At 70.3% G+C, this 110,917-nt stretch carries 110 protein-coding genes and 2 pseudogenes (1 of these 112 only partly in view); 46 read left to right on the top strand and 66 right to left on the bottom strand.

Annotated elements, in window-relative coordinates; translation table 11 throughout:
* From ACH4RC_RS11760 to ACH4RC_RS11745, 4 genes are all read right to left on the bottom strand, one after another.
* Positions 1-373 carry the 5' portion of a (deoxy)nucleoside triphosphate pyrophosphohydrolase gene (locus ACH4RC_RS11760; RefSeq protein ID WP_398198521.1) on the bottom strand. 38 nt of this gene lie to the left of the window's left edge, so the window shows 373 of its 411 coding nt (coding positions 1-373); its start codon is at positions 371-373; its stop codon lies off the left edge, out of view.
* Positions 374-394: 21 nt separating this feature from the next.
* Positions 395-598: an SPOR domain-containing protein gene (locus tag ACH4RC_RS11755; protein WP_398198519.1), complete on the bottom strand. Its 204-nt coding sequence runs from the start codon at positions 596-598 to the stop codon at positions 395-397.
* Positions 599-996: 398 nt separating this feature from the next.
* Complete coding sequence (locus ACH4RC_RS11750) at positions 997-1,749, bottom strand: GntR family transcriptional regulator (protein ID WP_398198517.1); 753 nt, start codon at positions 1,747-1,749, stop codon at positions 997-999.
* Between the two features lie 193 nt (positions 1,750-1,942).
* Positions 1,943-3,079 carry a pyridoxal-phosphate dependent enzyme gene (locus ACH4RC_RS11745; RefSeq protein WP_398198514.1) on the bottom strand — a complete coding sequence of 379 codons (1,137 nt, stop codon included), beginning with the start codon at positions 3,077-3,079 and terminating at the stop codon, positions 1,943-1,945.
* A gap of 562 nt (positions 3,080-3,641) precedes the next feature.
* Between ACH4RC_RS11745 and ACH4RC_RS11740 the strand changes: the two genes are divergently transcribed.
* The 3 genes from ACH4RC_RS11740 (at position 3,642) to ACH4RC_RS11730 (ending at position 7,980) form a co-directional block, all read left to right on the top strand.
* Entirely contained in the window at positions 3,642-3,770 is a 129-nt protein-coding gene (locus ACH4RC_RS11740) for a DUF6408 family protein (RefSeq protein ID WP_398198511.1), read from the top strand.
* A 161-nt stretch (positions 3,771-3,931) separates the two neighbouring features.
* A complete protein-coding gene (locus tag ACH4RC_RS11735; protein WP_398198508.1) occupies positions 3,932-5,989 on the top strand; it encodes a DUF2075 domain-containing protein in 2,058 nt (685 codons plus the stop codon).
* A gap of 110 nt (positions 5,990-6,099) precedes the next feature.
* Positions 6,100-7,980 (top strand): DNA/RNA helicase domain-containing protein, encoded by a 1,881-nt coding sequence (locus tag ACH4RC_RS11730; protein ID WP_398198506.1) that lies wholly within the window; start codon positions 6,100-6,102, stop codon positions 7,978-7,980.
* Between the two features lie 117 nt (positions 7,981-8,097).
* Here the strand turns inward: ACH4RC_RS11730 and ACH4RC_RS11725 are convergent, their stop codons facing one another.
* From ACH4RC_RS11725 to ychF, 3 genes are all read right to left on the bottom strand, one after another.
* A complete protein-coding gene (locus tag ACH4RC_RS11725) occupies positions 8,098-8,352 on the bottom strand; it encodes a Txe/YoeB family addiction module toxin (protein ID WP_398198503.1) in 255 nt (84 codons plus the stop codon).
* Complete coding sequence (locus ACH4RC_RS11720; protein WP_398198500.1) at positions 8,349-8,579, bottom strand: type II toxin-antitoxin system Phd/YefM family antitoxin; 231 nt, start codon at positions 8,577-8,579, stop codon at positions 8,349-8,351. Before ACH4RC_RS11720 ends, ACH4RC_RS11725 begins: the two co-directional genes overlap by 4 nt.
* A gap of 79 nt (positions 8,580-8,658) precedes the next feature.
* Complete coding sequence (gene ychF / locus ACH4RC_RS11715) at positions 8,659-9,747, bottom strand: redox-regulated ATPase YchF (protein WP_398198498.1); 1,089 nt, start codon at positions 9,745-9,747, stop codon at positions 8,659-8,661.
* Between the two features lie 374 nt (positions 9,748-10,121).
* Between ychF and ACH4RC_RS11710 the strand changes: the two genes are divergently transcribed.
* Positions 10,122-10,595 carry a DUF6542 domain-containing protein gene (locus tag ACH4RC_RS11710; protein ID WP_398198496.1) on the top strand — a complete coding sequence of 158 codons (474 nt, stop codon included), beginning with the start codon at positions 10,122-10,124 and terminating at the stop codon, positions 10,593-10,595.
* Positions 10,596-10,624: 29 nt separating this feature from the next.
* On the opposite strand, the gene ppgK is transcribed toward ACH4RC_RS11710, so the two are convergent.
* Positions 10,625-11,371: a polyphosphate--glucose phosphotransferase gene (ppgK, locus tag ACH4RC_RS11705; protein ID WP_398198494.1), complete on the bottom strand. Its 747-nt coding sequence runs from the start codon at positions 11,369-11,371 to the stop codon at positions 10,625-10,627.
* A 30-nt stretch (positions 11,372-11,401) separates the two neighbouring features.
* Positions 11,402-12,400 (bottom strand): 4-hydroxy-3-methylbut-2-enyl diphosphate reductase, encoded by a 999-nt coding sequence (locus tag ACH4RC_RS11700; RefSeq protein ID WP_398198491.1) that lies wholly within the window; start codon positions 12,398-12,400, stop codon positions 11,402-11,404.
* An 81-nt stretch (positions 12,401-12,481) separates the two neighbouring features.
* Between ACH4RC_RS11700 and ACH4RC_RS11695 the strand changes: the two genes are divergently transcribed.
* The 4 genes from ACH4RC_RS11695 (at position 12,482) to ACH4RC_RS11680 (ending at position 16,408) form a co-directional block, all read left to right on the top strand.
* On the top strand, positions 12,482-13,891 hold the full coding sequence (locus ACH4RC_RS11695; RefSeq protein ID WP_398198488.1) for an APC family permease: 1,410 nt from the start codon (positions 12,482-12,484) through the stop codon (positions 13,889-13,891).
* A 284-nt stretch (positions 13,892-14,175) separates the two neighbouring features.
* Positions 14,176-15,402 carry an exodeoxyribonuclease VII large subunit gene (gene xseA / locus ACH4RC_RS11690; protein WP_398198484.1) on the top strand — a complete coding sequence of 409 codons (1,227 nt, stop codon included), beginning with the start codon at positions 14,176-14,178 and terminating at the stop codon, positions 15,400-15,402.
* A gap of 14 nt (positions 15,403-15,416) precedes the next feature.
* Positions 15,417-15,671: an exodeoxyribonuclease VII small subunit gene (locus ACH4RC_RS11685; RefSeq protein ID WP_398198481.1), complete on the top strand. Its 255-nt coding sequence runs from the start codon at positions 15,417-15,419 to the stop codon at positions 15,669-15,671.
* A gap of 146 nt (positions 15,672-15,817) precedes the next feature.
* Entirely contained in the window at positions 15,818-16,408 is a 591-nt protein-coding gene (locus tag ACH4RC_RS11680) for a malonic semialdehyde reductase (protein WP_398198478.1), read from the top strand.
* 98 nt (positions 16,409-16,506) lie between these two features.
* Here ACH4RC_RS11680 and ACH4RC_RS11675 read toward each other — a convergent pair whose 3' ends face one another.
* Entirely contained in the window at positions 16,507-17,049 is a 543-nt protein-coding gene (locus tag ACH4RC_RS11675) for a DUF4245 domain-containing protein (protein ID WP_398198475.1), read from the bottom strand.
* A 244-nt stretch (positions 17,050-17,293) separates the two neighbouring features.
* Between ACH4RC_RS11675 and glpX the strand changes: the two genes are divergently transcribed.
* Complete coding sequence (gene glpX / locus ACH4RC_RS11670) at positions 17,294-18,328, top strand: class II fructose-bisphosphatase (protein WP_398198472.1); 1,035 nt, start codon at positions 17,294-17,296, stop codon at positions 18,326-18,328.
* A gap of 79 nt (positions 18,329-18,407) precedes the next feature.
* Here glpX and ACH4RC_RS11665 read toward each other — a convergent pair whose 3' ends face one another.
* The gene (locus ACH4RC_RS11665; RefSeq protein ID WP_398198469.1) at positions 18,408-18,776 is read right to left on the bottom strand and encodes a WhiB family transcriptional regulator; all 369 of its coding nucleotides are present in this window, start codon (positions 18,774-18,776) and stop codon (positions 18,408-18,410) included.
* A 160-nt stretch (positions 18,777-18,936) separates the two neighbouring features.
* Complete coding sequence (locus ACH4RC_RS11660; RefSeq protein WP_398198467.1) at positions 18,937-19,629, bottom strand: DUF1707 domain-containing protein; 693 nt, start codon at positions 19,627-19,629, stop codon at positions 18,937-18,939.
* Positions 19,630-19,806: 177 nt separating this feature from the next.
* Between ACH4RC_RS11660 and ACH4RC_RS11655 the strand changes: the two genes are divergently transcribed.
* The 4 genes from ACH4RC_RS11655 to ACH4RC_RS11640 all read left to right on the top strand — a co-directional run bounded on the left by ACH4RC_RS11655 (position 19,807) and on the right by ACH4RC_RS11640 (position 26,054).
* On the top strand, positions 19,807-21,474 hold the full coding sequence (locus ACH4RC_RS11655; RefSeq protein WP_398198464.1) for a fumarate hydratase: 1,668 nt from the start codon (positions 19,807-19,809) through the stop codon (positions 21,472-21,474).
* A gap of 103 nt (positions 21,475-21,577) precedes the next feature.
* Positions 21,578-22,963 (top strand): class II fumarate hydratase, encoded by a 1,386-nt coding sequence (locus ACH4RC_RS11650; RefSeq protein WP_398198461.1) that lies wholly within the window; start codon positions 21,578-21,580, stop codon positions 22,961-22,963.
* Between the two features lie 93 nt (positions 22,964-23,056).
* Complete coding sequence (locus tag ACH4RC_RS11645) at positions 23,057-23,737, top strand: DUF402 domain-containing protein (RefSeq protein ID WP_398198458.1); 681 nt, start codon at positions 23,057-23,059, stop codon at positions 23,735-23,737.
* Between the two features lie 307 nt (positions 23,738-24,044).
* Positions 24,045-26,054, top strand: coding sequence for a SpoIIE family protein phosphatase (locus ACH4RC_RS11640; RefSeq protein WP_398198455.1), 2,010 nt, complete (start codon positions 24,045-24,047; stop codon positions 26,052-26,054).
* A gap of 60 nt (positions 26,055-26,114) precedes the next feature.
* Here ACH4RC_RS11640 and ACH4RC_RS11635 read toward each other — a convergent pair whose 3' ends face one another.
* The gene (locus tag ACH4RC_RS11635) at positions 26,115-28,394 is read right to left on the bottom strand and encodes a transglycosylase domain-containing protein (RefSeq protein WP_398198452.1); all 2,280 of its coding nucleotides are present in this window, start codon (positions 28,392-28,394) and stop codon (positions 26,115-26,117) included.
* A 276-nt stretch (positions 28,395-28,670) separates the two neighbouring features.
* Between ACH4RC_RS11635 and ACH4RC_RS11630 the strand changes: the two genes are divergently transcribed.
* The 5 genes from ACH4RC_RS11630 to ACH4RC_RS11610 all read left to right on the top strand — a co-directional run bounded on the left by ACH4RC_RS11630 (position 28,671) and on the right by ACH4RC_RS11610 (position 33,733).
* Complete coding sequence (locus tag ACH4RC_RS11630; protein WP_398198450.1) at positions 28,671-29,606, top strand: SPFH domain-containing protein; 936 nt, start codon at positions 28,671-28,673, stop codon at positions 29,604-29,606.
* Positions 29,603-29,848 carry a hypothetical protein gene (locus tag ACH4RC_RS11625; protein WP_398198448.1) on the top strand — a complete coding sequence of 82 codons (246 nt, stop codon included), beginning with the start codon at positions 29,603-29,605 and terminating at the stop codon, positions 29,846-29,848. Before ACH4RC_RS11630 ends, ACH4RC_RS11625 begins: the two co-directional genes overlap by 4 nt.
* 299 nt (positions 29,849-30,147) lie before the next feature.
* Positions 30,148-30,675 carry a PadR family transcriptional regulator gene (locus ACH4RC_RS11620; protein WP_398198446.1) on the top strand — a complete coding sequence of 176 codons (528 nt, stop codon included), beginning with the start codon at positions 30,148-30,150 and terminating at the stop codon, positions 30,673-30,675.
* Entirely contained in the window at positions 30,672-31,358 is a 687-nt protein-coding gene (locus ACH4RC_RS11615) for an ABC transporter ATP-binding protein (RefSeq protein WP_398198443.1), read from the top strand. Before ACH4RC_RS11620 ends, ACH4RC_RS11615 begins: the two co-directional genes overlap by 4 nt.
* Positions 31,355-33,733, top strand: coding sequence for an FtsX-like permease family protein (locus ACH4RC_RS11610; protein ID WP_398198440.1), 2,379 nt, complete (start codon positions 31,355-31,357; stop codon positions 33,731-33,733). The genes ACH4RC_RS11615 and ACH4RC_RS11610 overlap by 4 nt, the downstream gene beginning before the upstream one ends.
* Before the next feature lie 309 nt (positions 33,734-34,042).
* On the opposite strand, the gene ACH4RC_RS11605 is transcribed toward ACH4RC_RS11610, so the two are convergent.
* The gene (locus ACH4RC_RS11605) at positions 34,043-34,981 is read right to left on the bottom strand and encodes a LysR substrate-binding domain-containing protein (protein ID WP_398198438.1); all 939 of its coding nucleotides are present in this window, start codon (positions 34,979-34,981) and stop codon (positions 34,043-34,045) included.
* Positions 34,982-35,114: 133 nt separating this feature from the next.
* On the opposite strand from ACH4RC_RS11605, the gene ACH4RC_RS11600 reads away from it, so the two are divergent.
* A complete protein-coding gene (locus tag ACH4RC_RS11600; protein ID WP_398198436.1) occupies positions 35,115-35,669 on the top strand; it encodes a peroxiredoxin in 555 nt (184 codons plus the stop codon).
* A 27-nt stretch (positions 35,670-35,696) separates the two neighbouring features.
* Positions 35,697-36,227: an alkyl hydroperoxide reductase gene (locus tag ACH4RC_RS11595; protein WP_398198433.1), complete on the top strand. Its 531-nt coding sequence runs from the start codon at positions 35,697-35,699 to the stop codon at positions 36,225-36,227.
* A 48-nt stretch (positions 36,228-36,275) separates the two neighbouring features.
* Here ACH4RC_RS11595 and ACH4RC_RS11590 read toward each other — a convergent pair whose 3' ends face one another.
* From ACH4RC_RS11590 to ACH4RC_RS11575, 4 genes are all read right to left on the bottom strand, one after another.
* Positions 36,276-37,625 (bottom strand): AI-2E family transporter, encoded by a 1,350-nt coding sequence (locus ACH4RC_RS11590; protein WP_398198430.1) that lies wholly within the window; start codon positions 37,623-37,625, stop codon positions 36,276-36,278.
* Between the two features lie 131 nt (positions 37,626-37,756).
* Positions 37,757-38,497, bottom strand: coding sequence for a transglycosylase SLT domain-containing protein (locus ACH4RC_RS11585; RefSeq protein ID WP_398198427.1), 741 nt, complete (start codon positions 38,495-38,497; stop codon positions 37,757-37,759).
* 389 nt (positions 38,498-38,886) lie between these two features.
* Entirely contained in the window at positions 38,887-40,209 is a 1,323-nt protein-coding gene (locus ACH4RC_RS11580; RefSeq protein ID WP_398198424.1) for a PhoH family protein, read from the bottom strand.
* 356 nt (positions 40,210-40,565) lie between these two features.
* On the bottom strand, positions 40,566-41,339 hold the full coding sequence (locus ACH4RC_RS11575; RefSeq protein ID WP_398198420.1) for an isoprenyl transferase: 774 nt from the start codon (positions 41,337-41,339) through the stop codon (positions 40,566-40,568).
* 114 nt (positions 41,340-41,453) lie between these two features.
* Between ACH4RC_RS11575 and mgrA the strand changes: the two genes are divergently transcribed.
* Positions 41,454-42,491 (top strand): L-glyceraldehyde 3-phosphate reductase, encoded by a 1,038-nt coding sequence (gene mgrA / locus ACH4RC_RS11570; RefSeq protein ID WP_398198417.1) that lies wholly within the window; start codon positions 41,454-41,456, stop codon positions 42,489-42,491.
* A gap of 539 nt (positions 42,492-43,030) precedes the next feature.
* On the opposite strand, the gene ACH4RC_RS11565 is transcribed toward mgrA, so the two are convergent.
* Entirely contained in the window at positions 43,031-43,837 is an 807-nt protein-coding gene (locus ACH4RC_RS11565) for a class I SAM-dependent methyltransferase (protein WP_398198414.1), read from the bottom strand.
* Between the two features lie 242 nt (positions 43,838-44,079).
* Here ACH4RC_RS11565 and ACH4RC_RS11560 point away from each other — a divergent pair, with 242 nt between their 5' ends.
* Entirely contained in the window at positions 44,080-45,384 is a 1,305-nt protein-coding gene (locus ACH4RC_RS11560; RefSeq protein ID WP_398198411.1) for a cytochrome P450, read from the top strand.
* A 13-nt stretch (positions 45,385-45,397) separates the two neighbouring features.
* Here the strand turns inward: ACH4RC_RS11560 and ACH4RC_RS11555 are convergent, their stop codons facing one another.
* The 14 genes from ACH4RC_RS11555 to ACH4RC_RS11490 all read right to left on the bottom strand — a co-directional run bounded on the left by ACH4RC_RS11555 (position 45,398) and on the right by ACH4RC_RS11490 (position 55,877).
* Positions 45,398-45,595, bottom strand: a complete 198-nt coding sequence (locus tag ACH4RC_RS11555) for a DUF397 domain-containing protein (RefSeq protein WP_398198409.1) — start codon at positions 45,593-45,595, stop codon at positions 45,398-45,400.
* 22 nt (positions 45,596-45,617) lie between these two features.
* On the bottom strand, positions 45,618-45,842 hold the full coding sequence (locus tag ACH4RC_RS11550; protein WP_398198406.1) for a DUF397 domain-containing protein: 225 nt from the start codon (positions 45,840-45,842) through the stop codon (positions 45,618-45,620).
* Positions 45,839-45,964 (bottom strand): hypothetical protein, encoded by a 126-nt coding sequence (locus ACH4RC_RS11545; RefSeq protein ID WP_398198404.1) that lies wholly within the window; start codon positions 45,962-45,964, stop codon positions 45,839-45,841. The genes ACH4RC_RS11550 and ACH4RC_RS11545 overlap by 4 nt, the downstream gene beginning before the upstream one ends.
* Positions 45,965-46,248: 284 nt before the next feature.
* Positions 46,249-46,887: an OmpA family protein gene (locus ACH4RC_RS11540; RefSeq protein WP_398198401.1), complete on the bottom strand. Its 639-nt coding sequence runs from the start codon at positions 46,885-46,887 to the stop codon at positions 46,249-46,251.
* Between the two features lies 1 nt (position 46,888).
* Positions 46,889-47,482 (bottom strand): hypothetical protein, encoded by a 594-nt coding sequence (locus ACH4RC_RS11535; RefSeq protein WP_398198399.1) that lies wholly within the window; start codon positions 47,480-47,482, stop codon positions 46,889-46,891.
* A gap of 32 nt (positions 47,483-47,514) precedes the next feature.
* Positions 47,515-48,162, bottom strand: a complete 648-nt coding sequence (locus tag ACH4RC_RS11530) for a pilus assembly protein TadG-related protein (protein ID WP_398199176.1) — start codon at positions 48,160-48,162, stop codon at positions 47,515-47,517.
* A gap of 41 nt (positions 48,163-48,203) precedes the next feature.
* Entirely contained in the window at positions 48,204-48,392 is a 189-nt protein-coding gene (locus ACH4RC_RS11525) for a hypothetical protein (RefSeq protein WP_361080883.1), read from the bottom strand.
* A gap of 308 nt (positions 48,393-48,700) precedes the next feature.
* Entirely contained in the window at positions 48,701-49,603 is a 903-nt protein-coding gene (locus ACH4RC_RS11520; protein WP_398198396.1) for a DUF5936 domain-containing protein, read from the bottom strand.
* Positions 49,604-49,633: 30 nt separating this feature from the next.
* Entirely contained in the window at positions 49,634-50,587 is a 954-nt protein-coding gene (locus ACH4RC_RS11515) for a type II secretion system F family protein (RefSeq protein ID WP_398198393.1), read from the bottom strand.
* A gap of 31 nt (positions 50,588-50,618) precedes the next feature.
* A complete protein-coding gene (locus ACH4RC_RS11510; RefSeq protein ID WP_398198390.1) occupies positions 50,619-51,986 on the bottom strand; it encodes a CpaF family protein in 1,368 nt (455 codons plus the stop codon).
* Between the two features lie 8 nt (positions 51,987-51,994).
* Positions 51,995-52,360, bottom strand: coding sequence for a TadE/TadG family type IV pilus assembly protein (locus ACH4RC_RS11505; protein WP_398198387.1), 366 nt, complete (start codon positions 52,358-52,360; stop codon positions 51,995-51,997).
* Between the two features lie 89 nt (positions 52,361-52,449).
* A complete protein-coding gene (locus tag ACH4RC_RS11500; protein WP_398198384.1) occupies positions 52,450-54,042 on the bottom strand; it encodes a CpaE family protein in 1,593 nt (530 codons plus the stop codon).
* Between the two features lie 121 nt (positions 54,043-54,163).
* Positions 54,164-54,883 carry a Flp pilus assembly protein CpaB gene (gene cpaB, locus ACH4RC_RS11495; RefSeq protein ID WP_398198381.1) on the bottom strand — a complete coding sequence of 240 codons (720 nt, stop codon included), beginning with the start codon at positions 54,881-54,883 and terminating at the stop codon, positions 54,164-54,166.
* 55 nt (positions 54,884-54,938) lie between these two features.
* Complete coding sequence (locus ACH4RC_RS11490; RefSeq protein ID WP_398198379.1) at positions 54,939-55,877, bottom strand: hypothetical protein; 939 nt, start codon at positions 55,875-55,877, stop codon at positions 54,939-54,941.
* Positions 55,878-56,189: 312 nt separating this feature from the next.
* On the opposite strand from ACH4RC_RS11490, the gene ACH4RC_RS11485 reads away from it, so the two are divergent.
* Complete coding sequence (locus tag ACH4RC_RS11485; RefSeq protein WP_398198376.1) at positions 56,190-57,458, top strand: DUF1266 domain-containing protein; 1,269 nt, start codon at positions 56,190-56,192, stop codon at positions 57,456-57,458.
* Positions 57,459-57,462: 4 nt separating this feature from the next.
* On the opposite strand, the gene ACH4RC_RS11480 is transcribed toward ACH4RC_RS11485, so the two are convergent.
* Positions 57,463-57,945: an ATP-binding protein gene (locus tag ACH4RC_RS11480; RefSeq protein WP_398198373.1), complete on the bottom strand. Its 483-nt coding sequence runs from the start codon at positions 57,943-57,945 to the stop codon at positions 57,463-57,465.
* A 262-nt stretch (positions 57,946-58,207) separates the two neighbouring features.
* Here ACH4RC_RS11480 and ACH4RC_RS11475 point away from each other — a divergent pair, with 262 nt between their 5' ends.
* The 3 genes from ACH4RC_RS11475 to ACH4RC_RS11465 all read left to right on the top strand — a co-directional run bounded on the left by ACH4RC_RS11475 (position 58,208) and on the right by ACH4RC_RS11465 (position 59,469).
* Entirely contained in the window at positions 58,208-59,059 is an 852-nt protein-coding gene (locus ACH4RC_RS11475) for a helix-turn-helix domain-containing protein (protein ID WP_398198371.1), read from the top strand.
* A gap of 10 nt (positions 59,060-59,069) precedes the next feature.
* Complete coding sequence (locus ACH4RC_RS11470; RefSeq protein ID WP_398198369.1) at positions 59,070-59,261, top strand: hypothetical protein; 192 nt, start codon at positions 59,070-59,072, stop codon at positions 59,259-59,261.
* A 79-nt stretch (positions 59,262-59,340) separates the two neighbouring features.
* A complete protein-coding gene (locus ACH4RC_RS11465; protein ID WP_398198366.1) occupies positions 59,341-59,469 on the top strand; it encodes a hypothetical protein in 129 nt (42 codons plus the stop codon).
* A gap of 498 nt (positions 59,470-59,967) precedes the next feature.
* Here the strand turns inward: ACH4RC_RS11465 and ACH4RC_RS11460 are convergent.
* Positions 59,968-60,270, bottom strand: a pseudogene (locus ACH4RC_RS11460) (divalent metal cation transporter); the annotation flags it as partial.
* Between ACH4RC_RS11460 and ACH4RC_RS11455 the strand changes: the two are divergent.
* Together ACH4RC_RS11455 and ACH4RC_RS11450 are read left to right on the top strand one after the other, a co-directional pair.
* A pseudogene (locus tag ACH4RC_RS11455) lies at positions 60,262-60,525 on the top strand (RHS repeat-associated core domain-containing protein); the annotation flags it as partial. The pseudogenes ACH4RC_RS11460 and ACH4RC_RS11455 sit on opposite strands and share 9 nt — an antisense overlap.
* 78 nt (positions 60,526-60,603) lie before the next feature.
* Positions 60,604-60,942: a hypothetical protein gene (locus ACH4RC_RS11450; RefSeq protein ID WP_398198364.1), complete on the top strand. Its 339-nt coding sequence runs from the start codon at positions 60,604-60,606 to the stop codon at positions 60,940-60,942.
* Positions 60,943-61,369: 427 nt separating this feature from the next.
* On the opposite strand, the gene ACH4RC_RS11445 is transcribed toward ACH4RC_RS11450, so the two are convergent.
* From ACH4RC_RS11445 to ACH4RC_RS11420, 6 genes are all read right to left on the bottom strand, one after another.
* Positions 61,370-62,689, bottom strand: coding sequence for an Nramp family divalent metal transporter (locus tag ACH4RC_RS11445; protein WP_398198362.1), 1,320 nt, complete (start codon positions 62,687-62,689; stop codon positions 61,370-61,372).
* A gap of 89 nt (positions 62,690-62,778) precedes the next feature.
* Positions 62,779-63,270, bottom strand: coding sequence for a hypothetical protein (locus ACH4RC_RS11440; protein ID WP_398198359.1), 492 nt, complete (start codon positions 63,268-63,270; stop codon positions 62,779-62,781).
* Between the two features lie 133 nt (positions 63,271-63,403).
* Positions 63,404-64,897, bottom strand: a complete 1,494-nt coding sequence (locus tag ACH4RC_RS11435) for a GntP family permease (protein WP_398198356.1) — start codon at positions 64,895-64,897, stop codon at positions 63,404-63,406.
* Between the two features lie 145 nt (positions 64,898-65,042).
* Positions 65,043-65,453, bottom strand: a complete 411-nt coding sequence (locus ACH4RC_RS11430; RefSeq protein WP_398198353.1) for a RidA family protein — start codon at positions 65,451-65,453, stop codon at positions 65,043-65,045.
* Positions 65,450-66,247, bottom strand: a complete 798-nt coding sequence (locus tag ACH4RC_RS11425) for an IclR family transcriptional regulator (protein WP_398198351.1) — start codon at positions 66,245-66,247, stop codon at positions 65,450-65,452. Before ACH4RC_RS11425 ends, ACH4RC_RS11430 begins: the two co-directional genes overlap by 4 nt.
* Positions 66,244-67,314: a sugar kinase gene (locus tag ACH4RC_RS11420; RefSeq protein WP_398198349.1), complete on the bottom strand. Its 1,071-nt coding sequence runs from the start codon at positions 67,312-67,314 to the stop codon at positions 66,244-66,246. The genes ACH4RC_RS11425 and ACH4RC_RS11420 overlap by 4 nt, the downstream gene beginning before the upstream one ends.
* Positions 67,315-67,403: 89 nt before the next feature.
* On the opposite strand from ACH4RC_RS11420, the gene ACH4RC_RS11415 reads away from it, so the two are divergent.
* Positions 67,404-68,774, top strand: a complete 1,371-nt coding sequence (locus tag ACH4RC_RS11415; protein ID WP_398198346.1) for an alanine racemase — start codon at positions 67,404-67,406, stop codon at positions 68,772-68,774.
* Positions 68,775-69,066: 292 nt separating this feature from the next.
* Positions 69,067-70,662 (top strand): amidohydrolase family protein, encoded by a 1,596-nt coding sequence (locus ACH4RC_RS11410; RefSeq protein ID WP_398198344.1) that lies wholly within the window; start codon positions 69,067-69,069, stop codon positions 70,660-70,662.
* 145 nt (positions 70,663-70,807) lie between these two features.
* On the opposite strand, the gene ACH4RC_RS11405 is transcribed toward ACH4RC_RS11410, so the two are convergent.
* The gene (locus ACH4RC_RS11405) at positions 70,808-71,437 is read right to left on the bottom strand and encodes an alpha-ketoglutarate-dependent dioxygenase AlkB (RefSeq protein ID WP_398198342.1); all 630 of its coding nucleotides are present in this window, start codon (positions 71,435-71,437) and stop codon (positions 70,808-70,810) included.
* Between the two features lie 115 nt (positions 71,438-71,552).
* Between ACH4RC_RS11405 and ACH4RC_RS11400 the strand changes: the two genes are divergently transcribed.
* Together ACH4RC_RS11400 and ACH4RC_RS11395 are read left to right on the top strand one after the other, a co-directional pair.
* Positions 71,553-72,764 (top strand): pyridoxal phosphate-dependent aminotransferase, encoded by a 1,212-nt coding sequence (locus ACH4RC_RS11400; protein ID WP_398198339.1) that lies wholly within the window; start codon positions 71,553-71,555, stop codon positions 72,762-72,764.
* Positions 72,765-72,893: 129 nt separating this feature from the next.
* The gene (locus ACH4RC_RS11395) at positions 72,894-73,301 is read left to right on the top strand and encodes a hypothetical protein (RefSeq protein ID WP_398198336.1); all 408 of its coding nucleotides are present in this window, start codon (positions 72,894-72,896) and stop codon (positions 73,299-73,301) included.
* Positions 73,302-73,476: 175 nt separating this feature from the next.
* Here ACH4RC_RS11395 and ACH4RC_RS11390 read toward each other — a convergent pair whose 3' ends face one another.
* Positions 73,477-75,351, bottom strand: a complete 1,875-nt coding sequence (locus ACH4RC_RS11390; protein ID WP_398198333.1) for a phosphoenolpyruvate carboxykinase (GTP) — start codon at positions 75,349-75,351, stop codon at positions 73,477-73,479.
* A 297-nt stretch (positions 75,352-75,648) separates the two neighbouring features.
* Between ACH4RC_RS11390 and ACH4RC_RS11385 the strand changes: the two genes are divergently transcribed.
* Both ACH4RC_RS11385 and ACH4RC_RS11380 read left to right on the top strand, forming a co-directional pair.
* Positions 75,649-76,332, top strand: coding sequence for a hemolysin III family protein (locus ACH4RC_RS11385; protein ID WP_398198331.1), 684 nt, complete (start codon positions 75,649-75,651; stop codon positions 76,330-76,332).
* Positions 76,333-76,574: 242 nt separating this feature from the next.
* The gene (locus ACH4RC_RS11380; protein WP_398198328.1) at positions 76,575-77,186 is read left to right on the top strand and encodes a TetR/AcrR family transcriptional regulator; all 612 of its coding nucleotides are present in this window, start codon (positions 76,575-76,577) and stop codon (positions 77,184-77,186) included.
* Between the two features lie 178 nt (positions 77,187-77,364).
* Here ACH4RC_RS11380 and ACH4RC_RS11375 read toward each other — a convergent pair whose 3' ends face one another.
* On the bottom strand, positions 77,365-79,404 hold the full coding sequence (locus ACH4RC_RS11375; RefSeq protein ID WP_398198325.1) for a thioredoxin domain-containing protein: 2,040 nt from the start codon (positions 79,402-79,404) through the stop codon (positions 77,365-77,367).
* A 136-nt stretch (positions 79,405-79,540) separates the two neighbouring features.
* Between ACH4RC_RS11375 and ACH4RC_RS11370 the strand changes: the two genes are divergently transcribed.
* Positions 79,541-82,750 (top strand): tetratricopeptide repeat protein, encoded by a 3,210-nt coding sequence (locus ACH4RC_RS11370; protein ID WP_398198322.1) that lies wholly within the window; start codon positions 79,541-79,543, stop codon positions 82,748-82,750.
* Between the two features lie 8 nt (positions 82,751-82,758).
* Here ACH4RC_RS11370 and ACH4RC_RS11365 read toward each other — a convergent pair whose 3' ends face one another.
* The 3 genes from ACH4RC_RS11365 to mca all read right to left on the bottom strand — a co-directional run bounded on the left by ACH4RC_RS11365 (position 82,759) and on the right by mca (position 84,547).
* Positions 82,759-83,325 (bottom strand): dihydrofolate reductase family protein, encoded by a 567-nt coding sequence (locus tag ACH4RC_RS11365; RefSeq protein WP_398199173.1) that lies wholly within the window; start codon positions 83,323-83,325, stop codon positions 82,759-82,761.
* A gap of 96 nt (positions 83,326-83,421) precedes the next feature.
* Positions 83,422-83,673, bottom strand: a complete 252-nt coding sequence (locus ACH4RC_RS11360; protein WP_398198319.1) for a hypothetical protein — start codon at positions 83,671-83,673, stop codon at positions 83,422-83,424.
* Positions 83,666-84,547, bottom strand: a complete 882-nt coding sequence (mca, locus tag ACH4RC_RS11355) for a mycothiol conjugate amidase Mca (RefSeq protein ID WP_398198315.1) — start codon at positions 84,545-84,547, stop codon at positions 83,666-83,668. The genes ACH4RC_RS11360 and mca overlap by 8 nt, the downstream gene beginning before the upstream one ends.
* A gap of 127 nt (positions 84,548-84,674) precedes the next feature.
* Here mca and ACH4RC_RS11350 point away from each other — a divergent pair, with 127 nt between their 5' ends.
* Both ACH4RC_RS11350 and greA read left to right on the top strand, forming a co-directional pair.
* A complete protein-coding gene (locus tag ACH4RC_RS11350) occupies positions 84,675-85,082 on the top strand; it encodes a DUF4307 domain-containing protein (protein WP_398199171.1) in 408 nt (135 codons plus the stop codon).
* A 167-nt stretch (positions 85,083-85,249) separates the two neighbouring features.
* Complete coding sequence (gene greA / locus ACH4RC_RS11345; protein WP_394431013.1) at positions 85,250-85,747, top strand: transcription elongation factor GreA; 498 nt, start codon at positions 85,250-85,252, stop codon at positions 85,745-85,747.
* An 82-nt stretch (positions 85,748-85,829) separates the two neighbouring features.
* Here the strand turns inward: greA and ACH4RC_RS11340 are convergent, their stop codons facing one another.
* From ACH4RC_RS11340 to ilvA, 3 genes are all read right to left on the bottom strand, one after another.
* The gene (locus ACH4RC_RS11340; protein ID WP_398198311.1) at positions 85,830-86,693 is read right to left on the bottom strand and encodes an ABC transporter permease; all 864 of its coding nucleotides are present in this window, start codon (positions 86,691-86,693) and stop codon (positions 85,830-85,832) included.
* Positions 86,690-87,697, bottom strand: coding sequence for an ATP-binding cassette domain-containing protein (locus tag ACH4RC_RS11335; protein WP_398198309.1), 1,008 nt, complete (start codon positions 87,695-87,697; stop codon positions 86,690-86,692). The genes ACH4RC_RS11340 and ACH4RC_RS11335 overlap by 4 nt, the downstream gene beginning before the upstream one ends.
* 215 nt (positions 87,698-87,912) lie before the next feature.
* Complete coding sequence (gene ilvA / locus ACH4RC_RS11330; RefSeq protein ID WP_398198306.1) at positions 87,913-89,154, bottom strand: threonine ammonia-lyase; 1,242 nt, start codon at positions 89,152-89,154, stop codon at positions 87,913-87,915.
* A 175-nt stretch (positions 89,155-89,329) separates the two neighbouring features.
* Here ilvA and ACH4RC_RS11325 point away from each other — a divergent pair, with 175 nt between their 5' ends.
* The 3 genes from ACH4RC_RS11325 (at position 89,330) to ACH4RC_RS11315 (ending at position 90,638) form a co-directional block, all read left to right on the top strand.
* Positions 89,330-89,818 (top strand): MarR family winged helix-turn-helix transcriptional regulator, encoded by a 489-nt coding sequence (locus tag ACH4RC_RS11325; protein WP_398199170.1) that lies wholly within the window; start codon positions 89,330-89,332, stop codon positions 89,816-89,818.
* A gap of 86 nt (positions 89,819-89,904) precedes the next feature.
* Positions 89,905-90,387 (top strand): sigma factor-like helix-turn-helix DNA-binding protein, encoded by a 483-nt coding sequence (locus tag ACH4RC_RS11320; protein ID WP_398198303.1) that lies wholly within the window; start codon positions 89,905-89,907, stop codon positions 90,385-90,387.
* Positions 90,384-90,638, top strand: coding sequence for a hypothetical protein (locus ACH4RC_RS11315; protein WP_398198300.1), 255 nt, complete (start codon positions 90,384-90,386; stop codon positions 90,636-90,638). Before ACH4RC_RS11320 ends, ACH4RC_RS11315 begins: the two co-directional genes overlap by 4 nt.
* Before the next feature lie 19 nt (positions 90,639-90,657).
* Here ACH4RC_RS11315 and ACH4RC_RS11310 read toward each other — a convergent pair whose 3' ends face one another.
* Positions 90,658-91,827, bottom strand: a complete 1,170-nt coding sequence (locus tag ACH4RC_RS11310; protein ID WP_398198298.1) for a cystathionine gamma-synthase — start codon at positions 91,825-91,827, stop codon at positions 90,658-90,660.
* Between the two features lie 68 nt (positions 91,828-91,895).
* Here ACH4RC_RS11310 and ACH4RC_RS11305 point away from each other — a divergent pair, with 68 nt between their 5' ends.
* Together ACH4RC_RS11305 and ACH4RC_RS11300 are read left to right on the top strand one after the other, a co-directional pair.
* A complete protein-coding gene (locus tag ACH4RC_RS11305; protein ID WP_398198296.1) occupies positions 91,896-92,996 on the top strand; it encodes a hypothetical protein in 1,101 nt (366 codons plus the stop codon).
* Between the two features lie 47 nt (positions 92,997-93,043).
* Positions 93,044-93,670, top strand: coding sequence for a DUF4291 domain-containing protein (locus tag ACH4RC_RS11300; RefSeq protein ID WP_398198293.1), 627 nt, complete (start codon positions 93,044-93,046; stop codon positions 93,668-93,670).
* Between the two features lie 71 nt (positions 93,671-93,741).
* Here the strand turns inward: ACH4RC_RS11300 and ACH4RC_RS11295 are convergent, their stop codons facing one another.
* From ACH4RC_RS11295 to ACH4RC_RS11285, 3 genes are read right to left on the bottom strand one after another with little or no spacing between them, the layout of a single operon-like run.
* On the bottom strand, positions 93,742-94,023 hold the full coding sequence (locus ACH4RC_RS11295; RefSeq protein WP_398198290.1) for a DUF397 domain-containing protein: 282 nt from the start codon (positions 94,021-94,023) through the stop codon (positions 93,742-93,744).
* A 32-nt stretch (positions 94,024-94,055) separates the two neighbouring features.
* Entirely contained in the window at positions 94,056-94,337 is a 282-nt protein-coding gene (locus tag ACH4RC_RS11290) for a DUF397 domain-containing protein (RefSeq protein WP_398198287.1), read from the bottom strand.
* Positions 94,309-95,172, bottom strand: a complete 864-nt coding sequence (locus tag ACH4RC_RS11285) for a Scr1 family TA system antitoxin-like transcriptional regulator (protein WP_398198284.1) — start codon at positions 95,170-95,172, stop codon at positions 94,309-94,311. The genes ACH4RC_RS11290 and ACH4RC_RS11285 overlap by 29 nt, the downstream gene beginning before the upstream one ends.
* Positions 95,173-95,299: 127 nt before the next feature.
* On the opposite strand from ACH4RC_RS11285, the gene ACH4RC_RS11280 reads away from it, so the two are divergent.
* The gene (locus tag ACH4RC_RS11280; protein WP_398198282.1) at positions 95,300-95,665 is read left to right on the top strand and encodes an ATP-binding protein; all 366 of its coding nucleotides are present in this window, start codon (positions 95,300-95,302) and stop codon (positions 95,663-95,665) included.
* A gap of 186 nt (positions 95,666-95,851) precedes the next feature.
* Here the strand turns inward: ACH4RC_RS11280 and ACH4RC_RS11275 are convergent, their stop codons facing one another.
* The gene (locus ACH4RC_RS11275; RefSeq protein WP_398198279.1) at positions 95,852-96,733 is read right to left on the bottom strand and encodes a hypothetical protein; all 882 of its coding nucleotides are present in this window, start codon (positions 96,731-96,733) and stop codon (positions 95,852-95,854) included.
* 91 nt (positions 96,734-96,824) lie between these two features.
* On the opposite strand from ACH4RC_RS11275, the gene ACH4RC_RS11270 reads away from it, so the two are divergent.
* Positions 96,825-97,517: a GntR family transcriptional regulator gene (locus ACH4RC_RS11270; protein WP_398198277.1), complete on the top strand. Its 693-nt coding sequence runs from the start codon at positions 96,825-96,827 to the stop codon at positions 97,515-97,517.
* 13 nt (positions 97,518-97,530) lie between these two features.
* Here ACH4RC_RS11270 and ACH4RC_RS11265 read toward each other — a convergent pair whose 3' ends face one another.
* Together ACH4RC_RS11265 and ACH4RC_RS11260 are read right to left on the bottom strand one after the other, a co-directional pair.
* Positions 97,531-97,875, bottom strand: coding sequence for a DUF1330 domain-containing protein (locus tag ACH4RC_RS11265; protein WP_398198275.1), 345 nt, complete (start codon positions 97,873-97,875; stop codon positions 97,531-97,533).
* Positions 97,876-97,973: 98 nt separating this feature from the next.
* On the bottom strand, positions 97,974-99,017 hold the full coding sequence (locus ACH4RC_RS11260) for an NAD(P)-dependent alcohol dehydrogenase (RefSeq protein WP_398198273.1): 1,044 nt from the start codon (positions 99,015-99,017) through the stop codon (positions 97,974-97,976).
* A gap of 118 nt (positions 99,018-99,135) precedes the next feature.
* Here ACH4RC_RS11260 and ACH4RC_RS11255 point away from each other — a divergent pair, with 118 nt between their 5' ends.
* Positions 99,136-100,056 (top strand): helix-turn-helix domain-containing protein, encoded by a 921-nt coding sequence (locus ACH4RC_RS11255; RefSeq protein WP_398198270.1) that lies wholly within the window; start codon positions 99,136-99,138, stop codon positions 100,054-100,056.
* A gap of 99 nt (positions 100,057-100,155) precedes the next feature.
* Here ACH4RC_RS11255 and ACH4RC_RS11250 read toward each other — a convergent pair whose 3' ends face one another.
* The 5 genes from ACH4RC_RS11250 to ACH4RC_RS11230 all read right to left on the bottom strand — a co-directional run bounded on the left by ACH4RC_RS11250 (position 100,156) and on the right by ACH4RC_RS11230 (position 105,227).
* Positions 100,156-100,926, bottom strand: a complete 771-nt coding sequence (locus tag ACH4RC_RS11250) for a group II truncated hemoglobin (RefSeq protein WP_398198267.1) — start codon at positions 100,924-100,926, stop codon at positions 100,156-100,158.
* A 61-nt stretch (positions 100,927-100,987) separates the two neighbouring features.
* The gene (locus tag ACH4RC_RS11245; RefSeq protein ID WP_398198265.1) at positions 100,988-101,674 is read right to left on the bottom strand and encodes an ABC transporter ATP-binding protein; all 687 of its coding nucleotides are present in this window, start codon (positions 101,672-101,674) and stop codon (positions 100,988-100,990) included.
* Positions 101,675-101,741: 67 nt separating this feature from the next.
* The gene (locus ACH4RC_RS11240; RefSeq protein WP_398198263.1) at positions 101,742-103,223 is read right to left on the bottom strand and encodes an ABC transporter permease; all 1,482 of its coding nucleotides are present in this window, start codon (positions 103,221-103,223) and stop codon (positions 101,742-101,744) included.
* Between the two features lie 159 nt (positions 103,224-103,382).
* A complete protein-coding gene (locus ACH4RC_RS11235) occupies positions 103,383-104,636 on the bottom strand; it encodes an Ig-like domain-containing protein (RefSeq protein ID WP_398198260.1) in 1,254 nt (417 codons plus the stop codon).
* 237 nt (positions 104,637-104,873) lie between these two features.
* Entirely contained in the window at positions 104,874-105,227 is a 354-nt protein-coding gene (locus tag ACH4RC_RS11230; RefSeq protein ID WP_398198257.1) for a hypothetical protein, read from the bottom strand.
* A gap of 109 nt (positions 105,228-105,336) precedes the next feature.
* On the opposite strand from ACH4RC_RS11230, the gene ACH4RC_RS11225 reads away from it, so the two are divergent.
* The gene (locus ACH4RC_RS11225) at positions 105,337-105,636 is read left to right on the top strand and encodes a hypothetical protein (protein ID WP_398198255.1); all 300 of its coding nucleotides are present in this window, start codon (positions 105,337-105,339) and stop codon (positions 105,634-105,636) included.
* Positions 105,637-105,727: 91 nt separating this feature from the next.
* On the opposite strand, the gene hutH is transcribed toward ACH4RC_RS11225, so the two are convergent.
* The 4 genes from hutH to ACH4RC_RS11205 form a co-directional block, all read right to left on the bottom strand.
* A complete protein-coding gene (gene hutH, locus ACH4RC_RS11220) occupies positions 105,728-107,278 on the bottom strand; it encodes a histidine ammonia-lyase (RefSeq protein ID WP_398199168.1) in 1,551 nt (516 codons plus the stop codon).
* A gap of 64 nt (positions 107,279-107,342) precedes the next feature.
* Positions 107,343-108,497, bottom strand: a complete 1,155-nt coding sequence (locus tag ACH4RC_RS11215) for a diguanylate cyclase domain-containing protein (RefSeq protein WP_398198253.1) — start codon at positions 108,495-108,497, stop codon at positions 107,343-107,345.
* Between the two features lie 81 nt (positions 108,498-108,578).
* A complete protein-coding gene (locus tag ACH4RC_RS11210) occupies positions 108,579-109,382 on the bottom strand; it encodes an enoyl-CoA hydratase/isomerase family protein (RefSeq protein WP_398198250.1) in 804 nt (267 codons plus the stop codon).
* Positions 109,383-109,423: 41 nt separating this feature from the next.
* Positions 109,424-110,545: an adenylate/guanylate cyclase domain-containing protein gene (locus ACH4RC_RS11205; RefSeq protein WP_398198248.1), complete on the bottom strand. Its 1,122-nt coding sequence runs from the start codon at positions 110,543-110,545 to the stop codon at positions 109,424-109,426.
* Between the last annotated feature and the right edge of the window lie 372 nt (positions 110,546-110,917).

The following is a 110,917-nucleotide window of genomic DNA, read 5'->3' as shown; positions in this document are numbered from 1 at the left end:
CCTGATCCAGCCAGTCGACGGACCAGATCTCATCGGGCCCGAGCCAGCGCAGTTCATCATGATCCTGCAGCGCGACAGGCGACCCGGAGACGAGCCGCGTTCGCCATACCCGCAGGACATGGCCCGGTTTCAGATCCCACTCCCCCGGAACGCGCTCCTCGGGCAGGGCCTCGACGCCCAGTTCTTCCCGGAGCTCCCGTACGAGGGCGTGCTCGGGGCTCTCGCCCGGCTCGACCTTCCCGCCGGGCAGTTCCCAGCGCCCCGCGAGTTCGGGGGGCGCACTCCGTCGCGCGGCGAGCAGGCGCCCCGCGTCGTCGTACAGGGCGGCGGCGACCACCACAACGGGTCCGGACGGAGTAAACGCAGTGGGCATGTGCCGGAGCCTACGGCCCCGTCAGTGCCCCGTCCCGTTCAGCCCCGGGTCCGCGTGCGGGGTGAGCCGCTCGATCCAGTAGAGCTGCTTGTTGCCGCGGTTGTCGAGGCTGTCCGCGGTGCGCTGGGCCTCGGCCTTGGTCGCGTACCTCCCGACGCGGTAGCGGTCGCCGTTGTCGTCCTCGCGAATGACAAGCCACGGAAGTGTGGTCGTGTTGTCCGTCATCGCGCCCCTCCACTCCCCGACTCCGGCTCGCATGATGCCCCGCCCCCTAAGCGTCCTGAGGAAACCGCAATCCGCATATGCCCGAGCCTACGCCTGACCTTTACGGAGCGGATACGAGTTGGCACAAAGAGATACGCAACAAGCCACGGAGCGGCGGCGCACGCCGGAAGACGGCAAAGGGGGCGCGCCGCGAAGGCGCGCCCCTATTTCCCCGCGCTCCCCACGTCAGGAAGACGCACGGGAGCGCGGCACGGAGAAGACCCCATGGAGCCACCCACCCGGCATGCCGTCAGCGCGAACAAGGCAGGCAAAGCGCAACCCAAGAAAGGCCAGATTCATTCGCAGGAGCGCCCTCAGGGCAGCCCCCCACCCACAGCCCCGCGGCCCCAGAGGGGCGCTTACTTCACCGGCAGGTGATAGGCGATGCGATACCGGTCGGCGGGAACGACGACATCGGCGGTCTCGACGGGTCTGCCGGAGGCGAAGAAGGTCCGGTGAATCACGAGAACGACATGCCCCGGCACGCCCCCCAGAGAGCTCAGCTCCTCGGCGAGCCCCGGACGGGCGGCGACCTCCTCCGTCATGTTGTCCACGACGACATCGATGGCCGCCATGCGCTCGACGACACCACACCCACCGAGCGGCCCTTCCTCGGGCAGCATGACCGGCGTGCGCCCGGTGACGGCCAGCGGCTCCCACGAGGTGGCGAGCATGACGGTCTCGCCCGAGTCCCGGTACACGTACTTGGTGCACATGACGCGGTCCCCCACCCGTACAGCGAGCCGCTCGGCGATGGCCCCGTCCGCCTCGATCTGCTCGCTGCGCGACTCCCAGGACCCCCTGGCGGTCGGATCGGCCTGCTCCTGCCGGAACGGGGTGGAGCCCCCGCCCGTCTGATAGCCGCTCCGGGCCACCCGCCGCGGCACGGGCCGCTCACGCACATAGGTACCGGACCCGGAGCGTCCCTCGACAAGCCCCTCGGCCATGAGAACCTTGCGGGCCTCCAGAGCAACGGTGTCGGAGACCCCGTACTCCTCACGGATCCGCGCCTGAGAGGGAAGCCGGGTGAGCGGCGGCAGTGAGCCGTTGACGATCTTCCTGCGCAGATCTCCCGCGACGCGCAGGTACGCCGGCTGCTCACCGAATGCCACTGGTTGTTTCCCCTCGAATCCCCATCAGATTGACAGACAGCAACAGCGTGGCAACCGTGGGTTGAGCCATGCAAGCAAAGGCCAGGGAATCACCCGAAGTGATGACATGCAGCGCCGGAGGTCTTTACTCAGCGACTTTCTCCAGGTAGTGCACTATTCACACATCGACCAGCGCCCCGACAGCACATCCGGCTCACCGAATCCGACTGTCGGCCAGGCCCGTCTTGAGCCCGGCCCCGCACAGCGGAACAACAGCCGAACGCCCATTGAGCACGGAGGCCACGGACCCGCCGTCCCGGGTGGCCGCCCAGCAAGCGGCACCAGTGGACTCCACGAACAGACCTCGCGAGGCCAGATCCGACTGAGCATGCCGGATCTGGTCTTCCGTCACCGTATGGAAAGCCCCGCCCGACTCCCGGACGACCCGCAGGATCTGCCGGGCGCGAGGAGGCAGAGGAATGGCGATCCCCTCGGCGAAGGTGGGCACGGCAGCGGCGGCTTCGGCCACGTCCTCCTCCCCCGCACTCCACGCCTCGGCCAACGGCGCGACGGCGGCGGCCTGCACGGCATGCAGGGCGGGCCGCCGGCCGATCAGCCCGGCACTGTGCAGTTCGGCGACAGCGAGCGCGGCCCCGAGCAGCAGAGTCCCGTTCCCCACAGGCAGAACAAGCACCTCGGGCAGCCGCCCCCCGAGGTCCTCCCAGATCTCATGCACGTACGTCTTGGTCCCGTGGAGGAAATAGGGGTTGAAGACATGGCTGGCGTAGAAGACCCCAGGCTCGCCGGCCGCGACCCGAGCCGCACGCGCGGCGGCCTCCCGGCCCCCGTCCACCACCTCGACCCGGGCCCCGTGCGCCCGAATCTGCTCCGTCTTCTTCTCGGAAGTCCCCTCAGGCACGTAGACGGTGCAAGCCAGCCGCGCCCGCGCACAGTAGGCGGCCACGGCGGTCCCCGCGTTCCCGCTGCTGTCGGCGATGACACGCTCGGGCCGCAGCCGCCCGGCAAGCGCGGCAAGCATCACAGCCCCCCGATCCTTGAAGGACAGGGTCGGCATAAGAAAGTCCAACTTGGCGGAGACGTCCCCGACAAGCGGCACAAGAGGCGTACGCCCTTCTCCGAGGGAACACTCCGGAGGCCCGCCCAAGGGCAGACACTCGGCATACCGCCACAGGGAGTTGACCCGCCCGCTCAACGAAGAGATCGAGGCAGGCGTAGGCGCCCAGTCAAGGTCGAGCGGCCCCCGGCACAAGGGACAGCACCACTCGAGAGACCCACCAGAAACACGGGTCCCGTCAACGGGGCAGTAGCAATCAGGAAGGGCGGCGGTCATGAGGGCACCCTAGGGCCGGTCTGGGTATGTCCGCGCGCAGCACAGCGGCACGCGGTGAGGGCACCCGAAGAGATCGACGACGCCACCAAGACGGCGAGCACGGACGTGCCCCGTACTCACCCAGGCACTGTCGGACAGAACGGATGGCCGCTGGAAAGCCCCAGACGGCCACCCTCCATTCTCGGCGCAGCCCTCAGACGTTGAACCGAAAACCGTAGCGCAGAGCTCGCTCCCCCACCTGCGGAAAAGCGGGCTTGGCGGCGGCCATCCAGCACAGGCGTTCTATCCCGGCACCATGGGCGGCTCAGACGTCGACCAGCCTTCGTCAATCCGTCCATCCCCTCGCTCCACTGGCTCGTCCGTGTCTAGGTATTAACTCCTCCCCGCGCTGCCCTGTCGTGGACTACCTTTGCCATGCACCGCGTGCCCTCCCCGGAGGGTGTACGCGACGTGACCAGGGGAGTACGCAATGCCCTTCGGTTCGGTGACGCAGCTCCATGGTGCGCTCCCGGCGGGAGCCATCCGGCGCCGTCACCGATCAAAGCGAAGGGGACGCATTCCTGTGGTTGCCATCGAGTACATGCCCAAGCACCGCACCTGGGTCCGTGATGTCCTGGTTGGCATCGCGGCGAGCCTCGGCTCGAACCTGACGTGGGCTCTGGCGCAGGTCGTGGTGCACCGCCTCGGCTGAGCCGGGCGGTGGGCGGGCCTCCGGGGGCTCGCCCACCTTCATTTGCGGCCGGGTACTCTGCAGAACGTCATTGCGGCCCGACGGGCTTCCGCTCCGCTTCGGCGAAGTCACGAAGGACATGCCCCCACCCGCACGAGTCAACTCGTGCCTGGGGACCCTTCGTGCTCCTGCAACTGCCCGCAGCCGAACTCGGCCGACTCATCGTGGCCCGAGCCGGATCTGCGCACCTTCCGCTCACCGAGCACCTGGTTCACGAGCATTCCCGGCGCAAGGAAAGAGCGGCCGGCCAGGGAGACATCGCTTCCTGGAACAACAGCGTCCCCGTAGTGGTCAAGGCCCTGCTGGACTGCGGCCTCGACGAAGTCGAGGTACAGGTCGAGGTCGACCTGCCACACACCAACTCCGCCATCGACCTGGTGCTGTGCGGCCGGCATCCCGGTACGGGCATGGATTCGTACCTTGCGGTTGAGCTGAAGCAGGTACGACACGCCACTGTGGACCCTCTGTGCCCCATCGCCGTCGATCTCGGCTTCGGCGACGGGAAGAACAAGCTGCATCCGGTCCGGCAGGTCCAGCGCTACTGCGAGTACATGCTGCGCTATCTGCCCCATCTTCGTGAGAACGAAAACCAGTTGATGGGTGTGGCACTGCTCCACAACGCACGTGACGCCGATGTGGAGGCGCTGTTCGGTCTGCCGGAAACCGACCACGGTTTCCTCTACACCCTTGATGATCTGGCTCGCTTTCGACGAGTCCTTACTTCGAGATTCGCGGCCGCATCCGGGAAACGGGCAGCATCCGCGCTGGAGCAGGCCCGCCAGGACCCATTGTTAAAGGTCACTGATGTGGCCCGTCAACGCTCCGTCGTTGGTGGCGGTCTGACGCTCCTCGACGAGCAGTACGTCGCGGTCGACCGGATCACCCGGCACCTGGAGAAAACCTCCCACTTCACCGGCTTCGACTTCGGGTTGTTCTACGACGCCGAAGCCGCCTACGTCCAAGCTCCCGACCCTGGCGTCAAGCGTGTCTACATCCTGCGAGGCGGCCCTGGCAGCGGTAAGAGCGCAGTAGCCCTCGAGTTGCAGCGCGCCCTCGGACTCAAGGGCCGCGAAGCCGTGCTGGCCAGCGGCTCTCACGCCTACACGGAGACTCTGCGCGAGATCATGCTCAGCACGGCCCGCCGAGGGCAGACAGCGGACAAGCGCCGCGCAGCCAACAGGCTGTACCGCTATTTCAACAGCTTCAGCGAGAGCCCACCGGACAGCATTGACGTCCTCATCTGCGACGAGGCGCACCGCATGCGACGCAGCTCGACATACCGTTGGATGCCGAAAAATCTGCGAGACGACGACCGGCCGCAGGCAACCGAGGTGATAAGAGCCGCGAAAGTGCCGATCTTCCTGCTCGACGATCACCAGTCGATCCGCCCGGACGAGGTGGGCACTGCGACGTATCTCAAAGAGCTCGCTGAGGACATGGGCTGCGACGTCGAAGTGACCGAACTGGAGGGCACGTTCCGAGCAGGCGGCAGCAAGCGGTACCAGCGCTGGGTCCAACAACTGCTGGGCCTTGACGCCTCCGATCCGGTGGCCTGGAGACCCGACGGGAGGATGACGCTGACGGTCGCCGACTCCCCCGGGCAGATGGAGCGGTTTATCCGGGAGCGCCATATGGAAGGGGCCACGGCTCGTATTACCGCGGGCTTCTGCTGGCCATGGAGCAACCCGGACGGAGAACAGCTTGTCGACGATGTACACATCGGGGACTGGCGTCAGCCTTGGAACGTGAAGCCGGAGCACAGCGTCCCGAACGCACCACGGTCGGACCTGTGGTCGACCGATCGCCGTGGTGTGGACCAGATCGGCTGCGTCTATACAGCACAGACCTTCGAATACGACTGGAACGGCGTCATTATCGGTCCCGATCTACTCTTTCGTAGGGGCAAGTTTAAGGTGGCCCGTAGTGCTTCCTGCGATCCCGCCTTCCGGAGTCCAATCGACGACGCGATAGTCACCCGGTGCGTCCTCAACGCCTACCACGTGCTTCTCACCCGCGGCGTGGTCGGCACCGTGGTCTACGCGGTCGACCCGGCGACCCACAACGAGTTGCGCCGGCTCATCACCGGCGCCATCGGCATGCAGCACTACGATGGCGCCCAGCCGAAGCTCACCGCTGAAGGATCACAGCTGCCACCTGCCTACCGCAGACGGCACAGGTAACCTTGATCCCGACGTAGCTGCGGCCCGCCGGGCTTCCGCTCCGCCTGGCGGAGTCACGAAGGACATGCCCCCACCCGCACGAGATTCTTCGTGCTGCCTGGGGGCATGTCTTGCTGTTCCGCGACTCTGCCGCAGCGGTCGCCGCCGAGTGCCACTCCGGCGCCCTGTTCTTCCGCTTGACGGAGCAGTTCGTGCATGTGCACGGCCACAAGCCCGGTCCATCCGAAGTCCGCTCGTGGGAGCGGAGCATCCCTGTGCTCGCGAGCGCACTCAACGATGCCGGTCTCGAGCAGGTGGAGGTGCTCCTAGAGTACGGACTGCCGCTGAGCAGCAAGCGGGCCGATGCCGTACTGGCCGGTGTGCACCCCAAGACCGGGCTGCCGTCTTACGTCATCGTGGAGCTGAAGCAGTGGAGCAGCGCGGAGCCGGACGACGACGATCCGTCGCTGTGCCGCATCGACTCATACGCTCGGGCGGTACTGAATCCAGTCGACCAGGTACGCGGCTACTGCGAGTACCTCGTCTCCTTCAACGGAGCCCTGGCTAAGCACCCGGAACGCGTCAATGGTGCCGCATACCTGCACAACGCCACCGAGTTTGGCGTCGGCGGGCTTTTCGAGGCGGAGCAAGACCAATACGGCCAGCTCTTCATCGGTGCGCGACGCAGCGAGTTCATCGCCTATCTGCGTGCGAAGCTGACGCCGGAGTCAGGTGCTTCGGCTGCGGACGAGCTCGTCAACGGGAAGATCGGGCCATCCAAGCAACTCATGGCGGTGGCTGCCCAAGAGGTCCGTGCACGCGAGCAGTTCGTCCTGCTGGACGAACAGCAGATCGCGTACCGCACTGTCCTGAAGGCCGTCCGCCGCGCCAAGCATTCCGACCACAAAGAGGTCGTGATCGTCACCGGTGGGCCCGGCACTGGCAAGAGCGTCATCGCCCTGTCGCTCCTCGGTGAGCTGTACCGGCAGGGCACCACCGCGCTGCACGCGACGGGCTCCAACTCGTTCACGACGACCATGAGGAAGGTTGCCGGGGCCCGGAAGCGTGAGGTGCAGGACCTCTTCAAATACTTCAACAGCTTCATGACCGCCGAGCGCAACAGCCTCGACGTCCTGATCTGTGACGAGGCCCATCGCATCCGGGCGACATCGGCCAACCGCTACACACCGGCGTCGAACCGAACCGGCAAAACCCAGATCGAGGAACTTATCGACGCGGCACGCGTCCCGGTCTTCCTGCTCGACGAGCATCAGGTCGTTCGGCCCGGCGAAATGGGCACGGTCGCGGAGATCAAGGCGGCCGCCGCGAAGAAGGGGCTTCAATGTCGGGTGGTGCCGCTGGACAGCCAGTTCCGGTGCGGTGGCAGCGACGCATATCTGCGCTGGGTGGTGAGGCTATTGGGCCTTGAGCCAGGCGGCCCGGTGGAATGGGAGCCCGACGACAAGATGCACCTCACGGTCGCAGGCAGCCCTCAGGAGCTGGAGGCGTTCCTTGATAACCGCCGCTCGCAGGGGTACAGCGCGCGCATGTCCGCAGGCTACTGCTGGAAGTGGACGAAGAAGGTGCCACCCGGGCAGGCGTTGCCTGCGGACGTCGTCATCGGGGAGTGGGAACGGCCCTGGAACGTCTTCGGTGATCGGTCCGTCGGGGGCGCGCCTCCGGCCGCGCTGTGGGCAACCGATCCGGCCGGTTTCGGGCAAGTGGGCTGCGTTTATACCGCGCAGGGCTTCGAGTACGACTGGAGCGGCGTCATCATAGGTCCCGATCTGGTGTGGCGCGGCGACCGCTGGGTCACCGATCGTTCAGCGTCCAAGGATCCGGTCTTCAAGAAGTCCGCCCTGGACGCCGATGTGGACCGGCTGATCCGCAACACGTACAAGGTGCTGCTGACGCGGGGAATGATCGGCACGGTGGTGTACTCGACCGATGCCGAGACACGCGAAAAGCTGCGTGAGCTGACCGGCGCGACCGCTGGTTTCGCCACCGTGTGATCTGCTGACCCTCGTCCGGCACGGAACGCCGAGCGGTCGGCGGCAGGCCCAAGGGTGGCGCAAACTCTCTCCCACTACCCCGCACGAGACTGGCAATGCAAAACGGACGCCCTGCGTTCAGTAGTGATAGCGAGCCGCGAGGACCACGATCCCCTTGTCCGTGACCAGGTCCACAAGGCGGTGCTCCTCGTCGATCCGTCTCGACCACGCCCCGGGCAAGTGGTACTTCAACGGCTCGGACTTGCCGATCCCGGCGAAGGGGTCACGCTTGACGTCCTCGATGAGCTTGTTGATCCGAGCGAGCGTCTTGCGGTCGTTCTTGGGCCAGGACGTGCAGTCCTCCCAGCCCTGATCCTCGAAGACAAGCCTCACGCGCCACCCGCTGCGGGATCCGCCGCATCCGGATCGACCAGCTCGCGCTCCGACACGTTGACGTTGCTCAGGGCGTTCTCGTACGCCTTGAGCAGTCGCCGTGCGTTCGCAGGCGAGCGCAGTAGGTAGGAGCCCTCGCGCAGCGCCGCGTAGTCCTCGGCCGAGACAAGCACGGCGTTACCGTGCTTGGAGACGATCTCGATGGCCTCGTGGTCGTCGTTGACCAAGGGGCCGGCACCCGGAGGGAGCCGACCCCGCTTGACCTGCATGTTTGGCAGGTCGCCAATGTGGCGTTACTGCATTCGCTCAGACGTTGAAGCGGAACTCGACGACGTCCCCGTCCTGCATCACGTACTCCTTGCCCTCCATACGCGCCTTGCCGGCGGCGCGGGCCTCGGCCACGGAACCGGTCTCCACCAGGTCGTCGAAGGAGATGACCTCCGCCTTGATGAAGCCCTTCTGGAAGTCGGTGTGGATGACACCGGCCGCCTCGGGGGCGGTGGCGCCCTTCTTGATGGTCCAGGCGCGGGATTCCTTGGGACCGGCGGTCAGGTAGGTCTGGAGGCCGAGGGTGTTGAAGCCGACCCGGGCGAGGGTGGCGAGACCCGGCTCCTCGGCGCCAACGGACTCCAGGAGCTCCATCGCGTCGGCCTCGTCGAGCTCGGCGAGGTCCGCCTCCAGCTTGGCGTTGAGGAAGATCGCCTCGGCGGGGGCGACGAGGGCGCTCTGCGCGGCCTTGAAGTCGTCGTCGGTCAGCTCGTCCTCGTCGACGTTGAAGACGTAGAGGAAGGGCTTCGTGGTGAGGAGGTGCAGATCGTGCAGGAGCTCCTCGTTGCCGGAGCCCTGGACGATGCCCTGGGAGAAGAGGGTGTCGCCCTTCTCGAGGATCGCCTTGGCCGCCTCGACCGCCGCCACCTTCGGCGCCACGTCCTTCTTGATGCGCGACTCCTTCTGGAGGCGCGGCAGGACCTTCTCGATGGTCTGGAGGTCGGCGAGGATCAGCTCGGTGTTGATCGTCTCGATGTCGTCCTTGGGCGAGACCTTGCCGTCGACGTGGACGACGTTCTCGTCCTGGAAAGCGCGGATGACCTGGCAGATCGCGTCGGACTCACGGATGTTCGCGAGGAACTTGTTGCCCAGGCCCTCGCCCTCGGAGGCACCGCGCACGATGCCCGCGATGTCGACGAAGTCGACGGTCGCCGGCAGGACCTTCTGGGAGCTGAAGATCTCGGCCAACTTGTCGAGACGCGGGTCGGGCACCCCGACCACGCCCACGTTCGGCTCGATCGTGGCGAACGGGTAGTTGGCCGCGAGCACGTCGTTCTTGGTCAGGGCGTTGAACAGGGTCGACTTGCCGACATTCGGCAGACCGACGATTCCGATCGTGAGCGACACGTTGCGACTTCCCGTACGTGGTGGGCGCTGATGGCCAGAGCTGATGGATGGGCGTAGGCAGTCCACCAGTCTACGGCCTGACCGCAACCGATCCGGCTCCGCACGCATCTGTATCGAACGGGCGACCTACCCGACAGACAACGACCAAGGTCGACCAAAACGCGTGTCCTTCGGCCTATTCCACACATAAGCCCACCTATCTTGGGCCTGTGGAGCAACCCAGGACGCGTCCCGCGCAACCCCGGCAACCCCGCCCCCGCCGCACGGCCCCGCTTCCGCCGCAGGCGCAGGGTGGCCGCGACGTGCGCGCGACGGCCCCGGACACGGCCGACGGAACCGTGGCCGTCTACCGAAGCGGGCGACAAGGAGGCAAGGTGCCACCGATCCTGCGGGCGCTGCGCCGCTTCCCCGGCCCACGCCTGACGGGCCTCGGCAGCGGCCTGTTCTGCCTGGCCGCGATGGTGCTGTCCGGCGCCCTGGACCGGCTCCTGTTCGACGGGGCCGCAGCCGTGTACGGCGTACTGTTCCTGCTGGTGAGCGCATTGAGCGCGGGTTGGGTGCGGAAGGCGGACCTGGTGACGGCGCCGGTCGCGGCGCCGATCTCGTTCGCCGTCGGGGCGCTGCCGATCGCGGACGGGGCGGGCGGCGCGGGCGCGCGCCTGATGGGCCTCTTCACCACGCTCGCGCTGAACGCGGGGTGGCTCTACGCCGGCACCCTGGTCGCCGTGGCGATCGTCGGCGTACGCAGGGTGCGGCTCATGGCGCGCCGGGCGGCGCAGCGACGGGCCGCCGGACAGCAGCCGGCGTCACGCTCGGCGGCTCCGGCGCCCCGTCGCCGTACGGCGTAGCGCCACGAAGCAATCCCGGGAAGAGGGCGCTACGCGCGCGAGGCAGCCATGGCCGCCCCCACGATCCCCGCGTTGTTCTGCAACTGCGCGGGCACCATCTCGGCCTTGATGCCCTCGATCAGCGGCAGGAACTTGTGCGCCTTGCGGCTGACGCCGCCACCGATGACGAACAGGTCGGGCGAGAACAGCATCTCGACGTGGGCCAGGTACTTCTGGACGCGGTGCGCCCAGTGCTCCCAGCTCATGTCGTGGTCCTCCTTGACCTTGGTGGAGGCGCGGCGCTCGGCGTCGTGGCCGTCGAGTTCGAGGTGGCCGAGTTCGGTGTTGGGGACGAGGACGCCGTCGCTGAACAGGGCGCTGCCGATGCCGGTGCCGAAGGTGAGCAGCATGACGGTGCCCTTGTGGCCCTGGCCCGCGCCGAAGTGCATCTCGGCCACGCCCGCCGCGTCCGCGTCGTTGAGCACGGTGACGGGCATACCGCCGAGCTTGGCGCTGAGCAGGGCGCGCGCGTCGACGTCGATCCAGCTCTTGTCGACGTTGGCGGCGGTACGGACCGTCGAGCCGCCGGTGACGACGCCGGGGAAGGTGATGCCGACCCGGTCGCACCGTCCACCGAAGCTGTCGACGACCTGCTTGACGCCGTCGGCCACCGCGTCCGGGGTGGCCGGTTGCGGCGTCAGCACCTTGAACCGCTCCTGGGCGAGGTCTCCCCGCTCAAGATCGACCGGGGCACCCTTGATCCCGGATCCGCCGATGTCCACACCGAAGATCTCCATGGGCACCACCGTACGACGCCGGGGCGCCGGTCACTTCTCGGAGCGGGAACCCTGCATCAGGGCGGCGGCCTCGGCGCGCAGGTCGCGGCGGAGCTCCTTGGGCAGGGAGAACGTGATGGACTCCTCGGCGGCCTTGACGATCTCCACGTCGGCGTAGCCGCGCTGCGAGAGCCACTCCAGGACCTCCTCGACGAGGACGTCGGGGACGGAGGCGCCGGAGGTGACCCCGACGGTCGTGACGCCGTCCAGCCAGCCCTCCTCGATCTCGGAGGCGAAGTCCACGAGGTACGCCTCGCGCGCGCCCGCCAGTTTGGCGACCTCGACGAGCCGCTTGGAGTTGGAGGAGTTGCGCGAGCCGACGACGATGACGAGCTCGGAGTCGGCGCCCATCTGCTTCACGGCGAGCTGACGGTTCTGCGTGGCGTAGCAGATGTCGTCGCTGGGCGGCGAGACGAGGCCGGGGAACTTGGTCTTCAGGGCGTCGACCGTCTCCATCGTCTCGTCGACGGAGAGCGTGGTCTGGGAGAGCCAGACGACCTTGGACGGGTCGCGGACCTCGACCTTGGCGACGTCCTCGGGGCCGTCGACCAGGGTGATGTGGTCGGGGGCCTCGCCGGAGGTGCCGATGACCTCCTCGTGGCCCTCGTGGCCGATCAGGAGGATGTCGAAGTCGTCGTTGGCGTAGCGGATCGCTTCCTTGTGGACCTTGGTGACCAGGGGGCAGGTCGCGTCGATGGTGGCGAGCTTGCCGCGCTCGGCCTCCTCGTGCACGGTCGGGGCGACGCCGTGCGCGGAGAACATCACGATGGCGCCCTCGGGCACCTCCTCCGTCCGCTCGACGAAGACGGCGCCCTTTCGCTCGAGTGTTTGCACGACGTACTTGTTGTGCACGATCTCGTGGCGGACATAGATGGGAGCGCCGTACTGCTCCAGGGCTTTCTCGACGGCGATCACGGCACGGTCCACACCGGCGCAGTAGCCACGGGGGGCGGCGAGCAGGACGCGGCGGGAGCCAGTGGTAGCAGTCATGCCTCCATCGTAAGGCCGCGTCCAGCAGGCCGAAGATCGGCCGCGTGGGGAGACTGGGAGCCCGCGATCCACGGAGGCCCGATGTCCGCACCTGCCGCCCCCGAGGTCCCGGACGGCGCGCTCCGCCGCGACCTCGGCTTCCGTGACCTCGTCGTCTACGGGCTTCTCTTCATCGCTCCCATGGCGCCCGTCGGCGTCTTCGGCACCCTGGACGCGAAATCGCACGGCGCGGTCGCCCTGGTCTACATCGTGGCGACCGTCGCAATGGCGTTCACCGCTTTCAGCTACGCCCAAATGGTGCGGGTCGCTCCGCGGGCGGGGTCCGTGTACGCCTACGCGCGCGTGGGGCTCGGCAAGGGCCCGGGGTTCATCGCGGGCTGGATGGCGATGCTGGACTACCTGCTGATCCCCGCCGTGGCCTATCTCTTCTCCGGCATCGCGATGAACGCGCTGGTGCCGTCGGTCTCACGCTGGGTGTGGACCGCCCTGGCAGTAGTGATCACCACGCTGCTCAACCTGTGGGGCGTACGGGCGGCGGCCAGGGTCGGTTTCGCGGTCCTGGCGCTGGAGATCGTCGTGCTCCTGGTCTTCATGGTCTCGGCGATCGTGGTGCTCGCGCGGGACGGGGCGCAGCGGGACTGGCTCTCGCCGCTGTCCGGGGACGGGACGCAAGGCGCGTTCGCCTTGTCGGCGGTGATCGGCGCGGTGTCGATCGCGGTCCTCTCCTACCTGGGCTTCGACGCGATCGCGACGTTCGCGGAGGAGGTGACGGGCGGCTCGGCGAAGGTGGCGCGGGCGGTGCTGTTCTGTCTGGCGCTGACGGGTGTGCTGTTCGTGGCGCAGACGTACCTGGTGGCGCTCCTGGAGCCGGTGACCTCGGCGCGGCTCGCGGCCGACCCGGGCAGACAGGGCTCGGCGTTCTACGACGCGGTCGACTCGTCCGTCGGGGGCTGGCTGCATGACCTTGTGGCGGTCAGCAAGGCGATCGGGGCGGCGTTCGCGGCGCTCGCCGGGCAGGCGGCGGCGGGCCGTCTCCTCTTCGCGATGGCCCGCGACCGCCGCCTCCCGAAGAGTCTGTCGCGCACCAATTCGGGCGTCCCGCGCGCGGCGCTGCTCGTCGCCGCGGTGATCACGCTCGTGGCGGCTGTCTGGGCGGCCCGCCGCGACGACGGTATGGACCATCTGGTCTCGGTGGTCGACATCGGCGCCCTGACGGCGTTCACGCTGCTGCACGCGAGCGTGGTCGGCTATTTCGCCGTACGACGCCGGGGCGGCCCGGTGAGCTGGTGGCGCCACCTCCTGGTCCCGCTGCTCGGCGCGGCGATCACGATCGCCGTGATCGTGGAGGCGTCGGGCGCGGCGCAGGTGGTCGGGGCGGTCTGGCTGGTGATCGGCGTCGCGGTACTGCTGGCCCAGCGCGGCCGGACGGGCGGCCCGGACGCGGACGCGGATCCGGCCCCGGACGGGGGAACCGGTCGGCCGCGGGCTTAGGGCCGGCTTAGGGCCTGTCTGACCATTCCCGTCTGCCCCGCGACGCCTGGCACGCTCCCCCGAACTCTTCGAGCAGGGCGACCCCACTCGCCGCACCGGGCACAAGACCAAGTACGTCCGGTACGAGGCGAGCCCCCCGAACGCAAGCCGACGCACGCCCCGCGCTCCGGCCCCGCCTCCATGCCGGGCCGCCGAGCCGCCGAGCCGCCGAACGCAACATGAGCACTCCGTCCCCGGCCCGTCGGCGGCGCAGCCCTGTCAGTCCCGGCGGTTACCCTCGCGGCATGGCTGCCAATACGTCCCCGGACGCCCCGCTCCCCGTAGGAGAGGTGTCCCGGCTCATCGGCGGATGGATCGACCGGCTCGGTGCCGTGTGGGTCGAGGGGCAGATCACCCAGCTCTCCCGCAGACCCGGCGCCGGAGTCGTGTTCCTGACGCTGCGCGACCCGTCGTACGACATCTCGGTGTCGGTCACCTGCTACCGGCAGGTGTTCGACGCGGTGGCGGACGTGGTCCGCGAAGGGGCCCGGGTGGTCGTGCACGCGAAACCCGAGTGGTACGCGCCGCGCGGCCAGCTCTCGCTGCGCGCCACGGAGATCCGCCCGGTCGGCGTCGGCGAGCTGCTCGCCCGCCTGGAGATGCTGAAGAAGTCGCTCGGCCAGGAGGGCCTCTTCGCGGCCGACCGCAAGAAGCCGCTGCCGTTCCTGCCGCAGCTGATCGGGCTCGTGTGCGGCCGTGCGTCGGCCGCCGAGCGCGACGTGCTGGAGAACGCGCGCCACCGCTGGCCCGCCGTCCGCTTCGAGGTGCGCAATGTGCCCGTGCAAGGCGTGCACGCCGTGCCGCAGGTCGTCCAGGCGGTGAAGGAGCTGGACGCGATCGACGCCGTCGACGTGATCATCGTCGCGCGGGGCGGCGGCAGCGTGGAGGACCTGCTGCCCTTCTCCGACGAGCAATTGGTACGGGCGGTGGCCTCCTGCCGTACGCCCGTGGTCTCCGCGATCGGCCACGAGCCGGACAGCCCGCTCCTTGACCTGGTCGCCGACCTGCGCGCCTCGACGCCGACGGACGCGGCGAAGAAGGTCGTGCCGGACGTCGGCGAGGAGTACGAGCGGGTGCGCTGGCTGCGCGACCGGGCCCGGCGCTGCATGGAGGCGTTCATCGACCGCGAGGAGCGGGGCCTGGCCGCGGCTCTCTCCCGGCCCTCGATACAGGACCCGCACCGCATGATCGACGAGCGCGAGGAGCAGGTCGCGGCGCTCGCCGGGCGGGCCCGCCGCACACTCGGCCACCTACTGGACCGTGCGGAGTCCGACCTGACGCACACCCACGCGCGCGTGGTCGCCCTCTCCCCCGCGGCCACGCTCAAGCGCGGCTACGCGGTACTGCAGAAGGCGGACGGCCACGTGGTCCGCGCCCCGGACGAGACGGCGCCGGACGAGGAGCTGCGCGCCAGGGTCGCCGAGGGCGAGTTCACCGTACGCGTCACACCCACTCACACCTCTCACACCTGAGGACGGACAACCGCATGACCACCACCGACACGGCCGACGCGGCCCTCGGCTACGAACAGGCCCGGGACGAGCTGATCGACGTCGTACGCCGGCTCGAGACCGGCGGCACCTCCCTCGAGGAGTCCCTCGCCCTGTGGGAGCGCGGGGAGGAGCTGGCCAAGGTGTGCCGCCGCTGGCTGGACGGCGCACGGGCGCGGCTCGACGCGGCGCTCGCGGACGAGGACGACGGCGAGGGCGAGAGCGGGGGCGAGGGCGCCGGGGAAGAGTGACCCCGGCGCCCCGAGTGAACAGGGTCACCGAGGGTTTGGTTGAAAGTTGAACCTCATCCGCGTACTGTCGTGGGTACCGGCTGATCCGGAACGGATCGGATCGCCACAGCCGGCACGCCGAACGTCTGTACCGAGAAGGTTGATCGATGTCTCTCGTTCTTGACCCCGCCGCCCAGGACCTGCTCTTCCGCGAGGCCCGCACCGCGAACACGTTCACCGACGAGCCGGTGACCGACGAGCAGGTCCAGGCGATCTACGACCTGGTCAAGTTCGGCCCGACCGCCTTCAACCAGTCGCCGCTGCGCATCACCCTGGTCCGCTCCGCCGAGGCCCGTGAGCGCCTCGTGGGCCTCATGGCCGAGGGCAACCAGCCGAAGACCTCCGCCGCCCCGCTGGTCGCGATCCTCTCCGCGGACAACGAGTTCCACGAGGAGCTCCCGGCTCTGTTCCCGCACTTCCCGGCCGCCAAGGACGCCTTCTTCTCCGAGCGCCCGGTCCGCGAGCAGGCCGCGCTGGTCAACGCCACGCTGCAGGCCGGCTACTTCATCGTCGGCGTGCGCGCCGCCGGCCTGGCCGCGGGCCCGATGACCGGCTTCGACTTCGCCGCCGTCCAGAAGGAGTTCCTGGACGACGACCACACCCCGCTGATGATCGTCAACATCGGCAAGCCGGGCGAGGACGCCTGGTTCCCGCGCTCCCCGCGCCTGGAGCTCGACCAGGTCATCACGACCGTCTGAGCCCCACCCGTACGCATGTGAAAGGGCCCCGGCACCAGCCGGGGCCCTTTCACGTGCACACGCACACGTACTCGCATGCACACGCACACGCACACGTACTACTGAGCGGCGTCCTCGCCCTTCTTCATCTCCAGCGCCTCCGCCATCTTCGTCAGCTGCCCGAAGTCGGCCGTGCCGGTGACCAGAGTCGTCGACCCCTTCTCCGTCAGCACCAGGGCGTCGTACTTCTCGCCCTTGTAGCGCCGCCACTCCTTGCCGTCGATGGTCTGCTTGCGGCTGGTCGCCTCGGCGCCCTGGCTGGCGTCCTCGATGAACCGGGCCGGCTTGTCGGTGGACTGCTCGACGGCGACGTACTGGCCCTCGGGGTCGAGGAAGCCGAGGTGCCATGCCTCGTTCGGCTCGCCCGCGTACCGCACGGAGGTCGGCTTCCACGCCTTGGGCAGGCCCATGGGGGCGGCCACCGGGTACGAGGCCGCGCGCCGGGCCGTGAGCAGCTCGATGCGGTAGTCGACGCGCTTGATCGGCGGCTGCTTGGAGTCGTCATGCGGGATGAACGCGTAGGCGACACCGGCCGCGACGACGCAGACGCCGAGCGAGAGGACCAGGCTGCCGACCGTCTTCTTGCCATTTCTTCCTGCCACGCGCCCCATCGTCGCAGGTCGCCGGATGATCTCCGGCGGGAGGTCCCGAACGCGCCACCTGGCACCGTGAAGTCCGCTCATACGTGGGGCGGCCTGCTCAGATTGTCGTACTGGCGATAGAGTCGGCCGTGATAACCCTCGCCCGCCCGCCCGTCTCCCGCCCCCGCCCTTCTGCAGAGCCCTCCGGGCGCCCCTCCTCATGTGTCGTATCCCGGTGAAACCCGGATCAGAAAGGTGCGTCTCGATGACCGAGCATCGCCAGCTTCCGTCCGAGCTCGAGGTCCCCTCCGAGGCCCCGGACCGCAACCTCGCCCTCGAACTCGTCCGCGTCACCGAGGCCGCGGCGATGGCCGCCGGCCGCTGGGTCGGCCGCGGCGAGAAGAACGGGGCGGACGGCGCCGCCGTGCGCGCCATGCGGACCCTCGTCTCCACCGTGTCGATGGACGGCGTCGTCGTCATCGGCGAGGGCGAGAAGGACGAGGCGCCGATGCTGTTCAACGGCGAGCGCGTGGGGGACGGGACGGGCGCCGAGTGCGACATCGCCGTGGACCCGATCGACGGCACCACGCTCTGCGCCAAGGGCATGCCGAACGCCATCGCGGTCCTGGCCGCCGCCGACCGCGGCACGATGTTCGACCCGTCCGCCGTCTTCTACATGGACAAGCTGGTCACCGGCCCCGAGGCCGCCGACTTCGTGGACATCAACGCCCCCGTGTCGGTCAACATCCGCCGGGTCGCCAAGGCGAAGAAGGCGGCGCCCGAGGACGTCACCGTCGTCATCCTCGACCGGCCGCGCCACGACGGCATCATCAAGGAGGTCCGGGAGACCGGCGCCCGGATCAAGCTGATCTCCGACGGTGACGTCGCGGGCTCGGTGCTCGCGGTGCGCGAGGGCTCCGGCGTCGACCTGCTCCTGGGCATCGGCGGCACCCCCGAGGGCATCATCTCGGCGTGCGCGATCAAGTGCCTCGGCGGTGTCATCCAGGGCAAGCTGTGGCCGAAGGACGACGCGGAGCGGCAGCGGGCGCTCGACGCGGGCCACGACCTGGACCGCGTCCTGTCCACGGACGACCTGGTCTCGGGCGAGAACGTGTTCTTCGTGGCCACCGGCATCACCGACGGCGAGCTGCTGCGCGGCGTGCGCTACGGCTCCGAGACGGCGACGACCTCGTCCCTGGTGATGCGGTCCAAGTCCGGCACCATCCGGCAGATCGACTCCCAGCACCGGCTGAGCAAGCTGCGCGCGTACAGCGCCGTCGACTTCGACCGGGCCAAGTAGACCCGCCGCTTGCGCACCGCTACGTGCGCGGGGGCGCCCCCGGGGTCTGGGGGCGCCCCCGCTCACGTACGCGTACGGACTAACCCGCCGCGGCCACCGCCCGCGCCGACTTCTTGAGCTCGACCTCGCGGCGGCGCCTGCGGGCGAGGACCACGCGGCGCTCGGCCGCGGTCAGGCCGCCCCACACCCCGTACGGCTCCGGCTGGAGCAGGGCGTGCTCGCGGCACTCGACCATCACCGGGCAGCGGGCGCAGACCCGCTTGGCCGCTTCCTCGCGCGACAGGCGCGCGGCGGTGGGTTCCTTGGATGGGGCGAAGAAGAGTCCCGCCTCGTCGCGCCTGCACACGGCCTCCGTGTGCCATGGTGCGTCCTGGTCCCGGTCCCCCACGGGCACCCGCTGCGGCGGGACAGCGGCGACCTGCAGGGACTGATGCGGCGGATGCAGCACGGTCTACTCCTGACGACGGCTTACGACGGCTTTCGCGAGCGAGAGACGATGCAGCAAGCTCTACCCGCTGTGTCGACGCCTATGCACTGAGTTCCGAAGAGCGGAAGTGCCGGTACCCGCAGGGGAGTTCACCGCCGGTGCCGTCAGGGTGTGCGCGTGGTCAGTCCAGGTGCTTGCGCAAACGTTTGTCGACGTACCTGCCGACGTACTTGTGCAGGTCGGCGATGATCTTGCCGCGCTTGGGCCGCGCCTCGATGCTGCCGAGGACGGCGACACCGTCGACATGGACGACGGGCGCCTGGGGGTCGGCGGCGTCGAGCGTGTCCACCTCGAAGCTGCCGAGGACGCCGCCGCCGCTGCCGCGCAGCGAGATGTTCTCCGGGACGCGGATCTCGACGCTGCCGAAGACCGAGACCGCGCGGATGTAGACCTGCTGGTGCTCGAAGATCGCCTCACTGAGGTCGATCTCGACGCTGCCGAAGACGGCGTACGCGTGCGTGCGGCGGCTCACGCGCCAGCGGCCCTTGCGGGTGGCGGCGCTGAACACCGCCACCAGGTTCTCGCCCGGCCCTGCCGGGATCGCGCCGGGCGCGGGGCGGCCCGGCGCCGCGTCCGCGGCGGGATGCGCGGCATGCGCCCCGGGCAGGTCACGGACGAGCGGCTCCAGCTCGCCCACCGTCTTGGCGCGGTAGACGCCGTCGATCCGCTCGGCGTGCTCGTCCGCGTCGAGCCGCCCCTCGGCGAGCGCCTCGCGCAGGATGTCCGCGATGCGGTCGCGGTCGGCGTCGGAGGCGCGCAGGTCGGTCGGGTCCGCCGCGGGGGCGCTCGGCTGGGGGCGCTTGTGAAGGTCCACGGCAGCAGCGTACCCAAACGCGATAGATCGCGACTAGGCCCCAGCCCCTCGGGATTCAACGATCCGGGCCGGCGAACTGAGCCTTACCTCACAGCGGCGCGCTCGTCGCCAGGTTCTACGCTGGTTGGCGCTGCCAACGAATGCCAGCCGCTGTCTGCCGAGTGAGGAATGGGCGAGATGCCTGAGTTCGCGTACACCGATCTGCTTCCCCAGGGCGAGGACACCACGCCGTACCGGCTGGTGACCTCGGAGGGTGTCTCCACCGCCGAGGGGCCGGACGGCCGTACGTTCCTGAAGGTCGAGCCCGAGGCGCTGCGCAAGCTCGCCGAGGAGGCCGTCCACGACATCCAGCACTACCTGCGCCCGGCCCACCTCGCGCAGCTGCGCCGCATCGTGGACGACCCGGAGGCGTCGGGCAACGACAAGTTCGTCGCGCTCGACCTGCTGAAGAACGCGAACATCGCGGCGGCGGGCGTCCTTCCGATGTGCCAGGACACGGGCACGGCGATCGTCATGGGCAAGCGCGGCCAGAACGTCCTCACCGAAGGTGAGGACGAGAAGGCGCTCTCCAAGGGCATCTACGACGCGTACCAGAACCTGAACCTGCGCTACTCGCAGATGGCCCCGCTGACCATGTGGGACGAGAAGAACACCGGCTCGAACCTGCCCGCGCAGATCGAGCTGTACGCGACCGACGGTGGCGCATACAAGTTCCTCTTCATGGCGAAGGGCGGCGGCTCGGCCAACAAGTCGTTCCTGTACCAGGAGACGAAGGCCGTCCTGAACGAGGCCTCCATGATGAAGTTCCTGGAGCAGAAGATCCGCTCGCTCGGCACGGCCGCCTGCCCGCCGTACCACCTGGCGATCGTGGTCGGCGGCACGTCGGCCGAGTACGCGCTGAAGACGGCGAAGTACGCCTCCGCGCACTACCTGGACAACGTCCCCTCCGAGGGCTCCGAGCTGGGCCACGGCTTCCGCGACAAGGAGCTGGAGGAGAAGGTCTTCGAGCTGACGCAGAAGATCGGGATCGGCGCGCAGTTCGGCGGCAAGTACTTCTGCCACGACGTCCGTGTGGTCCGCCTGCCGCGGCACGGCGCCTCCTGCCCCGTAGCCATCGCGGTCTCCTGCTCGGCGGACCGCCAGGCCGTCGCGAAGATCACCGCCGAGGGCGTCTTCCTGGAGCAGCTGGAGACGGACCCGGCGCGCTTCCTCCCCGAGACGACCGACGAGCACCTCGAAGAGGGTGACGTCGTCGAGATCGACCTCAACCAGCCGATGGACGCGATCCTCGCCGAGCTGACCAAGTACCCGGTGAAGACCCGCCTCTCGCTGACCGGCCCCCTGGTCGTGGCCCGCGACATCGCGCACGCCAAGATCAAGGAGCGCCTGGACGCGGGCGAGGAGATGCCGCAGTACCTGAAGGACCACCCGGTGTACTACGCGGGCCCGGCCAAGACGCCGGAAGGGTACGCGTCGGGCTCCTTCGGCCCGACCACGGCAGGCCGCATGGACTCCTACGTCGAGCAGTTCCAGGCCGCGGGCGGCTCCAAGGTGATGCTCGCCAAGGGCAACCGCTCGCAGCAGGTCACCGACGCCTGTGACGCGCACGGCGGCTTCTACCTCGGCTCCATCGGCGGCCCGGCCGCCCGTCTGGCGCAGGACTGCATCAAGAAGGTCGAGGTCGTCGAGTACGAGGAGCTCGGCATGGAGGCGGTCTGGAAGATCGAGGTCGAGGACTTCCCGGCGTTCATCGTCGTCGACGACAAGGGCAACGACTTCTTCCAGAACCCGGCGCCCGAGCCGACGTTCACGCACATCCCGGTGCGCGGCCCCGGTCTCGCGTAACCACGCGCGCGTGCCCGCCGGACGGGCTGAATCACACGGCCCGTCCGGCGTTTCCCGGCGTTTCTCCGGGAACACCACCGCTCTCCCCCGTGCTGTACGGGGTATGAGCGACTACCGGATCGAACACGACTCCATGGGCGAGGTGCGGGTCCCCGCCGACGCGAAGTGGCGGGCGCAGACCCAGCGCGCCGTGGAGAACTTCCCCGTCTCCGGGCAGCGCATCGAGCGCGCCCACATCGAGGCCCTTGCCCGTATCAAGGCGGCGGCGGCGAAGGTCAACGCGGAGCTCGGCGTCCTCGACAAGGACATCGCCGAGGCGGTCGCGGACGCGGCGGCGGAGGTCGCCGAGGGCCGCTGGGACGACCAGTTCCCGGTGGACGTTTTTCAGACAGGATCCGGCACCTCCTCCAACATGAACACCAACGAGGTGCTCGCCACGCTCGCCACCGAGCGCCTCGGCCGTGACGTCCACCCGAACGACCACGTCAACGCCTCGCAGTCGTCCAACGACGTCTTCCCCTCCTCGATCCACATCGCGGCGACGGCCGCCGTCACCCACGATCTGATCCCCGCCCTCGAACACCTCGCCGCCTCCTTCGAGCGCAAGGCGGAGGAGTTCGCCGACGTCGTGAAGTCCGGGCGTACGCACCTGATGGACGCCACGCCGGTCACGCTCGGCCAGGAGTTCGGCGGCTACGCGGCGCAGGTCCGCTACGGCGTCGAGCGGCTGAAGTCCGCCCTGCCCCGGCTGGCCGAACTCCCCCTCGGCGGCACGGCGGTGGGCACCGGCATCAACACGCCGCCCGGGTTCCCGGCCGCGGTGATCGCCGAGGTCGCGCGGGTCACGGGCCTGCCGCTGACCGAGGCCCGCGACCACTTCGAGGCGCAGGGCGCGCGCGACGGCATCGTGGAGACCAGCGGGCAGTTGCGGACCGTCGCGGTCGGCCTGACGAAGATCGCCAACGATCTGCGCTGGGCGGCGTCGGGCCCGCGCACCGGGCTCGCCGAGATCAACCTGCCGGACCTGCAGCCCGGTTCGTCGATCATGCCGGGCAAGGTCAACCCGGTCGTCCCGGAGGCGACGCTGATGGTCGCGGCGCAGGTCATCGGCAATGACGCGACGGTGGCGACGGCGGGCGCGGCCGGCAACTTCGAGCTGAACGTCATGCTCCCGGTCATCGCCAAGAACATCCTGGAGTCGATCCGGCTGCTCGCCAACGTCTCCCGGCTGCTCGCCGACCGCACCGTCGACGGCATCACCGCCAACCGCGAACGGGCCCGCGAGTACGCGGAGTCCTCCCCGTCCGTCGTCACACCGCTCAACAAGTACATCGGCTACGAGGAGGCGGCCAAGGTCGCCAAGAAGTCGCTCGCGGAGCGCAGGACGATCCGTGAAGTCGTGCTGGAGGGCGGCTATGTGGAGCGCGGAGACCTGACGGAGGCACAGCTCGACGAGGCGCTCGACGTCCTGCGGATGACGCACCCGTGACGCATGGGGCGCCAGAGGCGTACGAGGCGGCCGGATGACGTATTCGTGACCTGTGCCGCAGCGTCGTATGCCGATGGCACCTAATATCTGCGCATGACAGACGACGGCCGGACCGGCGGCGAAGAAGGCGGGCGATGGTCGCCCGGGGAGCAGGTCCTGTGGCGTTACCGCGCCAACGGGGGCGACGGCTTCCACATCTGCCGCCCGGTCACGGTCGTACGGGACACCTCCAGCCTTCTCGCCGTGTGGATGGCGCCCGGCACCGAGTGCGTGAAGCCCGTGATGGCGGACGGCACCCCGGTCCACCGCGAGCCGCTCGCCACCCGCTACACCAAGCCGCGCGCCCTGCTCCGCGACCGCTGGACGGGCACGGGCGTGCTCAAGCTGGCCCGGCCGGGCGAGCCCTGGTCGGTGTGGCTGTTCTGGGAGCCCGACCGGACCTTCCGGAACTGGTACGTGAACCTGGAGGCGCCGCGGGTCCGCTGGTCCGGCGGCGTGGACTCCGAGGACCACTTCCTCGACCTGTCGGTCTATCAGGACCGCACCTGGCGCTGGCACGACGAGGACGAGTTCGCGCAGGCGCAGGCCGCGGGCCTGATGAGCGCGGAGCAGGCCGCGGAGGTACGGGAGGCGGGGAGCCGCGCGGTCGAGGTGATCGAGCGCTGGGGCCGGCCGTTCTCGGACGGCTGGGAGCACTGGCGGCCCGATCCGTCGTGGCCGGTCCCGGCGCTGCCGGCCGACTGGGACCGTACGCCCGCGCACGTGTCGTCATGAGACCCTTGATGCGCCCCCATGGGGGAAACGTAGGATCGTCCTCCGCAAGAGCGCAACTCTTCGCGTATGCAGCAGGTCTGACACGGTGTCGGTGAGGTCGTCGAGGCGGCGGGAGCGTGGACGTGGGCGGAGCGGGCGGGGCCGACATGCCCGGTCGGACCTCGGCGGACCTGTACGACGCGGAAGTCCCGTTCCCGGAACACCCGATCCGGGTATCGGATTTCCTGCGGGCATCAGCTGTTCCCCAACTGCCGGCGCACCGGCCAGTGACACGGCGCGCAGCCCCGGACGGACGGATTCGACACGCGTGACGGAGTACCCGACCTCGCACGAAGGCCGCCACCACGGCACGGCGGCCCGCCCCGCCGATCCCCGCGGGGCTTTCCGGCGTGCCCCACAAGCCTCCGCGGCCCCGGCCGGTGACGGGCTGCCGCAGCAGCCGCGCCGCACCCCGGCCGCGCCCCAGGCGTCCGCGGACGCCGAGCACACGCAGCCGCACGCGCCGTCCCCCGAGCCGGTGCGCCCCACGGGCCCGCCGGACGGCGGCGAGCGCCGCACCGGCGGCCAGGCGCGCCCCATCGGCCGGCCCACGCCGATGCGGCGGGACGGAGACCGGCTGCGCTTCGTCGGCGCGGCGACCCGCCGCATCGCGCGCGGCATCGACCTCGACGAGATCGTGATGGGTCTGTGCCGGGCGACGGTGCCGACGTTCTCCGACGCGATACTGGTCTACCTGCGCGAGCCGCTGCCGGTCGGCGACGAGCGCCCGACCGGGCCGATGGTGCTGCGCCTGCGCCGCACCGACCGCATCCCCGACGCCATCGACGACACGGAGACGGACGGCACCGCCCCGCCCGCCACCGTCATCGTCCCGCCCATCGAACTCGCGCCGGACAGCCTGGAGTTGTGCGAGGTGCGGACCGGGAGCGCGCTGGCCGAGGTGCTGCGCGGCGTACGGCCCGTCTTCGCGGACTCCCCCGCGGCGCTCTCCGCGCTGCCCGAACTCCTCGGCAGCGACCGGTCGGTGCCGCTCGGGCGGCGCGCGATCCTGGCCCCGCTGCGCGGCCGGCGCCGGGTGATCGGCGCGGCGGTCTTCCTGCGCCAGCCGAACCGGACCGCGTTCGACGGCGACGACCTCCTCGTCGCAGGGCAGCTGGCCACCCACAGCGCGCTCGGTATCGACAAAGCCGTCCTGTACGGGCGCGAGGCGTACATCGCGGACGAGCTGCAGCGCACGATGCTGCCCGAGACGCTGCCCCGGCCGACCGGGGTGCGGCTCGCCTCGCGCTACCTGCCCGCCGCGGAGACCGCGCGCGTGGGCGGCGACTGGTACGACGCGATCCCGCTGCCCGGCAGCCGTGTCGCCCTCGTCGTCGGCGACGTCATGGGCCACTCCATGACCTCCGCCGCGATCATGGGCCAGCTGCGCACGACCGCCCAGACCCTCGCCGGGCTCGACCTGCCGCCGCAGGAGGTCCTGCACCACCTCGACGAGCAGGCCCAGCGGCTCGGCACGGACCGCATGGCGACGTGCATGTACGCGGTCTACGACCCGGTCTCGCACCGCATCACCATCGCCAACGCCGGGCATCCGCCGCCGATAATGCTGCACCTCGGCGGGCGCGCCGAGGTGCTCCGTGTGCCGCCCGGGGCGCCGATCGGCGTGGGCGGCGTCGACTTCGAGGCGGTCGAGCTGGACGCCCCGGCCGGTGCCACGCTGCTGCTCTACACCGACGGCCTGGTCGAGTCGCGCCTGCGCGACGTGTGGACCGGTATAGAGCAGCTGCGGGAACGGCTCGCCGCCACCGCGCAGCTGACAGGGCACGACCACCCGCCGCCCCTGGAAGCGCTCTGCGACGACGTGCTCGACATGCTCGGCCCCGGCGACCGGGACGACGACATCGCGCTGCTCGCCGCCCGCTTCGACGGGATCGCGCCGAGCGACGTGGCGTACTGGTTCCTGGACCCGGAGGACTCCGCGCCCGGCCGCGCCCGCCGCCTCGCCCGCAGCGCGCTGGCCCGCTGGGACCTGGAGGAGATGACGGACTCCGTCGAGCTGCTCGTGAGCGAGGTCGTCACCAACGCGGTGCGCTACGCGTCGCGCCCGGTCACGCTGCGGCTGCTCCGTACCGACGTGCTGCGCTGCGAGGTCGGCGACGACGTCCCGCAGCTGCCGCGCCAGCGCCAGGCCCGCGCCACCGACGAGGGCGGACGCGGCCTGTTCCTGGTGAATCGTCTCGCCCGGCGCTGGGGAGCAACGCGGCTCAGCACCGGCAAGGTGGTGTGGTTCGAGCTGGTGAAGCCCTCCGGCGGCTGACCGGCACACATGCGTGAGGGGCGCCGGGAACCTGTGGTTCCCTGCGCCCCTCACGTCTGCTCAGTCTTCCGGGTTTCTGCCGTTGTCGAGGGCGTCGCCGCCCGGGTTCTCCGGGTCCCCCCAGGACGACGAGGCCGAGTCCGAGGGCACCGGCGGGCTGCTCGGCGGCGGCGTCTGGGACGGCGGGGTGCTCGGCGGCGGCGCCGACGACGTCGGCGGAGTGCTCGGCGGCGCCGACGAGGTCGGCGGAGTGCTCGGCGGCGCCGAGGTCGTGGGAGGCGTCGTGGGCGTCGTCATCGTCGGCGTGGGGGTCTCCACGGCCGCGCCCATGTCGGTGTCGAGGTCGAACTCGGCGGAGGTGCTGGAGGAGTTGAAGGTGTACTGCGCCCAGATCTGCGCGGGGAAGCCACCGCCGTTGACGCGGCCGCCGCCCGCGGCGCCGGACAGGGAGATGTGGCCGCTCTTGGCGACCTTCACCGTCTTGTCGTCGCACCGCATGGTGCCCGCCTCCGCGGCCTCACCGAAGAGGCCGACCGAGGTGACGAGGTCCGGGGTGTAACCGGTGAACCAGGCCGACCGGTTGCAGTCGGAGGTACCGGTCTTGCCCGCGACCTTCTGGCCGTCGCGGTCCGGGTTGTTGCGGACCGACTCGCGCGCCGTACCGTCGTCGACCACGCCGGTGAGGACCGAGGTGACCGAGTCGGCGGCGCCGCGGCTGATGACCTGGTCGCCGATCGCGTCCGGCAGTTCGACCGGCTGGCCCTGCTTGGCCACCGCCTTGACGATCTGCGGGGTGACCTTCTTGCCGTGGTTGTCGAGGGTCGCGTAGACCCCGGCCATCTCCAGGGGGCTCGCGCCCATGGTGCCGAGGGTCTGGGCCGCGTACGGCTTGAGGTCGCCGTCGGTCATGCCGAGCTTCTTGGCCGTGTCCATCACCTGCTCCATGCCGACGTCCGCGCCCATCTGCGCGAAGACGGAGTTGATGGACTTGTTCATGGCGGTCTGGACCGTGACCTGGCCGTAGCTCTCGTCGTCCTCGTTCGGCGGGGCGAAGCCGACCTTCTCGCCGTCGTCCACGACCGGGCGCTTGTTGGTGCCGTCGTAGATCGTGTTCGCCTGGATCGGCCGGCCGCTCTGGGTCGTGGCGTCGTTCTCCAGGGCGGCGGCGAGGATGATCGGCTTGAAGGTGGAGGCGGGCTGGAAGTCCTCGCGCGTGGCGTTGTTGGTCCAGTGCTCGCTGATGCCGGGACCGCCGTACATGGCGAGGATCCTGCCGGTCTTGGGGTCGACCGAGACGGCGCCGGCCTGGACGTCCGCGTCGGTCTTGCGGCTCTTGGGCTTCAGCTTGTCCGTGAGCTGCTGCGCGACCGACTTCTCCAGCTGCTTCTGCTTCTTGCGGTCGATGTTGAGCGTGACCGTGTAGCCGCCCCGGTCGAACTGTTCCGAGGTGATGCCGAGGGCCTTCACGGCCTCGGTCTTGGCCGCCTGGTAGAGGTAGCCCTCCTGGCCCTGCAGACCGGACGCCGCCTTCGGCTCCTTCGGAACCGGGAACTTCATGCCCTGGCGGTCGGCGGAGCTGATGCGGCCCATCTCGACCATGTTGTCCAGGACGTAGTTCCAGCGTTGCTCGACCAGCTTCTTGCCGGTGTCGGAGGCGACCGCCCAGTCGTACTGGTTCGGGGCCTGGAGCAGCGCCGACAGGTACGCGCCCTGCGCGACGCTCAGCTTCTTGGCGTCGACGCCGTAGTAGGCCTGGGCCGCGGCCTGGATGCCCCACGCGCTGCGGCCGTAGTAGCTGGTGTTGATGTAGCCGGCGAGGATCTCGTCCTTGGACTTCTTGCGGTCCACCTTGAGCGAGATGACCAGTTCCTTCAGCTTGCGCGTGACGGTCTGGTCCTGCGTGAGGTAGTAGTTCTTCACGTACTGCTGGGTGATGGTCGAGCCACCCTGCTTGCCCTTGCCGGTGACCGTGTTGAGGACACCGCGGGCGGTGCCCTTCAGGTCGACGCCCTTGTCCTTGTAGAACGACTTGTTCTCGGCGGCCACGAAGGTCTGCTGGACCTCCTTGGGCACCTCGGACAGGTCGACTATCTCCCGGTTGACCTCGCCGGTACGGGCCATGGTGGAGCCGTCGCTGTACTTGTAGACGTTGCTCTGCAGCTTGGCGTCCGGGTTGCCCTCGGGCACCTCGATCACCATGTACAGCACCACGAACGCGCCCATGATCAGCAGCACGAACCCGAAGAAGGCACCCAGAAGCTTCTTCCAGGTGAAGAAGCGGCGTATGCCCGACGGCCGCGTCTCGCGCTTGCGCGCCTTTCTCGCATCCGCTCGGCCCATGACCTCAGTCGCTCCGCTTCTCGTCCGTACCACTCGTATCAGTCGCGTCTTCCGGCACTTCCGTGCTGAATCAGCTCATGAAGCTAACACCGTCACTTAAGGCAAAACCCTGCCCATCCGGTCATTTCCGGACGTGACAATCAGCACCCACCCCATGGGAACCGACGATCCAGGGTCGCCTATGGTTGCCGTACACGTTAAAGTGATATCACTTTGATAGAGGACGCTCGGGGCACCTCCGCCGCGAAGCGCCTGCTCAGAGAGGTGGGACTCAGCATGACCGAGACCGACGCCACACCGGACGTACCGGCGATGCCCAAGGCGCGTGTGCGCGAGTTCACGGCGCACAGCATCGGGGGCGGGCTCGCGCTGCTGCTCGGTCTCGTGGGCCTGATCGTCGGCGCCGGCCTGATCACGCTGGGCGGTGCGCTCACCTCGTCCGGTGCGGCGGTGCGGGCGGTGCTGATCACCGTCGGCATCCTCGTCGCCGTCGTGTCGTGCATCGCGATGGGCGGCCTGAACATGGTGGCGCCGGGCGAGGCCCGCGTCGTCCAGCTGTTCGGCCGCTACCGGGGCACGATCCGCGAGGACGGCCTGCGCTGGGTCAACCCGCTCACCTCGCGCACCAAGATCTCGACGCGTGTGCGCAACCACGAGACCGCCGTCCTCAAGGTCAACGACGCCTACGGCAACCCCATCGAGCTCGCCGCCGTCGTCGTCTGGAAGGTCGAGGACACCGCGCAGGCCACCTTCGAGGTCGACGACTTCCTGGAGTTCGTCTCCACGCAGACCGAGGCGGCCGTCCGGCACATCGCCATCGAGTACCCCTACGACGCCCACGACGAGGGAGGGCTCTCGCTGCGCGGCAACGCCGAGGAAATCACCGAGAAGCTCGCTCTCGAGCTCCACGCGCGCGTGGAGGCGGCCGGCGTGCAGATCATCGAGTCCCGCTTCACGCATCTCGCGTACGCGCCCGAGATCGCGTCGGCCATGCTTCAGCGGCAGCAGGCCGGGGCGGTGGTCGCTGCGCGGCGCCTGATCGTGGACGGTGCGGTCGGGATGGTCGAGGACGCGCTCGCCCGGATCACCGAGCAGGACTTCGTGGCCCTGGACGAGGAGCGCAAGGCGGCGATGGTCAGCAACCTGCTGGTCGTGCTCTGCGGTGACCGTGCGGCGCAGCCGGTCCTGAACACCGGAACTCTCTACCAGTGACACCGCCCCCTCCGCCTCCGGCGCGTAAACAGGTTCTGCTGCGGCTGGACCCGGCCGTGTACGAGGCGCTCGCCCGGTGGGCCGGGGACGAGCTGCGCTCGGCGAACGCCCAGATCGAGTTCCTGTTGCGCCGAGCGCTGGCCGAGGCGGGCCGGCTCCCCGGTTCGGCCGGTCCTCTTCCCCGGCGGGGTCGTCCGCCTTCCAGCCCGGACGAGGGGGGTTCACCGGCGGCCGACCGTTGAGTGTGGCTGGTCGCGCAGTTCCCCGCGCCCCTGGAGCATGCGGCTCCGCCGCAGCCCCATGAGGGCGCACGAAGTGCGCATCTCAGGAGCGCGGGGAACTGCGCGACCAGCCACGACGAGAGCCGCACGCAAAAGACCGGAGGGAATGCCGCACGCAGTGCGCATTCCAGGGGCGCGGGGAACTGCGCGACCAGCCCCCACCGGGCCGCACCCGGCAACGCACCCGTCGACGGCCCGCCCCGCGAAGCAGCCCAGCCCGCTATACACACCAGGTATACACGCCGTGTACAGTCCTCCCCATGTCCATCGGTCACACCCTTCTCGGGCTCCTGGAAGCCGGGCCTCGCCACGGCTACGACCTCAAGCGCACCTTCGACGAGACGTTCGGGCACGACAAGCCGCTGCACTACGGGCAGGTCTACTCGACCATGTCCCGCCTCCTGAAGAACGGCCTCGTGGAGGTCGACGGGATCGAGCCCGGCGGCGGCCCCGAGCGGAAGCGGTACGCGATCACCGAGGCCGGCGTCACGGACGTACGGCAGTGGCTCGCGACCCCGGAGAAGCCTGAGCCGTACCTTCAGTCGACCCTCTACACCAAGGTCGTCCTCGCGCTGCTCACCGAGCGCGACGCGGCGCAGATCCTCGACAGCCAGCGCGCCGAGCACCTGCGTCTGATGCGCATCCTCACGGACCGCAAGCGCAAGGGCGACCTCGCCGACCAGCTGATCTGCGACCACGCCCTGTTCCACCTGGAAGCCGACCTGCGCTGGCTGGAACTGACCGCCGCGCGCCTCGACAAGCTCGCCGCGGAGGTGCGCCCGTCATGACCCCCGCCGGATCCCTTCTCACCGCCCACGACCTGCGCAAAGCGTACGGGCCCACCCCGGCGCTCGACGGCGCCGCGTTCACCATCCACCCCGGCGAGATCGTCGCCGTCATGGGCCCCTCGGGCTCGGGCAAGTCGACGCTCCTGCACTGTCTCGCGGGCATCGTCACCCCGGACTCCGGGACGATCCGGTACGACGGCCGCGACCTGACCGCGATGTCCGACGCCCAGCGCAGCGCCCTGCGCCGCACCGAGTTCGGCTTCGTCTTCCAGTTCGGCCAGCTGGTCCCCGAGCTGACCTGCGTCGAGAACGTGGCGCTCCCGCTGCGCCTGACCGGCGTCAAGCGCAAGGAGGCCGAGGGCCGGGCGGACCAGTGGCTGGAGCGCCTGGAGGTCGAGGGGCTCGCGGGCAAGCGGCCCGGCGAGATCTCCGGCGGCCAGGGCCAGCGCGTCGCCGTGGCCCGCTCCCTGGTCACGAACCCCCGCGTCCTCTTCGCCGACGAGCCGACCGGCGCCCTGGACTCGCTCAACGGCGAGCGCGTCATGGAGCTGCTCACCGACGCGGCCCGCGGCTCGAACACCGCCGTCGTCCTCGTCACGCACGAGACGCGGGTCGCGGCCTACTCGGACCGCGAGATCGTCGTACGGGACGGCAAGTCGCGGGACATGGAGTTCATCGGATGACGCTCCTGGACGACCACCGGAACACCACCGCGCCACCCTCTCAAGGCGGTCCGTCAGGGCCGAAGGGCTGGCTGCGCGACCTCGGCCTCGGCATCCGCTTCGCCGTCTCCGGCGGCCGCGAGGGCTGGATCCGTACGATGCTGACCGCGCTCGGCGTCGGCCTCGGCGTGGCCCTGCTGCTCGGCGCGGCGTCCGTGCCGACGCTGTTGCACCAGCGTGACGTGCGCGCCGACGCCCGCCAGATGGGCGTCGGGACGGAGGGGCAGCTCGAGCGCAGCGACCGCACGATGCTCATGCTGGACGCCTCCTCCAGCTTCCGGGACGACTCGGTCGGCGGCTATCTGGTGCGCCCCGAGGGCCAGCATCCGCCGCTGCCGCCCGGCGTCGGCAAGCTGCCCGGCCCCGGCGAGATGGTGGTCTCGCCCGAGCTGCGGAAGGCGCTCGACGCCCCTGGCAACGAGCTCCTCAAGGAGCGCTACCCGTACCGCGTCGTGGGCACGATCTCCGAGGCGGGCCTCGGCGACCCCTTCGAGCAGTACCTGTACATCGGCAGCGACAGCCTGAGCGCCGAGCGCGACGCCTCCCGCGTCGACCACTTCGGCATGTCCTACGAGAACGGGCCGCTCGACCCGGTCCTCATCGTCCTCATCGTCCTCGCCTGCGTCGTCCTCCTCGTACCGGTCGCCATCTTCATCGCGACGGCCGTACGGTTCGGCGGCGAGCGGCGCGACCGGCGTCTGGCCGCGCTGCGCCTGGTCGGCGCGGACGCGCGGATGACGCGCCGGATGGCGGCGGGCGAGGCTCTGTTCGGCACGCTGGTCGGCCTCGCGTGCGGTGCCGTCTTCTTCTTCGGCGGGCGGCAGGTGCTCGGCGTCGTGAAGATCTGGCGGCTCTCGGCGTTCCCCTCGGACGTGTCGCCGGTGCCCGCGCTCGCCGTGCTGATCCTGCTCGCGGTCCCCGTCGCGGCGGTCGCCGTGACCGTGTTCGCGCTGCGTTCGGTGGCGATCGAACCGCTGGGCGTCGTCCGCAGCGGCCGTGCCCGGGGCCGGCGGCTGTGGTGGCGGCTGCCCGTGCCGGTCTTCGGCGTGCTCCTCCTGCTGACGTCCGGTTCGGCGGACGCGGTGGGCACGATGGGCGTCATACAGATCTCGGCGGGCATCGCCCTGACGCTGCTCGGTCTGGTCCTGGTGATGCCGTGGATCGTGGAAGCGGTCGTGCACCGGCTGCGCGGCGGCCCCGTACCGTGGCAACTCGCGACGCGCAGGCTCCAGTTGAGCAGCAACGCCGCGAGCCGTACGGTCGCCGGGATCACCATCGCCGTGGCGGGCGGCATCGCCCTGCAGATGTTCACCGTCGGCATCAACGACGACTTCACCAAGACGACGAAAGAGGACCCGAGCCGGGCCCAGGTCGGCGTGAACACCAGTGTCGGCGACGGGGAACTCGCCGAGCGGATGGTGCGGGACTTCGGGACGACCAAGGGCGTCAAGTCGGTGATCGGTACGGTGGACACCTGGGCCTCCCCGGCGGGCGCCGACCCGGACGACGACGACGCGCGCTCCGTGTCGGTCTCCGTCGGCACCTGCTCCACCCTGCGTGAGCTGGCGAAACTGCCGTCCTGCCAGGACGGCGACACCTTCCGGGTCACGGGCTCCGAGTACCCCGACGACGACACCGACCTGACGAGCGTCGCCAAGCCCGGCGCCGAGCTGGTCCTCGGCGACGTGCCCACCGACCGGTGGACGCTGCCCGCCAAGGCCCGCCTGGTCCACTCCCGCGTCGACCCCGGCGGCCACCTCTTCGGCGGCGTCCTCGCCACCCCGGCCGCCCTGGACGCGGCGAAGATCGAGAACGCCTCGACGTCCGCGCAGATCCAGATCGACGGTTCGGTGCCGGACGCGGTCGAGTTCGTCCGCAACACCGCGTTCCGGCTCGACCCGGGGATGCACGTGTGGAACTACCGTTCGGAGGAGCGCGACTCGGAGTACGCGAGCATCCGCCGGTCCCTGTTCACCGCGGCCGCCCTCACGATGTCGCTGATCGCGGCCTCGATGCTGGTCTCCCAGATCGAACAGCTCCGCGACCGCAAGCGCCTCCTCTCGGTCCTGGTCGCCTACGGCACCCGCCGCGCGACCCTGGCCTGGTCGGTCCTGTGGCAGACGGCGATCCCGGTCGTCCTCGGCATGGCGGTGGCCGTCAGCGGCGGCCTCCTCCTCGGCTGGCTGATGCTCCGCATGGTCGACAAGCCGGTCACGGACTGGTTCCTGTTCCTGCCCCTGGCGGGAGTGGGCCTGGCGGCGATCGCAGCGGTCACGTTGCTCAGCATGCCGCCGCTGTGGCGCCTGATGCGGGCGGACGGTCTGCGGACGGAGTAACCCTGAACGGCGCGCCGACCGACCACCGGCGCCGGCCACCGAGGCGCCGCTGACGGTCACCGACGGCCACCGCGTACCGGTACGCGGTGGCCGGTCGCGCAGTTCCCCGCGCCCCGATGGAGCAGCGGCGAAGCCGCGAACGCCAGGGGCGCGGGGAACTGCGCGAGCGACCACGACGCACCCGAGCCGACCCACCGCCGTCAACCCCCAACGGCGCCCCGAAGGCAGGCCGCCAGGCCGCCTTCCAGGGGCGCGGGGAACTGCGCGACCAGCCACGACGCACTCGCACCCGCCCGCAACCGGAAACCCTCAACCCCGAAGAACCCGAACCGGCAGATCCCGCAGAGCGCCCCGCAACGCCGAGGCCAGCTCCTCGTACTCCCCGGCCCGCGCGGCCCCCACCCGCATAGCGAGAGCGACCCGCCGCGTAGGCGCGGGCTCAGCGAAATACCCGGTCAACAACTGACTGCTCCGGCTGGTCTCGACGGCGACAGCGGTCCGCGGCAGCAACGTGACCCCGAGCCCGCCCGCGACCAACTGCACCAGCGTCGAGAGCCCCGCCGCGGTCGTCGTGACGGGCGCGTCCGAGCGCCCCGCCTCCCGGCAGATGTCCAGCGCCTGGTCCCGCAGACAGTGCCCTTCGTCGAGCAGCAACAGATTCAGCTCACGCAACGCCTCCCGCGGAATCCCCTCCCGCCCGCCGAGCCAGTGATCCAACGGAGTGACAAGCACGAAGTCCTCGTCGAAGAGCGGGAGTTCGGCGACTCCGGGCACCCCGAGCGGCACGGCGAGCAGCAACAGATCGAGCCGCCCCGCCGTGAGCCCCTCCACCAGCGACGACGTCTGCTCCTCGTGCACCTGAAGGTCGAGCTCCGGGTACTTCTCATGCACGAGCCGCAGCACACTCGGCAACAGATAGGGCGCGACCGTAGGAATCACCCCGAGCCGCAACGCCCCGGTGAACGGCGCCCGTACCGCCTCGGCCTCCTCCATGAGCGCCCCGACCTCGTCGAGCACGGCCCGCGCCCGCACGGCGATCCGCTCACCGGCCGGCGAGAGCAGTACTTTTCTCGTCGTACGCTCGACAAGGGTCACCCCGAGCGTCTCCTCCAGGGCCGAGACCGCCCCGGACAGCGCGGGCTGGCTCATCCCTATCGCGGCCGCCGCGTCCCGGAAGTGCAGATGCTCCGCGACCGCCCTGAACGCCCGTAGTTGCGCCAGGCTGGGCGCCCTCTTTCTCACGGCCACTGATAGCCACCTCCGATCAACACGACCGAGTCTAGCTATTTCCGTAATCAATACACTCTGTGCCACGATCGGGACCTAGTCCAACCCATGGAAACCTCCTCAAAAGGGAGGTTTCTCGCTGCAAGGAGTGCGTGTGCTCACCGTCGGTGACAAGTTCCCCGAGTTCGACCTGACCGCCTGTGTCTCCCTGGAGAAGGGCTCGGAGTTCGAGCAGATCAACCACAAGACCTACGAGGGCAAGTGGAAGATCGTGTTCGCGTGGCCCAAGGACTTCACCTTCGTGTGCCCCACCGAGATCGCCGCGTTCGGCAAGCTGAACGAGGAGTTCGCCGACCGCGACGCGCAGATCCTCGGCTTCTCCGGTGACTCCGAGTTCGTGCACCACGCCTGGCGCAAGGACCACCCGGACCTGACCGACCTGCCCTTCCCGATGCTGGCCGACTCCAAGCACGAGCTCATGCGTGACCTCGGCATCGAGGGCGAGGACGGCTTCGCGCAGCGCGCCGTCTTCATCGTCGACCAGAACAACGAGATCCAGTTCACGATGGTGACCGCCGGTTCCGTGGGCCGTAACCCCAAGGAGGTCCTCCGGGTCCTCGACGCCCTGCAGACCGACGAGCTGTGCCCGTGCAACTGGAGCAAGGGCGACGAGACCCTCGACCCGGTCGCGCTCCTCTCGGGCGAGTGACGGAAACGGAAGGGTACGGGCACTGACATGGCTCTCGACGAACTGAAGTCCGCCATACCGGACTACGCGAAGGACCTGAAGCTCAACCTGGGCTCGGTCATCGGCAACTCGGACCTGCCGCAGCAGCAGCTGTGGGGCACGGTCCTGGCGACCGCCATCGCCGCCCGCTCCCCGCGCGTCCTGCGCGAGCTGGAGCCCGAGGCGAAGGCGAACCTGTCGCCGGAGGCGTACACGGCCGCCAAGTCGGCCGCCGCCATCATGTCGATGAACAACGTCTTCTACCGCACGCGTCACCTGCTCTCGGACAACGAGTACGGGACGATGCGCGCGGGCCTGCGGATGAACGTCATCGGCAACCCGGGCGTCGACAAGGTCGACTTCGAGCTGTGGTCGTTCGCGGTCTCCGCGATCAACGGCTGCGGCATGTGCCTGGACTCGCACGAGCAGGTGCTCCGCAAGGCGGACGTCTCCCGTGAGGTCGTCCAGGAGGCCTTCAAGATCGCCTCCGTCATCCAGGCGGTCGCGGTCACCCTGGACGCCGAAGAGGCGCTCAGCTAGTACGTCCCTGTAGTGAAGGGGGCCCGGACCCGTCCGGGCCCCCTTTCCCTATGTCGCGGGGCTCCGCCCCGGACCCCGCTCCTCAATCGCCGGAGGGGCTTGATCCGGCTCAACCGGCGCCACATCCATCGCCGTAGCCCCGTGCGGAGCAGGCGTCTGCTTCATCGCCGCCTCCTGCGACCACGAGCGCAGATACCCGACCACCGTGTTGGTCACGGCGACGAGCGGCACCGCGACCACCGCCCCGCCGATCCCGGACACCATCCCGCCGGCGGCGACCGCGAGGACGACGGCCAGTGGATGCACCCGTACCGCACGTCCGAGGATGAAGGGCTGCAGGATGTGCCCCTCGATCTGCTGCACGGCGAGGACGACGACGAGCACCATCACCGCGGTGAACACACCCTGGGTCACCAGGGCCACGACCACCGCGAGCGCGCCGGAGACGACCGCGCCCACCAGCGGGATGAACGCGAACAGGAAGATGAAGACGGCGAGCGGCACCGCCATCGGCACGCCGAGGAAGAAGAGGCCGAGGCCGATGAAGATGGCGTCGATCAACGCCACTATGACCGTGCCGCGGACGTACGCGGTCAGCGTGCGCCAGGCCCGGGGCCCGGCCCCGGCGATCCCGGGGCGCGCCTGCGCCGGGAACAGCTTGAGCGTCCACTCCCAGATGCGCTTGCCGTCGTAGAGCAGGAACAGCGTCGAGAACATCGCGAGCAGGATGCCGGTCAGCGCCTCGACGATGACGGTGACGCCTTCGAGCCCCGCCGAGGTGATCTCGTCCGTGTTCGCGCCGATCGCGTCGCGCAGCGACTTGGCGGTGTCGTTGATCTGGTCCTCGGTCACGTGGAACGGACTGTTGAGCAGCCATTTGCGCAGCTCGTCGATGCCGTCCTGGACCTGGGTGGAGAGGTTGTCGATGTTCTCCTGGACCTGCCAGACCACGAACCAGCCGACGAGCCCCATGACGACGAAGCCGAGGATGGCGGTGAGGGCGGTGGCGAGGCCGCGTGGTACGCCGTGGCGGCGCAGCCGGGCCACGGTGGGCTGGAGGAGCGCGGTGATGAGCAGCGCCGCGACGAACGCGAAGATCACCAGCTGCACCGAGGCGATGACCTTCATCAGGACCCAGACCATGCCGGCGAGCACGAGGAGGCGCCAGGACGCCTCGGCGGCGACGCGCAGTCCCCACGGCACGGCGGCGGCCGGCTCGGGCCTGGCCGACACGGCGGGCGCGTACGCGGGCGGCGGCGGCACCTGGTCGTGCGACGACTCGTCACGCTCCTCATCGGCGGACAAGGCGTCTCCCTCGGCCCGGCGCTCGTCCAAGCGCTCGCCCACTCTGCTGATTCCGGCGCCGACTCTCCCGAGCCAGCCTGGCACACGCGACATGATCCGTCCCTTTCCCCCGTGCGCTCTCAACACTCCCCCCAGAGCCTGTGGATCAAGACGGTACAACGACGGAGCCCCTCACCGTAGGACGGTGAGAGGCTCCGCGGGGTTGAGCGAGGTCGAGCGCCGGCTCAGTACCAGTGGTTGGCTTGCCAGAAGTCCCAGGCGCCACAGGGGCTCTGGTACCGCTCGTTCATGTAGTTCAGGCCCCACTTGATCTGCGTGGCCGGGTTGGTCTGCCAGTCGGAGCCCGCGGACGCGTACTTGCCGGCGGGCAGCGCCTGGAAGAGTCCGTACGCGCCGGAGGAGGCGTTGGTGGCCTGGTAGTTCCAGCTCGACTCGTGATTCACGATGTTGCTGAAGCACTGGAACTGGTCGCCCGGCACCATCTGCCGCGCCATCGCCTGGATCTGGGCGGTGGAGTACGACGACTGGACCGAGAAGCTCGTCGCGTCGCGGGTGGTGGACCGGCTCGTGATCTTCTCCGCGTCCTCCCGCTTCTTCGCATCCTCGGCGGCCTTCTCGGCCTTCTCCTTGGCTGCCTGCGCGTCCTTCTGCTTCGCGATGGCGTCCTTGGCGGCCTGCTTGCGGGCCGTCTCCTCCGCCGTCTTCTGCGCCGCGTTGTCGGCCGCGATGGCCTGCGTCTGTGCCTGCTGGGTCAGCGACGCGGTCTGCACCTGCGCCTGCTGTCCAGCCGGGATGTCCGCGAGGAGGGTCGCGTCGCCGACCGCTGCCCCGGCCTCGTTCGAGGCGGGCTGAGCGGTGCTGCCCGAGGCAACACCCACGACGGCGCCGACGGTGGTGACCGCGGTGGCCGAAGCCACTGCGAATCCCCGGACCGAGATCCGGCTCACACGGTTTCCTTCCAGCATCGCCCGCTGAAGTGTGACCCTCGCGGACGCGATCGTGCCCCTGGCACTGGCCTCCCAACTGACGGGTCACGGGAGGCACGGGCCCGGTGGGCAACTCCCGCTCGGGGAGCGCCGCGTGGTGCTCGGGCGGCATACGACGATCACTATGAAGTTCAGGTGCAGCAGGTGCTGCGGTGACGCTGTACCACTGGGGGCACATGAGTGTCGTATGCGGGGCCTGACGGAACCGAGACTCTGCCGTATGCGAACGCCGCAAGGCAATTCTGTGCCGGGTGTGAAAGGTCACACCTCGTTTGCCTCAAGTCTTTTCCGGAAATGCACGCGCGCCAAGACGCCGCCCGGTTAAGCTCTCTGGCTTCTCCGGGCGGCGCCAAGCGGGGCCAATCGGGCTAGATCTGACCGTCCTCCAGCATTTCGGTCACCAGGGCCGCGATCTGGGACCGCTCCGAGCGCGTGAGGGTGACGTGCGCGAACAGCGGATGGCCCTTGAGCTTCTCGACGACGGCGACGACACCGTCGTAGCGGCCGACCCTGAGGTTGTCCCGCTGGGCGACGTCATGGGTGAGGACCACCCGCGAGTTCGCCCCGATCCGGGACAGCACGGTCAACAGGACGTTCCGCTCCAGGGATTGGGCCTCGTCCACGATCACGAAGGCGTCGTGCAGCGAGCGCCCCCGGATATGGGTGAGCGGCAGCACCTCCAGCATGCCGCGCGAGGTGACCTCCTCGATGACCTCGCGCGAGGTGACCGCCGAGAGGGTGTCGAAGACGGCCTGCGCCCACGGCCCCATCTTCTCGGCCTCGGAGCCCGGCAGATAACCGAGCTCCTGCCCGCCGACCGCGTACAGCGGCCGGAAGACCATCACCTTCTTGTGCTGGCGCCGCTCCAGGACGGCCTCCAGGCCCGCGCACAGGGCGAGCGCGGACTTGCCGGTGCCGGCCCGGCCGCCCATCGAGATGATGCCGACGTCCGGATCGAGGAGCAGATCGAGCGCGATCCGCTGCTCGGCGCTGCGCCCCTTGAGCCCGAACGCCTCCCGGTCGCCGCGCACGAGACGGACGTTCCCCTCGGGCGTGACGCGGCCGAGGGCCTTGCCCCGCTCGGAGTGGATCGTCAGACCCGTGTGCACGGGAAGGCCGGCCGCCTCGGGGACGTACACGCTCTCCTCCTCGAAGAGCAGGTCCACCTGCTCGGCGGGGAGCGAGAGCTCGGACATGCCGGTCCAGCCGGAGTCCGTGATGGCGAGCTCGGCGCGGTACTCCTCGGCGAGGAGGCCGACCGAGGACGCCTTGATCCTGAGCGGCAGATCCTTCGAAACGACCGTGACGTCGAACCCCTCGGCCTGCAGGTTGCGGGCGACCGCGAGGATGCGGGAGTCGTTGTCCCCGAGGCGGTAGCCCGAGGGCAGCACGCTGGGGTCGGAGTGGTTGAGCTCGACGCGGAGCGTGCCGCCCAGGTCCCCGGTGGGGATCGGGGCGTCGAGGCGCCCGAAGCGGATGCGGTAGTCGTCCAGCAGGCGCAGCGCCTGCCGGGCGAAGTACCCCAGCTCCGGGTGGTGCCGTTTGGCCTCCAACTCCGTGACCACGACGACGGGAAGCACCACTTCGTGCTCGTCGAAACGGGTCATGGCGTTCGGATCGGCCAGCAGGACGCTGGTGTCGAGAACATAGGTGCGCCGGTCTGGCTGGTGGCGCTTGTTGCTGGTCACCACGGAAGGACGTACCCCCTCGGAAGAGGTCGGGGAGCGACGGAGGGAATCCCGGGCCGGGAGGGCGGGAGCGACCTGCCGGTCGACGGCCGCGCTGCGCGGGGCCGAGAGCCGGCCCTCCAAGTCGCGTCCGTACTCGCCTGCGTACGGTCGTCCTGGTGCAAAGGGCCTCCCGGGCGGACGGCCCCGTGCCGTCCGCTGAGAACCGGTGTCCGTGGTTCGGACACCGACCTGGAGGTGTTATTCCCTCGAACACGCGCAGCCATGCCACGGCATAGGACGACGCGTGCGTTAACTCCTGGTGACCCTTGTGGATCCCTGCCCCGCCGGTCCGCGGGGGTACGAGGGGTGACGCCGGGTCAGCCGCCGAAGCGGCGGTGCCGGGCGGCGTAGTCGCGCATCGCGCGCAGGAAGTCGACCTTGCGGAACGCGGGCCAGAAGACGTCGCAGAAGTAGTACTCGGAGTGGGCCGTCTGCCACAGCATGAACCCGGACAGGCGCTGCTCGCCGCTGGTGCGGATGACGAGGTCGGGGTCGGGCTGGGCGCTGGTGTAGAGGTGCTTGCCGATCAGGTCGATGGTGACGTCGTCGGCGACCTGCTCCAGGCTGGCGCCCTTGTCGGCGGCGTCGAGGAGCATCGAGCGGACGGCGTCGGCGATCTCCTGGCGGCCGCCGTAGCCGATCGCCACGTTGACCAGTATCCCGGGCCGGCCGGCGGTCTCCTCCTCGGCCTCCTTCAGGGCCGTGCGCAGGCCGGAGGGGAGGATGTCGGCGGCGCCGACGTGGTGCACGCGCCAGCGCCCGTCGGTCGCCAGGGTGCGTACGACGCCCTCGATGATGGCGAGCAGCGGGACCAGCTCCTCCGGGGGCCGGTCGAAGTTGTCCGTCGAGAGCAGCCACAGGGTGACGACCTCGACGTCCGTCTCGCTGCACCAGCCGAGGAACTCCTCGATCTTGACGGCGCCCGCCTGGTGGCCCTGTGCGGCGGTGGAGCCGGCGGCCTTCGCCCAGCGTCGGTTGCCATCCATGATGACCCCGATGTGCTTGGGCACCTGGGCGTGGTCCAGGTGGCCTTCCACCCGGCGTGCGTACAGCCCGACCAGCAGGCGGCGCAGCCTGTCGCGCAGGTTCACGGTGTTTTCAGCCTCTCCGTGCAGACGGCGGTCCCCGAGGGCGAAAGCCTACCCCTGTGGCAGCACCCCTTCTGCCCGTGCCCCGGTGGCCCGCCCTGACGTAGTTTCGTCTCCATGAACGACATCTCCCCCTACGTCGCCGCGGGCGACCGGTACGACACGATGGAGTACCGGCGCACGGGCCGCAGCGGTCTGAAGCTCCCCGCCGTCTCGCTCGGCCTGTGGCACAACTTCGGTGACGACCGCACCCTGGACTCCCAGCGCGCGATCCTGCGCCGCGCCTTCGACCTGGGCATCACCCACTTCGACCTGGCGAACAACTACGGCCCGCCGCCCGGCTCCGCCGAGTTGAACTTCGGCAAGATGTTCGCCCAGGACTTCGCCCCGTACCGGGACGAGCTGGTCATCTCGACCAAGGCGGGCTACCTCATGCACCCCGGCCCGTACGGCGAGTGGGGCAGCCGCAAGTACCTGCTGTCGTCGCTCGACGCGTCCCTGAACCGGATGGGTCTGGACTACGTCGACATCTTCTACTCGCACCGTTTCGACCCGGACACTCCGCTCGAGGAGACGATGGGAGCGCTCGCATCGGCGGTGCGGCAGGGGAAGGCGCTGTACGTCGGCGTCTCCTCCTACAACAGCGAGCAGACGGCCGAAGCGGCGCGCCTGCTCAAGGAGATGGGCGTCCCGGCCCTCATCCACCAGCCGTCGTACTCGATGATCAACCGCTGGACCGAGGACGAGCACCTGCTCGACACCCTGGAGACGGCCGGCATGGGCTGCATCTCCTTCGTGCCGCTCGCGCAGGGCCTGCTCACGGGCAAGTACCTGAAGGGCATCCCGGAGGGTTCGCGCGCCACACAGGGCAAGTCGCTCGACCCTGACCTGCTGAGCGACGAGGTCGTGCGGCGGCTCAACGGCCTGAACGACATCGCCTCCCGGCGCGGCCAGTCGCTCGCGCAGCTCGCGCTGCAGTGGGTGCTGCGCGACGAGCGCATGACATCGGCGCTGATCGGCGCGTCCAGCGTGAAGCAGCTGGAGGAGAACGTGGCGGCGCTCGCGGGCCCGAAGCTCACGGACGCGGAGCTGACCGAAATCGACTCGTTCGCGGTCTCGACGCCGGGCACGAACATCTGGGCAGACCGGGGCTGACACGCCCCCTGGAGCACCTGGGAAGTCCCCGAAGAAAAAACGGGCCGGTCCGTGGGGGGGGAGACGGACCGGCCCGAGGGGGGGTTCCCACCATAACCCTTCGTAAGTGCGGGCGCGCGCATCCGCGTGTCACAACTACTCTCCGCAGTCACCCGGCGACGGCGGGCCGTTCGTTTCCGGCCGCTGCTCAGCGGGGTCCCCAGCGCTCCGGCGCCTTGTTTCCGGCGGCAGCCCCGGGCTTTCACTGTCCCTCTCGCGGGTGGTGCGCGCGGTTGACGCGCGTCCGGGGCGGCGGAGCGGCCCCGGCGGAGATGGCGCATTCGGAGTACGCCCATCGGGCGGGTGCGCGGCGGGCGAAGGACGCGGACGGCACCGCGCGGCCCCCTCCGCCGCGCGGTACCGGCACGCAGCTTTGCTCACGCGAATTGCCGTTGGTCTGAACTTACGTGAGCTTTAGGTGTGGATCGAGTGGATGTCGGTAACGATGCGGAATCGGTTACCTGAGGCGGCCGCACCTCGCGTGACCTGCGCCACTCCCCTCACGACGACGGCTTGCGCGCCTCGATGAGATGCCGGGTGCTGTGCGCCACGAAAGGCCCTTCCTTCCCGATGAGCTCATGCAGGGCGAGAAGCCGCGGCCGGTACGCGTCGGCGGTGAACCCCGGGACCATCCAGACGACCTTGCGCAGGAAGTACACGACCGCGCCGATGTCGTAGAACTCCATGCGCAGCCGCTCCGCCCGCAGGTCCACGACCTCCAGACCCGCCGCCTCGGCCGCCGCCTTCTCCGCGTACGGGTCCCGGGCCCGCCGGGCCTCCTCCGGCTGCGGTCCCAGGAAGTACTCGACGAGCTCGAACGCGCTGCCCGGCCCGACGTGCTGGGCGAAGTACGTGCCGCCGGGCCGCAGCACGCGGGCGATCTCGGTGAACCGGGCCACGACCGGATGGCGGCTGGTGACGAGGTCGAAGGCCGCGTCCGCGAACGGCAGCGGGGCGTCCTCGGGGGACGCGACGACGACCACGCCGCGCGGGCCGAGGCGGCGGGTCGCCTTCTCGACGTTCGGCGGCCAGCCCTCCGTCGCGGCGATCAGCGGCGGCAGCGCCGGCGCCTCGTCCAGGACCTCGCCGCCGCCCGTCTGCAGATCGAGGGCGGCCCCGGCGTGCGCGAGCCGCTTCCCCATCGAGCGCGCGTACCCCCAGGACGGGCGCGCCTCGGTGGCCCGCCCCTCGAACCAGGAGAAGTCCCAGCCCTCGGTGGGTTCGGCGACGGCTTCGGCGACCAGGTCCTCGAAGCCGCGGTCCGGGTACGGGATGTTCCGGCGGGCGTCGGCGTCATTGCTGCTCATGGCCCGATGGTCGCAGGGGGCGGGGCCCGGGACATCTCCATTTGTGCGCGGCGGCGCCGGGACCGTGCCGCGGCGACGTCAGGGGTGGCCCCAGCTCCGGTCCGGGGCGGCCCCTCTTCCGTGGGACCCGGTGAACGCACGTACCCTTGGCGGACCCCCGCGCCCCGTCAGAACCACGGCCCCCCACGTACCCGTCCAGGTAGCCGTAGGCCCGTCCCGTCCCACCGCAGAAATGCGAGCACATGTCCGTACGTTCCGCGATAGCGACCTGGCTGACCCGTCTCTACTTCTCCCGGCTCCGGAAGAAGGGGGGCAGCCTCGATCTGTCCGTGCTGGCGAAGCTGCCCGACGCGGCGCTGCTTCCGCTGCGCCGCGACGGCCTCGACCCGGTCCCCGAGATAGCCGCGCTGCGTGACCGCGAACCGGTCAGCAGACTGCCGATCCCCGGCATGACGGTCTGGCTGGTCTCCGGCTACGACGAGGCGAAGGAGGTCCTCGGCGACGCGAAGGCGTTCAGCAACGACTTCCGCCACCTGGTCGGCGTGGGCGGGGCCGGCGCCGACCAGAACCCGGGCGGCCTCGGCTTCTGCGACCCGCCGGACCACACGCGCCTGCGCCGCCTGCTCACCCCAGAGTTCACGATGCGCCGTCTCTCCCGTCTGACACCGCGCATCCACGCCATCGTCGAGGAGCAGCTGCTCCACCTGGAGAAGGCGGCGCACGAGTCGCCCGACTCCACGGCCGACTTCGTCGAGCACTTCGCGATGCCGGTACCGGCCCTGGTGATCTGCGAGCTGCTGGGCGTCCCGTACGAGGAGCGCGACGCGTTCCAGCAGTTCTCGGTGGCCCGTTTCGACGTCCTCGGCGGGGCGGGCGCCTCCTTCGGGGCCGTCTCGCAGTCCCTGGACTACCTGCGCGGTGTCGTCGCGGAGCAGCGGCGCAACCCCGGTGAGGGCCTGCTCGGCATGCTGGTGCGCGAGCACGGCGACAACATCACCGACGAGGAGCTGACCGGCCTCGCCGACGGCGTCCTGACCGGCGGCCTGGAGACCACCGCCAGCATGCTCGCCCTCGGCACGCTGATCCTGCTCCAGGACCGCGAGCACTTCGACGCGCTGCGCGACGCGGAGGACCCGGCGGCGGTGGCGGCGCCCTTCGTCGACGAACTCCTGCGCCATCTGACCGTGGTCCAGACGGCGTTCCCGAGGTTCGCCCGCGAGGACGTCGAGGTCGGCGGGGTCCGGATAGCCGGCGGCGACGTCGTGATCGTCTCGCTCAGCGCGGCGGACCGCGACCCGCGCCTCGGCGCCGACATGGAGGCGTTCCTTCCCGGGCGCCCGCCCGCCTCCTCCCACCTGGCGTTCGGCTACGGCATCCACCGCTGCATCGGGGCGGAGCTCGGCAAGATGGAGCTGCGGGCGGCGTTCCCGCAACTGGTCCGCGCCTTCCCCGAGTTGCGGCTCGGCGTCCCGACGGCGGAGCTGGAGTTCCGGAAGCTGTCGATCGTGTACGGGGTGGATTCGTTGCCGGTGCGGTTGACGGGGTGAGGGCGGCCCGGGGTTATGCCCGGGGCGCGTAAGGCTCCTTCAGAGCGGAGAGGAGGCCGGAGGACGCCCTGGGGGCGGCCGGGATCTCCGTCGTGGGGTCATCGCTCTCGCGGAGGTGGACGACTCCGGCCATCGTCGGCACTTCGACGCAGGTGTTGCCGTCGCCGCCCTCGGATAACGTCGACTTCTGCCAATGCGTGGGCTCGCGCATACCGTGCCTCACAGTCTTTCGCTCAGGTCATATCGGCCACGAAGTGGTCGAATTCCCCTGCCTGTACGCCGAGTACGAAGGCGTCCCATTTCTTGCGGGTGGTGGTGACGACCGTCTCGGGGTCCGACGTCTCGCGCAGGTAGACCAAGTCCTCCGCGCCGAACGCGATCTCGATCCAGGGGCCTGGGCCCTCCGCGTCCTCGGGGGCCGCGCGGGTCCAGGTGAGGTCGGTGGGGATCTCGGTCACTGGTCAGGGTCCTTCAGGGTGCGGAGGAGGTGGGAGAGGGCCGCGGGGGTCGTGGCCATCTCCCGTGCGGGGTCGTCGCTCTCACGGAGGTGGATGGATCCGGTCCCGGGTGCGGTCGCCACTTCTACGCAGGTGTTGCCGTCGCCGCCCCCGAGAACGTCGACTTCTGCCAGTGGATGGGCTCCGTCATGCCGTACGCCTCACAGTTCCTTCGCCAGTCGGTGAATGAAGTCGCGGGACGGCACGGGTTCCAGGGCCGCCTTTCCCACCTTATGCAGCAGCGCCCGGAACCGTCCCAGCTGCGACTCGGCATCGAGAGCGCGCCCTCCACGTGACAGACGCGGCCGACATCTTCCACAGCACACCCGACTGAAGTGGGGCGGGCTGAGCGGGCGGCGGCGCCCGTTCAGCCTCCCTTCGGGAAGGACACCTCCACCCGGCGGTTCTTCTTCCGGCCCTCTTCCGTCGTGTTGTCCGCGATCGGGTAGTCCTCGCTGTAACCGCGGACCTGGAACGTGACCGAACCGCCCTGCGCGCCGAGCGCGGCGCTCAGTTCGTCGTGGACCGCTTCCGCGCGCTTCTTGGAAAGGGTCAGGCCGTGGGCGTACGAGCCCAGGTTGTCCGTGAAGCCGAAGACCCGGACCGCGCCCGCCTTCTGCGTGTTGATCTCGTCCGCGATCGTCTGGATGCGAGAGCGGGCGTCCGGGTTGAGCTTGTCGCTGTCCTTGGGGAAGAGGACCTCGGCCTGGAGGGCGAAGGTGACGTTCTCGTTGGTGTCGGAGCGGCGTTCGTCGCCGGAGAGGTCTTCCACGACGGACTTGATGTCCAGGACCCGCGCCGGGGCCAGCGTCGCGCCGTCGGCGAGTTTCAGGCCGGGGCTGTTGGCGTCCACTTGCGGGGGCGGGGAGCTCGACGTGGTGCCGGGTGGGGCGCCGGACGCCTTGCCGGCGGGGGTGGGGTCGTCGGCGGCCACCGCTGTTCCGGCGGCGAGCACCACCGTGGCCGTGGCCATGGTCAGCGCTGCGGTCACGCTTCGTCGGGGCATGTCAGTCGCCCTCGGTGATCTCGATCGGGGCGGGGGGCATCGCGCCGACCTGGAAGGAGACCTCGGTGGTGCCTTCGGGCGGCGCGGGGAACTGGGCGTACCAGGTGGCCGTGTCGCCGGATCGCAGGCGGGTGAACTTCGTGCACAGGCAGCGTCCCGTGGTGTCGCGCAGGACCAGGTACTTCTTCTTGCCCTGTTGGTCCACCAGGCTGGCGCCGGACAACGAGCCTCCGTTGACCGCGAGTTCGGTCTCGTCGCTCTGCCAGTTGGCGGCCATCCAAGAACCGCTCCCGTCGTTGCGGACCGTACCGGTCACGCTGACGAAACCGCCCTGGTCCCGGGTCGCCGAGTTGATGGAGACGGTCACGTCGCCGTCCTTCGACTCGGCGAGCACCTGCTCGCCCGACTCCGTGGAGGACTCGGAGGGCGCCTGATCGTCGCCCTTGTCGGCGGGCGCGGACGTCCGGGAGGCCGTCGGCTTCTCGCCGCCCCCGTCGCCGTCTCCACCACAGCCGGTCACGGCGAGGACGAGTCCTGTGGTCATCGCCGCGGCGGCCAGCGCCCGGCGGGTCGTCGTTGTGCGCCGAAAGTTCATCGCTGCGGCTTCCCTCTCTCGTCGTTCACTCGTCAGTCGGCCAGGTGGACGGAGAACAACAGTGACGCGTCGGGCAGGTCGGCGGGGTCGAAATCCCCGGGATCGATCTCGACCGGGTTGCCGTCACAGACGAGTTCGACAGGCTCGGGCTCGGGCTCATCTGCGCCCGGGTCCCCGTCGCCTTCGGCGTCCGGGTCCGGCACGGGGGTGGGAGAGGGATCCGCGCCCACGTCCGTGGGCAGGTCGCAGCGAGGTTCGATCACCGCCGTGGCATGAGCCTTCGCCTTGTCGTTCTCCGTGCCAGGGATGATCGTGTCGCCGACCGCGTAAAGGGTCCGTACTTCGACCCAGTAGCCAGGGGAGCCGTTGACCTCGGTGTCGTCGGGGCCACCGATCACCTCCGCGTCGTTCTCGGCTGCGAGCTGGTCGGCCGCGGTCGCCGCATCGGTGCCCTTGTACTTGTCCCCGGTCAGCCAGTCCAGCCAGTCGTCGCCGTCCCCGCCACCGGCCTCCAAGGCGTCGCCGAGCCCGTCCATCAGCTCGTCCCGGGCCGACTGCGCCGCCGCCAGCGCGGCGGCGTCGGCCGCCGACTGCGCTCCGTTGCGCGCCGAGGCTGCTTGGGCGAACGCGAAGAAGGCGAACGCGGCGAAGAGCAGGATGCCGGTCAGCCAGATGTAGATGGGGAGGGTCGAACCACGATCGCCGCGCAGCGACGCCGCTGTCAGCCGCCGATGACCCGGTCGACCGCGTCGCCGATGGCGCCGGAGATCAGCCCGTCCAGCCCCAACTGGTCGATGAGGGTGAAGATCCCGGCGATCAGAATCATCAGCCCCGCATACTCCACGAACCCGGCCCCGGCGTCCCGCCGCGCCCCCCGGACCCGCTCCCCCAGTGAACTCGTCCACGTCATCCACGTCCCGCGCACTCGGTCCTTGATCACGGGGACCCCCTTCCGCCACGTCCTCCAGGGCAACCAGAACAACACACGCAACGTACGCGAACTGCGACCCTGCGCACCCGGTTTCGCCAACATAGGGACCGGGCTTGACCGGATATTGTCTGGGTGTTGCCCGGGGCGTCATCGCGTGCCAGCTCCCTTCCCGTTGCCCTCGTACCGCCTTCGTCATGCCCCGGTCATTCACGACCCAGGGCGGCATTCGCAATAGCCAACCTTTGCTCGCTTTCACTGTAGCCAGTCATGCGCGGGGAGAGGAGGGGTCAACGGCCTAGTATTGAACCGAAGTTGGTCCCTGAGCCGAGGAACATGCCGGTAGCGATCAGGATCATGGTGGCCGGGAGCATGAAGACGAGGGTCACCATCGTTGCCTTCGGGATCGTCTTCGCGGCGCGGCGGCGGGAGTTCTGGGCGTCGGTACGGCGCATGTCCGTGGCCAGTTGGATGAGGGTCTCCGCGATCGGGGAGCCCAGCTCCTCTCCCTGCTGGAGGGCCGAGACGAATTGGGCCACCTGCTCGGACGCGTTGCGGCGGCGCAGTTCGTCGAAGGCCTGGCGGCGTGGGACGCCCATGTCCATCTGGCGCAGGGTGATGCGGAGTTCGTCGGCCCAGGGACCCTCGTACTTCTCCGCCACGCGGTCCAGCGCCTGGCGGAAGCCCAGGCCCGCCGAGACGACCACGGCCAGCACGTCCAGGAAGTCGGGGAGGGTGCGGTCGATGACCTCCCTGCGTTCGCGTACCGCCTGCCAGATCAGCGCGTCGGCGGCGAGAGCGCCGAAGGCGAGGGTGAGGAGGGCCAGGAGCGGGCTTCCGTTGGAGAGGAAGACCAGGCCCATGACGATGCCGAAGAGGCCGTAGATTGCGCGGCGGGCGGCGTACCGGTCGATCGTCAGGCCCCCGGGGTTCCCCGCCATGTCGATCTTGCGGCGCTTCGCGTCCACCCGGCGCGGGCCCATGAGACGGAGGACCAAGGGCGCGAACCGCATGCCCAGACGGTCCACCGCCGAGCCCGCCGTCGAAACGCGGGTGGCGCCCACCTCCAGGGCGAGTGCCAGATCGCTGGGGACCTTGGCCTCGGCCCGGTACATGCGGATGCCCGTGAAGACACCGAGGACCGCCAAGCCGGTCACCAGCGCCAGGAGCAGGCCCACCACCATTGTCGACATGGCTCAGACCCCGATCGTCGGGAACATGGCTCAGACCTCGATCTTTCCCAGGCGGCGGATCACGAAGAACCCGATCCCGTACAGGCCGAGCGAGATCAGGATGAGGGTCTGGCCGAGCGGGGAGCCGGTGACCTTCGCGAGCGCGCCCTCGTTCGAGGAGTTGATCAGGAGGAGGGAGCCGAGGCCGAGGAGCGGGACCGTGAACGCCGTCGCGTTCACCTCCGACAGCATCGTGCGGATCTCGCGCCGGGTCTCCTTCCTGTCCTCCAGGGTCTGGGTGAGGTTGCGCAGGGAGGAGACGACCGTGCCGCCCGCCTTGTTCGCCAGGACCAGCGTCGTGACGAGGACGATCAGCTCGCGGGACGGCAGGCGGCTCGCCAGTTCGTCCAGCGCGTCGTCGACCGAGCGGCCGAGCGCCAGCTGGTCCGCCACCCGGCTCAGCTCCTCGCCCGCCGGGGCCTCCAGCTCCTCCGCCGCCATCGCGAGCGAGGTGCGCAGGGCCAGGCCGGCGGCGGTCGCGTTGGCCAGCAGACGTGCCACGTCGGGGAGTTGGTTGATGAACGCCTCGATGCGTTTCTGCCGCTGCCAGTTGAGGAAGATCACCGCCGCCCAGACGGCGACCGCTCCCGCGATCGGGCCGAAGAACGGGGCCAGCGTCGCCGCCGCGAGGACCCACAGAGCGGCGACGACCGCAGCCACGTAGACCGAGAACTCGCCCGCCGTCAGGTCCAGGCCCGTCGCCGACAGGCGGAGGTGGACGGCGCGACCCAGGCGGGTGCGGCGCAGGCGGCGGTCGACGGCGGCGAAGCGGCGCACGCGGCCGGCCAGCGGGCCGGAGCCGCCGTCGCCCGCCCGGTAGTCGTCCAGGCGGTCGACGAGGGCCTGGCGCTGGGCGCGTCCGGACGCGTAGACGTGGATGCCCGCGATGGCGAGGACGCAGGTCACGAGGGTGGCGCCGAGGGCGATCAGTGCGGGGTTCGTCATGCCGGACCGTGCCCCCTCTCCCGTACCGATGTCATCCCGTGGCCTCCCTCGTATGCCGTGCGTCCACCGTCTCCACCACGCCGTACGCCGGCGGGACCGACTCCCCCGCCACGTACAGGCGGTCCGCGATGCGGCGCGGCAGCGGGAGGTGTTCGTAGTAGCCGTGGACGCGGCGGCGTTCCAGGTCCGTGGTGCCCGAGACGTACGGCTGGGCCACGAAGCGGGTCACGGGCGCGATCGTGAACTGTTCGCGCCCGTGCGAGACCAGGAGCACTATCTCGCTGACCCGGCGGGAGCCGTCCGCGTGCCGGGTGAGTTGTACGAGGACGTCGACGGCCGAGTTGATCTGGTCGCGCAGCGCCTCGAACGGGACGTCCACCTCCGACATGGAGCCGAGCGTCTGGAGGCGGGTGAGGGCGTCCTCGGCGGTGTTCGCGTGGACGGTGGCGAGAGAGCCGTCGTGGCCCGTCGACATCGCCTGGAGCATGTCGAGCGTCTCGCCGCCGCGGACCTCGCCGACGATGATGCGGTCGGGGCGCATGCGCAGGCTGTTGCGGACGAGGTCGCGGATGGTGACCTGGCCCTTGCCCTCGACGTTCGCGGGGCGCGACTCCAGGCGAATCACATGGTCCTGCTGGAGCTGGAGTTCGGCCGAGTCCTCGATGGTGATGATGCGCTCGTGGGACGGGATGAGGGCGGAGAGGGCGTTGAGGAGAGTCGTTTTGCCGGAGCCCGTGCCGCCGCTCACGATGACGTTGAAGCGGGAGCGGACGAACGCCGCGAGCAGCATCAGCATGTGCTCGTCGAGCGAGCCGAGTTCGAGGAGTTCGGTGAGGCTGTACGCGCGCGGGAAGCGGCGGATCGTGAGGGTGGCGCCGGTCAGGGCGAGCGGCGGGATGATCACGTTGACGCGTTCGCCGGTGGGGAGGCGGGCGTCGACCATGGGGTTCGACTCGTCGACCCGGCGGTTCACCGTCGAGACGATGCGCTCGATCGTCTGCATCAGTTGTTCGGGGGACGCGAAGCGGAGCGGTAGCTGTTCCACGCGGCCCGCCCGCTCCACGAAGATCGCGTCCGGGCCGTTCACCATGATCTCGGTGATCGACGCGTCGGCGAGGAGGGGTTCGAGGATGCCCAGGCCGAGGGCCTCGTCGACGACCCGGCGGATGAGCTGGGTGCGTTCGGTGGAGGAGAGGACCGGGCCCTCGCGGCTGATGATGTGGCCGAGTACGCGTTCCAGGCGGACGCGGCGGTCCGCGGCCTGGAGCGTGGACATCTCGGCGAGGTCGATCTCTTCGAGGAGTTTGGCCCGGTAGACGGTGACCAGGCCCTCGTCGCGGTCCGGGGGTGTTCCGGCGGGCGTTTCGCGGGTGGCCGCCACGCGGGAGCGCAGGCTCATGTCTTCGTTCAGCTCCCGTCGGTGTTCGTGTCGCCGGCGCGGTCGCTCGGCATCGTCGCGGAGCGGTTGATGTCCCAGCCGTCGAAGAGGGGGATGATCGCGGCCACGTGGACGGTGACGGTCGCGGTGACGGTGTCGCCGGTCGCGATCGACGGTTGCGGGTCCAGCCAGCCGCTGGCGGAGCCGACGGCCGCCGCCGCGCCCGTGCCCTCGTTCAGCGACTCCGCCCTGGCTCCGGCCCGCGCCGCGCTTCCCGCCTGATTCGCGCCGTATCCGACGAGGCCGAGCTGGATCGCGGCGAGGCCGATGATGAGGAGGAAGGGGAGGAACCCGGCGAATTCCAGCATGGAGACGCCGCGGTCGTCCCACCTCACCCTCTCCGGCGATGGAGGAGCGGGGTCCTGGGCGGAGTCCCGTGGCCTGGGCGCTGTGGCCGGGGCGGAGTCCCGTGGCCCGGGCGCGGTCACTGGTCCGCCTCCGACGCCGCGCCCGCCTCGCCGGTGACGGTCCACCCCGGGTTCACCCCTGGGAAGAACACCGGGACGTCGACCTCCACCGTGGCCTTCATGAGGGCGCCCTCGGAACCGCAGCCGATCTGCGCGCCCTGCCAGGCCGACGGCAGATGCTCCTTGCCCGCCGCCGTGCAGGCCGCGCCGAAGTCCCCGCCGCCCGCCTGCGCGGAGGTAGCCGCCCGTGCCGCCTCGTCCGCCGCGTTCCCGGCCAGGGAGTACGTGTAGCCGTACAGCACGCACTGCCACAGCAGGGCGAGGACGACGAGCACCAGCGGGAACATCGCCGCGAACTCGAGCGTCACCGCGCCCTTGTCGCCGCCGACGCGGCGGCGGGAGCGGCGGCCGTTCGTCGTCTCCGGGGCGGGGGCCGCGACCAGGCCCAGCTCACCGGCGAGCGTCCACAGCGCCTGCTTGACGGTGGAGCGGTTGTCGAGGTCCTGCATGCGGCCCGCGTCCACCGCCGCCGCGAGCTCCTTGTACGCGGCCGGGACGGCGGCGCGGGCCGTCTTCGTGCCGGTGACACGTTCGATGAGCGGGGGCTGGATCTCGGCCGAGCGGGCGTGCCGGTTGACGACCGTCAGGGTCTCCTCCGCCTTGCGGATCTGGAGGCGGTCCCAGAGACGCACCATGCGTTTGGCGGCCCGGACCGCGATCACGTCCGGGGTGACCAGGAGAACCGCCTGGTCGGCGAGTTCGACCGCCGCCGCGTTCGCCGCGCCCATCTGCGTACCACAGTCGACGACCACGATCTCGTACCGGGCGCGCAGGGCGTGGACGACCTGGCGGGCGACGCGGTCGGTGATCTCTTCGCCGCGTTCGCCGTCGGCGGGGGCGAGGAGGAGGTCGATGCCGGTCTCGTGGGTGTAGACGGCGTCCTGGAGGACGCGGGGGGTGATGTCGCGGATCGCGGCCAGGTCCGCCACCGAGCGGCGGAACTGCACGTCCAGGTACGACGCCACGTCGCCGGACTGCAGGTCCAGGTCGAGCAGCGCCACCGAGCGGCCGGAGGCCCGCGCCGCCAGCGCGAACTGGACCGCCGCGAGCGTCGTGCCGACGCCGCCCTTCGCCCCGGTCACCGCCACGACCCGGCCGCCGCCGCCCGCGGGCATCAGCTCGGCATTCGTACCGCCCGCGAGGTGCCGCCGCATGCCCGCCGACCAGGACGCGGCGGCGTGGACGCGCTCGGCGAGGGCGTCGTAGCCGAGCGGGAACGCGACCATGCCGCGCGCTCCGCTGTCCATCGCGGCGGTGAGCAGCGCGGGGCTGGTGTCGGCCGTCGCGAGGATGACGCCGACGGCCGGGAAGCGCAGCACCAGGTCGCGGATGAGGTCCAGCGCCGGTACGGGGCCGATCCGTTCGTGTACGAGGACGACCTCGGGCAGCTCGTCGAGCGACTCCGCGGCCAGCCTTGCCAGGGTGTCGAGCAGAGCGGTGGAGTCGGCGACGGGTGGGGCGGGTTCGGTGTCGGGGAGTTGGGAGAGGAGGGTGACCAGGGCGCGGGCCGCCTCCGGCTCGCTCGCGGCTGGGAGGATTCTTGTGGTCATCGGCGTTCTCCCTTCGAGGGCGCTGGGTCCCAAGTCACGGGGCTCCGCCCCGGACCCCGCTCCTCAAGCGCCGGAGGGGCTTGGTGGGCCAGAGGGGCTTGATGGGCTTGCTGGGCCCCCATCACTTGGCCTCGTCCAGCGTGTACGACCGGTCCCCCGGCGCGATCTTCCCGTCGTCCCCCGGCGCGACCAGCGCGAGCCGCACGTGCGTCGCGAACGACTCCGCGTACGCCACCCGCTGCGCGTCCCCCGCGCTCAGCGCGAACGTGATCGGCACGGCCTCCCCCTGGCGCCGGGTGCGGCTGCCGGAGTCGCCGGTGCCCTGCTGGTCGATGGGGGTCAGCTTGCCCACGTCGATGACCTCGGCGTTCTCGACGATGACCTCGGAGCGGTCACGCTGCTTGTCGTTCTCCGCCTTGAAGGTGGCGTAGATGTTGACCTTGGCACCGGGGTCGATCTTCCCGGCGACGCCGGTCTCCGCGTCGATCATGATGGCGATCTCCTGCTGTCCCGGCTTCAGCTCGGGCCGGGAGACGACCATGTCGCTCTGGAGCAGGGAGCCCTTCTTGAGCTGGGTGACGGTGATCTTGCCGCGGACCTCGCGGAGGTTCTTCACGGCGGTCTCCGACAGCCAGCGCTCGGGCATCTCCACCTCCTCGAACTGGTCGTCGGTCAGCTCCTCGTAGGGCGCCACGTCCTCCTTGAGCCGGTACGCGGCCACCTCGGGCCCGACCTTGGAGTTCACGTCGCGGATCACGGACAGCACACCGGCGAACGCGCCGACGGCACACAGGGCCGAGACGACCAGGAGGATGACGCCGCGGCGCTGACGTGAATTCATGGACCGGACAACCTCGTCGGTAGGCGGACAGGGACTTGGGCGGGTGGTGCGGCGCTCAGTGGTGCGAGGCGCGGGGCAGTGCCGCCCGGCCCGACGCGGCGGCCGGGGCGAGTGAGGACCGGGTGGGCCCGGCGCGTTCGGGCAGCGCGCCGGTGGCCAGCGGCGCGGAGCAGAACCCGCACCGGTCGCCGATGAGTTCGAGCCCGCACCAGTGGCACTCCTCGCGCCGTACGGACGACACGAGCTGGTAGAGCACGGAGATGTCGGGGATGGCGGCGGCGAACTCGACGATCTTGCCGGGGTGGCCGTTCCTGCCCGTCGCCCACCAGCGCGGCGACTCGGCGGGCAGCGGCGCCTCGACCGCGCCCGACACCCGCCAGGCCGGGGCGAGCGTGCCGGTGACCCAGTCGGTGGAGTGCTGTCCGGCGGCGTAGAACATCCGCGTGCCGAAGGCGGGGCCGCTCGGCGTCTCGTCCCCGGTGACGCGCAGGAGCTGCGGCTGCGGCGAGGCCACGACGGCGAACTGGGCGCCCGGCGACCACGACTTGGCGTGCGCTTTGAGCGAGACGGGAACGCGGTCGAGCTTGGCGACGGAGCCGAGGAGGGCGCCCGCGTGGACGTAGTGGGCGAGCAGCCGCCCGGCGGAGGCGAGCACTCCGGGGCTGAAGTCACAGATGGACAACTGGCGCAGTTGCAACGCCAGTACGGCGAGTCCAAGCGGCGGCAGTTCGGGCCGCAGAATCGCTATGCGGTCACTTTCGAGCACGGACCGGACGGAATGCAGCCGGTGTACGACCGCGTCCGGTACGGACTGCGGACAGAGCACGATCACGTAGCCGTGCTGTTCGATCAGTGTGTGTACGTCGGTGAGCGCGCGGTCGAGCGGATACGCGTCCGGCGCTCCGCCCACCGGCAGCACGGCGGCGCTCGGGGTGTGCCGGTCGGGCGAGGCGAGCACCAGGTCGGGGTCGGTCACGGCTATCGCGGTCGGCACGCGTGAACCCCCGGTCGCTCTGCGCTCCTTCGGACACTGTCTGCCTCAGCACCATATCCACGCGGGCGCCCGGCAACACCCCACTTCGCACTGTTCACGGACCACTGTTCGTCGAGCATGGCCCTCGCGCGTCCTGCGCCTGGCCAGGAGTTGGCGAGGAAGCACCGGCTCGAACCCTTGACATCCCTATTGGTCTGGACCAGCTTTACGCACAGCAGCCACATGCCCTCGATGCCAGGCGCCTTCCCTACCGGCAGCGCCGCCGCTCCCCCGGCGGCGCTGCCCGCACGCCCCTTGCCTACCCTTCCCTCCATGACCTTCGGCCCGCCGCCCGCCGACTTCGACGGCCCCGCGCCCATGCCGCAGCAGCCTGCCTGGACGGCGCCGTCACCGATCGAACGGACCCTCTACGAGGCGAAGGCGCGAGGCGACTGGGCGGCGTACTACGAGACGCTGGCTTCGGTCGAGCTGTACGTGGAGCTGCGCCCCGACAAGGCCGATGTCTTCGACTCGATCTATCCGCTGTTCCATCACGACCCGCGCACGGGCGCCGAATGGCTCCACCTGTACACGACCGGGATGCTCCCCGCCCCGGACCCGCACCACCGCTTCGAATGGGCGGGCCTCAACTGGTTCGCCACGGCATCCTGGGCCCAGCGCCCAAACCCCCCGGCGCTGGTCGTCAACCCCGGCACCCCTTGTGAGGCGTTCCTCCCGCCCCTGCCCCCGCACAATCTCGCCTGGACCCAGGCCGCCGCCCGCGCGGGCACCCCCCGCTTCAAGATGTGCCTGCGCGCGCTCCACACCGGCGGAGCGCTCCACGGCCCCGTCGCCCACGGCCTGGCCCTGGGCGCGCTGCTCTCCGTCACCAACGGCGAGTACTGGAACACCATGGCCCACCACGGCGAGGGCTATCAGACCGAGCGCCAGCGGCTGAGCGAATGGTGGGACGTGACCAGCCGCCAGGACTGGCTGGACCGGGTCCACCAACTCCTCTCCACCGCGCAACGCAGCTCGGTTTGGGAATTCGCCCTCGACCTCCGCCACAGCATCGCCCGCGACTTCGGCGGCCACGTCGACACGGCGTACTGGAAGCAAGCGGTCACGCGGGTCCTCCGGGCCCGGTCCGAACCCCACACAGTCCTCACCGAGGACGGCGTGACGGCGGTCGAACCCCGCCCCGCCGAAGAAGTGGCCGCCCAGATCGACGGCGTCCACCGCCTCATCGGCCGCATCACCCGCTACGAGGCCCGCATGCGCGCCGACGGTCTCCTCGCCGAGGGCCGCTACGTCACCTCCGTCGACGCCTGGGACCTCGGCCGCGCCCCCAACATGGCCCGCTGGGGCCTCGCCGCCCGCTTCGGCACCCTCGACGAGGCCGAATCAGCGGTCCGCGCCGCGAGCGCGGCCGCCGCCCGCTCCTACCGCTCCTGGCAGGACTTCTCCGCCGCGTACGCCCTCGGCCGCTGCCTCCACTTCGACGACGAGGAGTTCGGCAAGTGGTACGAGGAGATGGTCTCGGCCCACCGCATCCTGACGGAGGACCCGGGGAGCCCGTGGCTGAACATCCCGTTCAAGTAGGACGTCATCGCCCGTAGTTGTGAACGCCGTGCCGAGGCAGCACGACCCACATCCGCGTCCCGCCGCCGGGTTCCCGGGACGGCCCGTACCCCCAGTCACCGCCACACGCCCGCGCGACGCAGGCCAGCAGCCGCAGCCCGGCGCGCCGCCGACTGTCACAGGCCGCGAGGAGGCGCGGGTGCGTGTGGGTGACGTGGTGGTCGTACGTGGTGACGCGGAGGGCGTCGTCCCGGTAGCGCAGGGATACGTAGACGTCGGCGTCGTCCGTGAAGCGGCAGGCCGTTGCGACGAGTTCGGACACGGCTTGCTGAGCGGGTTCGAGGAGCCCGTCGAGATCGTGGGTGCACAAGAAGGTGCGGGTTGCTGCGCGGGCGATCGCGGGTGTGGTCAGCGCGGCGGGCAGCGTCAGGCTGTAGGCGAGTCTGTCGGGGGCCGGGGCCGAGCGGTAGGCGTTCACGGGGCAGGCAGGACCAACGCTGAGAGACATGCCGGGCTCCTCGCGGTGCGGGGCGGATGTGGTCGGCGGCAGCGGGTGGCTCGTCTCCCTGAACGCGGGCCGGCCCCTCCCAGGGAGAGAGTTTCCGGGCAGGCTCGCGCGATGCACTGCCAACTGCCGTGTGTAGCGTGTGCGTTACTGAACGTAGAGCAAGGGGTGGTTCAGGTGCCACTTCTTCAGCAAAACCAACCCATACGTGGGTGAGGGGTTCCGCCGCGAGGCAGACTGCTGCCGTAGGCGGGAAAGGAAGGGCATGCCACCTAGGACCACGTCCACCGAACGTCAGCGACGTCTCGGCAGCGAGCTGCGCAAGATGCGAACGGCTGCCGGGATGACGGCGGAGCAAGCCGCCGGGCTGCTCGGCCTGGACCGGGCGAAGGTCTCCAACATAGAGACCGGCATTCGCACCATCAGCGCTGAACGCCTGCGCACGCTTGCCTGCAATTGCGCCTGCTCGGACGAGACATACGTGGAGTCCCTCGTCGACATGGCCCGCCCCCAGGGGCGCGGATGGTGGGAGCGTTACCGTGGCTCGCTCTCCTCCGGCCTGCTGGACATCGCCGAACTGGAGTGGCACGCCACCCGCATGCGCACCGCTCACACAGCGCACATTCCGGGTCTGCTGCAAACCAGCGATCACGCCCTGGAGTTGTTCCGGGTCGTCCTTCCCCCGCTGCCGCAGCACGAGATCGCGTTGCGCCTTGCCTACCGCGTGGAGCGCCAACAGGTTCTGGAGGGCGACGATCCCACCGAGTACATCTGCCTGATCCATGAAGCGGTGCTCCGTATGCAGTTCGGCGGCGCGCGCGTGGCACGCCGACAGCTCGAGCACCTCGTGACGGCATCCGAGCGCGAGCACGTCATCGTGCGCGTCGTCCCGTTCGCGGCAGGCGCGTTTCCCGGCGCCGGTCAGACCGTGAACTACCTGGAGGGGCCGGTACCGCAACTGGACACCGTCCAGGTCGACAGTTCGCACGGCCCGGAATTCCTGGGTGACGAGGCACAGCTGAACAAATACCGAACCCACCTCGACTGGATGGAGCGCATCGCCCTGACGCCCGAGGCATCGCGCGACTTCATCCACGACATCGCCACCCACCTATGAGGAGATCACGATGCCCGAGATCAATTGGGAAGCCCCTTTCTGCGGCGAGGGAGCGAGCTGCTTCCGCCTGGGGACCGACGCGGACGGCAACGCCTACATCACCGTCACCGGCGCCGAGGACACCTACATCACAGACTCCCGCGAAGCGCTCCGCACGATGATCCGCGACATAAAGGCGGGGAAGGCGGACCACTTGCTTTGAGCCAGTTACCTCAGCCATGACAGGCATGTGACAGAACCGGCGTTGCGATGAGCAATGTGCTGTTGTGATGATGGAACACATGTCTGAAAACGGGGGCGGGGCCGCGAACCAGCCGGAGGCACCCACCACCTGGGAGCGCTATGACGCCATAAACAAACCAGGCGGTGATCACCATTTCTTCTACAAGAACGGATGGGGCTCGTGGTGAGTGCACACGCAAGGGACACTCAAGGTGAGATCGATTGGGAGTCCACTCTGCATGCCTGCGGCTTGGAGCTGTCAGATGAGCCGGTCCCCAGTGAGGCCATGGCCCCTATGACCGCGATTCTCAGCGCCACGGGCGGTAATGTACGACCGACGGCCAGGGTAAAGAAAACTGCAGCCGACCTCACTCTCCTGGATGAACACTGGCAGCACATCTTCACGGAGATTTCACCTCACGGCGATGACTTTCTGATCATCCTGTGGGGACCGGGGTCCGTAGGTAAAGGCTGGTTTCGAGTTCTCGACCTAGAGTCTACTCGCGTTGGACTGCCCTCCCGAGTCCACGCCGCCATCGGGAGGCGTGAATTCTATGCGGCCTCTCTCGACAGCTCGCATTTCGGTGCGGTCACGATCGAAGAAGACGAATACTGGATTGTCTCACGAAGTTGCCCGTGACTCTCCAGACTCGCATTTGCACAGATGGCGACTTCCTTTGGCGCTGTCAGAAGAACTCCGACCAAGGCTGGTCCCAGATCTGCTTTGCGCACAGGACCACGAACAGCAGGCCCGCGACCGTCAGCATGCCGTTGCTCAGCCAGCCGTTGCGCCAAGCCGAGGGCGTGCGGGATGAGTTGAGGAGCCAGACCAGTGTCAGCGCCAGGAACGGCATGAAGGCCGCGCCCAGAACCCCGTAGAGGATGACCAGGCGGAAGGGCTGGCCCTGGAAGAGGAGGATCATCGGGGGGAAGGTCAGCCAGAGGAGGTAGGCGCGGAAGGGCCAGCCCTTTCGCCGGCGTCCTCCCAGGACGAGATCGACTCCCGCTTCTTCGCCATCATCACCGACCTGGTCGGCACCCCGAACGAACTCATCGCGGAAACCGGCGAAATCGCCTACCGCACCCGCACCACGCTCTGGGGCACAACGGCCTGGAACACAACGGCCACGGCCTACACCCCACTCCGCTTCCCGGGCCAGTACTACGACCCCGAGACAGGGCTGCACTACAACTACTCCCGGTACTACGACCCGGGGACTGGGCTCTACACACCCGATTGCATAGACAAACAGGATGCCTATCGCGGCGACTCCCAAAACAAACCCGGAGGCGGCAATGGTCCTGCCGTATCCATAGGAAGCGTGAAGTCGGAACTCGGTCGCGCAGGGATGTCCGTCTCCGATTTCGACATAGTGCATGTTCCTGAGATCCGAACGCCCGATGGGATCGCATTCGGCAACAGCCCGCACACCTACGACGGATTCCCGATGAAGAAACCTAGAGGACGCCCACTAATTGAGATATCAGATATTGGACTTCGGGACCTCGATGAAGCCGTCGCCACTATCCATCATGAGATCTACCACCATAGACATTTCGAGCTGACGAGAAAGTCAGGCAACGTCTGGGGCGGCTCGGAAGAGGCGGCCGAAGAGCACGGGCAGCGTATGCTGGAAACGTTTCGCAGGCGAGTTGGATAGGTCTTGAGTGAAATGCGCGAATACAGTGCCGAACAAGCCGCGAGGTTGCTCGCAGGCCCTCGCTTCACAGAGGACACAGCGGAGAGAATCTGCCCGGCGTGTGGCGCCAAAGCTGTCCGGATGTACGTCTATCGCTCCCCGAACCCACGTCGACCGTCTCGGAGCACCTATGCATGGTGCGCCGCCTGCCGACACTTCAAAGGCTGGACCGGGCCGGACGCGGACGGTTTGCAATTCAACGACCCACTTCGCGACTTGCCTCTAGCGGAGCGTACGACGTTGCTCAGAAACTTGCCCGAATTGCTTGCCAAACTCAACGAACTCTGGGACAGCGGACGCCTCCCTCAGCAATTCGTTCGCTAAGACGCAACACAGGACACCGAGCGCTTATAGATGGTGTCACGACGGTTACGGACGCTCTTCACGGTCAGAAGAACTCCGACCAAGGCTGGTCCCAGATCTGCTTTGCGCACAGGACCACGAACAGCAGCCCCGCGACCGTCAGCATGCCGTTGCTCAGCCAGCCGTTGCGCCACGCGGAGGGCGTGCGGGATGAGTTGAGGAGCCAGACGAGTGTCAGGGCCAGGAACGGCATGAAGGCCGCGCCCAGGACCCCGTAGAGGATGACCAGGCGGAAGGGCTGGCCCTGGAAGAGGAGGATCATCGGGGGGAAGGTCAGCCAGAGGAGGTAGATGCGGAAGGGCCAGTTGCGTTCCAGGTCACCCCTTGCCACCTTCTCGCCCCCGACGCGCTCCGCGCGGTACCGCTCCACGAAGTCCGCGAACATCAGGCTCACGCCGTGCCAGACGCCGATGAGGGACGTGAAGGACGTCGCGAAGAAGCCGATCAGGAAGAGTTTGGCGGTTGCGGTGCCGTACTCCGACTCCAGGATCTTCGTCAGGTCCAGCAGGCCCTTGTCGCCGGTCGCGATCGCCGTGTGCGACGCGTGCAGCAGCTCCGCTCCTACGAAGAGCATGGCGACCACGAACACGCCCGTCGTGATGTACGCGACCCGGTTGTCCAGGCGCATCACCTTCATCCAGGACGTGTTCGTCCAGCCCTTCGCGTTGACCCAGTAGCCGTATGCGGCCAGCGTGATCGTGCCGCCCACGCCGCCGATCAGGCCCAGCGTGTTGAGGATCGAGTCCTTTTCGTCCGGGAGGATCGGGAGCAGACCCGCGAAGGCGTCGCCCAAGTTCGGGGTCACTCGGATCGCCAAATACACCGTCACCACGAACATGACGCCCACCAGGACCGTCATGACCTTCTCGAAGACGGCGTACCTGTTGAACCAGACGAAGACCAGGCCGACCAGACCGCAGAGGATCGCCCACGGCTTGATCGACCAGTCCGCCGGGAACACGTCCGGGAAGAGGGCCTGGAGCGGGAGCGCGCTCGACGACATCGCCGCCGCTCCGTAGACGAAGCCCCAGATCACTACGTAGACGACGAAGAACCATGTCGTCCAGCGGCCCAGGCTCGCCCAGCCGTCGAAGAGCGTGCGGCCCGTCGCCAGGTGCCAGCGGCCCGCCGCCTCGGCCAGGCTGATCTTGACCAGGCAGCCGAGGACCGCCGCCCAGAGCAGGGTGTAGCCGAAGTTGCTGCCTGCGACGAGGGTCGCGACCAGGTCGCCGGCGCCTACGCCCGTCGCGGCGACCACGATGCCCGGGCCGATGTACTTCCAGCTCGACTTACGGGGGTGGTCGGAGTCGCGGGTGGGATGGGTGGTGCCCTTGGTGTCCGCCATGACACCAAGGGAGCGCAGAGAGGCCCCGGTCGGCAAGAGGGCCTACCGAACCGTGGCCCGGCCGACACCCTCGCCCCGTCCCGGAAGGCTCAGTCCTCGAAGTACGCGTCCAGCGCCTTGTCCAGCTGCTCCGTCCACTCCTTGAGGCGGGACTTGTCCGGGGCCTCGACGTCGTTCGGGAACCAGCGGCTGTTGGGCGTGTGGACCGTCACCGTGAGGCGCTTGCGGGACGTGCCGTACTCGACCGCGCTGATCTCGTCCCAGGTGAAGTCCGCCTCCTGGTCGTCGAGCGTGAACCGGACGCCGGTCGCGTCGACGGTGATCGAACCACGGCGGTCCTTCGCCTCCATGACCGGGCCGTCGCCGTCGACACCCCGGACGGGCTCAGGCTCGGGCTCCAGCTCGGGCTGCGGCTTCGCGTCCTCCGGCTCCCCCGGCGTCACCTCCTCCGTCGTCTCGTCGGGCTCCGTGACCGTGTCCTCGGCTGCCGCCTCCGCTCCGGGAGACGTCAGGCCGGGTACGTACGCCGGGTCGAAACCGGCACCGGTGACGGGCGTGACCTTCTGACTCTGACTCTCCATACGCTGCTCCACGGGCGGAAGTATGGCGGACGAGGCTGTGCGGCGCCTCCCCCGGGCCCCACTGGTCCTCGTCCGCCACGGGCGGTGCCTCAACTCACGGCTTGACGCGCCCTTTACCGTACGCGGCGGGCCGCTAGACGAACAGGCTGACCACGCCTGCCACCACGAACCCGGCGACCGACAGCACCGACTCCAGCACCGTCCACGTACGCAACGTGTCGCGCTCCGTGATGCCGAAGTACTTGGCGACCATCCAGAAGCCGCCGTCGTTGACGTGCGAGGCGAAGATCGAGCCCGCGGAGATCGCCATGATGACGAGCGCCGTGAAGGCCTGCGAGTAGTTGCCTTCCGACAGCAGCGGGGCCACGATGCCCGCCGTCGTGACGATGGCGACCGTCGCCGAGCCCTGGGCGACGCGGAGCACCAGCGAGATCAGGTAGGCGAGGACGATGACGGGCAGGCCGACGTCGTTGAAGGTGTCGGCCAGGGCCTGTGCGATGCCGCTCGCCTTGAGGACCGCGCCGAAGATTCCGCCCGCGCCGACCACGAGCAGGATGTTGCCGACCGGCTTGAGCGACGCGGTCGAGACCGTCTCCAGGGACTTGCGGGACCAGCCGCGCCGGATGCCGAGCAGGTAGTAGGCGAGGAGCAGCGCGATCGTCAGGGCCACGAAGGGGTGGCCGAAGAACTCGATGACCGAGCGGCCCGTGGACGGGTCGAAGGCGATCGAGGAGAACGTGGCGAGGAGGATCAGGACCAGCGGCGTGCCGATGATGGCGAAGACGACGCCGAGCGCGACCGGCTTCTCGGTCGGGGTGACGCCCGAGGCGCGCTGCTCGGCCTCCAGGGACGCCTTGGCCTCCTCGGCCGCCTCGACCATGTCCTGCGGTACGGGGACGAAGATCCGCTTGCCGATCCAGGCGGCCCAGCCCCAGGCGGCGAGCACGGCGGGGATGCCGCAGACGATGCCCATGAGGATGACCCAGCCGAGGTCGACGTGGAGGAGTCCGGCGGCGGCGACGGGGCCCGGGTGCGGCGGCAGGAACGCGTGCGTCATCGACAGGCCCGCGAGCAGCGGCATGCAGTACAGGATGATCGACTTGCCGCCGCGCTTGGCCGCCGCGTAGACGATCGGCGCGAGGACGAAGATGCCGACGTCGAAGAAGACGGGGATGCCGAAGATCAGGCCGGTGAGGCCCATGGCGAGCGGGGCGCGCTTCTCGCCGAAGAGGTTGAGGAGGCGGGAGGCCAACACCTCGGCGCCGCCGGAGACTTCGAGGACCGCGCCGAGCATGGTCCCGAGTCCGATGATGATCGCTACGTGGCCGAGGGTGCCGCCCATGCCGGACTCGATCGTGGAGACCGCGTCGGATCTCTGGACGGTGCCGAAGAGTTCGGTGACGGACAGGCCTGCGCCGAGGCCGACCGCGACGGAGACCGCGAGCAGGGCCACGAAGGGCTGCAGGCGCGCCTTGATGATCAGGAAGAGGAGAAGGACGATGCCGAGCGCGGCGATCGTCAGGAGGCCGGGCGTGCCGTCGATCAGTTTGAGGATGCCGCCGGTGTGGGGTGGTGCTTCGGAGGCGGCGGCCGCGAGCGGGGCCACGGTGGTGGATATGGGGAGCATGGGGGTCCTCGTAAGGGCATGGATGTTTCTGGGCAGGGGGGATCGCGGTGCGGCGCGTCCGACTGACGCGCCGCACCGTGACGACGTACGGGGGTGAAGAAGATGTCCGGCTCAGCTCAGCGGTGGGGGTCGGCCGAGTACGGGCTCAGCCGAGGACGGCGAGCGCGTCGATCTCGATGAGCAGGCCCGCCGGGAGACCGACGTAGACCGTGGTGCGGGCCGAGGCGGGCGCCTTGAGGCCCTGCTCCTCGAAGTACTCGTTGTAGATCTGGTTCATCTCGGCGAAGTGGTCGACGTCCGTGAGGTAGACGCGCATCATCATGACGTCGTCCCAGGTGGCGCCGCCCTCTTCGAGGATCGCCTTGACGTTGGCGAACGTCTGGAGGGTCTGCTCGCGCAGGGTCGGGCCGACCGGGGTCGGGGCCTTGCCCTCCTCGGCGGGGAGGAAGCCGACCTGGCCGGCGACCTGGAGGATGTTGCCCTTCTTCACGCCGTGCGAGAACTTCGCGGGCGGCGTGGTGTGCGTGCTCGGGGTGAGGGCGGTCTTCTCGGTCATCGTGAACTTGCTTCCTTGGTGGGGGTACTCGGGGTGCTGGGGGTGGTGCCGGGACCGGTTCCTGAGTAGTCCCGGCTGATTGCTTCCGCCGTGCGGCGCACCAGCGGGAGCAGGGTGAGGAGTTCCTCGGCGGTGACGACCACGTTCGGCGCGGAGACCGACATGGCGGCGACGACGCGGCCGTCGGCGCCGCGGACGGGGGCCCCGACGCAGTTGATGGACTCCTCGTGGCCACCGAGGTCGGTGGCCCAGCCCTGTTCGCCCACCTTCTCCAGCTCGCGCAGGAACGCGGCCGCGTTGGGGGTCGAACGGGACGTGTACATGGGGAAGTCGAGCTTCTCGGCCACTGCGCGGCGCTCGGCTTCGGAGAGGTCGGCGAGGAGCAGTTTGGCGACTGCCGCGACCGTGATCGCGACCGGCTTGCCGATGCGCGAGTACATGCGCACGGGGTAGCGGCTCTCGACCTTGTCGATGTAGAGGACCTCGTCCTCCTCGTAGACGGCGAGGTGGACGGTGTGGCCGCACTTCTCGTTCAGCGCTACGAGGTGGGGGTGGGCGATCTCGCGGACGTCGAGGTTCTCGACGGCTTCCTGGGCGAGCGCGAAGAGGCGGGCGCCGAGCCGGTAGCGCTGGTCGGCCTGGCGGTGGACGAGGCCGTGCTCGTGCAGGGTGCGCAGCAGGCGGAGAGCGGTGCTCTTGTGCACACCGAGCCGGTCGGCCACCTGGCCGAGGTCTGCGGGTCCCTCGGCGAGCAGCGGCAGGATGCTGAGCGCGCGGTCGACGGTCTGGCTCATGGCGTACGTACCTCCTCGGCGGCCTCGTCGGGGGCGGTCGTCCACCCGGGGCCGAGGTGCAGTGTCCCCCACGCGGCGGCGTCGAGGGCGACCAGGCGGTCGGCGTGGCCGCGGCGCGGGGGCGCGGCGAGGTCGCCGGGGACGGTGAGGGCGGCGGCGGCCCACAGGTGGCCGTGGCGGAGCCGGTCGGTGACGGGCAGGCCGCGCAGGGTCGCGGAGAGGAACCCGGCGGCGAAGGCGTCGCCCGCGCCGACGGCGGCGACGACGTCGACGCGCGGGGCGGATTCGAAGTGGCGGCCGCCGTCGCGGTCGTAGGCGATCGCGCCGTCGGCGCCGCACTTCACGACGAGCAGGTCCGGCTCGGGCAGGGCGGCGCGTACTTCGTCGGGCCCGCCGGTGATCCCGAACGCGTCCTGCGCCTCGTCCTCGCCGACGAAGACGAGGTGCGCGCGCCGGGCGAGGCCGAGGAGGACGCGGGCGTCGTCCTTCGACGTGCTCCAGAGGCCGGGGCGGTGGTTGACGTCGAAGGAGACGAGAGGGCCGTCGGCGGCGGCGCCGGGCATGAGCGTACGGAGAAGGGTCAGGCAGTCCTCGGAGAGCGCGGCGGTGATGCCGGACAGGTGGAGGATGCGGCCCGCGCGCAGCGGCTCCAGGTCCATCGTGGCCGGGGACATCGCGGAGGCGGCGGAGCCGGCGCGGTAGTAGGCGACCTCGTGGGCGTCGGTGGCCCGGTCGCCCGCGGTGCGGAAGTAGATGCCGGTGGGGCGGGCGGGGTCACGGCGGACGTGCTCCACGTCGACGCCGTACGCGCCGATCGCCTCGATCAGGTGGTCGCCGAAGCCGTCGGCTCCGACGCGGCTGACCCAGCGGGCGCGGTGGCCGCCGGCGGCGAGGACGCAGGCCAGGTTGGACTCGGCGCCGCCGATGCCGCGCTCGAAGGACGGTACGTCGGCGAGGCGCCCCGGCACGGTGGGGACGAACGTGACCATGGACTCGCCGAGCGCGACGACGTCGGGCACGACGACGGCGGCTGCGCTGTGCGGGGCTGCGGGTCCGGTGACGGTCACGGGGGTCGGTCTCCTCACGGCGTGGGGGCCAACAGCTCCGTTGACCCGGCGTTGGCTCGGATGTTAGACAGCAGTGAGCGACATACGCAATGGGCGTTGCATATATTGCAACTGCCTCGCCTGGAGGAGGCACCGTGACCGCCAAGAACGTTGTCAGCGCCGACGACGCGACCGCACGCGGAGAGGCACGGCTCGCAGAGCTGGCGCGGGAGCGCGTGGACTTCCGGTTCAAGGGACTGCCGCCCCAGGCCGACGGGCTGACCGTCGCCGAACTGGCCGAGCGCCGCCTGAACCTCTTCACGGACGGTTTCACCACCCCCGTCCTCGCCCTCTCCGCCGAGCGCCTGGAGCACAACCTCGCGCTGATGGAGACGTACGCCACACGGCACGGGCTCACGTTCGCGCCGCACGGCAAGACGTCGATGGCGCCGCAGCTCTTTTGGCGGCAGATCGAGCACGGGGCGTGGGGGATCACGCTGGCCGTGCCGCATCAGGTGCGGGTGGCGCGCGAGTTCGGCGTGGAGCGGATCTTCCTGGCGAACGAGCTCGTCGACGCGGCGGCCCTGCGGTGGCTGGCGGGTGAGCTGGACTCCGACCCGTCCTTCCGGTTCATCTGCTACGTCGACTCCGTGCGGGGTGTGGAGCTGATGGACGCGGCTCTGCGTGCGGCGGGGGCCGGGCGTCCGGTGGACGTGGTCGTGGAGTTGGGCGCGGGTGAGGGGGCGCGGACCGGGGCCCGTACCGAGGCGGAGTGCGGGGCGGTCGCCGACGCGGTGGCCGCCTCCTCGACGCTGCGGCTCGTGGGTGTCGCCGGGTACGAGGGCGAGGTTCCTCGGGCGGACGGCGAGCGGGTGCGTGCGTGGCTGCGGCGGCTTGTCGCGCTGGCGGTGGAGTTCGACGGGGCCGGGCGGTTCGCGGGGCTCGACGAGATCGTGGTCAGCGCGGGGGGCTCCGCCTGGTTCGACGCGGTGGCCGATGTGTTCGCGGAGATTCCCGAGCTGGGCGGTGCGCCCGTGCTGAAGCTGCTGCGCTCCGGCGCGTACGTCTCGCACGACGACGGTCACTACCGCCACCTGACGCCGTTCAACCGCGTCCCGGAGGAGGGGGCGCTGCATCCTGCCTTCCGGCTGTGGGCGCAGGTCGTGTCGCGGCCGACGGCGGAGCAGGCGTTCGTCAACGCGGGCAAGCGGGATGCGGCTTACGACCTGGACCTGCCCGAGGTGCAGGTCGTGCGGGACGCGCGTACGGGCGCGGTGCGGGATGCGACCGGGGTCGCGGTGACGGGGTTGTCCGACCAGCACGGGTGGGTTCGTACGGAGCCCGGGGCGACGGGGGTCGAGGTCGGGGACTGGCTCGGCATGGGGCTTTCGCACCCCTGCACCTCGTTCGACAAGTGGCAGCTGATTCCGGTGGTGGAGGGTGACGGGACGGTCGTGGACTACGTCCGCACGTTCTTCTAGGCGGGCGATCGGCCCGGCCGGGCTGCTGGTCGGCGGGGCCGGGCCCTGGCACTCGCCGTTGGCCCACCGGCCCAATGCCAGCCGCGGGCCGTGACCGGTTGCTCGCGCAGTTCCCCGCGCGCCTTGCGGGGTGCGTCGCATCCCACGCCCATGGCGTCGGCGCCACTGCGGTCGGCCGCCGACGGTGCGGCACCCCGGTGGGGCCACCCGCACTCGGCGACGCAATCCGCACGGGTGGTGCGGGTGGGTATCACGCAGTTCTCCTCAGCCACGACGAAAGAGACAGCCGAAAATGGACCTGGTCATCAAGGACGTGCGCGTGATCGACGGCACCGGAGGCGCCGCCTACCGCGCCGACGTGGCGATCGACGCCGGACGGATCCGAACAATCGTCCGCGAGGGCGAGGGGCCGCGCCCCACCGCACCCCGCACACTCGACGGCTCGGGCCTCGCCCTCTCCCCCGGCTTCATCGACATGCACGCCCACAGCGACCTCGCCCTCCTGCGCGACCCGGACCACAGCGCGAAGGCGGCCCAGGGCGTCACCCTGGAGGTCCTCGGCCAGGACGGCCTGTCGTACGCCCCGGTCGACGACCGCACCCTCGCCGAGGTCCGCCGAGCGATCACCGGCTGGAACGGCGACGGCTCCGACATCGACTTCGACTGGCGCACGGTCGGCGAGTACCTGGACCGCCTGGACCGGGGCATCGCGGTGAACGCCGCCTACCTCATCCCCCAGGGCACGGTCCGGATGTACGCGGTCGGCTGGGAGGACCGTGACGCCACCCCCGCCGAGCTGGACCGGATGAAGCAGCTCGTCGCCGAGGGCATGGCGCAGGGCGCCGTCGGCATGTCGTCCGGGCTGACCTACACCCCCGGCATGTACGCCAAGGACGCCGAACTCACCGAGTTGTGCCGGGTCGTCGCCGAGTACGACGGCTACTACTGCCCCCACCACCGCAGCTACGGGGCCGGTGCCCTGGACGCGTACCGGGAGATGGTCGACCTGACCCGTACCGCGGGCTGCTCCCTGCATCTCGCGCACGCCACCATGAACTTCGGCGTGAACAAGGGCAAGGGCGCCGACCTGCTCGCCCTCCTCGACGACGCGATCGCGGGCGGCGCCGACATCAGCCTGGACACCTACCCGTACACCCCGGGCGCGACGACGCTCGTCGCGATGCTCCCCAGCTGGGCGAACGAGGGCGGCCCCGACGCCACCCTCGCCCGCCTCCTGGACGACGCCACGGCGGAACGCATCCGCCACCACGTCGAGGAGATCGGCTCCGACGGCTGCCACGGCGTGCCGATGGAGTGGGAGACCATCGAGATCTCGGGCGTCTCCGACCCGGCGCTCGCCGCCTACGTCGGCAGCACGGTCGCCGCGGCCGCCGCCGAGCTCGGGGAGACGGCGTGGGTCACCGCCCGGCGCCTGCTCATCGAGGACAAGCTGGGCTCGACGATCCTTCAGCACGTCGGGCACGAGGACAACGTCCGGGCGATCATGCAGCACCCCGTCCACACGGGCGGCAGCGACGGCATCCTCCAGGGCTCGAAGCCGCACCCGCGCGCGTACGGCACGTTCCCGCACTACCTGGGCCACTACGCCCGTGACCTGGGCGTCATGTCGCTGGAGGAGACGGTCGCGCACCTCACGTCCCGCCCGGCCGCGCGCCTGCGCCTGCCCGACCGCGGCCTGGTCCGCGAGGGCTACCGCGCCGATCTGGTCCTGTTCGACCCGGAGACGGTGGCGGCGGGCTCGTCGTTCGAGGCGCCGCGAACACTGCCGGTCGGCATCCCGCACGTGCTCATCGACGGGCAGTTCGTGATCGAGGACGGCCGCCGCACGAACGTCATGGCGGGCCGCTCGGTCCGCCGCAGCGCCTAGCGGCCCCCGCGTCCCTGGGCGAGCGGAGCTCGCCTTCAGGGGCGCGGGGAACCGCGCGGCCAGCCACGACGAAAGCCGCACCCGACAACGCCACCCGTGTCCCCCGCTCCCGGCCCGCCCCCGTCCGCTCAGCCGGCGGCCAGCGTCACCGCACGCCGTGCGGCCGGAACTGGACGCTGATCCGGGGCCCGGTCGCCCGCGCCGACTTCGGGATCGCGTGCTCCCAGGTCCGCTGGCAGGAGCCGCCCATCACGATGAGGTCGCCGTGCCCGAGCGGCCTGCGCACGGTCGGGGCCCCGCCCCCGAGCGGCCGGAGCAGCAGATCGCGCGGCGCCCCGACCGAGACGATGGCGACCATCGTGTCCTCGCGGTCGCCGCGCCCGATCCGGTCACCGTGCCAGGCGACGCTGTCGCGCCCGTCGCGGTAGAAGCAGAGCCCGGCCGTGGTGAACGGCTCCCCCAGTTCGTCGGCGTAGTGCGCGGAGAGGACGTCGCGGGCGGTGTCGAGCGCGGGGTGCGGGAGCGGCTCGGCCGCCCCGTAGAACTTGAGGAGCCGGGGGACGTCGACGACCCGTTCGTACATCTGGCGGCGTTCGGCCTTCCAGGGGACGCCGGACGCGAGGTGTTCGAACAGTGCGTCGGCGCCGCTCAGCCAGCCCGGCAGGACGTCGATCCAGGCCCCGGCCTCGAGCACGGTGCGCCGCAGGCCGGTGAGGTCGCCGAGCGCGGTCTCCTCGGCCTGGTCGAAGAGGGATCCCTGAAGCATGTTCTCCACCGTACCGAATGAATAGAACAAACGCTCGAACACACCCGAGTGGCCCCGCTCAGTGGCCGATCTCACCCCCCAGAACAGAGCGCGCCGCCCCATTACCCGGCCGTAAAGTCGGAGCATGCAGCTCATCCAGTCGACCAAGCTCGCCAACGTCTGCTACGAGATCCGGGGCCCGGTGCTCGAGGAGGCGATGCGGCTGGAAGCGGCGGGCCACCGGATCCTCAAGCTGAACACGGGCAACCCGGCGGCGTTCGGGTTCGAGTGCCCGCCGGAGATCCTGGAGGACATGCTCCGCAACCTCGGCGACGCCCACGGCTACGGCGACGCCAAGGGGCTGCTCGCCGCCCGCCGCGCGGTGATGATGCACTACCAGACGCTCGGCGTGGAGACGGACGTCGAGCACGTCTACATCGGCAACGGCGTCTCCGAGCTGATCGTGATGGCGATGCAGGGCCTCCTCGACGACGGTGACGAGGTCCTCGTCCCCGCCCCCGACTACCCCCTGTGGACCGCCGCCGTCTCGCTGTCGGGCGGCACCGCCGTGCACTACCGCTGCGACGAGCAGGCGGACTGGATGCCGGACCTCGCCGACGTCGAGCGCAAGGTGACCGACCGCACCAAGGCGATCGTCATCATCAACCCGAACAACCCGACGGGCGCCGTCTACAGCGACGAGATGCTGCGCGGCCTCACCGACATCGCCCGCCGCCACAACCTCCTCGTCTGCTCCGACGAGATCTACGACAAGATCCTCTACGACGGCGCGACGCACACCCCGACCGCCGCCATCGCCCCCGACCTGCTCACCCTCACCTTCAACGGCATGTCGAAGGCGTACCGGGTGGCCGGTTACCGGGTCGGCTGGATGGCGATCTCCGGTCCCCGCGCGCACGCGGCCTCGTACATCGAGGGCCTGACGATCCTCGCGAACATGCGCCTGTGCGCGAACATGCCGGGCCAGCACGGGGTCGTCGCCGCGCTCACCGGGCGCCAGACCGTCAAGGACCTGGTGCTGCCGGGCGGCCGGCTGAAGGAACAGAGCGACGCCGCGTACGACCTGCTCACCCAGATCCCGGGCGTGACCTGCGTCCGGCCCAAGGGTGCGCTCTACCTCTTCCCGCGCCTCGACCCCAAGGTCTTCAAGATCAAGGACGACCGGCGGATGGTGCTCGACCTGCTGCGCGCCGAGAAGATCATGGTCGTCCAGGGCACCGGGTTCAACTGGCCGGAGCCGGATCACTTCCGCATCGTCACCCTGCCCTCCACGCGGCAGCTGACCGAGGCGATGACCCGGATCGGGAACTTCCTGGACGGATACTCACAGCCGTGACGGTTCCCCGTTCCCCGGAGCGGCTTCTTTGCTCCCCGGAGCGGCTTCTTTGGACAGGTTCTAAGTTAGACGGAATCTAATGTACGATGAAGGCCAATACGCTACACGTCCGTTGGCTGGAGGCCTTCCATGTACGAGCCGATCCGCACCAAGTCGGTCCACACGATGGCGGCCGACAGCGACTTCCCGCACCGCTCCCGCGAGGAGGAGCTGGACATCCAGCTCGCCGGGCACCTGTCGGCGCTGCTTGCCCTGACCGACGAGATCCGGCTGGCCGCCGGGGGATCGGATCTTGATGCGGCCGCGAATGAGCTTGCCGCTCAGATCGGCCGGCTCCGGGGCGGGCAGCCGCCCGTACGCTCGTCCGTCGCCGCCGCCGTGCATGAGCCGCATGTCGCGGCTCTGCACCAGCGGGCGCATGCGCTTGCCGGGCGGGCGCTGGTCGTGGCCGCATCCCGGGCGGATACGGCCGCCGCCATTTTGGCCGCCCAGCGCATGGAGTACCACGCCAACGCGGGCCGCTTGGTAGCCGCCTAAGGGGCGCGGGGAACTGCGCGCTCAGCCGCGGAAAAGCCGCAGACGCGTCTGCTCGTGACATGAGCAGACGCGTCTGCGGCTTTTCGTGGGTTGCTCACGCAGTTCCCCGCGCCCCTTCAGGGCGCGATCCAGCCCCCCGCGCGCCATTGCGCGGGGGGCTGGATCTGGGTGCGGCCTAGCCGAGACGCTGCACAAGCTTCCGGTACTCGTCCCACAGCTCCGGCGGCGTGTGCGCGCCGAACGTGTTCAGGTGCTCCGGAACCAGCGCAGCCTCCTCGCGCCAGACCTCCTTGTCGACGGTGAGCAGGAACTCCAGGTCCTTGTCGGCCAGATCGAGGCCGTCCGTGTCCAGGGAGCCCTTGGCCGGAAGGATGCCGATCGGGGTCTCGACACCTTCCGCCCGGCCGTCGAGGCGGTCGACGATCCACTTCAGGACGCGGCTGTTCTCGCCGAAGCCGGGCCACACGAAGCGCCCGTCCGCGTCCTTGCGGAACCAGTTGACGTAGTAGATCTTCGGGAGCTCGGCGGCGTCCCCGTCCTTGCCCGCGGCGGCCTTGCCCACCTTCACCCAGTGGGCCATGTAATCGCCCATGTTGTAGCCGCAGAACGGCAGCATCGCGAACGGGTCGCGGCGCAGCTCACCGACCTTGCCCTCGGCCGCGGCCGTCTTCTCGGACGCGACGTTGGCGCCGAGGAAGACGCCGTGGTTCCAGTCGAAGGACTCCGTCACCAGCGGTACCGCGCTCGCGCGACGGCCGCCGAACAGGATCGCCGAAATCGGTACGCCCTTCGGGTCCTCCCACTCGGGCGCGATGATCGGGCACTGCGCGGCCGGGGTGGTGAAGCGGGCGTTGGGGTGCGCGGCCGGGACACCTGACTCGGGCGTCCAGTCGTTGCCCTTCCAGTCGGTGAGGTGGGCCGGGGTCTCCTCCGTCATGCCCTCCCACCAGACGTCGCCCTCGTCGGTGAGCGCGACGTTGGTGAAGACCGAGTTGCCCCACAGCGTCTTCATCGCGTTGGCGTTGGTGTGCTCGCCCGTGCCGGGCGCGACGCCGAAGAAACCGGCCTCGGGGTTGATCGCGTAGAGCCGGCCGTCCTCGCCGAACCGCATCCAGGCGATGTCGTCGCCGATCGTCTCGACGGTCCAGCCGGGGATCGTGGGCTCCAGCATGGCGAGGTTGGTCTTGCCGCACGCGGACGGGAACGCGGCGGCGACGTACTTCGATCCCCCCTGCGGCGGCGTCAGCTTGAGGATGAGCATGTGCTCGGCGAGCCAGCCCTCGTCGCGGGCCATGACGGAGGCGATGCGCAGGGCGTAGCACTTCTTGCCGAGCAGGGCGTTGCCGCCGTAGCCGGAGCCGTAGGACCAGATCTCGCGGTCCTCGGGGAAGTGCGAGATGTACTTCGTGGAGTTGCAGGGCCAGGGGACGTCCTCCTGGCCCGGCTCCAGGGGGGCGCCCAGCGTGTGCACGGCCTTGACGAAGAAGCCGTCGCTGCCGAGCTCGTCCAGGACCGGGCGGCCCATCCGGGTCATCGTGCGCATGGAGACGGCGACGTAGGCCGAATCGGTGATCTCGACGCCGATCGCGGACAGCGGCGAGCCGAGCGGGCCCATGCAGAAGGGGACGACGTACATCGTGCGGCCCTTCATGGAGCCGCGGAAGATCCCCCCGTTCCCCTCGTTGCCCCGGAAGATCTCCCGCATCTCGGCGGGGGCCTTCCAGTGGTTCGTGGGGCCCGCGTCCTCCTCCTTCGCGGAGCAGATGAACGTACGGTCCTCGACCCGCGCGACATCGGTCGGGTCGGAGGCGGCGTAGTAGGAGTTCGGGCGCAGCGTCTCGTCGAGCTTCTTGAACGTGCCCTTCGCGACCAGTTCCCCGGCGAGCCGCTCGTACTCGGCCTCGGAGCCGTCGCACCAGACCACGCTGTCCGGCTGTGTCAGTTCGGCGATCTCGTTGACCCACGAGATCAGTTCCTTGTGCCGGGTCGGAGGCCGGTCGGTCGGGAGGGTGCGTACGGGGGAAACGGGAGCCGCGATGTCGCGCGCCACGATCGCTCCTAAATGAGGGTGTTGTGTTGGTTGCCCCGTGGGGGCCGCGACCCGGACGCCGCGCCTCCCGTTCCACTGGATCCCAGTGAGCGCTCATCCGGTGCCGACCGCACTCATATGATCATCGGACGCTTTCGCCCATCTGTCCAGGGGGGCTCACACTTGAGCGACGTGAGCATCACCACTCGTTCCGGGCGCCGCGCGACGCTTATGGATCAGGACTTCGGGACAGCCCCCTGGCGAGAACTGATGCCTTCCATATCCAGCACCTACGGTCACGTAGGTACGATGCGAGCCATGAGCGTCACCGCCGAGCAGCCCGAAGTCCCCACCGCGCAGCCCTCCTTGCTGAAGCCGAAACTGCGCGGCTGGCTGCACGCGGGCATGTTCCCCGCCGTGCTGATCGCCGGCCTCTTCCTGACGGCCCTGGCGGACTCCACACGGGGCCGCGTCGCCTGCGGCATCTTCGTCCTGACGGCCTGCCTGCTGTTCGGCGTGAGCGCGCTCTACCACCGCGGCAACTGGGGGCCGCGCGCGGACGGCGTCCTGCGCCGCCTCGACCACGCCAACATCTTCCTGATCATCGCGGGCACCTACACGCCGCTGACCATGCTCCTGCTGCCGGACTCCAAGGGCGACGCGCTGCTGTGGGGCATCTGGGTGGCGGCCGCGGCGGGCATCGCCTTCCGCGTCTTCTGGGTCGGCGCCCCGCGCTGGCTCTACACGCCGTGCTACATCGCGATGGGCTGGGCGGCGGTCTTCTTCCTGCCCGACTTCATGCGGGCCGGCGGGGTCGCGGTGCTCGTCCTGGTGGTCGTGGGCGGGCTGCTCTACAGCGCGGGCGGTGTCATCTACGGCATCAAGAAGCCGAACCCCTCGCCCCGCTGGTTCGGCTTCCACGAGGTGTTCCACTCGCTGACCCTGGCGGCGTTCGTGACGCACTACGTCGGCATCTCGCTGGTGGCGTACCAGCACGGGTAGACGCCCCACCTGCTCCAGCAGGGCCGCTGCTCGGGGCCGCTCAGCACGGTGCGGCAGACCGGCAGCGCGCTCGGCGCCGCCCTGCGCACGCCGTCGCCGACCGGCTCGGCGAGCGGGCCCTCGCGGTATCGGCGGACGCCGCGTAACGGCGGTGCTCATGCCAGGGACGGGGCCCCCGCGCCGCGCACCACGTCCGGTACCGAGGTGGCCCCGATCAGCGCGGATACCCGACAATGACGGTCATGGAGGCCTCGGCACAGACCCCGGAAGCCAGACTCGGGCTCCGGGAACGCAAGAAGCTCAAGACCCGTCTGGCGATCCGTGAGGCGACGTACCGCCTGATCGCGGAGCAGGGGTACGACACGACGACGGTCGAGCAGATCGCCGAGGCAGCCGAGGTGTCGCCGTCCACCGTGTTCCGCTACTTCCCGACCAAGGAGGACATCGTCCTCACCGACGAGTTCGACCCGGTCCTGGAGCGGGAACTGCGGGCACGGCCGGCGGACGAGTCGCTCATCGACTCCCTGCGGCACGTCATCGACCACAGCCTCCAGCTCGCCCTGGAGAGCGAGGACGCCGAGGTCACCCGGTTGCGCACCCGCCTCCAGGTGGAGGTGCCCGCGGTGCGCTCCCGGATGATGGAGTCGATGTCCGTCACCGGTCGGATGGTGTGCCGCGTCCTCGCCGATCGCACCGGCCGCGACGCGGGGGACCTGGAGGTCCGGGTCTACGCGATGTCGGTCGTCGGCGCGCTCATGGAGGCCACGATGTACTGGGCCGAACACGGCGACGAGGGCATGGACCTGCGGGAGCTGTCGGTACGGGCGCTGGACACGCTGCAACACGGGTTGTGACCGCCCGGCCCCTTTCGAGGCCGGGCGACCATGCCGGTCGGGCGAAGTACGTCGCTGTTCGGCAGCGCCCCGAAGGGGCGCGGGGAACTGCGCGACCAGCCACGACGGCGCCGCGGTCGGCCGAATACCTGGCGCGGCACTTCCAGCGGAGCGCTTAGCGCTGCCACGGCCGCCGCCGCTACGGCTGCTGCCGTGAGGGCTCGGTCAGCATCCGGCCGAGCCGGTCGACGTCGTTCACCGGCGCGTCACACACGAAGTGCCGGCACACGTACGCGGTGTCGCGGTCCTCGATCGCCGGCCGGCCGGCGAGGAGCGGGAGTTCGTCGCCGCCCTCGGGGCCCGCGGCGACGACCGCGCCGGGCGCCGTCCCGGTGAGCGCGGCGTGGTGCATGCGCCCGCCGACCTCCCCGACCACGGCGATCTCGCGGGGCCCGTCGAGCAGCGCCTCGGCGACCGCGAGTCCGTTGCCGATGAAGCGCGGGGCGCGCGGGCCGAGCGCCTTGACGACGCCGAGCGCCTTCTCGGCGGCCGTGCGGTGGGGCTCGCTGCCGGTGTGGGCCGCGTACGAGAGCAGCGCTCCGGCGGCGGCGGTCCAGCCGGACGGGGTGGCGTTGTCGGTCGGGTCCTGGGGCCGCCGGATCAGCCGCTCGGCGTCGACGGCGGTGTCGTAGAGGGCACCGCTCTCCGGATCCACGAACCGGTCGAGGACGTGATCGAGCAGGAACCCGGCGAACTCCAGCCACACCCCCTCCCCGGTCACACCGGCCAGCGCGAGGAACCCTTCGGCGACATCGGCGTAGTCCTCCAGCACCCCGCTGTTGGCGCCGGCCTTCCCGTCCTTACTGGTACGGGAGATGCGTGCGAGGGGGTCCATGTGCAGCCGCACCAGCAGATCCCCCGCGCCGACGGCGGCGTCCACGAGATCCTGCCGGCCGAAGTAGGCGCCGGTCTCCGCGAGAGCGGCGATCGTGAGCCCGTTCCAGGCGGCGACGATCTTGTCGTCACGCCCCGGAGCGGGCCGCTCGGCGCGCGCCTCACGCAGCCGCTGCCGGATCCGCTCGATCTGCTCGGCGTCGAACACCTCGTCGCCCTGCGGCAGTTGCAGCACGGAGGCGCCCTCCTCGAAGGTCCCCTCCTCGGTGACCCCGAAGTACCGGGCGGCGACAGCCCCGTCCGCCGCGCCGAGCACCTCGCCCAACTGCTCGGGCGTCCACACGTAGTAGGCGCCCTCGACGTGCTTCCCGCTCGCCGGGTCCTCGCTGTCGGCATCGAGCGCGGAGGCGAACCCGCCCTCGTTCGTCCGCAGTTCACGCACCATGAAGTCGGCGGTCTCCAGGGCCACGCGCTTGGCCTGCTCAGAGCCGGTCGAACGCCACAGGTGCGCGTAGGCACGGCACAGCAGAGCGTTGTCGTACAGCATCTTCTCGAAGTGCGGCACGACGAACTCGCGGTCCACGGAGTACCGCGCGAACCCGCCCCCGAGCTGGTCGTAGATCCCGCCGCGCGCCATGTGCTCACACGTGTCGACGGCCATCTGGAGCGCGCCCTCGGCGCCGGTCCTGGCATGGTGCCGCAGCAGGAACTCGACGACCATGGACGGCGGGAACTTGGGCGCCCCGCCGAACCCGCCGTGCGAGGCGTCGTACTCCCGCGTGAGGCCGAGCAACGCCTGCGCCAGCTCGTTCTCACCGGGCACGCCCGTGTCCGGGAGCCCGAGCTGCCGCCCCGCGAGATCCTGCGTGATCTTCCCGGCGACCTCGGCGACCTCCCCGCGCCGGTCCGTCCACGCGTCCCGCACCCCTTGCAGCACCTGCGTGAACGACGGCATCCCGTGCCTCGGCTCCGGCGGGAAGTACGTACCGAAGTAGAACGGCTCGGCGTCCGGCGTCAGGAACACGGTCATGGGCCAGCCACCGTGCCCGGTGGCGGCCTGCACGGCCTCCATGTAGACGGCGTCGACGTCGGGGCGCTCCTCGCGGTCGACCTTGACGCTGACGAAGTTGTCGTTGATGACGGCGGCGGTGGCGTCGTCCTCGAAGCTCTCGTGTGCCATGACATGGCACCAGTGACAGCTGGAGTATCCGACGCTGAGCAGCACCGGCACCCCCCGCCGCCGCGCCTCCGCGAAGGCCTCGGCCGACCAGGGCCACCAGTCCACCGGGTTGTCGGCGTGCTGGAGGAGGTAGGGGGACGTCTCATGGGCCAGTCGGTTCGGCATGCCTCCCATCCTCACCCATGTCCGCCACGGACATGTCGTGCCCACGGACGTGTCTTTGATCGCCGGGCCCCTCGCGCCGTCACCCCGTAGGCAGGACACTTGACCCGGAAATGTCACCACCGGAGGGGGACCGAAGATGCGAGACAGCCACCGGGCGGAGGCCGAGCGGCTGTTGGCCCGGGCCGTGGAGGAGGAGGTCCGGCGTTCGGGCGGGCGGACGGACGGGGGTGTGCTGCTCGGCCGGGCCAAGAGCGCGCTCGATGCCATGGGGCGGACCGCCGGCGAGGAGTACGCCGCGTACACGAGGGCGCTCGACGAGGCGGCGGCCGGGCGGATGACGTTCGGGGAGCGGTTCGCCAAGGAGGGCGGGTCGACCCCGTTGCTGGTGGCGGGGGTCGGGGCCGTCACCGCCGTCGTCGCCGATCTGGCGCTCGGGGCCGGGACCGGGGTCGCCGTGGGTGCGGGGGCGGCCGTCGCCGTGCTCGGGGCCGCCACCACCGTCGCCAAGGTGACCGCCTCGCATCTGCCGGCGGCCAGCCGCAGCGCGGGCGCGTTGAACCAGCCGGGCGGGCCGGAGCAGTTGCGGTTGCAGTGGCTGACCGCCCTCGAGGTGCGGGGCATCCGGCCGTTCCTGGATCAGCAGCGGGTCTTCGCGGCCAGCACCGGTACGACCAAGAAGACGGCGGGGCCGGGCGCGCGGCGGACCGACAAGAGCGCGGCGGCTCGGCGGCGCAGCGTCCTCGAGCAGTCGTTCGGGCAACTGCCCGTCCCCGGGGGGCCGTTCGCGGGGCGGCGGGCCGCCATGGCGCGGATCGCGCAGTGGGTGCACGCGGCGCGGGCCAGTACGGAGACGCGGCCGACGGTCGTGGTCCTGCACGGGGCGCCCGGTTCGGGGCGTACGACGCTGGCGGTGCGGGCGGCGCACGAGCTGCGGGACCAGTTCCGCGGTGCGTGCGTGGTGGACCTGCGCGGGGACCGGGCCGACGCGGCGCCGCTGATGACGCGGGACGCGCTGCTGCACCTCCTCAACCGGCTCGGGGCGCCGCGCGAACAGCTGCTGTTCCGGGAGCGGTCCTCCCCCGACCAGCAGAGCAAGCGGTTGAGCGAGCTGTACCACCAGCATCTGACCGGGCTCCCGGTGGCGATCGTGCTCGATGACGCCGCCGACGCCGAGCAGGTGCGTACGTTGATCCCGGAGCGGTCCGACAGTCTCGTCATCGTCACCTCGCGCAAGCCGCTCGAACTCCCCGAGTCGGTCCCGGCATGGGTGCACCAGCTCCCGGTCGAGGCGCTGGACGCGGCCGGAGCGGAGGAGTTGCTGCGGGAGGCCGCGGAGGACGCCGACGGGCCCTACGACGCCGAGGCGGACGACGAGGTGCGGGAGTTGTGCGGCGGCCTCCCGCTGGCCCTGCGGATCGCGGGGTCCGCGATCGGGCCCCGTACGACACGCCGGCTGGCCGCCGATCTGAGCGCGTACGGGCCTGTCGAACCCGTCGAGCGCGTTCTGTGGCTGCGCTACACCGACCAGTCCGACGCGGCCCGCCGCCTCCTGCGCAGGCTCGCGCTGGCCGGGCGCGCCTCGCTCGGCGCGGGCGCCGCAGCCGCGCTCCTCGCGACGGGCGAACAGGACGCCGCCCGCCATCTGACGGCCTTGTCGCGGGCGGGCCTGATCGACCATGTCCGGGGCGACCGCTACCGCCTGCACGACCTGGTGCGCGCCTTCGCGCAGGCCCGCCTCGCGGACGAGGAGGAGCCGGCCGAGCGCACGGCGGCGCAGGAGCGCCTGATCCAGAACTACGCCGATCTCGCTGACTCGGTGATCCGCCTGGTCGACGGCAACATGTCCACCCGAGCGGGTCAGCCGGGCCCGCACGGCTTCACCTCCCTCGACGCGGCGCTGCGCTGGCTGGACGACGAGTCGAGCTTCATCACGGCGGCGCTGCGCCACGCGGAGGGCGTCAGCCAGGAGGCGGTCCTCGGCCTGCTCGGCGCGCTGTGCGACTACTGCCTGCTGCGCGGCGACCTCTACCGCCTCGGCGAGATCAGCGAGCTGACGCAAGCCATCGACCAGGGGCTGCTCGTGCGCTCGGTCCAGTGGCGTACGGGTATCGCGGCCCGCCAGCTCGGCGAGCTGGACAAGGCGCGTACGACGCTGACGTCGGTGGTCGATCTGTACCGGGAGGCCCACCACCAGGCGGGCGAGGCCCGCGCCCTGTGCTCGCTCGGCATCACGCTGCACCACCAGGGCCAGCTCACGGACGCGACCGCCAAGCTGCGGGAGGCGCTCGGCCTCCAGACCACACCCGAGACGCGCGGCGACCGCGGCTGGACGCTGCACGCGCTGGCAGCCGTCGAGCGCGACCGCGCCCACGTCCACGAGTCCCTCGCCCTGCTCACCGACGCGCTCGTCCTGCACCGGGAGAACGAGTCGCTGCACGGCGAGGCCTGGGCGCACTTCCAGCTCGGGCAGCTCTGTCTGCGCATGGGCGACCTGCCGCGCGCGGACCGCGAGCTGCGCTCGGCCCTCGGCCTGTACGGGCGGACGCGCGACGCCCGCGGCGAGGCGTGGGCGCTGACCCAGCTGGCCCGGGTCCGGCTGGTCGACGGCGACGCGTCCGCGGCGGTGGACGACCTGCGCCAGGCGGTCTCGCGCCACCAGGAGAACGAGGACGCGCGCGGCGTGGCCTGGACCCACTACTACCTCGGCCAGGCCCTGGAGGAGACCGGCGACCTGAACCAGGCGGTGCGCGAGCTGGAGCGCGCCCGCACGATGTTCTCCCGGATGCGCGACGTCTACGGTCTCGCGTGCGCCCGGCACCACTCGGCGCGGGTCACCCGTGACCAGCGGGCGGCGCAGACGGGCTCCCTGCGCAACTCCGGCTTCGCCCGGCAGCTCCTGGTCGACGCCCGCGCCGACTTCCAGCGCATCGGCGTCGCGCACGGCGAGGCGTGGACGTGCCTGGAGCTGGCGATCGTCGACGCGGGCAACGCCCGGCTCCAGCAGGCGATGACCCTCTGCGAGGAAGCGGCGGCGCTCTTCGCCTCGTACGGCGACCGGCGCGGCGAGGACTGGGCCGCGTTCCTGCGCTGCACGCTCCTGCCGTACGCGTCGCCGGGCGGCTCGGAGATCGGCGCGGCGGTCGCCCAGGAGGAGCTCTCCCAGCTCGCCCGCACCCCGAACCCGGCGCGCGACGGCAGACTTGACGACTACCTCGGCGCGTACGCCCTGCTCCTCGAACGCGGCATCGATCTGGACGCGGGCTGGCAGGCCTGGCGCCTGGGCATGGTCCCGAACCGGCATGCGCGGGATGTGATGGGGGTGCCGGAGAGCGCGGCCCAGCAGTGACGTACCGCCTATGTGCGCACCCGGTACTGCAGATGCAGCACCCGGTCGCCCTGGATCACCACGTGCGGGTCGGCCAGGAGCTGCCGGCCCTCGACGGGGCCGAAGTAGCGCTTGCCGGTGCCGAAGACGACCGGGACCACGTCCATCGCCACGACGTCGACCAGGCCGAGGGCGAGGGCCTGGCCGCCGATGTCGCCCGCGGTGATCGCGACGGCGCGGTCGCCCGCGAGCCGTTTGGCGCGGGCGACGGCCTCGGCGACATCGGTCGCGAAGTGGTAGTGCGACGCCTCGGGGTGCCACCCCCGCGGGCGGGGGCGGTGGGAGACCACGACGACGTGTTCGCCGGCCGGGGGCTTCGCGTCCCAGCCGTTAGTGAGGTCGAACAGATGGCGGCCCATGACCGTCACGCCGAGGCTGTCCCACATCGGCTGTGTGTAGTCGGCGGAGGCTCTGGATATCCGGAAGCCGCCGCCGTCGCCGAGCGGCGTGTCGCCGTTGCCGTACCAGTCGAACAGCGGTCCGACCTGGTCCTCGGCGTCGGCGATGAAACCGTCCACGGAGACGACCGCGTGCATCATTACGGGGCTCGTGCCTGAAGGGCTCATACCTGTGACGACCGGGCGCGCCCGCGAAACTCATCGCGGGCCGCCCCGAAGCCTCGGCGGACTCGGCTACGCGCGGTCGGACGACGCCTTGCCGGAGCCGGTCGCGCCGGCCGGCTCGGTGCCGGGGCCCGCCTTCTCCTTGAAGTCGACCTTGCCCATGTGCCGGTTCATCGACTTCATCAGGCCCCAGACGGCGAGCGCCATCACGGCGAAGACGATGAACCCGAGCACGCCCGGAGTCACCTTGTTCTCGTCGACCTCCTGCGCGGCAAGAGGGACGAGATGGGTCAATGCCAGATTCGATGTCACATCAGGCATTGTGACGGACGCCGGCGAAGAGGTCGTCCTCGGGGAGGGACGTATCGACAAGAGACCTGGCCAGCTCGTACTCCTCGGTCGGCCAGACCTCCTTCTGGACCTCCATGGGTACGCGGAACCAGCCGCCGTCCGGATCGATCTGCGTGGCGTGCGCGATCAGCGCCTTGTCGCGGATCTCGAAGAACTCGGCGCACGGAACGTGCGTGGTCAGCGTGCGCTCGACCCGCTCGAACTCGTCCCAGCGCTTGAGCCAGTCCGCGTACGGCGACTCCAGGCCGCGCGTGATCATGGCGTTGTGCAGGGCCTCGGTGCGGGGCCGGTTGAAGCCCTGGTTGTAGTAGAGCTTGCTCGGCTGGAAGACCGGGCCGAACTCGTCCTCGGGGTACTTCTCCGCGTCGGCCGCACCGTCGAACGCCACCATCGTGATCTTGTGGGTCATGATGTGGTCGGGGTGCGGGTAGCCGCCGTTCTCGTCGTACGTGGTGATGACCTGGGGGCGGAAGGACCGGATCTGGCGGACCAGGCGTCCGGCCGCGTGGTCCACGTCCTCCAGGGCGAAGCAGCCCTCGGGCAGCGGCGGCAGCGGGTCGCCCTCGGGAAGGCCCGAGTCGACGAAGCCGAGCCAGTCCTGCTTGACGCCGAGGATCTCGCGGGCCTCCTCCATCTCCTTCCTGCGTACCTCGTGGATGTGCTCCTCGATGTACTTGTCCCCCTGGAGCTTCGGGTTGAGGATCGAGCCGCGCTCGCCTCCCGTGCAGGTCACGACATGCACGTCCACCCCCTCGGACACGTACTTGGCCATGGTGGCCGCGCCCTTCGACGACTCGTCGTCGGGGTGGGCGTGAACGGCCATCAGTCGCAGCTGCTCAGTCAAGACAAGATCCTTGGTGAATTAAGGCGCCCTGGTGTGATTCGGCGCGTTGGGCGCTTCTATAGTGACCGAACCGGGGGGCGGAAAATTCCGGTGCCCGGACCCAGGCGGGCGTTGCGAGAGGAACTGGCTGATGAGCGCCGTGCAGCAGCTGCCCGAGGGCCGCTACGGATCGTCGCGCTCGGCCGACGCCCGCGCCGACCGGAAGCTGAAGATCGCCGCGATCGTCCTCGGCACCCTGTTCGCCGCGATGATGTGCTGGTTCGGCTGGTACTACGTGGGCGGCAACAAGTTCAGCGGCGAGGTCATCGCCTTCAAGACGTACTCCGACAACGTCAAGGTCCACCTGGAGATCCGCAAGGACACCGACGCGAGCGGCTACTGCACGGTCCGCTCGCAGGCCGCGGACGGCGCCGAGGTCGGCCGCGCCGACTTCCGCTTCACCGCGCACGAGGACCGCATCGACAAGGTCGTCACGCTGCGCACGACGGGCGGCCGGGGCACGAGCGCGGAGCTGATCGGCTGCCACGCCGACTGACGTCGCCCGACTCCCGCGGCTGACCTGCACGGTCGTAAATTCGCGGCCATATGTCCTCCCCCTACGACCGGGGAATTGTTAGGCTCGTGGTTTCGCCCACCCGTAAGGGAACATCCTTCTGGGTAGGGCGATGCTTTTTATTTCCCAGTACCTACGAGGAGCGACCTGTGACCCAGACCAGCGAAGACGTCACCTGGCTGACGCAGGAGGCGTACACCAAGCTCAAGGACGAGCTGGCGTACCTGTCTGGTCCCGCGCGCGAGGAAGTCACGCAGAAGATCGCCGCTGCGCGCGAGGAGGGCGACCTGCGGGAGAACGGCGGGTACCACGCGGCCAAGGAGGAGCAGGGCAAGCAGGAGCTCCGCATCCGCCAGCTGACTCAGCTCCTGGAGAAGGCCAAGGTCGGTGAGGCGCCCGCGGCCAGCGGTGTCGTCGCCCCCGGCATGGTCGTCACGATCGCTTTCGACGGCGACGAGGACGACACCATGAGCTTCCTGCTCGCCTCCCGCGAGTACGCGAGCTCCGACATCGAGACGTACTCGCCGCAGTCGCCGCTGGGCACGGGCGTGAACGGCAAGAAGGTCGGCGAGGACGCCCAGTACGAGCTGCCGAACGGCAAGTTCGCCATGGTCAAGATCCTCAAGGCGGAGCCGTACAGCGGCTGACGCCTCCGGCGTTGTACGTGTGAGGAGGCCCCGGAGCGCGGATCGGCTCCGGGGCCTCGTCATGCACCGCGATACGCGCCGCTCAGGCCGATGCGTTGCGGTACTTGCGGACCGCGAGGGTGCGGAAGAACAGGATGATCAGGACGGACCAGATCAGGGACGCCCACACCGGGTGCTCCATCGGCCACGCGCCGGTGACCGACTTCGGCACGCCCTCGATCGTGTTGCCGAAGAGCTCGCGGGCCGCCGCGACCGTGGCGCTGAACGGGTTCCACTCGGCGACGTACTGCAGGAACTTCGGCATGCCGTTCACCGGGACGAACGCGTTCGAGATGAAGGTCAGCGGGAACAGCCAGATCAGGCCGCCCGAGGTCGCCGCCTCGGGGGTACGCACGGACAGGCCGATCAGCGCGCCGATCCAGGTGAACGCGTAGCCGAGCAGCAGGAGCAGGCCGAACCCGGCGAGGACCTCGCCGAAGCTCTCGTGCGTGCGCCAGCCGACGAGCACGGCCACGACGGCGAGGACGGCCAGCGTCACGGCCGTCTGCACCAGGTCGGCCAGCGTGCGGCCGGTCAGGACGGCGCCGCGCGCCATGGGCAGCGAGCGGAACCGGTCGATGAGGCCCTTGTGCATGTCGTCGGCGATACCCGCGCCCGCCCCCGCCGTGGCGAAGGTGACGGTCTGCGCGAAGATGCCCGCCATCAGGAATTCCTTGTAGGCGCTCGCGCTGCCGGCGGGCGCCCCCGGGATGTTGATGGAGCCGCCGAAGACGTACGTGAAGAGGACCACGAACATCACCGGCTGGATGACCCCGAAGAGGATCATCTCGGGGATCCTGGTCATCCGGATCAGGTTGCGCTTGGCGACGACCAGGGAGTCCCGGACGGACTGCCCGATGCCGCCCGCCGCGCGCGGGACGCGCACGCTCTCGGTGACGGCGCTCATGAGCGGGCCTCCTCGGTCTTGCGCGGACCGGGTTCCCCGGCGCCCGGCGCGTCCTCCGGCTTCTCCTCCGCCACGTGGCCCGTGAGGGAGATGAACACGTCGTCCAGGGTCGGGCGGCGCAGGGCGATGTCGTCGATCTCGATGCCGCGCGCGTCGAGCTCGCGGATGACCTCGGCGAGCAGCTTGGCGCCGCCGGTGACCGGGACGGTCAGCTTGCGGGTGTGCTGCTCGACGGTGGCCTCGCCCTTGCCGAAGCCGGCCAGGATCTGGTGGGCGGTGTCGATGTGCTCGCGCTCGTGCACGACGACCTCGACGCGCTCGCCGCCGGTCTGGGCCTTGAGCTGGTCGGAGGTGCCGCGCGCGATGACGCGGCCGTGGTCGACGACACAGATGTCGTGCGCCAGGTGGTCGGCCTCCTCCAGGTACTGGGTGGTGAGCAGCAGCGTCGTGCCGCCTGCCACCAGCTCCTGGATGACCTCCCACAGCTGCTGCCGGTTGCGCGGGTCGAGCCCGGTGGTCGGCTCGTCCATGAACATGACCGGCGGCGAGACGACGAGCGCGGCCGCGAGGTCGAGGCGGCGGCGCATGCCGCCGGAGTACGTCTTGGAGGGGCGGTCGGCGGCGTCCGCGAGGTTGAACCGCTCGAGCAGTTCCCCGGCCCGCGCCTTCGCCTGCTTGGCCCGCATCTGGTAGAGCTGGCCGACCATCTGCAGGTTCTCCCGGCCGGTCAGATACTCGTCGACCGCGGCGAACTGGCCGGACAGGCCGATCGAGCGCCGCACCTCGTTCGGGTTCTTCAGTACGTCGATGCCCGCGACGACCGCCTTGCCGCTGTCCGGTGTCAGCAGCGTGGTCAGGCAGCGGACGGCCGTGGTCTTGCCCGCTCCGTTCGGTCCGAGCAGGCCCAGGACGGTGCCTTCTGGTACGTCCAGATCGACGCCGTCCAAGGCCCTTACATCGCCGAAGGTCTTCACCAGACCTTCGGCGTAGATGGCGCCTGGCATTGGTTCCCCCATGGGTTGGTGGGTGGTGCCTTGGTGGTGCCTTGTTGGTGCCTATGCGTTTATGTGCGGAAATTTTAGTTTCGCCGAGGTGTCCGTGTCCGGCAATCAGGTGACGCGGCGCACACAGTAACGCGATGTATCGCGTCTCTCAACCGGTTTCCCTGCCGGTCGTCTCAACGGGTTTCCTCGTGGTGCGGCGGCGCGGTCGCTCCCGGTCAGCCGATGACCGTGTAACCCGCCTCCCGCAACGCCGCCCCGACCTCGGCGCAGTGTGCGGGACCCTTCGTCTCCAGGTGCAGCTCCACCTCCGCCTCCGTGAGCCCGAGCCGGGGATCGGTCCGTACGTGGCCCACGTTCAGGACGTTAGCGTCCGCCACTGACAACACCTCCGCGATGGAGGCCAGGGCGCCGGGCCGGTCGGTGAGACGCACCCGCAGCGAGAGGTAGCGGCCCGCCGCCGCCATGCCGTGGGTGAGGACGCGCTGCATCAGGAGCGGGTCGACGTTGCCCCCGGAAAGGAGCGCGACGACCGGGCCCTCGAAGGCGTCCGGCTCGCTCAGGAGCGCCGCCACGGGGCTGGCGCCCGCCGGTTCGACGACCATCTTGGCCCGCTCCAGGCAGAGCAGCAGCGCGCTCGCGAGGTGGTCCTCCGACACCGTACGGACCTCGTCGACCAGGCCGCGTACGAGCGCGAAGGGGACGTCGCCGGGGCGGCCCACCTTGATGCCGTCGGCCATGGTCGCCGGGTTGGGGACCGAGACGGGGCGGCCTGCCTCCAGGGAGGGCGGGTAGGCGGCCGCGCCGGCCGCCTGTACGCCGATGACCTTCACGTCCGGGCGCAGCGCCTTGACCGCGACGGCGACGCCCGCCGCGAGCCCGCCGCCGCCGATCCCGACGACGACGGTGCGGACCTCCGGGCACTGCTCCAGGATCTCCAGGCCGAGCGTGCCCTGGCCCGCGACGATGTCCGGGTGGTCGAAGGGGTGGATGAAGACGGCGCCGGTCTCGCGCGCGTACTCCTGCGCGGCGGCGAGCGTCTCGTCGACCACCTGCCCGTGCAGCCGTACCTCGGCGCCGTAGTCGCGGGTCGCGGCGACCTTCGGCAGGGGCGCGCCGACGGGCATGAACACCGTGGCGCGCACGCCGAGGAGTGAGGAGGCGAGGGCCACGCCCTGCGCGTGGTTGCCCGCGCTCGCGGCGACGACACCGGCGGCCCGCTCCTCGGGGAGCAGCCCGGCGATGCGCACGTAGGCGCCGCGCAGCTTGAAGGAGCCGGTCCGCTGGAGGTTCTCGCATTTGAGGTGGACGGGCGTGCCGGCCAGCTGGGAGAGGTGGTGGCTGTGGGCCATGGAGGTCATCCGCGCCACCCCGGAGAGCATCTTCTGGGCGCCGAGTACGTCATCGAGGGTCACGGCGGGCAGAGGCTGCGGCAAGGAGTCAGACGCGTTGTAGCTCATGACGGAAGTCTCGCAGCTCACGGCGTGGGTCTCCCGGGATGTTCACGCTCCGAGACCGGATTGCGCAGCGCAGGTACGGCCAGCGCTTTCGCCGCGTACCCTGTGCCCCAATCCAGTGCAATCCACCACCCACGCATGAAGTGAGCCCCCGGCCATGCCCACACCACAGGAAACGATGGACATGACGACCGCCGGCGACACCGGCCTCCTCGAAACGCTGCAGCACGAGGTGGCGGTCTTCGCCCGTCGCGCCGAACAGACCCGGCTCGGCGGGGTCGGGCAGGTGCGCAACTCGATGGACCGTGCCGCGTATCTGCTGCTCAACCGCCTCGACAAGGAAGGCCCGATGGGCGTCAAGGCGCTCGCGTCGAGCATGGGGATCGACTCCTCGACGGTGACGCGTCAGGTCGCCCCGCTCGTCGACACCGGCCTCGTCAAGCGCACCTCGCACCCGGAGGACGGCCGCGCCGTCGTGCTCCAGCTGTCCCCGCGCGGTCTCTCCCGGCTCGACGAGGTCCGCTCGTCGCGACGGGAACTGATGGCGCAGTTGACGGAGGAGTGGGAGCCGCAGGAGCGCGAGCAGTTCTGTGCGCTCCTCTCGCGCTTCAATTCGGCCCTCTCCGCACGCCAGTCGAACCAGGCGGCGCCCCCGGCCACCTCCTGAGGCACGCGTACCCCGTAAGTGCCCCGTACGTACCGCCGCGGTCCCCGCCTCTTGACCAGGGGGCCGCGGCGGGCCTCATATGAAGCGTGCGCGAACGGCAGGCGTCGAGGAACGCCCGCCGGGCCCGCGAGTTCGAGGCGTTCGTCGCGGGCGCGGCAGGGCGGCTGCTGCATGCCGCGACGCTGCTCACCGCGGAGCCGCACGACGCCAACCCGCGCGCGCGGAAGCTGCTCACGGCCGCACTCGCCCGTACGTACGCCTCCTGGGACCGTCTTCGGGGCGAGGATCCCTACGACTGCGCCCGCAAGGAACTAGGCGTCCGATTCGCGCGCGGGGCGTGGCACCAGCACCGCGCGCACGGCGGCGTCCTCGCCCATCTGGCCCCGCAGGAGCGCCTCGTCCTCGTCCTACGGCTCTTCGAGGGCATCGGCGAGGAGCAGGTCGCCGCGCTGCTCGGGCTGCCCGTTGAGCGTGTACGGGCGGTGCACGCGCGCGCGATGGCGCTCGTCCTGCACCCGCCGCGCGGCCCGGCGCCGAGGGCGGAGCTGCCCGGGGCGGCCCCGGCATGAGTCTTCAGGAGCGTACGGAGGCCACGGTGCGCGCGGTGCTCGACGCGGCGCCGCCGCCCGTCGTGCCGACCGGCCTTGGCGCGGAGGCGATGCGCAGGGGCGGCCGTACGCTGCGGCGTCGCCAGGTGGCGCGGCGGGTGCTGTGGTTGCTGCTGTGCGCGGCGGTGGTGGCGTTCGTCGTCTGGGCGACGACGGCGCGGCCGTGGGTGGAGCCGCCGGACACGACGACTCCACCGTTGACCGGCTGGTGACCCTCAGTACTTACAGCGGTCAGTTGTCCAGGGCCTGCTGGAGGTCGGCCAGCAGGTCGTCGATCGACTCGATGCCCACCGACAGGCGGACGAGGTCGGCGGGGACCTCCAGGAGCGAGCCCGCGACCGACGCGTGCGTCATGCGGCCCGGGTGCTCGATGAGGGACTCGACGCCGCCCAGGGACTCACCGAGGGTGAAGACCTTCGCCCGGTTGCAGACCTCGACGGCCGCTTCCTCGCCGCCCTCGACGCGGAACGAGACCATGCCGCCGAACGCCTTCATCTGCTTGGCGGCGACCTCGTGCCCCGGGTGCTCGGGCAGCCCCGGGTAGAGGACGTGGGTGACGCGGGGGTGGCGGCCGAGCATCTCGACCACCCCGGCGGCGTTCTCGCTGTGCCGGTCCATGCGGACGGACAGCGTCTTGATGCCGCGCAGGACGAGCCAGGCGTCGAACGGACCGCACACGGCGCCCATGGCGTTCTGGTGGTAGGCGAGCTCGTCGGCGAGCGTCTGGTCGTTCACGACGAGGGCGCCGCCCACGACGTCCGAGTGCCCGCCCATGTACTTGGTCATCGAGTGCACGACGACGTCCGCGCCGAGCGCGAGCGGCTGCTGGAGGTAGGGGCTGGCGAAGGTGTTGTCGACGACCAGGCGGACACCGGCCTCGCGGGCCACCTGGGCGACGGCGGCGATGTCGGTGATGCCGAGGAGCGGGTTCGAGGGCGTCTCGACCCAGACGGCCTTGGTCTTCGGGGTGATCGCGGCGCGCACGGCGTCGACGTCGCCGGTGTCGGCGACGGACCACTCGACACCCCACCGCGAGACGACCTTGTCGAACAGGCGGAACGTGCCGCCATAGGCGTCGTTCGGAATCACGACATGGTCGCCGGGGCTCAGCAGCGTGCGCAGCAGGCAGTCCTCGGCGGCGAGCCCCGAGGCGAAGGCCAGACCGCGGCGGCCGCCCTCGATCGCGGCCAGGTTCTCCTCCAGGGCGGTGCGGGTCGGGTTGGCGCTGCGGCTGTACTCGTAGCCGCCGCGCAGGCCGCCGACGCCGTCCTGCTTGTACGTGGAGACCTGGTAGATCGGCGGGACGACGGCGCCGGTGACGGGGTCGGCCGTGTTCCCGGCGTGGATGGCGGTCGTCTCGAACCCGCGGTGGGCGTCGTTGTGGCTGTGGGTGTCGCTCATGGAGCCCGAGAATAGTGCGCCGCGGTCCTGGAGCAGGCTCTTACGCCGCCTCGGTTAGCTTTGGAGGCATGGGAATTCTCTGGGTCCTGATGGCCGTGCTGATGATCGCCTGGGTGGTGATGCTGCGCCGGCGCGGCGGTGGGGGCGGGATCCGTCTGGTCGCCCCGGGCTCGCCGGACGCCGCCGATCCGGCGGACTACGGTTTCGTACGCCAGGAGGAGCTCGACGTCCGCCTGCCGGGCCCGGACCAGGACCTCCTGAACGTGATGGCCGTCGTCCAGCGCAATCAGGATTTCACGGCCGCTTCGCAATTGCTCGCCGGTACCGGCAAGGAGACCGAGACCCGCTGGGAGCGCGTCCAGGCGATCGCCGGGGCCGCCGCCATCGAGCTGGCACAGACGCCGCGCCTGGGCGCCGGTTGGCTGCACGCGTGGCGCTCGCAGCAGCCCAAGGACGCGGGCGGGGCACAGGTCTTCGCCGAGTTCCTGGTGCAGCAGGCCTGGCGCAACGGCGGGACGCAGGACGAGCAGCGGATCATCCTGGAGGAAGCGCGGGGGGCGTGTGAGCAGGCGGCACTGCTGGCCCCCGGCGATCCCGTCCCCCACATCACCCACCTGGCGGTGGCGCGCGGTCTGGGGTACTCCCGCTCCGAGTTCGAACAGGTCTGGCTGAAGATCCTCGACACGGCCCCGGGCCACATGGGCGCGCACCTGGCGGGCCTGCGCTACTGGACGGAGAAGTGGCACGGCTCGCGCGACGAGGCGTTCGCCTTCGCGGAGGCGGCGGCGGCCCGCGCCCCGCGAGGTTCCCTGCTCGCCGCGCTCCCCCTGTTCGCGCTGTACGAGCACATGCCCGACCTGAACCTCGTCCGCGGCTTCTACGAGAGCGAGGTCGTCTCCAAGGCCCTGCACGGCGCCCTCTTCGCGGTACACGCCGCCCGCCCCGACGACCCGATGCTCGCCCACGTCCGCCACCTGCTGATCTTCTTCCTCGTCCGCAGCGAGCGGTGGTCCGAGGCGATGCAGCAGATCGTGCGCGTGGACGGGCACGTGGGCGCGATCCCGTGGACGGCGGAGGAGGATCCGGCGGCGTCGTACGCGGTGTACCGGGCGCTTGCGGTCGCCGGGTACGAGGCCAATGGGGGCAGCCCGGCGAGTCTGCGGCATTAGCTTTATTCGGTGGCGGGCGTCGGCGCGGGGCGCCCATTCTGTCGGGCATGAGTGAGGCGACTCCCCTTCCCTTTCCCCGGCATGAGATCCGGGCCCGCTATACGGATTCGACGGTCACGGTGTACCAGGCGTACGCGCCGGAGATCGGGCTGCCGGCCGCCCGCGACGGCCGTTTTCCCGCGGGCTGGAAGCGGGACCGGATGACGTGGGTCAAGCCGTCGTTCCTGTGGATGATGTACCGGTGCGGCTGGGCCACGAAGCCCGGCCAGGAAGTCGTCCTTGCCGTCGAGATCGACCGGGGCGGCTTCGAGTGGGCGCTGCGGAACGCGTGCCTGTCGAGCTACGAGTCCGGGGTGCACGCCGATCACGCCGCCTGGAAGCGGGAGTTGCGGCGAGCGCCCGCGCGGGTGCAGTGGGACCCCGAGCGGGATCTGTGGCTGCGACCGCTTCCGCACCGGTCGTTGCAGCTCGGGCTCTCCGGGGAGGCGGTTCGGCGGTACGCGGACGAGTGGCTGGTGTCGATCTCGGATGTGACGCCGCGCGTGCGTGAGGTGCGGGAGTTGGTCGCCGGGGGTGATGTGGAGGCGGCGGCCACGTTGCTCCCGGCCGAGTTGCCGTACCCCGGGCAGGGAAACTTGGTGCACAACTTGGTGGCCGCACCGGTCGGGGGTTGAGGGGCTCGCCCGTCCCCAAGTTCTGCACCCAAAGTCCTGTTACGCCGCCGTTGGGGCCCTGCGCGGGGCTGCTATGCCTCGCGTACGTTCGTGATGAACGCGGACCAAGCGGCGTCGGCGACCACGATGACACCACCGTCCGGATTCTTGGAGTCGCGGACCGGCACGATGCCGGGGACGCCGTCGGCTACCTCGACGCAATGGCCTCCGTCGCCGTTGCTGTAGCTGGACTTGCGCCAGCGGGCGGCACCAGCGAAGTCGCGGGCGATCTCCATGCAGTTGCCGCCGCTGCCGTTGCTGTAGCTGCTCTTGAACCAGAGCGCGTTACTCAAGTAGAACCGACTGTTCGCCATCTCCGTACTCCTCCATAGCTGACTTGCGCTGCTCAGTGCGTGCGCACCTCCGCGATGAACGCCGACCAGGCGGAACCGGCGATCACGATGGCGGGACCGTCCGGGTTCTTGGAGTCCCGGACCGGCACGATGCCGGGGATGCCGTCGGCTACCTCGACGCAATTGCCGCCGTCGCCGTTGCTGTGACTGGACTTGCGCCAGCGGGCGGCGCCGGGGAAGTCACGGGCGACCTCCACACATTCGCCGCCATCGCCGTTGCTGTAGCTGCTCTTACCCCAGAGCGCGTTACTCAAGTCGGTCCGGCTGCCTGCCATTTCGGTATTCCTCCGCCGCTGACTCGATCATGGCCAGGGACACGTCCGGTGCCTGTGCGACGGCCCTGAGCCGATCGTATGCCTTGCGGTACTGCCTAACGAGGGCTGGATCGTCGATGGTCGTTCCGCTGTACGAAGCCTCCGTATAGACGAGGGGCGGCGCGTCGGCGAAATCCATGAGCATGATGGACGCCGCTGCTAGGGGACACGGCCCACCCTTCCGCAGGACCACCTGTGGAACGATCCGGCGGCAGCGTGCGAGGCCCGCGATGTGGTCGAGCTGCGCAGTCATGTCGGGTGCGGGGACAACGGGGTCCGTCAGCAGCGACTCATGCAGGACCACCCAGTACTCGGGGGTGTCATGGTGCTCGTCGAAAAGGCGGGCCCTGACAAGGCGCGCCGTGACCTTCCCCTCGACCCAGTCGTCGGCGGCCGTGGGGTGGGCCGCGATGACCTGAGCCCGTGCGTACGGGGCCAGTTGCAGCAAACCTGGGACGGCGCTGGGAGCCCACTCCGCGATTGTCTCCGCGTGCCGCTCAGCCTCCAGCACCTGCTGAAAATACGCGGCATGCGGCCCCCGCCGCGCTCTGCCCACATCCTCGCAACCCCGCGCGAAGTACCCATCCGTTCCCAGCACACGATCCACATGCCGGGCCAACTCCATCGGCATTCGGCGTTCGCCGCGCTCGATGTCGCTGAGCAGCGACTTTCCGTAGAAGCTGCCCTCGATCAGCTCTTCAAGGGACAGGCCCGCCGCCTCCCGTTTCCACCTCAACTCCTTGCCGTAGAAGGTCGGGACGCTCATCGAGCCGTCGATGTCCTTGCGCCGTGCCATCGCTCACCGCCATGTGGGGGGCTTCCGCAGCTGTCGCTGCGTACTTGAAACCCTCGTCACGGTACGCAGCGTGACGCCACTGTGTGAGCGAACCGTCACAGTGCGCCCAGGAAGGTGACGCCCGCTCATGCCCGACCTCGTCCTCGATCTACTCGCCACCCCGAAGTCAGTCCCCGAGATCCGTCACCACCTCCGCGCCCACGACTACGACGTCCGTCTCTGCGCCTCGGAGTTGATGACCAACGTCATCGACCACCTGGGCGAGGGCACCCCCGTCTCCGTACGCGTGCACGGCACCGCCGACGGGCACACCCGCGTAGAGGTGACGGACCCGGACCCGCGCGCCCTGCCGACACTTCTGCACGCCACGCTGACGGACGAGTGCGGCCGGGGCCTCACCCTCGTAGGGGCGCTCGCCCTGCGCTGGGGCGTGGAGCAGGGGGCCGGTGGCAAGACGGTGTGGTGCGAGCTGGCCGCGGAGGGGGCGCCATGACGGGCCTGCTGCTGCTGGCGGCGCTGGCCGTTCTCGTGCCGCTCCTGCCTGGCACCGGCACCCGTCGCAGGCGGCGGCGCGGCCGGCACGCCGCCCCGCGCGACGCGCACGGCCCGCCGCCCGCGCCACGTCAGCGGCCTCGTAGCCCGTATGCCCGGGAAGTCGCGGAGGCCCGCCCGGTGGACGTCAGCCGCGTGCCCCTCGTCCGCCCCTATTACCAACGCCGTCAAACGTCCCCGCCGCGGTGAACGCGTCGGTGATCGGCGCTATGAGTGAGGCGAAACGGCGGGCGCCCGCGTCGCCGATCGGCGCCCAGAGCGCGGCGCAGTGCTCGTCCGTCTCCGCCTCGATCCGTTCGCGCGCCGCGCTGCCCGCGTCGGTGAGCGTGGCGTCGGGGCCGAGCCAGCCGCGGGCGACGAGACGGGCTGTCGCCGCGTTCCATTCCTCGTCGTCCCACTGGCGGGTCGTCCGCACCAGGGGTGTGGAGAGCCCGCCCGACGCGGTGTGCAGGACGAGGCAGTCGCACGGTCCGAGGCCGTTGTCGGCGAGTACGACGAGATGCGCGTCGCCGCGCCACTCACGTACCACCGTGATCTGCTGCCACAGCGCGACGAGCGGATCGGACGGCAGCGGGACCGACGCGTTCGCGGCGGCCAGCACCTTGCCCGCGTGGTCGGCACGGGCGACGACCGGGTCGATCAGCGCGCGGGCCTCGGCGAGTTGATCGTCCGGGATGTGCACGCCGACGCGTCGCATCGCGCGCCCCGCCGCCCTGAAGCGCGCGGCCTGCCACCGCTCGGGCGGCGCCGCGTCCCACACGCCCGTCATGGTCCGGACCACCCGGGGGCTGAAGTTGTAGAAGGCCGCGAGCGTGACCTGCCACGGGACCGCGCCCATCGCGGCCGACCGGAACGCCAGGTACGCCGGTCCGCGGTCGGTGACGCCGAGCGCGGCCGCCTCCTCCGCGCCCTCCGGAACGAGGTAGATGAAGAGGTGGGCCGCGCTGACGGCACCGCTTACTTCGCGGACGGTGTTCAGGTCCGTCGAGCCGTTGTGGTCGGGGTGCATCGGATTGTTCTCCCGAGAGTTGGGGTGCCGGTCTCGGAATCGACAGTAGCAGCAATAATCGATTATTGAGTCGATCGTCTACGCTGGAGGTATGACCGTTACGCCTCCCCGCCCGGCCCCCGCCGGAAAGCAGATGCTCTCCGAGCAGGTCTACGCACACCTGCGGGACGCGATCATGCGCGGCGACCACGCCCCTGGCGACGCCCTCAAACCGCAGGACCTCGCCAAGGAACGGGGCGTGAGCCTGGCCGTCACCCGGGAGGCGCTCGTGCGGCTGGTCGGCGAGGGCTACGCCGACCGGTTGCCCAACCGCGGCTTCGCGGTCCCGTCCTTCTCCGATCACCGCTGGCAGGAGATCGCGGAGGCCCGCCGGACCATCGAACCGGTCGTCCTGCGCATGTCCGTCGAGCGCGGCGATGTCGACTGGGAGGTCCGCGTGCGCGCCGCCCACCACCGCCTCGTGCGCACCCCGGCCTATGCGCCGGAGGAGGGCGAGCACTACACCGAGGCCTGGTCCGAGGCGCACCGGGTCTTCCACCGCACGCTGCTCGAAGGATGCGGCAACCTCGCCCTGCTGGAGACCTTCGACCGGCTGTGGACCGCCAGCGAACTGACCCGCCGCTGGTCGGCGCAGCGCGACCCCGGCCGGGACGGCGCGGACGAACACCGCAGGCTGGAGGAGGCGGCGCTGGCCCGCGACGCGGACGCCGCGGCCGGGATCCTGACGCGGCACCTCACGCTGACCGCCGCCGCGCTGACCGACGATTCAGGTCGGGCCACATGAGTGCGGGGAGCCCCTACGGGGCCTCGCGCATCGCCGCCGCCGTGCGCCCCGCGTCGTAGTCCTCCTCCACCCCCTCCACGAACACCATCTCCCCCGGGATGTGATCGGTCCGCAGCCGCACGATGTCCTGGTACGCGGCCGACGCGTACCACTCGTGGGCATGAGCCAGGTCGGGGAACCCGACCATGACCATGTCGCCGAGCCACTCCCCCTCCACGTACTCGCTCCTCTTCCCGTGCGAGAGGAACCGGCCGCCGTACGGCGCGAACGTGCCCTGGACACGTTCGATGTACTCCAGGACCTCGGGGTGCGGCGGGCCGGCGTGCGGGCGCAGTACGGCTATCGCGTAGGCGGTCATGAAGAAGCCCTCCTCGGGTCCGGCTGTCGCGGCTGTACGAAACAGCCTGCCGGGCCCCGAGAAGGGCGTCGATTACCTCAGACGTAAGACCGGACCGGTCAGATCGTCGCCGCGTCGATCACAAAGCGGTACCGCACGTCCGAGTCGAGGACACGCTCGTACGCCTCGTTCACCTGGCTCGCCTCGATCAGCTCGATCTCCGCGCCAAGACCGTGCTCCGCGCAGAAGTCCAGCATCTCCTGGGTCTCGGCGATGCCACCGATCATCGAACCGGCGAGGGTCTTGTTGCCGCCGATGAGGGAGAAGAGGTTGAGGGAGATCGGCTCCTCGGGGGCGCCGACGTTCACCAGGGCGCCGCCCGTCTTGAGCAGGCCCAGGTACGCGCCGAAGTCGACCTGCGCCGACACGGTGGAGAGGATGACGTCGAACGAGCCCGCCAGCTCCTCGAACGTCTTCGGGTCGCTCGTCGCGTAGTAGTGGTCCGCGCCGAGCTTCAGGCCGTCGTCCTTCTTGCGCAGCGACTGCGAGAGGACGGTGACCTCCGCGCCGAGGGCGTGGGCGATCTTGACGCCCATGTGGCCGAGGCCGCCGAGGCCGACGACGGCGACCTTCTTGCCGGGGCCCGCGCCCCAGTGCTTCAGCGGGGAGTACGTGGTGATGCCGGCGCAGAGCAGCGGCGCCGCCACGTCGAGGGAGATGCCCTCGGGGATGCGGAGGGTGAACGCCTCGTCGACGACGACCTTCTGGGAGTAGCCGCCGTAGGTGGGCTCGCCGTCCTTGCCGACGGAGTTGTACGTGCCGACGTTCCCCCGGAGACAGTGCTGCTCCTGGCCGGACAGGCAGGGCTCGCACTCGCGGCAGGAGTCGACCATGCAGCCGACGCCCACGCGGTCGCCGACCTCGAACTTGGTCACACCGGAGCCGACCTCGGAGACGACACCGGCGATCTCGTGGCCGGGGACCATCGGGAAGATGGCCTCGCCCCAGCCCTCACGGACCTGGTGGATGTCGGAGTGACAGATTCCGGCGTACTGGACGTCGATCAGTACGTCGTGCTCGCCGACTGTGCGGCGCTCGATGGTGGTGCGCTCCAGCGGAGCCTTGGCGCTGGGCGCGGCGTATGCGGCAACAGTCGTGGTCATGGCTTCCAGCGTGCCTTCTACGATGCCATTCGCCCAGGTCACCGCTTTGCGTACGTCCAGCGGTCCTACTACTGGCGGGGTCAGGCTCCTCGGCGTACGACCGGGAATACTGGACACCATGGATGCCAGACCGGACAACTCCGACGACGGCCGCGACGGCCGCGACGGCCTCGACCAGCGTGCCGAGCTGAGCGAGTTCCTGCGCACCCGGCGGGCCCGGCTCAAGCCCGAGGACGTGGGGATCCCGACGATCGGGCGGCACCGGCGCGTGCCGGGCCTGCGGCGCGAGGAGCTGGCGCAGCTGGCCGGGGTCTCGGTGGCGTACTACACCCGCCTGGAGCAGGGCAACGGGCGCAATGTGTCGGCGGAGGTGCTCGACGCCATCGCGCGCGCCCTGCGGCTCAGCGAGACGGAGCACGCGCATCTGACCCACCTCGCCAAGCCCAGGCAACAGCGCCGGAAGCACCGGGCCGCCAGGCGGCAGCACGCGCGGCCCGCGCTCCAGCATCTTGTCGACTCGATGGAGGGCGTGCCCGCGTACATCGGCGGGGCGCGGTCCGAGATCCTCGTCTGGAACCGGATGGCCGCCGCGCTCTTCGGGGACTGGGGCGCGATGCCCGCCCACGAGCGCAACTGGGCACGCCTCACCTTCCTCGACCCCGGCTACCGGGAGCTGTTCCGCGACTGGGAGCAGAAGGCGTCGGACATGGTCAGCTACCTGCGGCTCTACGCCGGGCAGCACCCGGACGACCCGGAGCTGTCGGCGCTCGTCGGTGAACTCTCCGTCAAGAGCGAGGAGTTCCGCACCTTGTGGGCCACGCACGACGTCAAGGAGAAGGGGCACGGCGTCAAGCGGATGCGGCACCCGCTGGTCGGTGAGCTGACCCTCGCCTACGAGACGCTGCACCTGCCCGACGACGACGGTCAGTTCCTGTCCGTGTACCACGCGGAGCCGGGCTCGCCGTCGGCGGAGGCGCTCCGCTTGTTGGCGAGCTGGGGGGCCGACGCCACCCGTGCCGGTAGCGAGGCGCCCCGCTAGGGGCGCGGGGAACTGCGCGCCCAGCCACGACGCATCCGCACCCGGCATTGACACCCAGCCCAGGGGCTCCGCCCCGGACCTCGCACCTCTGAACAGCTCTTACGGCCGGTACGGCGGAGCCGCGCCCCACGTCCACCTCGGCACCGGCTGCTCCGCCGGACGGCTCGCCCCCGGGCCCGAGAAGTACACCGCGAGCCGCGTGCCCCACTCGATGTACGCGCTGAACGCGGAGCGGAACCCGGCGTCGGCCGGCAGGTCCGCCTCGTCCGCCGCGTCCTGGATCAGCTCGACCCAGCGGCGCCGCTGGCGCTCAGTGATCGCCTTGCCGACGTGCTTGGCGACCATGTGGCTGTGCCCGCCGTGCTGTTCCGTGTAGGCGGTGGGCCCGCCGAAGACCTCGCCGAGCCAGAGCGCGACGTGCTCCGCGTGTTCGGCGGGCAGGTCGGCGAAGAGCGGGCCGAGCAGGTCGTCCTTCACGACCTTCGCGTAGAACACCGTCGTCAGCCGGTCCATCGCCGCCGCGCCGCCCGCCCACTCGTAGAGCGTGGGTTCGGCCGCGCCCGTGCCCCGTACCGTCGTCGGCTTGTAGTGGCGCATCTCCTCGATGTCACCCACGTACGGGCGGATCTCCGCCAGGAACCCGGGGAACAGGTCCGACTTGCGGAAGCCCTCCAAGTGGTCGGCGGTCGAGGTCCAGATGATGCGCAGGATGTAGTGCTCGAAGTCCTCCTCGCAGCGCGTGAGTTCGTAACTGACACAGTGCGGTGACGCGGCGAGCTGCCGGGCCGCGCGCGTGTAGGCCGCCAGGAACTGCGCCGAGCGGTCCTCGGTGATGCGGTAGCGGATGTATTCGACGGTCTCGGTCGTCATGGCTGCCAGCGAAGCACGCGGGGCCCGCCCCGGCCATAAGCCGGAGCGGGCCCCCTGGTCGTCAGGCGGCGGAGCTGTTCTCCGTCACCTTGATGCGGCCCTTGCGGATCGTCGCGAGGCGCGGCGCCTTGCGGGCGATCGCGGAGTCGTGGGTGACCATGATGAAGGTCAGCCCGTGCTCCTTCCACTGCGCTTCGAGTACGTCCATGATCTCGTCCCGCATGGACTCGTCGAGGTTGCCGGTCGGCTCGTCGGCGAGCAGCACCTTCGGGTTCTTCACCAGCGCGCGGGCGATGGCGACGCGCTGCTGCTGGCCGCCGGACATCTCCGAGGGCAGGTGCGTGAGCCGTTCGCCGAGGCCGACCGATTTCAGCGCTTCCGCCGCCCGCTCGCGCCGGTCGCCGCCCTTCAGGCCGAGCGGCACGAGCGCGGTCTCGACGTTCTCCTGCGCGGTCAGCGTCGGGATGAGGTTGAAGGACTGGAAGACGAAGCCGATGGATTCGGCGCGGACCTTGGTGAGCCGGGCCTCGGGAAGCTTGGCCAGGTCGACGCCGTCGAGCTCGACGCTGCCCGACGTCGGCCGGTCCAGGCCGCCGAGCATCTGGAGCAGCGTCGACTTGCCGCCGCCGGTCGGGCCCTGGATGACGAGCCGGTCGCCGTCGCCGATGGTCAGGTCGATGCCCGCGAGCGCGTCGACGGTGTCTTTGCCGCGCCGGTACTGCTTGGTGACGTCTCTGAGCTGATACATGGTGCAACTCCTGCTGTACGTATGACTGTACGTAGGTGGGTGGGTGCCCGTGGCAGGGCTGCTGCTGTTACTCGACGCGGCGCAGGGCGTCCGCCGGGCGCAGGCGCGAGGCCCGCCAGCCGCCGAACGCGCCGGCGATCAGGCCGCCCGCGACGGCGAGGCCGACCGCGAGGGCGATGGTGGTGGCGGAGACCGGGGCGCTGAGCGCGATGTCGAGGGTCTTGCCGCTCGCGGCCTGGCGCATGCCGCCGCCGAAACCGCCGCCACCGCCGCCCATGCCGCCACCGCCGCCGGTGCTGCCGCCGAGCTCCGCGGAGAGGGTCGGGCTGATGGCGGTGACCGCGTAGGCGCCCGCGAGGCCGACGGCGATGCCGAGGACGCCGCCGATCAGACCGTTGATCACGGCTTCGCCGATGACCTGGCGGGTGACCCGGCCCGACTTCCAGCCGAGCGCCTTGAGCGTGCCGAACTCCCGTACGCGGCGCGAGACGGCCGACGAGGTGAGCAGGCCCGCCACGAGGAACGCGGCGACGAGCACCGCGATCGACAGCCACTTGCCGACGTTGGAGGCGAGGTCGGACGCGGTGGACAGGGACCCGGAGACGGTGTCGGCGAGGTCGGCGGAGGTGGTGACCGTCGTACCCGAGATGTTCTTCTGGATCGTCGACTTGACCGCGTCGATCTGCTGCGAGTCGGTCGCCTTGACGTAGACCGTCGTGACCTTGTCCTTGGTGTCGGCGAGCGTCTGGGCCTGCTTCAGCGGCAGGTACAGATTGGCGGCGGCGTCCCCGCTGTCGGGCGTCGCGATACCGATGACCTTGTACTTCGTGCCCTTGACGGTGACGGTGTCGGCCAGGGCGAGCTTCTTCTCCTTGGCGTACGAGGCGTCGGCGACGACGACCTTGGCGTCCGTCTCGGAGGTCTTGAAGGTCCGCCCCTTGGTGATCTTCGAGGAGGTCAGCGGGCCGAGGTCCTGCTTCGTGACGTCCGTGCCGAAGACGGAGTAGGAGTTGACGTCGAAGTTGGCGCCGCCGCCCTCGACGCGGCCCTGCGGCTCACCGCTGCCACCGCCCTGACCGCCGCCGGGACCGCCCTGCTGCTGCCCCTGCTGCTGCTCGTCCTGCTTGAACTGGCCGCGCGTGAACTGGCCGCTGACCTTCATGACTTGCAGGCTCAGGCCGCCGACGGTGTCCTCGACGCCCTTCTGCTCGGCGACCTTCGTGACCGTGGACGAGGCGAGCGTCTGGAAGCCCTGCACCATGACGCGGTCGGTGGACTGCTCCTCGTCGGAGTCGCTGTCCTTGGCGTCGAAGTCGAAGCGCGGGCGGCCGGTCTCACCGCTCTTGGGCGCGGTCGCCGCCTTGGTGACGGTCATGTCGGTGCCCAGGCCGTACAGCGACTGCAGGACCTTGTCCTGGGCCTTGCTCATGCCCGAGGAGACGGAGTTGACGACGATGACGAGCGCGATACCGAGCGCCAGCCCGGAGGCGACCACGAGGGCCGCCTTTCTGCGCCGGCGCAGCTCGCGCCTGAGATAGGTGAAGAACATCGAAGCCTCGCCGGTGACGGCCCCGACCCGGGGCGCTGAGTGGGAACCAGCGAAACGTATGCAGGCGCTGTAAGGGTTGCGTGAGGTACGGATGAGAACAGCATGAAACCCCTGGCGCGCACCGCGCACCAGGGGTTTCAGAGCCTGACGAGAGCTGGATCAGGCGGCGGAGCCGGCCTTCCACTCCGCCCAGCTCAGGTTCCAGCCGTTGAGGCCGTTGTCCGGCTGGATCGTCTTGTCGCCGGTGTTCTTCACGACGACGACGTCACCGACCATCGAGTGGTTGTAGAACCAGGCACCCGGCGTGCTGGAGTCGTTGGCGCCCTTGGCGTCGGCGAGGCCGACGCAGCCGTGGCTGGTGTTGGCCGAGCCGAAGATCGACTTGGCGCCCCAGTAGTTGCCGTGGATGAAGGTGCCGGAGGTCGACAGGCGCATGGCGTGCGGCACGTCCTTGATGTCGTACTCGCCCTTGCCGTCGTCGTCGGTGAAGCCGACCGACGCGCCGTTCATCCGGGTCTCCTTGAACTTCTCGGAGATCACCATCTGGCCTTCGTACGTCTTGTTGTCGGGCGAACCGGCGGAGATCGGGATGGTCTTGACCGTCTTCCCGTTCTGCGTGACGGTCATCGTCTTGGTCTTGGCGTCGACCGTGGAGACCTGGTTCCGGCCGACCTTGAAGGTGACGGTCTTCTGCTGCACGCCCGTCACGCCGTCGGCGCCCTCGACGCCGTCGAGCGCGAGCTTGAGGGTGACGGTGGAGCCGCCCTGCCAGTAGCTCTCGGGGCGGAAGTCGAGCCGGTTCGGGCTGAACCAGTGGCCGACGACCTCCTGGCCGCTGCTGGAGGAGACGGTGATGTGCGACTGCACGTCCGCCTTGTTGGTGATCGCCTTGTCGAAGTTGATCGACACCGGCATGCCCACGCCGACGGTCGAACCGTCCTCCGGCGTGAAGTTGCCTATGAAGCTGTTGGCCGGGGAGACCGTGGTGAACGAGGCGTTCTCGTGCGCGACCCGGTTGTCCTTGTCGCTCGCCGTGGCGGCGATCTTGTAGGTCGTGGCGCGCTCGAGCTGGCTCGTGGGCTTCCAGCTCTTCTTGTCGGCGGCTATCACGCCCGCGACCGCCGTGCCGTCCGCCGTGGTCATCTTGACGTCGCTGAGCGTGCCCTTGCTGACGGTGACCTTGGCCGCGTTGTTGATGCTCGCGTTGGAGGAGCCGTCCTTCGGGGCGATCTTGATCTCGGCCTCGGACGCCTTCTTCGCCGCGGCCTCGTCCGCCTGCGCCTGCGACTCCGTCTTGCCGCTCGACGAGGCGCCCGGCTCGTCGTCGCCCCCGCCGCACGCAGAGAGCACCAGCACACCGCCGAGCACAGCGGACGCGGCCATCAGGCCCCTGCGCCGCTTACCGTCCGTCATCACACGCTTCTCCATAGTCGCCGATTTCCGATTTCCCCGGCAGGCCCTGCCACCCCGGCCGGACCCCGGAGAACTCGGGAGTTCCCCTTAACACCGGACAACGCCGCCACTGGTTCCCCCCGTTCCCGAAAAAACCCCGATGTGGGGGACGCCACGTCCTTCGCTGTGAGGGACGCCACGCACGGAACCCCGGGCGGCGGCGGCCTCCCGGGGTTCCTCTGTCCCGTCGGCCGGGCGTTACGCGCGCTCCTCGTCGGCCCCCCGCGCGTCGTCCGCGTCGCCATCATCCTCGTCGAGGTCCCAATCCGGCGAATCGGGGTCGTAGTCCACCTGCTCGCTGGACCAGGACGCCTGGACGAGTTCGGCGCCCGGCACGTCCCCGACCAGGTCGAACGGGTCCACGAGGTACGCGATCGCCTCCGCCTCGTCCTCCTGCACGGCGTCCTCGGCGTGGGCGCGCTCCTCGTCGGGCATCGACCCGTCCTCGGCGACGCGCTGCAGCGCGGCCCCGGTCAGCGCCTCCTCGTCGGAGATCTCCAGGACCAATTCCACCTTCAGGCGAACAAAACGTGACGTCTCATCAGTGCTCATACGCCGGAGCGTACGGCCCGCTCCCCCCGTGACTTTCCCGTGACCCGCCCCTTTCACTAACATCGGCCCACACGGCCAATTCGCCAGCGCCACAAGGGGGATCGCTTCCGTGTCCGCCGCACGTCGATCGTTGTTCACCGCCACCGCCGCCGGGACCCTCCTGGCCGCCCTGTGGTTCGTCCCCAATGCCTCGGCCACCGCCGAGCACCCCACCACCTCCGACCAGGGAAGCCAGGCCGCCTCGGCCGTGGAGACCCAGTCCGACCAGCAGCTCAGACTGGCCGACACGGGCACGTTCGACACGACGCCGTACGTGATCGGCGGCTCCGCGTTCCTGGGTCTCGGGGTCGGTTTCGTCGCGTACTCGGTCCGCCGGGGCCGCTCCCTCGAGATGGAGGCGCCCGCCTGACGCACCACGACCGGGGGTGCGACGTGATCCGCCGCACCCCGCCGGCCATACCTGCCGGCCACTTCCCGCCGGCCATACCTACCGGCCATACCTACCTGAGCGGCCCCGTCACCGACTCGACGGCCGCCACCAGCGCGCCGCCGCGCACGAACGCGTCCGCCGCGGCCAGGTCGGGCGCCAGGTACCGGTCCGGCCCCGGACCCCGCACCCCGGCCTTGCGCACCGCCTCGACGACCGCGCGCGACGCCGGGGCCGGCTCCAGACCCTCCCGCAGCTCGATCGCGCGCGTGGCCGCGTACAGCTCCACGGCGATGATCCGCGTGAGGTTGTCGACGGCGGTCCGCAGCTTGCGCGCCGCCGACCAGCCCATGGAGACGTGATCCTCCTGCATCGCGGAGGACGGGATCGAGTCCGCGGACGCGGGCACCGCGAGCCGCTTCATCTCACTGACCAGGGCCGCCTGCGTGTACTGGGCGATCATCAGACCCGAGTCGACGCCCGCGTCCTCGGCGAGGAACGGCGGCAGGCCGTGCGAGCGGTTCTTGTCGAGCAGCCGGTCCGTGCGCCGCTCGGCGATCGAGCCCAGGTCGGCGGCGGAGATGGCCAGGAAGTCGAGCACGTAGGCGACCGGAGCGCCGTGGAAGTTGCCGTTGGACTCCACGCGCCCGCCACCGTTGCCGTCGGGAAGGACCACGGGGTTGTCGACGGCCGCCGCCAACTCCCGCTCGGCCACGAGCCGCGCGTGCGCCATGGTGTCCCGGCCCGCCCCGGCGACCTGCGGCGCGCAGCGCACGGAGTACGCGTCCTGCACGCGCGGGGCGTCGTCCTGATGGTGCCCGGTCAGGCCCGAGCCGGCGAGGACCGCGGCCATGTTGGCAGCGCTCGCGGCCTGCCCCGGGTGCGGGCGGATGGCGTGCAGTTCGGGCGCGAGGACCCTGTCCGTGCCGAGCAGCGCCTCCAGGGTGAGGGCGGCGGTCACGTCGGCGGCCTTGTAGAGGTTGTCCAGGTCGTCGAGGGCCATGAAGAGCATGCCGAGCATGCCGTCGGTGCCGTTGAGGAGGGCGAGCCCCTCCTTCTCGCGCAGCTCCACGGGGCTGATGCCGTGCTCGGCGAGCAGCTCGCCGGCGGGCCGCACGACGCCGTCGGGGCCTTCCGCGTCGCCCTCGCCGAGCAGGGTCAGCGCGCAGTGGCTGAGCGGCGCGAGGTCGCCGGAACAGCCCAGGGACCCGTACTCGTGCACGACGGGCGTGATCCCGGCGTTGAGCACGTCCGCCATCGTCCGAGCGACCTCGGGCCGGACGCCCGTATGTCCCGAACAGACGGTCTTCAGGCGCAGGAACATCAGCGCGCGCACGACCTCGCGCTCGACGCGCGGGCCCATCCCGGCCGCGTGCGAGCGCACGATGTTGCGCTGGAGCTGAGCGCGCAGCTCGGGCCCGATGTGCCGGGTGGCAAGCGCGCCGAACCCGGTGGAGACGCCGTAGACGGGGTCCGGCTTCGCGGCCAGCGCGTCGACGACCTCACGGGCCGCGGCCAGCGCGTCCAGGGCCTCCCGGGACAGTTCGACACGGGCGCCACGGCGCGCCACGGCGATCACATCGGCAGCGGTGACCCCGGCTGCTCCCACCACCACAGTGTGCATATCCATATTCAGGAACGTACACAGTGAATCCGAAGATGTCACGAGCGGACTGCGGCGGCGCCCCTTACCCGGGCGGACGCCGATCCCTGCCACGGATGCGGCGCCGCTCCCCCGGCACCGGCGGCGGCGCGTCCGCCAGCCGTACGACCGGGTCGTCCGGGCCGCCGTCCCGCCCGGCCACGACCGGCTTGGCGGAGCGCAGCGCCTTCGCGCGGTACTGAGCCGCGTCCGCGAGCCGGAACAGCCGCCGCGCGCTGGTCACCTCGCCGATGGGATCGCCGGTGGAGGCGATGCCGCACGCGACCCCGTTGCCCAGCTCCAGCTCACCGGCGCGCGAACAGATCTCCTCCCCCACGCGGACGACCTCGTCGGCGCTCGGACCGACCGCGAGCAGGCAGAACTCGTCGCCGCCGAGCCGCGCCGCGAGCACCCCCGGCAGCATCGCGCCGCAGAGCGAGAGCACCGAGCCGAACCGTTCGAGGAGGCGGTCGCCGGTGGCGTGCCCGAGGGTGTCGTTGACCCGCTTGAGCCCGTTCAGATCGCAGACGACGAGGCTGACGACGGCGCCCTGCGCTCCGTGCCGCTCCACGGCCTCGTCGAGCCGTAGGTCGACCAGGCGGCGGTTGGCGAGGCCGGTCAGCGCGTCGGTGAAGGCGAGCCGCCGCGCCTCCTCGAGGCGCTCGGTCTGCGCGATCCCGGCCGAGACCACGGAGGCCAGGACGGTCGCGAAGTCGGCGTCCCCGGGCCCGAACACCGGCGTCCCGGCCCGCCGCGCCACATACAGCTCGCCCCAGGCCCGGCCGTGCAGCACGATCGGCGCGACGACGCAGGAGCCGCGCCCGCGCCGCCGCAGGGCCGCGACCCGCTGATGGCAGTACCCGGCGCGTTCGACGGGCCCCTCGGCCGTCTCGACCCAGGCGTCCGGCTCACCGCCCCCGGCCCACTGCTCGTGCAGGAACTCGGTGATCTCGGGGAAGCGGTGCACCGGGTACGCCTCGTTCTCCGGGAACTCCTCCTCCCCCTCGGCCCGCTCCCCGACATTGGCCAGGACCCGGAGCCGTCCGCGCTCGCGCTCCCACACGGACAGGGCGGCGAAACTCCCCGACAGCGCGTGGCACGCGCCGAGAGCGGCGGCCCGCCAGGAGTCGCGCGGGCTCCGCGCAGCGGCCATGCCCTGCGCGAGCGTCACGACGGCGCGCAGCCGGACATCGTCACCCATGGGGCCAGGTTAGGGACTTTTCCGGCATTACGGTGAGTCGGGTACGGCTGTCCCGGTGGCACACAGGTCAAACGGGGTTACTCACTCGCCGGGCCACTGCGGCCTGCGCTTCTCGTTGAACGCGGCGACGCCCTCGGCCCGGTCCCCCGAGAACGCCACCGAGCGCCACGCCGCGTCCTCCACCTCCAGTCCGGCGCGCAGGTCGAGCCCGTGCCCGAGGCGCAGGGCGCGCTTGGCGGCCCGCAGTCCGACGGGCGAGTTGGCGGCGATCCGCGCGGCCAGGGCCAGCGCCTCCGTGCGGTCCGCTCCGGCCGCCACGACCTGGTCCACGAGGCCGAGCGCGCCCGCCTCCCCGGCCTCGACGCGGCGCGCGGAGAAGATCAGCTCGGCGGCGCGCGCGGCCCCGACCCGGCGCGGCAGCAACTGCGTACCGCCGCCTCCGGGGATCACTCCGACCGACACCTCGGGCAGCCCCACGACCGCGCTCGCGTCGGCCACGATCAGATCGCAGGCGAGCGCCAGCTCGAAGCCGCCGCCGAGCGCGAACCCGTGCACGGCCGCGATCGTCGGCATCGGCAGCTCGAGGACGCCGGTGTACGCGGCGCGGGCCACGGGCCGCTGGCGTACGAGTTCGGCGTCGGAGAACGAGTTGCGCTCCTTCAGGTCGGCGCCGACGCAGAAGGCCCGCTCGTTGCTGGAGGTGAGGACGGCGACCCGTACGCCACGGTCCGCGCCGAGCGCCTCGCAGGCGGCCCCGATGGACCGTGCCATGTCGCTGCTGACCGCGTTCATGGCCTTGGGCCGGTCGAGCACCACCTCGGCGACGGTCCCGTCCTCGTGCCGCCGTACGGCCACGAACTCCCCGAACCGCTGCTCATCACCCATGGTCCACCCTTTTCGGTTAACGCCAGTTAACCGTCAAGATGTCAGGTGCGCCGGGTCAGCGTCCAGGGTTCGACGATGCCGAGACCGCGCACGGGCCGCTGCCACATGGGCTGCAGCGCGAACCGGTAGGCGGGCGGCTCCTCGCCCTGCTCCGCCGCCTTCTCCGCGGCGGCCGCGGCCTCGGCCTCGGAGGCGGGCGCCTCGGCGGTACGGATCAGCTCCTCGGCGAAGGCGCCGTCCACGAGGACGTTGTCCCGGGGAGCTATCGAGGTGAGCCGACTGGCGAGATTCACGGTGGTCCCGAAGACGTCACCCATGCGTGTCGTCACGGTCCCGAAGGCCATCCCGACCCGCAGCTCCGGCATCGTCTCGTCATTGCTCATCGTCTCGATGAGGCGCAGCGCGATCTCTCCGGCGATGCCCGCGTCGTCGGCGGCGAACAGCACCTCGTCGCCGAGCGTCTTGATGAGGCGGCCGCCGTGCGCCGCGACCAGGTCGGCCGCCGTGGTCTCGAAGGCCTCGACGAGTTCGCCGAGCTCCTCCTCCTCCATGCGCCGGGTCAGCCGGGTGAACCCGACGAGGTCCGCGAACCCGACGGCGAGGCGCCGGTCCACCATTTCCTCATCGTCACCGGCCTGCACGACGCGCCCGGTCGCCGCGGCGAGCTGCCGCCGCCACACGTAGACGAGGAACTCCTCCAGCTCGGGCAGCAGAAGCTCTATCAGCGGATACGTGACCTCGGTACGGGTCATACCGGGCTCGGGCGGCTCGGTGAGACCCTCCAGGAACGAGTCGATCTGCCACTCGGCGAGCCGGGCGGTGGTCTGGCCGGTGGAACGGGCGACCTGCACGGCCATCGCCTCGCTGAGCAGCCCGGCCTCGACGAGACCGGCGAGCCGTCGCAGAGCGAGCACGTCCGCCTCGGTCAGCGCCTTGGCCTGGCCGATGTCGGCGAAGCCCATCGCCCGCCAGAACCTGGACGCCAGCTCCATGGAGACGCCCGCGCTGCGGGCCGCCTGGAACGGGGTGTAGCGGCGCTCGGCGCCGAGAATCAGCCCTTCGAGCCGCAGAGCCAGCGGATCGCCGGGGTCAGTCTCCTCCGCGTCCTGCTTTCCGGGGTCGGATGGGGTGCCCGTGCCGGAGCCCGAGTCGTCGACGGTCACGCCTGCTGCCCTTCCGATCTGCCGCGGTCAGGTATCGACCGGGCTCAACTCTACGGCAGGGCTCTGTGTGCCACGTCACTCCGTTCGGGGCCGGGTGTCGCGGGGCTCGGCGATCGACCACTGAGCGTCTGCAAGGTACCCACCCCGGGCAGGCCGCACAGCTCCCGCGCCCCAGGGGCGGCTCGCTGAGACGGCGCACGGAGTGCGCCCCCCAGGGGCGCGGGGAACTGCGCGACCAGCCACGACGGTGCCGCAGCCAGTGACGGGCCGATCCCGCCAGACGCCCAGGGGCGCGGGGAACTGCGCGACCAGCCACGACGGTGCCGCAGCCGGTGACGGGCCGGTCCCAGCAGACGCCCAGGGGCGCGGGGA

Origin of the sequence: Streptomyces sp. NPDC016845, assembly GCF_044332585.1 — a bacterium.
GTDB lineage: Bacteria > Actinomycetota > Actinomycetes > Streptomycetales > Streptomycetaceae > Streptomyces.
The sequence above is the reverse complement of the archived record's forward strand: the minus strand, read 5'-3'. Positions and strand labels throughout refer to the sequence as shown.

What these genes read in the sequence shown, in the direction of transcription:
- ACH4RC_RS11620 (WP_398198446.1), top strand. Translation starts at nt 30,148, where the DNA reads ATGTCCATCGGTCACACCCTTCTCGGGCTCCTGGAAGCCGGGCCTCGC.
- ACH4RC_RS11270 (WP_398198277.1), top strand. Translation starts at nt 96,825, where the DNA reads ATGACCGTTACGCCTCCCCGCCCGGCCCCCGCCGGAAAGCAGATGCTC.
- ACH4RC_RS11375 (WP_398198325.1), bottom strand. Translation starts at nt 79,404, where the DNA reads ATGCCGAACCGACTGGCCCATGAGACGTCCCCCTACCTCCTCCAGCAC.
- ACH4RC_RS11210 (WP_398198250.1), bottom strand. Translation starts at nt 109,382, where the DNA reads ATGGGTGATGAGCAGCGGTTCGGGGAGTTCGTGGCCGTACGGCGGCAC.
- ACH4RC_RS11440 (WP_398198359.1), bottom strand. Translation starts at nt 63,270, where the DNA reads ATGGAGAGTCAGAGTCAGAAGGTCACGCCCGTCACCGGTGCCGGTTTC.
- ACH4RC_RS11280 (WP_398198282.1), top strand. Translation starts at nt 95,300, where the DNA reads ATGCCCGACCTCGTCCTCGATCTACTCGCCACCCCGAAGTCAGTCCCC.
- ilvA (WP_398198306.1), bottom strand. Translation starts at nt 89,154, where the DNA reads ATGAGCTACAACGCGTCTGACTCCTTGCCGCAGCCTCTGCCCGCCGTG.
- ACH4RC_RS11255 (WP_398198270.1), top strand. Translation starts at nt 99,136, where the DNA reads ATGGATGCCAGACCGGACAACTCCGACGACGGCCGCGACGGCCGCGAC.
- ACH4RC_RS11360 (WP_398198319.1), bottom strand. Translation starts at nt 83,673, where the DNA reads ATGCCTGATGTGACATCGAATCTGGCATTGACCCATCTCGTCCCTCTT.
- ACH4RC_RS11275 (WP_398198279.1), bottom strand. Translation starts at nt 96,733, where the DNA reads ATGCACCCCGACCACAACGGCTCGACGGACCTGAACACCGTCCGCGAA.
- ACH4RC_RS11325 (WP_398199170.1), top strand. Translation starts at nt 89,330, where the DNA reads ATGGACATGACGACCGCCGGCGACACCGGCCTCCTCGAAACGCTGCAG.
- ACH4RC_RS11290 (WP_398198287.1), bottom strand. Translation starts at nt 94,337, where the DNA reads ATGGCAGGCAGCCGGACCGACTTGAGTAACGCGCTCTGGGGTAAGAGC.
- ACH4RC_RS11585 (WP_398198427.1), bottom strand. Translation starts at nt 38,497, where the DNA reads ATGCTGGAAGGAAACCGTGTGAGCCGGATCTCGGTCCGGGGATTCGCA.
- ppgK (WP_398198494.1), bottom strand. Translation starts at nt 11,371, where the DNA reads ATGGAGATCTTCGGTGTGGACATCGGCGGATCCGGGATCAAGGGTGCC.
- ACH4RC_RS11520 (WP_398198396.1), bottom strand. Translation starts at nt 49,603, where the DNA reads ATGTCGACAATGGTGGTGGGCCTGCTCCTGGCGCTGGTGACCGGCTTG.
- ACH4RC_RS11645 (WP_398198458.1), top strand. Translation starts at nt 23,057, where the DNA reads ATGACAGACGACGGCCGGACCGGCGGCGAAGAAGGCGGGCGATGGTCG.
- ACH4RC_RS11285 (WP_398198284.1), bottom strand. Translation starts at nt 95,172, where the DNA reads ATGGCACGGCGCAAGGACATCGACGGCTCGATGAGCGTCCCGACCTTC.
- ACH4RC_RS11610 (WP_398198440.1), top strand. Translation starts at nt 31,355, where the DNA reads ATGACGCTCCTGGACGACCACCGGAACACCACCGCGCCACCCTCTCAA.
- ACH4RC_RS11745 (WP_398198514.1), bottom strand. Translation starts at nt 3,079, where the DNA reads ATGACCGCCGCCCTTCCTGATTGCTACTGCCCCGTTGACGGGACCCGT.
- glpX (WP_398198472.1), top strand. Translation starts at nt 17,294, where the DNA reads ATGACCGAGCATCGCCAGCTTCCGTCCGAGCTCGAGGTCCCCTCCGAG.
- ACH4RC_RS11525 (WP_361080883.1), bottom strand. Translation starts at nt 48,392, where the DNA reads ATGACGTGGACGAGTTCACTGGGGGAGCGGGTCCGGGGGGCGCGGCGG.
- ACH4RC_RS11335 (WP_398198309.1), bottom strand. Translation starts at nt 87,697, where the DNA reads ATGCCAGGCGCCATCTACGCCGAAGGTCTGGTGAAGACCTTCGGCGAT.
- ACH4RC_RS11695 (WP_398198488.1), top strand. Translation starts at nt 12,482, where the DNA reads ATGTCCGCACCTGCCGCCCCCGAGGTCCCGGACGGCGCGCTCCGCCGC.
- mgrA (WP_398198417.1), top strand. Translation starts at nt 41,454, where the DNA reads ATGAACGACATCTCCCCCTACGTCGCCGCGGGCGACCGGTACGACACG.
- ACH4RC_RS11485 (WP_398198376.1), top strand. Translation starts at nt 56,190, where the DNA reads ATGACCTTCGGCCCGCCGCCCGCCGACTTCGACGGCCCCGCGCCCATG.
- ACH4RC_RS11630 (WP_398198450.1), top strand. Translation starts at nt 28,671, where the DNA reads ATGACCGAGACCGACGCCACACCGGACGTACCGGCGATGCCCAAGGCG.
- ACH4RC_RS11265 (WP_398198275.1), bottom strand. Translation starts at nt 97,875, where the DNA reads ATGACCGCCTACGCGATAGCCGTACTGCGCCCGCACGCCGGCCCGCCG.
- ACH4RC_RS11700 (WP_398198491.1), bottom strand. Translation starts at nt 12,400, where the DNA reads ATGACTGCTACCACTGGCTCCCGCCGCGTCCTGCTCGCCGCCCCCCGT.
- ACH4RC_RS11590 (WP_398198430.1), bottom strand. Translation starts at nt 37,625, where the DNA reads ATGTCGCGTGTGCCAGGCTGGCTCGGGAGAGTCGGCGCCGGAATCAGC.
- ACH4RC_RS11235 (WP_398198260.1), bottom strand. Translation starts at nt 104,636, where the DNA reads ATGACGGACGGTAAGCGGCGCAGGGGCCTGATGGCCGCGTCCGCTGTG.
- ACH4RC_RS11615 (WP_398198443.1), top strand. Translation starts at nt 30,672, where the DNA reads ATGACCCCCGCCGGATCCCTTCTCACCGCCCACGACCTGCGCAAAGCG.
- ACH4RC_RS11595 (WP_398198433.1), top strand. Translation starts at nt 35,697, where the DNA reads ATGGCTCTCGACGAACTGAAGTCCGCCATACCGGACTACGCGAAGGAC.
- ACH4RC_RS11465 (WP_398198366.1), top strand. Translation starts at nt 59,341, where the DNA reads ATGTCTGAAAACGGGGGCGGGGCCGCGAACCAGCCGGAGGCACCCACC.
- ACH4RC_RS11385 (WP_398198331.1), top strand. Translation starts at nt 75,649, where the DNA reads ATGAGCGTCACCGCCGAGCAGCCCGAAGTCCCCACCGCGCAGCCCTCC.
- ACH4RC_RS11445 (WP_398198362.1), bottom strand. Translation starts at nt 62,689, where the DNA reads ATGGCGGACACCAAGGGCACCACCCATCCCACCCGCGACTCCGACCAC.
- ACH4RC_RS11435 (WP_398198356.1), bottom strand. Translation starts at nt 64,897, where the DNA reads ATGCTCCCCATATCCACCACCGTGGCCCCGCTCGCGGCCGCCGCCTCC.
- ACH4RC_RS11565 (WP_398198414.1), bottom strand. Translation starts at nt 43,837, where the DNA reads ATGAGCAGCAATGACGCCGACGCCCGCCGGAACATCCCGTACCCGGAC.
- ACH4RC_RS11755 (WP_398198519.1), bottom strand. Translation starts at nt 598, where the DNA reads ATGACGGACAACACGACCACACTTCCGTGGCTTGTCATTCGCGAGGAC.
- ACH4RC_RS11510 (WP_398198390.1), bottom strand. Translation starts at nt 51,986, where the DNA reads ATGAGCCTGCGCTCCCGCGTGGCGGCCACCCGCGAAACGCCCGCCGGA.
- ACH4RC_RS11515 (WP_398198393.1), bottom strand. Translation starts at nt 50,587, where the DNA reads ATGACGAACCCCGCACTGATCGCCCTCGGCGCCACCCTCGTGACCTGC.
- ACH4RC_RS11540 (WP_398198401.1), bottom strand. Translation starts at nt 46,887, where the DNA reads ATGCCCCGACGAAGCGTGACCGCAGCGCTGACCATGGCCACGGCCACG.
- ACH4RC_RS11685 (WP_398198481.1), top strand. Translation starts at nt 15,417, where the DNA reads ATGACCACCACCGACACGGCCGACGCGGCCCTCGGCTACGAACAGGCC.
- ACH4RC_RS11310 (WP_398198298.1), bottom strand. Translation starts at nt 91,827, where the DNA reads ATGAGCGACACCCACAGCCACAACGACGCCCACCGCGGGTTCGAGACG.
- ACH4RC_RS11470 (WP_398198369.1), top strand. Translation starts at nt 59,070, where the DNA reads ATGCCCGAGATCAATTGGGAAGCCCCTTTCTGCGGCGAGGGAGCGAGC.
- xseA (WP_398198484.1), top strand. Translation starts at nt 14,176, where the DNA reads ATGGCTGCCAATACGTCCCCGGACGCCCCGCTCCCCGTAGGAGAGGTG.
- ACH4RC_RS11365 (WP_398199173.1), bottom strand. Translation starts at nt 83,325, where the DNA reads ATGCACGCGGTCGTCTCCGTGGACGGTTTCATCGCCGACGCCGAGGAC.
- ACH4RC_RS11560 (WP_398198411.1), top strand. Translation starts at nt 44,080, where the DNA reads ATGTCCGTACGTTCCGCGATAGCGACCTGGCTGACCCGTCTCTACTTC.
- ACH4RC_RS11380 (WP_398198328.1), top strand. Translation starts at nt 76,575, where the DNA reads ATGGAGGCCTCGGCACAGACCCCGGAAGCCAGACTCGGGCTCCGGGAA.
- ACH4RC_RS11655 (WP_398198464.1), top strand. Translation starts at nt 19,807, where the DNA reads ATGCCTGAGTTCGCGTACACCGATCTGCTTCCCCAGGGCGAGGACACC.
- ACH4RC_RS11400 (WP_398198339.1), top strand. Translation starts at nt 71,553, where the DNA reads ATGCAGCTCATCCAGTCGACCAAGCTCGCCAACGTCTGCTACGAGATC.
- ACH4RC_RS11500 (WP_398198384.1), bottom strand. Translation starts at nt 54,042, where the DNA reads ATGACCACAAGAATCCTCCCAGCCGCGAGCGAGCCGGAGGCGGCCCGC.
- ACH4RC_RS11215 (WP_398198253.1), bottom strand. Translation starts at nt 108,497, where the DNA reads ATGGGTGACGATGTCCGGCTGCGCGCCGTCGTGACGCTCGCGCAGGGC.
- ACH4RC_RS11230 (WP_398198257.1), bottom strand. Translation starts at nt 105,227, where the DNA reads ATGAGCACTGATGAGACGTCACGTTTTGTTCGCCTGAAGGTGGAATTG.
- ACH4RC_RS11240 (WP_398198263.1), bottom strand. Translation starts at nt 103,223, where the DNA reads ATGTTCTTCACCTATCTCAGGCGCGAGCTGCGCCGGCGCAGAAAGGCG.
- ACH4RC_RS11650 (WP_398198461.1), top strand. Translation starts at nt 21,578, where the DNA reads ATGAGCGACTACCGGATCGAACACGACTCCATGGGCGAGGTGCGGGTC.
- ACH4RC_RS11535 (WP_398198399.1), bottom strand. Translation starts at nt 47,482, where the DNA reads ATGAACTTTCGGCGCACAACGACGACCCGCCGGGCGCTGGCCGCCGCG.
- ACH4RC_RS11395 (WP_398198336.1), top strand. Translation starts at nt 72,894, where the DNA reads ATGTACGAGCCGATCCGCACCAAGTCGGTCCACACGATGGCGGCCGAC.
- ACH4RC_RS11250 (WP_398198267.1), bottom strand. Translation starts at nt 100,926, where the DNA reads ATGACGACCGAGACCGTCGAATACATCCGCTACCGCATCACCGAGGAC.
- ACH4RC_RS11415 (WP_398198346.1), top strand. Translation starts at nt 67,404, where the DNA reads ATGGGCGTTGCATATATTGCAACTGCCTCGCCTGGAGGAGGCACCGTG.
- cpaB (WP_398198381.1), bottom strand. Translation starts at nt 54,883, where the DNA reads ATGAATTCACGTCAGCGCCGCGGCGTCATCCTCCTGGTCGTCTCGGCC.
- ACH4RC_RS11430 (WP_398198353.1), bottom strand. Translation starts at nt 65,453, where the DNA reads ATGACCGAGAAGACCGCCCTCACCCCGAGCACGCACACCACGCCGCCC.
- ACH4RC_RS11260 (WP_398198273.1), bottom strand. Translation starts at nt 99,017, where the DNA reads ATGACCACGACTGTTGCCGCATACGCCGCGCCCAGCGCCAAGGCTCCG.
- ACH4RC_RS11300 (WP_398198293.1), top strand. Translation starts at nt 93,044, where the DNA reads ATGAGTGAGGCGACTCCCCTTCCCTTTCCCCGGCATGAGATCCGGGCC.
- ACH4RC_RS11680 (WP_398198478.1), top strand. Translation starts at nt 15,818, where the DNA reads ATGTCTCTCGTTCTTGACCCCGCCGCCCAGGACCTGCTCTTCCGCGAG.
- ACH4RC_RS11635 (WP_398198452.1), bottom strand. Translation starts at nt 28,394, where the DNA reads ATGGGCCGAGCGGATGCGAGAAAGGCGCGCAAGCGCGAGACGCGGCCG.
- ACH4RC_RS11475 (WP_398198371.1), top strand. Translation starts at nt 58,208, where the DNA reads ATGCCACCTAGGACCACGTCCACCGAACGTCAGCGACGTCTCGGCAGC.
- ACH4RC_RS11370 (WP_398198322.1), top strand. Translation starts at nt 79,541, where the DNA reads ATGCGAGACAGCCACCGGGCGGAGGCCGAGCGGCTGTTGGCCCGGGCC.
- ACH4RC_RS11245 (WP_398198265.1), bottom strand. Translation starts at nt 101,674, where the DNA reads ATGTATCAGCTCAGAGACGTCACCAAGCAGTACCGGCGCGGCAAAGAC.
- ACH4RC_RS11555 (WP_398198409.1), bottom strand. Translation starts at nt 45,595, where the DNA reads ATGCGCGAGCCCACGCATTGGCAGAAGTCGACGTTATCCGAGGGCGGC.
- ACH4RC_RS11295 (WP_398198290.1), bottom strand. Translation starts at nt 94,023, where the DNA reads ATGGCGAACAGTCGGTTCTACTTGAGTAACGCGCTCTGGTTCAAGAGC.
- ACH4RC_RS11315 (WP_398198300.1), top strand. Translation starts at nt 90,384, where the DNA reads ATGAGTCTTCAGGAGCGTACGGAGGCCACGGTGCGCGCGGTGCTCGAC.
- ACH4RC_RS11425 (WP_398198351.1), bottom strand. Translation starts at nt 66,247, where the DNA reads ATGAGCCAGACCGTCGACCGCGCGCTCAGCATCCTGCCGCTGCTCGCC.
- ACH4RC_RS11340 (WP_398198311.1), bottom strand. Translation starts at nt 86,693, where the DNA reads ATGAGCGCCGTCACCGAGAGCGTGCGCGTCCCGCGCGCGGCGGGCGGC.
- ACH4RC_RS11480 (WP_398198373.1), bottom strand. Translation starts at nt 57,945, where the DNA reads ATGTCTCTCAGCGTTGGTCCTGCCTGCCCCGTGAACGCCTACCGCTCG.
- ACH4RC_RS11410 (WP_398198344.1), top strand. Translation starts at nt 69,067, where the DNA reads ATGGACCTGGTCATCAAGGACGTGCGCGTGATCGACGGCACCGGAGGC.
- hutH (WP_398199168.1), bottom strand. Translation starts at nt 107,278, where the DNA reads ATGCACACTGTGGTGGTGGGAGCAGCCGGGGTCACCGCTGCCGATGTG.
- ACH4RC_RS11305 (WP_398198296.1), top strand. Translation starts at nt 91,896, where the DNA reads ATGGGAATTCTCTGGGTCCTGATGGCCGTGCTGATGATCGCCTGGGTG.